We start from the raw sequence: 115,343 nt of genomic DNA, 5'->3' as shown, positions 1-115,343 counted from the left end.
GATCGCGATCTTGCTGCCGACCAACGCATTGGTCAGCGTGGACTTACCCGTATTGGGTCGACCCACGAAACACACGAAGCCTGACCGGAATTCGTTCTTGCTCATAACTGCTCCTCGCTGAACACTCGCTCAGTCATCGGTGTCTTCTGTCTCTTCGTCTTCGGACCGCGGGATGCGCTGCACGAACACCGTGCTGATGCGTACCCGGCCTCGGCCCGTGTTGGTTCCCTCACCGCGCAGGATCAAACCGTCGTATTCCACCTCGGAACCAGGAAGCGGAACTCGGCCGAGTACGTATCCGATCAACCCGCCGACGGTCTCCACCTCGTCGAGTTCGAGTTCGAGATCGAACAATTCGCCGAGGTCTTCGATGGGAAGCCTCGCGGATACGCGGAACATTCCATCGCCGAGATCCTCGATGGGCGGCGTCTCGTCCTCGTCGTACTCGTCAGCGATCTCACCGACGATCTCTTCGATGACGTCCTCGATCGTGACCAGCCCGGCGATTCCGCCGTACTCGTCGACAAGGATCGCCATGTGATTGCGGTCGCGCTGCATCTCGGCCAGCAAGCTGTCGAGTGGCTTCGAGTCGGGAACGAAGACCGCCGGCCGCATGACGTCGCAGACGTTGACGTTCCGGCCGCCGTCGGGCAGGTGGTAGGTCTGCTTGACCAGATCCTTGAGGTAGACGACACCGAGCACGTCGTCGACGTTCTCCCCGATGACCGGCAAGCGCGAGTGACCACTGCGCACGGCCAACGACGTCGCCTGTCCGGCATTCTTGTCATTTTCGATCCACACCATGTCGGTGCGAGGCACCATCACCTCGCGTGCCGACGTGTCTCCGAGTTCGAAGACGGACTGGATCATTCGGCGTTCTTCGTCGGCGACGACACCGCGTTCCTGCGCCATGTCCACGAGTTCACGCAACTCGATTTCCGAAGCGAACGGACCGTTGCGGAAGCCCTTACCCGGAGTCAAGGCGTTACCCACGAGGATCAGGACGCGACTGATCGGCCCGAGCAGAACACCGATCCACAGCAGTGGCAACGACGCGGCCATCGCGATGGAGTACGCATGTTGGCGCCCAAGCGTTCTCGGTCCGACGCCGATGACCACGTACGAGACGAGAACCATGATCACCGCGGTGACGGTCAGCGCCCAGCCCAACGAGAGGATGTCGATCAGACCGCCAACTAGTACGACGGTGGCCGTGATCTCGCACAAAATGCGAAGCAGGACCATCAGATTCACGTATCGCGGACGATCGGTCAGAATGCGCTGCACGCGCGCGGCGCCGGCTCGCTCTTCCTTTGCCATCTCGTCGATGCGTGCCGACGAAATGGTATTGAGCGCCGAGTCGACGGCCGCGAAGACACCACCGACCGGGACAAGAGCAATCGCCAGAACAAAGAGCGCTATGGCGCTACTCACTACAGAACCCCCGGATAACTGTTATCGGTCCACTCCGTCGACGAAACCGGTCTTACCGAGCAGCTTCTGATCGCGTTCGGCCAGTGCTGCTTCGCGGTCGATACGGCGAAGGTCTTCGTACCACCCTTCGAGGAGGCTGTTCTGCAAGCCGAACATCTCCTTCTCCTCTTCCGGCTCCGCATGGTCGTAGCCGAGGAGGTGCAACACACCGTGGACGGTCAGGAGGGCAAGTTCGTGAGCCAGTGAATGCCCGGCCTTGTCAGCCTGATCCGCGGCAAAAGACGGACACAACACGATGTCACCGAGCATCGACGGTCCCGGCTCCGGGGAATCAGGACGGCCACCCGGCTCGAGTTCGTCCATCGGGAATGACATGACGTCGGTCGGGCCCGGCAGGTCCATCCAGCGAACGTGCAGATCCGCCATCGTCGCGGAGTCGACGAGAACCATCGACAGCTCGGCCGCCGGATGGACATCCATCCGAGCGATCACGAAACGGGCAACGCTGATCAACTCCGGTTCGGAGATGTCCATGCCCGATTCGTTCGAGACCTCGATGCTCATGTGCGACGCTCTTTCCTGGGAAAAGTAGGGGTTGATGCGTCGATCAGCCTACCGTCGCGGTGAATGAGCATGTGCAGCGCGGCGCTGCGCCCGGTTTCCGACCGCTAACTCGCCGGACCGATCCGATTCGTGACGCTCGTAAGCGTCGACGATGTGGGAGACCAGCCGATGACGTACGACGTCACTGCTGTCGAGGGTGGCGAAATGAATATCGTCGATCCCGGTGAGGATTTCGGATGCCGCACGCAGACCCGAACGGGCCCCACCAGGTAGATCGACCTGGGTCACGTCTCCGGTGACCACGATCTTGGAACCGAACCCGAGACGGGTCAGGAACATCTTCATCTGCTCGGCCGTGGTGTTCTGCGCTTCGTCCAAGATGATGAAGGCATCGTTGAGCGTCCGGCCGCGCATGTAAGCGAGCGGAGCGACCTCGATGACTCCGGCCTGCATCAACTTCGGAATCGCCTCGGGATCCATCATGTCGTGCAATGCGTCGTGCAGCGGGCGCAGATACGGATCGATCTTCTCGTGCAGCGTGCCGGGCAGAAAGCCCAGTCGCTCGCCTGCCTCGACTGCCGGCCTGGTCAAGATGATCCGAGAGACCTGCTTGGCCTGCAACGCCTGAACGGCCTTGGCCATGGCGAGGTAGGTCTTGCCGGTGCCGGCCGGGCCGACTCCGAACACGATGGTGTTCTCGTCGATGGCGTCGACGTAGCGTTTCTGGTTGAGGGTCTTGGGCCGAATCGTCTTGCCCCGACGCGAAAGAATGTCGAGGGAGAGCACCTCGGCCGGAGACTCGCCGACCTCGTTGGTGAGCATGCCGATGGTTCGTCGAACAGCATCCGGTGCGATGGGTTGCCCCCGACCGGCCAGCGACGCCAATTCACTGAACACACGTTCTGCCAGCGCAACGTCTGCAGCCGTCCCCGACAATGAGACAGTTCCGCCACGTACGTGAATGTCGGCACGAAGCTCACGTTCGATCGCGGTGAGATTCTCGTCCGTCGCCCCCAGGATTTGGCGCACGGTCTCCGGCGCCAGATCCATACTCGAACGGACGGTGCGCTCTGCGGGCAGAGCGCGATCGGTGATGGTGGTTACACGGTTCCCGTCGAGTTCACTGTGTTCACTCACGTGGTGAATATGGCCTGCTTTCTGGTCCGATCAGCCCACTCGACTCGTGAGCCTCGATACTTCGAAGTCTAGCGCCAGAGTCGGACACGGCCCACTTGTTAATCGTCCCGGCCTAATCCTCGCGGCGACCGGACGGCAGCGATTCTCGGATCCATTCCGACGCTTCGGCGACGACCTCGGCGCTTCTGTCCGGACTGATACCCGCGATGACCAGGCATACGGCGGCAAAGGATTCGCCAGAGTCGGTGATGAGCCCACTGTTGGCCTGATCGAACAAAGTGATCGTGATCGCCTCGGTCATCGCTACCAGAGTCTCAGCCGGCAGGTATGTCGAGAAGGTGCCGTCACGCTGACCTCGCTCGACGACGCTGATACTCACGGCGCGCGCGGGCTCCATCAAATCGAGAATCCGCTGCTCCCCCAACTCTTTGCGAGCAAAACTGAGCAACATCCGGAATCGATCACCGACCGGCCATGACAGCAATGCCAGTACGGCAGTCGCCAGATCGGGGCGCTCGGGCGGCTCACCGGCTTGGCTCAGCGCAGCAACGAGATCGGTCGACGCCTCGTCCACGATGCCGTTGATCAGCGCCTCACGGCTGTCGAAATGCGCGTACACGGTTCGCCTGACCACACCGGCAGCCTTTGCGACGTCGTCCATACTCGCATCCGGATCAGCAGCGAACGCCGTGATCGCCGCCTCGATGATGCGATTGCGATTCGCCGCGGCCTGACTACGACGCTGCCTTCCGCCCGATTCGGCAGTTCCCGAAACGACTGTGCCCGAATGCGTCAACGCGCGTTCCACCTCTTTCGACTGCCCAACTGTGATCTAGGTCAATCATAGTTGCACATCGGTGTGCAAGTTATTAACTTACACATCAGTGTGCAAATAGATCGAGGAGTCTCTTCGATCATCAGGAACGGAGTCGCGTCATGACGACACTCATGAGCAAACCTGTCTCGGAGATGGACCAGCCGTACTCACGGCGATGGGCCGCGCTCGGGGTGTTGTGCCTGAGTCTGCTGATCGTCGTGATGGCGAATACCGCGCTGATCGTCGCGGCGCCGGACATGACCAGAGACCTCGGGCTCACCAGCACGCAACTGCAATGGGTCATCGACGGCTACACAGTCCCCTACGCCGCGCTGATGTTGCTGTTCGGCGTGATCGGTGACAAGTACAGTCGCCGCGGAGCGCTTCTGGCCGGACTCGCCGTGTTCGCCGGCGGCGCCGTCTTCGGCAGTATCGCGGACACCACCAACGCCGTCATCGCGGCACGAATGATCATGGGCGTCGGCGCCGCGATCATCATGCCCGCGACGCTTTCGCTTCTGGTCGCGACCTTTCCCAAGGCGGAGCGATCACGCGCCATCGCGGCGTGGGCGGCGACGTCGGGTCTGGCGATTGCCCTCGGCCCGCTGTTGGCCGGATGGATTCTCGACAGCCATTCCTGGAGCATCACTTTCCTGATCAACGTCCCGATCGCCGCAGTCGCTGCCGTCGCCGCCGTAATCCTGGTGCCGCCGAGCAAGGCCGAGCACCTGGGCCGGATCGACTGGATCGGCGGAGCACTCTCGGTGGTCACCATCGGCTCGCTCGTGTACTCGATCATCAACGGATTCCACTTCGGGTGGACCGGCGGACCCATCGGCGCCGCCGTGCTCGCTGCGATCGGCCTCGTCTCGTTCGTCGTCTGGGAACTGGGTCACCCGCAGCCACTGCTCGACGTCCGCAAACTCGGCCAGCGCATGGTCGGCGGCGCGACACTCGCCGTACTTCTGCTCTTCCTGGCCGCCTTCGGTGCCATCTACTTCATCTCACAGCAGTTCCAGTTCATCCTCGGCTACGGCGCACTCGAAACCGGTGTTCGTCTGCTGCCCTTGGCAATTGCCGTTTCGATCGGCGCCGTGGTCAGTGGCCGGATCACTCCGCTGATCGGCGTCCGGGCATCCATCGTCGGCGGCATGGTCGTCGCCGCGGTCGGTGTTCTGATTCTCACGCAGGTAGACGGCGATTCGGGCTACTGGATGTTCGCTGTCCCACTGATCCTGCTCGGCTTGGGCATCGGCTTGAGTGAACCGCCGGCCACCGACGCCATCATGGACAACTTCTCCGAGGACGATCTCGGCGCTGCTGGTGGCCTCAACGACACCGCCATCGAACTCGGCGGCTCTCTGGGAATCGCGATCCTGGGCTCGATCCTCGCTGCGAGCTACAAGGATTCGATCGCAGGATTCATCAGCGGTATGCAGGTTCCGCAGTTGACGGGTGAGCTGGCGCAACAGGCCGCGTACGCAATGGAGGTGTCGGGAGAATCCGTCGGCGGCGCTTCGTTGGTCGCCGAAGAGATGGCAGGCAACCCCTTGGCTGCAGCTCAGGCAGGGCCGTTGCTCGACGCCGCCGGCAGTGCCTACGCCGACGCGATTTCGGCGGCCAGTTGGGCGGGCGGTCTTGCACTGTTCGTGGGGGCAGTTGTCGTGGCGTTCATCCTGCCGGGCAAGAAGGCCCCTGTGCAAGAAGACCCCGTGTCAGTCTGACGTGCTCGGAGCCAGCGGGTCTTCGGCGAGAACCAACTCGCGGGAGACCCGCCAGGACTCGGTCGAGGGTGAGAGAAATGCGTCGTGCCCTTCGCCCTCGATCACACGCAGTGCCACGGGATCACCAGCCGCTTCGGCAGCCTTCGCATACCAGGAGCTCACCTTGGCCGGCACCTGCAGATCCTCCGCACCCGTGACGCACACAACGGGAACGCCGATCGGCAGTCGATGCTGTGGCGACGCATTGCGATACAGATCCGGGTCCGCTTCGAACGGAACGCCGAACAGATCCTCGATGAAACTGATCCGTCGTCCGCGCTCGCCTGCCGACGCCAGATCGAGTGCGGCGGCCTGCGCGATGACCCGTTCAGGCCGGGTGAACGTGTCCTTCTCTCCCGCCAGCCACACTGCAAGATGTCCGCCGGCCGAATGCCCGAGCAGGCGAATCTGATTCAGATCGAATTCGGCCGAGGACTTCGCGGCAACCAGTGCGGGGATTTCGTCGTACGCCGTTTTCACGTCGGCGGACATTTCCGGCCAACCACCGCCCGCCCCGAGGCGGCGGTATTCGATGTTCCACACTGCGACGCCGTGCCGCGCGAGTTCGACGGCAAATGCGGTGCCCAGATTCAATCCGTACTGCCCGCTCCAGAAGCCGCCGTGGATCTGCATGACGATCGGGATCGGGCCGTCAGCCGCCTCGTCGGGAACGTAGAGATGCCCGAACTGTTGCTCGTGTCGGCCGTACGGAATCTTGAATCGAGGCACCGAGGAAATCTATCTCAGGCGAGGGCGCTGCCTGCGGCCCAGTCTGCCCACGAGAGGGTCCAGTCGCCGTTCTGCCACACCGCCAGCGGAGCCCCGCCGGTGTTCTTGATCTCGACGACATCTCCTGGCTGCGAGAAATCGAAGAACCATTTGGCATTGGCCGCACTGAGATTGAGGCAACCGTGCGAGGTGTCGGTGTTTCCCTGCGCCCAGACGGTGCTCTCCAACTCGTGAAGATAGATACCGTCCGTGCTGATGCGGGTGGCCCAGTTGATGGATTCCTTGTAGCCCAGGCGCGAGTTGATCGGCAGACCGTAGGTCGACGAATCCATGATGACGGGATTGGCCTTGTCCATCACGGTGTACGTGCCGGGCTGGGTCCAGAACGAGAGCGTCGTGCCGCCGATCGTTTCGGTGCCGCCCATTCCCATCGAGGTCGGCATTTCCTTGATCACCTGACCGTTTTCGTAGACGGTCACCATCTTGGTGTTGTCGTCGGCGACCGAGACGTGGGAGTCGCCGATCTTGAAGGACACGGTGTCGTCCTGTTGGCCGTACAGTCCGTTGCCCAACTGCTTGCCGTAGATGTTCGCGTTCACCGAGACCGTCGTGCCTGGTGCGTAGTAATTCTGCGGACGCCAGTGAACGTTCTGACCGTCGACCCAGTACCACGATCCTTGTACGGGCGGATTGGTGGTGACCACCAGAGACTTCTCGGCCGCGGCTTTGTCACCGATCAACTCGTCGAAATGAACGGCGACGACCGTGCCGACGCCGTACGTGCCACCGTCCGAAATCGAGGCGCCACCGGTGGTGTTGATGTACGCGCGAGTCTGATTACTCGGCGCGACGGTGGTCAGCGTCGTGTTCTTGGTCGTGGCAACACCATTCGCGTCGACGGCATCGACGACAAGCTTGTAGGTCTTGCCGTATCCGAGTGGTTCGCTCGGCTTCCAGGACGTCTTGTCGGGCGTCGTGATACCGGCGACTTCCTTACCTTCGGGATTGGTCAGCGCGACGGTCGTCAGTGTTCCCTTCGCGACCTGGACCTCGATGGGATCGAGGGGGCTCACGGGGGTTCCGCCGTCGGCGGGAGTGACGGTGACGAGCGCCTCGCTGGTCGGTGTGGTGGTGACGGCATTACCGGAAGAGCCCGGGTTGTCTCCGGTGGAGACCGTGCACCCCGCAACCAGCATCATCGCCGCCGCGGCACACACCGCTCCGGCAATTCGCATATGCGCACGTGACAACATCTGGCCTCCTGAAATCCCCGAACCAACTCACGCCGAAGGCGACCCCCGACGTCCTTACGATAGTGCGCAAATCTGACACTTCGCTGAGCGCCGGATCCGATTCAGCTCGGGATCACACCAACGTCAGTGCAGTCACAACAAGATCAGTGCAGTCACAACAAGATCAGTGCAGTGGCCGTGGTCCCCAGCGATCGGTCAGCACTCCGATGGCGCCCAGAGCAACAGCCCCGGCGGTCGACGTGCGCAGGACCGTCGGCCCGAGAAGCACCGGAGTGGCCCCGGCCTCCGACAACGCACTGATCTCCGAATCGTCGAGCCCACCTTCGGGACCGACAACGAGAAATACCTCGTCCGCGCTCGCCAACGGCAAGCCGGCCAACGGCGTCGTCGCCGATTCGTGAAGCACCGCAACCACAGCGCCGCGGGCAACGGCGTCGCGAACCAACGCGATCACCGACGCCGTCTTGTGCAGATCCGAAATCTCCGGGACGAACGCGCGTCTGGACTGCTTCGCCGCAGACACTGCGGCACTTCGCCAGCGTGCGACGCCCTTGGCGAGCTTCGGGCCTTCCCATTTGGCGACACAACGCAGGGACTGCCACGGAATCACGGCGTCGATACCAGCCTCGGTGGCCAGTTCGACGGCCAACTCGGAGCGCTCGGCCTTGGGCAGTGCCTGAATCAGGGTCACCAACGGCTTGGGCTGCTCGAGAACCTGAACGTCGCTGACCAACAGTTCGAGGCGATCCTTGCCGACGCTCGTCACCTCGGCGTCGGCTACCCGGCCACGGCCGTCGGCCAACACCAAACGCTCGCCGACACCGATCCGGCGGACAGTGGCCGCGTGGCGACCCTCCTGCCCGTCCAGAACTGCGATTTCACCGACGCCGGGAACCGGGTCGAGAAAGAAGACCGTTGCGGCCACCGTCAGCGGCCGCTGAATGCTTCGCGAAGACGCGAGAACAGACCACCGCTGTTCTGCGACGTCGTCGAAACGACCTCGGCCTCGTCACGATCGCGGAGCAGCTTGAATTCCTTGAGCAGCTTGGACTGCTTGTGATCGAGGCGGCTCGGGATGACCACCTCGAGGTGAGCGTGGACGTCGCCGCGCACTCCCGACCGCAGTTTCGGCATACCGTGACCGCGAAGAACAGCAACGTGCCCGGGCTGGGTGCCTGGCTCGATGGTGATTTCCTTGGGGCCGTCGATGATGGTGTCGACGGTGACGCTGGTACCCAGTGCTGCGTCGACCATGGGAACACGGATGGTGCAGTGCAGGTCTTCACCGTCCCGAACGAAGACGTCGTGCTGCTGCTCGACGATCTCGACGTAGAGGTCGCCGGGGTGTCCGCCGCCTGGGCCGACTTCACCCTGCGCAGTCAAACGGATGCGCATGCCACCGGCAACGCCCGCCGGAACCTTCACCGTGATGTCGCGCTTGGCCCGAACTCGGCCGTCGCCGCCACACTTGTGGCAGGGATCCGGGATGGTCTCACCGGCACCGCGGCACGTCGGGCAGGGACGCGAGGTCATGACCTGGCCGAGGAATGAGCGCTGGATGGACTGAACTTCGCCGGCACCGTTGCAGGTCTCACAGCGGACAGGCTTGGAGTCGCCGTTGGTTCCGGCTCCGGTGCAGCTGTCGCACAGAATGGCCGTCTCGACGGTCACGTGCTTGCTGACGCCCGTCGCACATTCTGCGAGAGTCAGCTTGGTGCGAAGCAACGAGTCGGCTCCGGGCTGAACGCGACCGCGCGGCCCACGACCTGCGCCGCCACCGCCGCCGAAGAATGCTTCGAAGACGTCGCCGAGGCCACCGCCACCGAATCCGCCACCGAAGCCACCACCTCCGCCGCCACCGGACTCGAGCGGGTCTCCGCCGAGATCGACGATGCGACGCTTCTCCGGGTCGGTCAGGACCTCGTAGGCCGTCGAGATCTCCTTGAACTTGGCCTGCGCCGCCTCGTCAGGGTTGACGTCCGGGTGCAGTTCGCGTGCCAGCTTGCGGTAAGCGCGCTTGAGCTCCTGGTCTGTCGCGTTCTTGCCGACGCCGAGCAATCCGTAGTAATCCCGTGCCACGTTGAGTCTCTCGTCCTTCTCTTACTTCTAGGTTTTCCTCAGTCCTCGCGAGGAGGTGTGCCGACCAAATGTCGACGTCCGTCATCGCTCGGAGAGAACTTCGCCGATGTATCTGGCAACGGCGGCAACCGATGCAATTGTTCCCGGATAGTCCATCCGAGTGGGTCCGAGCACACCGACACCACCGAAAACGGTACCGGCCGCGCCGTAGCCAGTCGAAATCACGGAGGTTCCGCGCATCTGTTCGACCTGCGTCTCTTCACCGATCTGGACGGTGACCGTGCCGGAATTCTGAGTCGCAGCGAGCAGTTTGAGGACCACTACCTGCTCTTCCAGTGCTTGGAGCACTGCGCGCAGCGAACCGGGGAAGCCGGCCAGACCGGAGAAATCGGCGGCGTTGCGCGTGAGGTTGGAGGTTCCGCCCAGAACGAGGCGATCTTCCGGATGTTCGACCAGGGTCTCGACCAGAACCGTTGCCGACCGGATCACGGCGTCGCGCAGGTCGGCCGGAGACTCGTCGGCGAGTTCCGCCACGGCAATCGACGCGGCGGCCAGGCGCTTGCCTTCCAGGGCCCCGCCGAGAAGCGCGCGCAACCGGGAAAGGTCTTCGTCTTCGAGGACGTCCCCGAGTTCGACGATTCGCTGATCGACGCGGCCGGAATCGGTGATGAGAACGAGAAGCAGGCGCGCCGGCGTCAATGCGACCACCTCGAGGTGGCGAACCGACGACGCGGACAGCGACGGGTACTGGACAACCGCGACCTGACGGGTCAGTTGCGCGAGCAGTCGCACACCGCGGCGCAGAACGTCGTCGAGGTCGACACCCGACTCCAAGAACTCCAGGATCGCTCGTCGCTCGGGCCCGGACATGGGCTTGACGTCGGCGATGCGATCGACGAATTCGCGGTATCCCTTGTCGGTGGGGACGCGGCCGGAACTGGTGTGCGGTTGGGCGATGTAGCCCTCGGCCTCGAGGAATGCCATGTCGTTGCGCACAGTGGCGCTCGACACTCCGAGGTTGTGACGCTCGACCAGGGCCTTGGATCCCACCGGGTCCTGGGTGGAGACGTAATCGGCCACGATTGCACGTAAGACCTCGAAACGCCTGTCGTCGGTACTCGACATCGTTGCCACCTCCGTTTCCTGAACAGAACGAACACCGACATTTACACATCGGTTCCCACTGGCAGTCTAATCGCCCGAGCGCCAGAGACGGCTGTTGCCCTTACTGTGGAGTGAGATCGGCGAAGGGTCGATCGCACAACCATGGACAAGGCGGCACATGATCTTCAAAGGCGTGATGGACGGCAAACCGTATCCCGATCACGGACTGTCTCTACGCGACTGGTCGAAGTTCCCTCCACGTCAGGTTCGACTCGACGAGATCGTGACCACCACGAAGGTCCTCGAACTCGATCGCCTGCTGTCGGAGGACTCGACCTTCTACGGCGATCTGTTCCCTCACGCAGTGCAGTGGCGCGGCACTCTCTACCTCGAGGACGGCCTGCACCGAGCGGTTCGTTCGGCCCTGCGAAACCGCGTCGTGCTGCACGCGCGTGTCTTCGACTTCGACGCGATGCCCGGTGTCATCGAGGGCGTCCGCTGACGCTCACGCGACTCAGGCGCCGAGACTCAACCGACGAACGCGAGCAGTGCGGGATTCGGCTGCCCCGGCCAGGTTCCGGTGAGCGTCGCCGAGCCTGACACTCGATCTGCGTCGATCACTCTCACCACGGTCAATTCCAGTTCTCCCGCGCTGATGATCGTGTCGGTGCCGACTGTCGAGCAGGTCACCGATTCGACGTCCGGTACGGAAGCGCCAGCCTTACCGCTGCCTACTACGTGAGCCGTCACCGGGATGTGATCGGCGGAGTCCGCGAAAACCAGATCGACTCCGGCCCCACCGGTCAGAATCGCGGTCGCCACCGCGCTCACGTAGACCGGATCGCAGCAAGCGTCGTACACCCACCGCTCGCCCAGTACCGAATGATCCATGGTTGCGATCAGCGCAGTCTCCGCCCCGTCCAGCGGAGCACCACGATAAGTGAGCGGGACCTGAAGAATTCGACCGTCGGCAGAGCGGAGCAGATGCGTCTCGACTCCGACCTCGCCGTCCGGGTCGTCGAAACGATAGGCGTCGACGCGTTCGAGCGTCGAACAGTCGACCGACCCGATCCATGGCTGCTTGGGCACCCACGCTCGGAGCAGGTCGTTCTTGGACGGATTCAGCTGCGCACGATGAATGATGGCCACCACGGCCACATTACGCGGCGAAGGATGGTGCCGCGTCAGGTCAGGATCGTGCGAATCACCGCATCAGCGAGCAGGCGGCCACGGTCGGTGAGAACCACGTGATCGTTCTCGATCACGGCCAACCCGTCGACTACCACCTGTTCGGCCGAAAGGCGTTCGGATGCAGACAGTTCCGACAACGGAAGTCCCGTACGCAACCGCGCGGTCAACATGACGCGCTCCATGTGTTCGTCCTCGGCGGTCAGTTCTTCGCTGCCGCCGACGGGAAGTTCACCGAGGGCCAACTGTTCCGCGTACCGTGCCGGGTGCTTGACGTTCCACCACCGCACTCCGCCGACGTGACTGTGCGCGCCCGGTCCGGCGCCCCACCAGTCACCGCCGTCCCAGTAGCCGAGGTTGTGACGGCAGCGGGTGTCACCGGAGTCCGCGGTTTCCGCTTTTGCCCAGTTGGAGACCTCGTACCACTGCAACCCGGCCTTGGACAGGCGTGAATCGATTCGTTCGTATCGTGAGGCCAGCACGTCGTCGTCCGGCGCGGGCAGCTCGCCGCGCCTGACCTTGCGAGCCATGGCGGTGCCGTCCTCGACGATCAACGCGTAGGCCGAGACGTGGTCGACATCGGCGGAGAGAACCGCATCGAGTGAGGCGTCCAGATCTTGGTCTCGCTCCCCCGGCGTTCCATAGATCAAATCCAAGTTCACGTGCGAAAAACCAGCTGCGCGAGCCTCTTTCGCGGCAGCGACGGCGCGGCCGGGAGTATGGGTGCGGTCGAGGATCTTCAGGACGTGCTGAGCCGCGGACTGCATGCCGAGGGAAATGCGGGTGAATCCCGCACTGCGGAGAGCGCCGAAGAACTCCGGCGAGGTCGATTCGGGGTTCGATTCCGTGGTCACTTCGGCGCCGGACGCCAAGCCGAAGCTGCTGCGAACCGCCGACAGCACGTCGGACAGCCCGTCGCCACCGAGCAGCGACGGCGTTCCACCGCCCACGAACACCGTCTCGGCCGCCGGGGCGCCCGTCATCTCGGCCGCGAGATCGAGTTCGCGTCGCAGACCCTCCAGCCACGACTGCGGCGACGCCGAGGTTCCGAGCTCACCGGCCGTGTAGGTGTTGAAATCGCAGTACCCACACCTGGTGGCACAGAACGGGACGTGGATGTAGATCCCGAACGGCCGTTTCCCGACACCCTCGAGCGATCGCGCGGGCAAGGCGAAGGGCGTCGCCTCGCTCTGTCGAGTGGGAGTCGTGCTGGTGGCATTCACGCCTCCAGTGTCCCAGCATCCGGAACGCACACCTATTCAGCCTGCGATGCAGGTCGGCGCGTGGCCTGAACTCGATATTTCCCCCGTTTTTCGTGGAAATATGCGCCCGAGTCGGAATTATCGAGTTGACGTGGCACAATGGTCCGCATGACCGGACTCGGAGTGCGACTTGTGGCGCGTCGCCATGTCGACTTCAAGCGTGTGTGCAGCTCGTCGTGTCTGCACCTGTGTAGCTGTTGATCTTTCACTGATCTTCCAGCCTTTCCCGCTCATCTCCATCTGCTTCACCGAAACAACTCTCTGCAGAGACACGTCGTTTCAGAGATACAGCTTCTCCAGCTGTTCGTTTTCGTGAGCACACCTGCCGGCCGCGAGCTTTCCGAAACCGAGGACAGCCCCCTCGATTTCCGACACGGACCGGTGCGTCCCGATCAGACACCGCCACAGTTCGTCGATAGTGCGTGCCGCGTGCCGATCAACCGCCCAGATCCAGGAGTTCATCGATGACGTCGACCACCGACGCCGCCACACCCGCCGATTCGGCAGCACCTGCCGAAGCCCGGCCCGCACGCGCTGCACGTCCCGCCAAGCGTCGCGCCGAAGGTCAGTGGGCCCTCGGTTACCGCGAGCCGCTCAACGCCAACGAGCAGGCCAAGAAGGACGACAACCCGCTCAACGTTCGGGCCCGCATCGAGAACATCTACTCCAAGCAGGGCTTCGACAGCATCGACAAGGGCGACCTTCGCGGCCGCTTCCGCTGGTGGGGTCTCTACACCCAGCGCGAAGAAGGCTACGACGGCACCTTCACCGGCGACGAGAACATCGACCTGCTCGAGGCCAAATACTTCATGATGCGCGTGCGTTGCGACGCCGGCGCTCTCAACGTCGAGCAGCTGCGCACCATCGCCGGCATCTCGAAGGAATTCGGCCGGAACACCGCCGACCTGTCCGACCGCGAAAACGTCCAGTTCCACTGGATCGAGGTCGAGAACGTTCCGGAGATCTGGAAGCGCCTCGAAGCCGTCGGACTCAAGACCACCGAAGCGTGCGGTGACTGCCCCCGCGTCGTCCTCGGTTCTCCCCTGGCCGGCGAATCGCTCGACGAGGTCCTCGATCCCACCCCGGCGATCGACGAGATCGTGCGCCGCTACATCGGCGACCCCAAGTACTCCAACCTGCCGCGCAAGTTCAAGACCGCCATCTCCGGTCAGCAGGACGTCGTTCACGAGATCAACGACATCGCCTTCATCGGCGTGAACCACCCCGAACACGGCCCGGGCCTCGACCTCTGGGTCGGCGGCGGACTGTCCACCAACCCGATGCTGGCGCAGCGCGTCGGCGCCTGGATTCCGCTCGACGAGGTCCCCGATGTCTGGGAGGGAGTCGTCTCGATCTTCCGTGACTACGGCTACCGCCGTCTGCGCGCGAAGGCAAGGCTCAAGTTCCTCATCAAGGACTGGGGCATCGAAAAGTTCCGCGAGGTTCTCGAGACGGAGTACCTCGAGCGCCCGCTCATCGACGGCCCCGCGCCGGAGAAGCCCAAGCGCCCGATCGACCACGTCGGCATCCAGAAGACCCGTAACGGCCACAACGCAGTCGGCTTCGCTCCGATCGCCGGCCGCGTCTCGGGAGACATCCTGGCTCAGGTCGCCGACGCCGCGGAGAAAGCCGGCAGCGACCGGATCCGCTTCACGCCGTACCAGAAGCTGATCATCCTCGACGTCGCCGACGAGACCCTCGAGCCGCTCATCGCCGATCTCGACGAGCTGGGCCTTCCCGCCCGTCCGTCGCACTGGCGCAAGAACCTGATGGCCTGCTCCGGCATCGAGTTCTGCAAGCTCTCGTTCGCCGAGACACGCAAGCGTTCGCAGGTGCTCGTGCCCGAACTCGAACAGCGTCTCGCCGACATCAACAGCCAGCTCGACGTGCCGATCACCATCAACATCAACGGTTGCCCCAACTCCTGCGCTCGCTCGCAGATCGCCGACATCGGCTTCAAGGGCCAGCTCGTCGACGACGGTGAGGGGAATCAAGTCGAGGGTTTCCAGGTTCACCTGGGAGGCAGCCTCGGATTCGACAGCGCCTTCGGACGCAAGCTGCGCCAGCACAAGGTCACCAGCGTCGAGATGGGTGACTACATCGACCGCGTCGTACGTCAGTTCGTCAAGAACCGCAACGAAGGTGAACGGTTCGCCGAATGGGCAGTGCGCGCAGACGAAGGAGATTTGCGATGACAGTGGACATTTCGCGAGCAACCGCCGACGAGCTTCGGTCCATCGCCGAGCGCGGTGCCGTAGAACTCGACGGAGCCAGCGCACAGGAACTGTTGCAGTGGACCGAGGACACGTTCGGTGACGGGGCGAGCGCAGCGACGGGGGATCGTAACGGTTACATTGTTGCGTCGAACATGCAGGATGGTGTGTTGGTTCACCTTGCCGCACAGGTGCATCCGGGCGTCGACGTACTCTTCCTCGACACCGGCTACCACTTCCCCGAGACCATCGGCACACGTGACGCGGTCGAGCAGGTCTACGGCGTCAACGTCATCAATGCACGCGCGCTGGCAAGCGTCGCCGAGCAGGATGTCGCCGAGGGCAAGGATCTGTTCGCCCGTGATCCCAACCGCTGCTGCGCATTGCGCAAGGTCGCACCCCTCAAGCAGACACTGTCCGGCTACAGCGCGTGGGTGACCGGCATCCGCCGCGTCGAAGCGCCCACCCGCGCCAACGCTCCCCTGATCTCCTTCGACGAGGCCTTCGGCCTCGTGAAGATCAACCCGATCGCTCCGTGGTCGGACGAGGAGATGCAGAACTACATCGACACCAATTCCATCCTCGTCAATCCTCTTGTCGACGAGGGCTATCCGTCCATCGGCTGCGCACCCTGCACCAGCAAGCCAGCCCCCGGCAGCGATCCGCGTAGCGGTCGTTGGGCCGGTGCCTCCAAGACAGAATGCGGGTTGCACGCATCATGACAGTTGACTTGACACTTTCACGTCCTCAGCTCGACGGCACACAGTTCGATACTCTCGACGCCCTCGAGTCCGAAGCGATCCACATCTTCCGAGAGGTAGCCGGCGAGTTCGAACGCCCGGTCATTCTCTTCTCGGGAGGTAAGGACTCCACCGTGCTGCTGCATCTGGCGATCAAGGCCTTCTGGCCTGCGCCGCTGCCGTTCACCCTGCTGCACGTCGACACCGGCCACAACCTGCAGGAAGTTCTCGACTTCCGCGATCACGTCGTGGCCAAGTACAACCTGCGCCTGCACGTGGCCAGCGTCGAGGAGTACATCGCGGACGGTCGCCTCACCGAGCGTCCCGACGGTATCCGCAACCCGCTGCAGACCGTTCCGTTGCTGGACGCGATCTCCGAGAACCGCTTCGACGCAGTCTTCGGTGGCGCTCGCCGCGACGAGGAGCGCGCCCGCGCCAAGGAGCGGATCTTCTCGCTGCGCAACGCTTTCGGCCAGTGGGATCCCAAGAAGCAGCGCCCGGAACTGTGGAACCTCTACAACGGTCGCCACTCCCCCGGCGAGCAGGTGCGCGTCTTCCCGCTCAGCAACTTCACCGAGCTGGACATCTGGCGTTACATCGCCCGCGACAACGTCGAACTCGCCAGCATCTACTACGCCCACCAGCGTCCGGTGTACCAGCGCGACGGCATGTGGATGACCCCCGGAGTCTGGGGTGGTCCGGCTGACGGCGAAGAGCTGCAGACCCTTTCGGTGCGTTACCGCACCGTCGGCGACGGTTCGACCACCGGTGCTGTTCTCTCCGATGCGGCTGACAACGAAGCGATTCTCGCCGAGGTTGCGGCATCACGTTTGACCGAGCGCGGCGCGACCCGTGGCGACGACCGAGTTTCCGAAGCGGCCATGGAAGACCGCAAGCGAGAGGGCTACTTCTGATGAGCGATCTGCTCAGACTGGCAACTGCCGGCAGTGTCGACGACGGAAAGTCCACACTCGTGGGCCGCCTGTTGTACGACACGAAATCCGTTCTCGCCGACCAGATCGACGCCGTGACCCGTGCATCGGTGGACCGCGGTCTCGACACCCCTGACCTGTCGCTCCTGGTGGACGGACTGCGCGCCGAGCGTGAGCAGGGCATCACCATCGACGTGGCGTACCGCTACTTCGCGACCCCCAAGCGCACCTTCGTGCTTGCCGATACACCGGGCCACGTGCAGTACACCCGCAACACGGTCTCCGGAGCGTCGACGGCTCAGCTCGTGATCCTGCTGGTCGATGCCCGCAAGGGCGTCATCGCGCAGACTCGTAGGCACGCAGCGGTTCTCGCGTTGCTCGGTGTCCCGAAGCTCGTTCTCGCCGTGAACAAGATCGACCTCGTCGAGAACCCCGAAGAGGTCTTCACCTCGATCTCCGCCGAGTTCAACGAACTCACCAGCTCACTGGGCTGGGCAAGCGAAGACGTCGTCGAGATCCCGGTATCGGCACTGCACGGTGACAACGTCGCCATCCGCTCCGACAAGACCCCGTACTACACCGGCCCCACGCTGATCGAGCACCTCGAGTCGATTCCCGTCGACGCCGAGCCGCATCGCGTCGGCCTGCGTTTCCCGGTGCAGTACGTGATCCGTCCGCGTACCGCCGAGTTCCTCGACTACCGCGGATACGCCGGCCAGGTTGCCGCCGGTTCCGTCGTACCCGGCGACGAAGTGGTGATCCTGCCCTCGGGTACGCGCACCACCGTCACTCGTATCGACACGGCCGACGGTGAACTCGACGTCGCCCACGCGGGGCGCAGCGTCACGCTGATCCTGGCCGACGACGTCGACGTCTCTCGCGGCGACACCATCGCCTCGCCGTCTGACGCACCCGAGCCGATCGGCGAATTCGACGCCACCGTCTGCTGGTTGGCCGAGAAGTCGCTGCGCCCCGGCGCACGTCTGCTGCTCAAGCACGGCACGCGCACGACGCAGGCCATCGTCGGCAGCTTGGTGGAGCGCTTCAACGAGCAGGATCTCACCACGGATCAGGGCCCGGATACTCTCGAGCTCAACGAGATCGGCAAGATCTCGATCCGCGTGGCCGAGCCGATCGTGGCCGACGACTACGCAGTGAACCGCCACACCGGCAGCTTCCTGTTGATCGATCCCGCTGGTGGAAACACTCTCGCAGCCGGCTTGGTCGGCGACGTCATTTCCGCTGTCGAATTGGGCGAGCGCGTCTAAGTCGATGGTTCCGCTCATTGCTGTTGCGCACGGCAGCCGTGATCCCCGTTCTGCTCGGGTGATCGCGGCTGCCGTGGCGGCTCTTCGTGAAGCCCGGCCAGACCTCGATGTCCGGCTGGCGTTTCTCGATCTCAATGCACCGTCCATCGATCAGGTCCTGGACGGAGTTGCACACGACGGCCACACTCACGCCGTTGTTGTTCCGATGCTGCTGGGCAATGCCTTCCACGCTCGGGTAGATCTGCCCGGGCTCTTGGCCGCTGCCGCGACACGCCACCCCCAACTGACCGTGTTCCAAGCAGACGTACTAGGTCGCGATGCTCGGCTTATCGAGGCAGTGCGCGAGCGAATCCTCGAAGCGGGCGCCCGGCCGGACGATCCGTCGGTCGGTGTCGCTCTTGCGGCAGTCGGCTCGTCCGACGCGCGTGCCAACGCCGCGACCGCAGAACTGGCGTCCACTCTCCTGAGCGGAACCAACTGGTCGGGCGTTCGAATCTGTTTCGCGACATCCGCGGAACCAACAGTTGCCCAGGCGATCTCCGCTCTCGAGCAGAACGGCGCCGAACGCGTTGTCGTCGCACCCTGGTTCTTGGCTCCCGGCCTACTGACCGACCGGCTCAGCGCTGCAGCAGCAACGGTATGTCCGCGCGCGCGTTTCGCCGAAACGATCGGTGGGCACTCTCTACTGATCGAAACGATGATCGACCGTTACCGACAAGTCGCTGATGCACTACCCGACCGTCTGGTCCGCTCCGCCTGATCCGGTTTCACAGGCCGTTATCAGATTGTTACCGTAGTGTTGGATCTGTCCAGCCTGCGAAGGTTCATCCTTCGCCTGCGAAACAGATCTTTGGGTGCAATCCCCTCAGAGCGCCGCGAGAGGGAACACCATCACTCACAATCTTCGCCTCGGCACAGCCGGCACCGCCTGGGTCCTGTCGGTGCTCTACCTGCTTGTCGAGATCTTCACGGCCGGAGCCTGGAAGACGCCGTACAGCTTCGCGCGTGACTCCATCAGTTCGCTGGGCGTGACGACATGCAGCGTGGATTCGTGTTCGCCGATGCACGACGTCATGAACGCGGCCTTCATGATCCTCGGTGCGCTCACCATCCTCGGTGCAGCCTTGCTGCACAAGTACATTCCGGACGGTCGTGCGAAAAAGTGGATTCTCGGCCTTGCCGTCGTCGTTGCACTGAGCACCGCGGCTACCGGCCTCTTCCCGGCCAACGACGGGACCTTCGTTCACTGGACCGCAGTCCTTCCCGGCTTCGTCGCCCGTCATGCCGTTCTCGTCCTCATGGCAATTCAATTCTGGAAGCACAGCAAATGGATCGCAGTATGGTCGGGACTGTGCGCGGCCACCGGAATCGTCGGCGCCGTACTGCTTCTCGGACGAACACTCACTTTCGGCTTGGGTGAACGCTTGACGCTGTACCCGCTGCCGATGTGGATGGCAGTCACCGGCGTCGCAGCCCTGCTCGCGTTGATGCGCCGAACCGTGTTGAAGAACGTGGAATTGACACTGCCCGGTAACGGATTCATCACCGCTCTGTTGTCGTTGCGCCCGCGTCGAACTCGCGCAGCAGTGCCTACCGACGTTCTCGCACCGCGGGAGCTGACGAGTTTGTAGCGCACCCGGGGTGACCAGGGACACACTGGTAGGGAGGCGACGCGAGGAGACTTCCATGACCAGTGCATCTGTTCGACACGGAATCGTGGCCGGCATCGACGGCTCGGCAAGCGCGGTCAACGCCGCGAGGTGGGCAGCATCGGCTGCAAAGAGATTCGACGAACCATTGCGACTGACCCACGTTCTGCCGGGACAACCCGAGTCAGGTGGCGGTACCAACGTCACCGACGAAGAGATGTTCGACCACCACCTTCGCGTCGAGGGTGCAAAGCTACTCGACGAGGCCGAGGACGCCATTCGCGACGATCACACCGACGTCACCGTCGAACGCGGCCTCGTGACCGGCACTCCCGCAACCACACTCGTCGAACTTTCGAAATCCGCTCGCATCGTTGCACTCGGTCAGGCCGGTACCAGCGAAATGCAATCGGTGTTTCTCGGTTCCGACACCATTCGAGTGGTCAACCGGGCGCACTGCCCCGTGGCGGTGTTCCGCGGTACCGGCGAGCACGCGGTAGCCGACACCAGGCCCATCGTCGTCGGCGTCGACGGAAGCAAGCTCAGCGAACTCGCCGTCGCGCATGCTTTCGAGTTTGCCGCGTTCCTCGGCGCGCCCTTGGTTGCGGTTCACACCTGGAACGAGCACGCCTCGCTCGGCGGGTACTCCGAAGCCAGGCGCTTCGTCGACTGGGGTCCGTACGAACAGCATGAGCACGCTCTGCTGTCCGAGTGCCTCGCCGGTTGGACGGAGAAGTACCCCGATGTCGAAGTCACCCGGAGTGTCCAGCGCAGCGGACCGATGAAGGCACTGCTCGAGCATTCAGCGGAAGCGCAACTCGTAGTCGTCGGTAGCCACGGCCGCAGCCCGTTCATGGCGTCGATAGTCGGATCGACCAGTCAGAGCCTCATCCACCACGCCCAATGCCCGGTCCTCGTCTGCCGAGAGGGCTGAACTCGTCTCGGTGTTGCACCGACCCCCAACTCTGAGCGAACGGCACTTTCGGCGCCATCAGGAGACCGAAAGTGCCGTTCGCTCATACAGGAGTGGGGGTGAAACAGGTCAAACAGGGCTAGCGGGTCATACCTGGCCGACGACGCTCACCGTCACCGGCTCCTGCTCCGGCGTCACCACCGGAGTCTCCGGCAGATCCGGCACCCGGGTAGCCCGGGCGTAGACCGTCTCCCCCGCCTCGAGGTGCAGAGCTGCACTGTCACCGCGGGTGACCTGAGCCGAGAACAACTCACCGGTTGCCTCGTTGCGCAGGTCGACTCGAACCTCGAAGCCGAGATACACGACGCGCTCGACGGTTGCGCGTGTGACGCCGAGGGACTCGGCCGTTCCGGACTCCTGAGCGAGAGCCATGCTCGGATCGCGGCCGAGACGGATGTCATGCGGACGGACCAACTGCCCGTTGAGCTTCGCGACGGATCCGAGGAAGGACATCACGAAGTCGTTGGACGGGCGGTCGTACAGGTCGGCAGGTTCACCGATCTGCTCGATCCGCCCCTTGTTCAGCACCGCGATGCGGTCGGCGACGTCGAGAGCCTCTTCCTGGTCGTGTGTGACCAGGACGGTGGTGACGTGCACCTCGTCATGCAGGCGGCGCAACCACGTGCGCAGGTCGGCACGGACCTTCGCGTCGAGGGCGCCGAAGGGCTCGTCGAGCAGGAGCACCTGCGGATCCACCGCCAGAGCGCGCGCCAACGCCATGCGCTGACGTTGACCGCCGGACAGCTGCGCGGGGTACCGATGCTGAAAGCCGTCGAGGCCGACGATCTCGAGAAGTTCGTTGACCTTCTTCTCGATCTCCGGCTTCGGGCGCTTGCGGATCTTGAGCCCGAACGCCACGTTGTCTCGCACCGTCATGTGCTTGAACGCCGCGTAGTGCTGGAACACGAAACCGATGTCTCGCTTCTGCGGCGAGACGCCGGTGACGTCCTTGCCTGCGATGGTGATGGTTCCCGAATCGAGTTCTTCGAGCCCTGCGATCGAACGCAGCAACGTCGACTTTCCCGAGCCACTGGGCCCGAGCAATGCCGTCAACGAACCCGAGGGAATGTTGACCGTCACGTCGTCGAGCGCCGCGAAATCACCGTAGTTCTTGCGGGCCCCGGTCACTGTGATCATGTGGTGCTCCTCTTACGGTCCAGCAGCGTCATCAGCAACAGGACAATGATGGCGATGCCCATCAGCAGCGTTGCCGCCGAATACGCACCAAAGGTGTTGTGGTCGTCGATGTATCGCGAATGCACCAGCAATGTCAGTGTCTGGGATACCCCGGGGAAGCCGGAAGAGACCATGATCACTGCGCCGAATTCACCGAGCGAACGCGCCACCGTCAACACGATTCCGTACGTCAAGCCCCAACGGATCGCGGGCAAGGTGATCCGCCAGAACGTCTGCCAACCCGAGGCACCGAGCGTCGCGGCTGCTTGTTCCTGCTCGTCGCCGATCTCGTGAAGTACGGGTTCGACTTCCCGGACGACGAAGGGCAGCGTCACGAAAATCGTCGCGATCACCATGCCTGGCAAGCCGAAGATGACCTTGAACCCCAACGATTCGATGCCGCCGAACCAACCGTTGGCACCCCACAGAAGAATCAACGACACGCCGACGACGACGGGCGAGACTGCGAAGGGCAGGTCGACCACCGACTGCAGTACGCCCCGCCCCGGGAAACGCCCACGCACGAGTGCCAGAGCCGTGACAACACCGAACACGACGTTGATCGGGACCACGATCGCCACGATGATCAGCGAAAGATTCAGCGCGGAGATCGCTGCCGGTGTCGTGATCGATTCGAGGAACGGGCCGATTCCGTTCTCGAACGTTCGCGTCAGGATCACACCGATCGGCACGACCAACAACACGAACAGGTAGACGAGAGCGATGGTCCGCAGACCGATCTTCGATCCTCTGGACACGTTCATCGGGAACTCTCCTCACGTCGCTGTCCCCGCGAGGCGAAGATTCGCAGGACGAACAGCGTCACGAATGCGATGGCCAGCAACGCTACCGAGACGGCAGCGGCGTTGGTCGGACGATCGATCTCGATCTGCTGCTGAATGTACTGCGACGTCATCTGTGTCACGCGTGGGATATTGCCGCCGATCAGAACGACCGAGCCGTATTCACCGATCGCTCGGGCGAATGCGAGCCCCGCGCCGGAGATGACGGCAGGCGCCAGCGTCGGAAGAACGACGGAACGAAAGATCGTCCAGTTGGAAGCCCCCAACGATGCAGCGGCTTCCTCGACTTCGCGGTCGACCTCCATCAGCACCGGCTGCACCGAGCGAACCACGAACGGCAAGGTCACGAAGGCCAATGCCACGATCAGTCCGGGCTGGGTTGCATTGAGGTGGATGTCGATCGGTGACTGCGGGCCGTAGAGAGACAGCAGCACGATCGACGCCACGATGGTCGGTAGTGCGAACGGCAGATCGATCATCGAGTTGACGATGCGCTTGCCCGGGAAGTCGTCCCGGACCAGCACCCACGCGATGATCGTGCCCATCACGACGTTGATCAATGCCACGATCACCGAGACCAACAACGTCACGCGCAACGACGCCAAGGCGACGGGTGCGGTGATGGCGTCCCAGAATCCGGAGATCCCCTCGTCGAACGCGGTGGCGGTCAACGCGGCGAGCGGAAGCAGAACGATCACGGAGAGCCACAGGGTGGCCACTCCGATTCCGAGCGGCCCCACACTCCCCGTGACCCGCGCGAGTTTTCGCCGACGAGCCACGGGGGTGGGGTCAATAGTGTCAGTCACGTCAGTCTTACTTGGTCGCGTTGTCGTAGATCACTGCGATCGAACCGGTGTCCTTGGTGAACAGAGCGCTGTCCACGGCCTTCCAGCCGCCGAGGTCTGCGATGGTCCACAGCTTGGTCGGCTCGGGGAACTTGTCGGTGAACTTGGCAGCGACGGCGGGATCAACGGGACGGAATCCTGCTTCGGCCCAGAGCGTCTGACCCTCGGTCGTGTACAGGTAGTCCTTGAACGCGGTCGCCTTGTCGAGGACCTTGCTGTTCGAGATCACGGCAACCGGGTTCTCGATCTTGAAGGTCGTGGGCGGGGTGACGTGCTCGACCGGGTCGCCGTTGCCTTCGATGAACAGTGCCTCGTTCTCGTAGCTGATCAGAACGTCACCGCTGCCCTGCAGGAAGGCTTCCGAAGCCTCGCGTCCCGACTTGGGCTGGATCTTGACGTGATCGTTGACCAAGGCGGTGACGTAGTCGAGACCCGCCTGCGGGTTCTTGCCACCGTCGCTCTTGGCGGCGTACGGCGCCAAGAGGTTCCACTTGGCCGAGCCGGAGCTGAACGGGTTCGGCGTGACGACCTCGAGGCCGGGCTGAAGCAGGTCGTCCCAGTCCTTGATGCCCTTCGGGTTCCCCGGACGCGTCACGATGGTGACTACCGATCCGAACGGAATTCCGTTGTAGGCGTCCTGGTTCCAGTTCTGATCTACCAGACCGGCATCGACCAGGCGGGTGATGTCGGGCTCGACGGAGAAGTTGACGAAGTCTGCCTCGGCGCCGTCCTTCACCTTGCGCGACTGGTCGCCCGAGGCGCCGTACGAAGGATTGAAGTTGACGTTCTTGCCCTCGTCTGTCGCCTGGAAGGCTGCGGTGAGCTTGTCGAAGCCGGGCTTCGGCACGGCGTAGGCGAACAGGTTGATCGTGCCGGCGCTACCGTCGCTGGCGGCGCTGTCACCACCCACGGTGTCGCTCGAGCCACCACTGCACGCTGTGAGTACCACGGCCCCCATGGTCGCGATAGCAGTGAGAAGTGTGCGGGAACGGCGTTTCATTGCAGATACCTTCCTGAAAGGACTGACAAACGAGGGTTGGTCAAACGACAAGTCCGAGACCTCTGGGGCTGATTCCATCGGGATGTTCAGACATGGAGAGCCGACGGGCAATGAGCCCTGAATCGGGGGCGCGAGTTACGCGCAGAGAAGTTCGAGTGGGGTGCGCAGCACCACCGGAGAGGTCGAACTCAGGAAATCAACAACAGGCGACGTCAGCGACGTCGAGCATGCCGACAGCAATCAACGCCAACTGATGGCGGATTACGGGAGCTGTTGCTTCGGACACGCGGTGGACTTTAGCAGAGCACCGGCGCCCGCTCTAATCGGGAGAACTAACGGGTGAGAAGCCACGCGACGATCACGAGGAGAATCAGGGCTATCAGGGCGAGAGTGACCCGTGAGCGGGGCATCAGCTTTCCTCTACTTCTCGAGAATTCCTACGCAACCAGCCGAAGAGCGGCAGAGCGAGAACGGCGGCCAACACGCGATCCAGACCGACGGCCACCAGGCGGCACAGCGGAACGACGACGATCAGGACCAACGCGACTTGCGGGATGAACGGGAGCCCCGCCATCCACAGCTCGAAGCTGTCCCACCAATCCGCTATCCGATCCACGCCAACACCCTATCCTTCGGACGATACGGTCCCGACAGCGTGTGGATTGGACGTGTGTCGATTCTGGCCGGATGATGGCCGAATGAGTGCTGACGACGAAGTGGTGCAGACGATTCCTCCCGCCTCCACGGGTCACCATCGAAGCAACTTTCCCCCTATCGACGACTACGCGTTTCTTTCCGATTGCGAAACCTCGTGCCTGATTGCCCGTAACGGATCTGTCGAGTGGATGTGCGTTCCCCGCCCGGACTCCCCCAGCGTGTTCGGTGCCATCCTCGACCGCAGCGCAGGCCATTTCCGTATCGGCCCCTACGGCCAGAACGTCCCGGCCGCTCGGCGCTATCTGCCGGGCGGACTCATCCTCGAGACCACCTGGCAGACCGAGACCGGCTGGCTCGTCGTACGCGACGCCTTGGTCCTCGGTCCTTGGCACAACGTCGACAAGCGATCGAACACCCACAAGCGCACACCCACAGACTGGGATGCCGAACACACCCTTCTCCGTACGGTCAAATGCGTCAGCGGCACCGTTGAACTCGAGATGAGCTGCGAGCCCGCGTTCGACTATCACCGCGGCACGGCGAATTGGGAGTACACCGGAAAGGTCTACGAGGAAGCAACGGCAACGTGTCGCTCCGCCAAGCCCGGAGACCACCCAACTCTGCGCTTGACCACCGACCTACGACTGGGCCTGGAAGGTCGTGAGGCACGGGCCCGGACGCGACTGGTCGAAGGCGACAACGTGTACGTCGCGCTCTCGTGGTCGGATCTTCCCGCGCCGCAGACGTTCGACGAGGCCGCCGACAAGATGTGGCAGACGTCCAAGTCGTGGCGCGAGTGGGTGACGATCGGCAAGTTCCCCGATCACCCGTGGCGCGGATACCTGCAGCGCAGTGCGCTCACACTCAAGGGGCTCACCTACGCACCGACCGGAGCCTTGCTCGCGGCTTCGACAACATCGCTACCGGAAACACCAGGCGGAGAACGTAACTGGGACTACCGCTACGCATGGGTTCGCGACTCTACTTTTGCACTGTGGGGCCTCTACACGCTCGGGTTGGACCGTGAGGCCAACGACTTCTTCAACTTCATCTACGACGTGTCGAGTTCGGACAACGGTCAGCCGCATCCCTTGCAGGTGATGTACGGCATCGGCGGCGAGCGCACACTCGAGGAATCCGAACTCAACCATCTCTCCGGATACGACGGTGCCCGTCCGGTGCGCATCGGCAACGGCGCATTCGATCAACAGCAGCACGACATCTGGGGCACCATGCTCGACTCGGTGTATCTCCACATCCGCACCCGCGAGCGTGTCCCCGAAGCGCTGTGGCCGCTACTCAAGAAGCAGGTCGAAGAAGCGATCAAGCACTGGCGCCAACCCGACCGTGGGATCTGGGAGGTGCGCGGTGAACCACAGCACTTCACGTCGTCGAAGATCATGTGCTGGGTCGCACTCGATCGCGGCGCCAAGCTGGCGGAGATGCAGGGCGAGAAGAGCTTTGCGCAGCAATGGACGGCCATCGCGGACGAGATCAAGGCCGACATCCTCGCGCACGGAGTCGACTCGCGTGGAGTTCTGACGCAGCGGTACGGCCACGATTCACTCGACGCGTCGCTCTTGTTGGCACCGCTGCTGCGCTTCCTGCCGGCCGACGATCCGCGCATCCGGGCAACGGTACTGGCGATCGCCGACGAGCTCACCGAGGAGGGGTTGGTCCTGCGCTATCGCGTCGACACCACCGACGACGGATTGAGCGGAGAGGAGGGCACGTTCACCATCTGTTCCTTCTGGCTCGTCTCCGCCCTCGTCGAGATCGGCGAACTGGATCGGGCAAAGCATCTCTGCGAGCGTCTGCTCGGGTTCGCGAGCCCGCTCAAGCTGTACGCCGAAGAGATCGACGCCCACACCGGTCGCCATCTGGGTAACTTCCCTCAGGCGTTCACACACCTGGCGCTGATCAACGCCGTGGTCCACGTGATCCGCGCCGAGGAAGCTGCCGAAGCCGGAGCTTTCCAGCCCGCGCACAACGCGACCTAGACCCCCTGCTGTGCGCCTTTATTAACCGCCCGCGGTTAATAAAGGCGCACAGCAATGCTAGCCGGCCACCGCTTCGAGCTGCGGCGTGATCGATTCGAGCGAGTACTTCAGCGACAGCGACGACGGAGTGTTCAACCCGGCAACTGTCGGATAGTCGACGATGGCCAGACCGCCACTCTTGACTGCGGATAGGTCAGCGAACCCCGGCAGCTTCATCATGTCTTCCAGCGTTCCGCCGTTCGGCAGCAACACCACGACGTCGGCGCTCAGAGCGTCGACCCGTTCGGGGCTGAGCATCAGCCGGCCACCGGTAACGCCCGCCTCTTCGACGAGCTTGGGCGGCAACGACATTCCCAGGCTAGTGAACAATCCCGATGCGCCGTCCTTGGGATCGGCGACGATCACCAACTGCGACGTCGGGAAGACGTACTGCGACAGAAGCGCCGTCTTGCCCTTCAGGCCTGGCAGCCGCTGCGCGAGCGCATCGATCTGCCCGCTTGTCGCCTCGACGATCTCGTCGGCGCGCGACTCCTTGTCGAGAACTCGACCGAGAATCTCGACCTGGTCCTGCCACGGATCGACCTGGACGTCGGACAGACCGGCAATTGTCGGAGCGATCTTGCTCAACTGGTCGAAATCGTCTTGATCGGCGACGGAGAACCCGCCGAGAATCAGATCGGGATCCAATGCTGCAATTTCTTCAGCTTTGAGCGGGACACCGAACTGCTGGATCGCCGAGCGATCAAGTTCCTTCGCCGACGCGTCCACGCCGCTCTCCCACGGGAACAGGCCACGCTCGTCGCCCATCGGGCCGGCAGCCAGGTACCCCACCGGCTGGATTCCGAGTTCGAGCAGAGCGTCGAGCCACTGGGTGTCGGCCGCGACGATACGCGTCGGCGTCCCGGTGATCGTGGTGGCGCCGAACTTGTGATCGATCGTGGTGACCCGACCGTCCGCGATCTCGTCGGCGTCCGAGGACGAACATCCACTGATACCTACGACCAGTGCTCCCAAGAGAGCCACCGCCGAGAACTTCATCGCACGCACGAAAATACTCCTCCACTAGTTAGTAGAGGCTTACCTTCTCATATGGGACCCGGCTGTGTCCGACCTTGCTTTCAGGCGAAACGAGAGAGCAGACGCTCCGCATCCGCGCCGATGCGTCGAACCACATCGCCGGCCGGATGGGTTCCGTGCACGAGTCCGACAGCTTCTCCGGCATAGACGACTCCGCTGTGCGGATCCGACGGGTCGTACGCCTGTGCCAGCGTTTCCTCGTCGGCGTCGACTCCGTGCCACGCGGCAGTGAACTCGTTGGCCACCGCGCGGCCACCCCACCGCTGCGGCCACGGTTGACTGCGCGCTCGGTCGAATACCGAGGTGTAAATCGTGTCCGCACTTCCGGCTTCGACGACGCGGTCGCGGGCATAGTCCGGCCCGACCGTCTCCGGGCTGGCGAGCAGCGCCGTTCCGATCATCACGCCTTCGCCACCGGCCGCCAGGACGGCGGCCAAACCGCGTCCGGTTCCGATTCCGCCGGCTGCCAGCACCGGAAGTGATGTCGCTTCGAGGATCTCCTGCAGCAGCGGCAAGGTTCCGATTCGGCCCGTGTGACCGCCTGCCTCACCGCCTTGCGCGATCACAGCGTCAACACCTGCGGCCTCGACAATACGAAGGTCCTCGAGCGTATTGATCTGTGACACAACGGGAATGCCCGCATCGTGGATTCGTCCGACATACGCGGCGGGATCACCGAACGACAAGGTGATCATGGTCGGCTCGACGGCAATCGCGGCGTCGAGCATCAACTCGTTCTCGGGCAGCGACCACGTCATCAGGCCGACGCCGAACTTTCCGCCGATCGAGCGGGCCACTTCGGCTTCGGCCTCGATCCACTCCGGTGTGTTGTACCGGGCCGCACCGAGCAGACCCAACCCACCGGCCGCCGAAACAGCTCCGGCGAGCGCGCCGCCCGCGCGACCACCCATGGGCGCCCCGAGAACCGGGATTTCGATTCCGAACTCTCGGGACAACCAGGTGGTGACCATGCGCTCCTACTTCTTGGGCTTCTCGCCGACCGATTCCGACGTCAGGGCCGCCACGAATGCTTCCTGCGGCACCTCGACGCGACCGATGGTCTTCATGCGCTTCTTGCCTTCCTTCTGCTTCTCGAGCAGCTTGCGCTTACGGCTGATGTCGCCGCCGTAGCACTTGGCAAGAACGTCCTTGCGGATTGCGCGAATGTTTTCGCGCGAGATGATCTTCGCGCCGATCGCGGCCTGAATCGGAACCTCGAACTGCTGGCGAGGAATCAGCTCACGAAGCTTCGACGTCATGCGTCCGCCGTAAGCACCGGCGTTGGAGCGGTGCACGATCGAGGAGAACGCGTCGACGGCCTCGCCCTGCAGAAGGATGTCGACCTTCACCAGGTCGGCCTGCTGCTCACCGGCCTCCTCGTAATCGAGGCTGGCGTATCCCTTGGTGCGGGACTTGAGGGCGTCGAAGAAGTCGAACATGATCTCGCCCATGGGCAGTTCGTAGCGCAGTTCGACGCGAGTCTCGGAGAGGTAGTCCATGCCGCCGAGCTCACCGCGACGGGACTGGCACAGCTCCATGATGGCGCCGACGTACTCGCTCGGGGCGATGACGGTGCACTTGGCGACCGGCTCGTAGACCTCGCGCACCTTGCCTTCCGGCCAGTACGACGGGTTGGTGACGATGACCTCGGCCCCGTCCTCCATCACGACGCGGTAGACGACGTTGGGCGCAGTGGAAATCAGTTCGAGGCCGAACTCACGTTCGAGGCGGTCGCGGGTGATCTCCATGTGCAGCAGGCCGAGGAAGCCGCAGCGGAAGCCGAATCCGAGGGCAACCGACGTCTCCGGCTCGTACGCCAGGGCGGCGTCGTTGAGACGGAGCTTGTCGAGAGCGTCGCGCAGCACCGGGTAGTCCGAGCCGTCCATCGGGTAGAGACCGGAATAGACCATCGGCTTCGGATCGCGGTAGCCGACCAGCGGTTCGGTCGCGCCGTTGCGGGTTGTGGTGACGGTGTCACCGACGCGCGACTGGCGGACGTCCTTCACACCCGTGATGAGGTAGCCCACCTCGCCGACGCCCAGACCGATACTGGCCTTCGGCTCGGGCGAGATGATGCCGACCTCGAGCAGTTCGTGTGTGGTGCCCGTGGACATCATCGTGATCTTCTCGCGGGGACGGATCCGACCGTCGACCACACGCACGTAGGTGACCACGCCGCGGTACGCGTCGTAAACGGAGTCGAAGATCATCGCGCGGGCGGGGCCGTCTGCATCGCCGACGGGTGCAGGTACCTGCTTGATCACCTCGTCGAGCAGTTCCTTGACGCCCATGCCGGTCTTGCCCGAGACGCGCAGGACATCGCCTGGCTCGCAGCCGGTGATGTGCGCAATCTCTTCGGCATAGCGGTCGGGATCCGCGGCCGGGAGGTCGATCTTGTTGAGGACGGGAATGATCTTGAGATCCTTCTCCATCGCCAGGTACAGATTGGCCAGCGTCTGAGCTTCGATGCCCTGAGCTGCGTCGACCAGCAGAATTGCACCCTCACATGCTTCGAGCGCGCGGGAGACCTCGTACGTGAAGTCGACGTGGCCGGGTGTGTCGATGAGGTGGAGGACGAACTCTTCGCCGTCGACGGTCCAGGGCAGACGAACGTTCTGGGCCTTGATGGTGATGCCGCGTTCACGCTCGATGTCCATGCGGTCCAGGTACTGCGCACGCATCGCCCGCTCTTCGACCACGCCGGTGAGCTGAAGCATGCGATCTGCCAGCGTCGACTTACCGTGGTCGATGTGCGCGATGATGCAGAAGTTCCGGATCTGCGCAGGATCCGTGAACGTCTTGTCGGCGAAGCTGCTGATGGGAGACCCCTTAGTCGGACCGGCACCGGCCCGGATCCGGGCCACTGTCAACCCTCAGGATATCCAAGTCTCGGCGCCGCCGTACCAGGGGTTCCCACGGGTGGGTGATTATGCTCGAACGCTATGGCAAGCATGTGGAAGCAGATCGGCAGAACCCTCGGCGCCCTCGCGGTGGAGAAGGGCCCTGCGTTGCTGCGCCAGTTGCAGTCGTCCACGTCTCAGTCGTCTGCCTCGAAGCCGGGTCCGTCCGGCCGCCCGATCGCCGCGCGAACGTCTCCGACCGCACATCGCGCCCGCAAGGTCGAGTACTCCCCCGACCTCGACGGCAAGGCCGATCCGGGCGAAATCGTCTGGACCTGGGTTGCCTACGAGGAGGATCCGACCCAGGGCAAAGACCGCCCGGTGCTGGTTGTCGGCCGCGACGGCAACACGCTGCTCGGTTTGATGCTGTCCTCGCAGAGCAAACGCGAAGGCGAGCGTGATTGGCTCGCAATCGGTTCGGGCCCGTGGGACGGCGAGGGAAGGCCCAGCTGGGTCCGGCTCGACCGGGTGCTCGACGTTCCCGAGAGCGGGATTCGGCGCGAGGGCGCCGTCATGGATCACAAGAAGTTCGACGCGGTCGCGGCAAAACTTCGGGCCGACTTCAGCTGGAGCTGAAGCCGACCCGAACGATGGAAACAGTATCGATCAGCTGTCCAGACGGTTGAACCGTCCGAAGAGTGCTCGATAGATGAGTGCACCGAGCGCACCGCCGATCAGCGGAAACACGATGAACAACCACACCTGACCGAGTGCACCGTCCTGGAACGGCGCGACAGCGAGGCTTCGAGCAGGGTTGACGGAGGTGTTGTCGATCGGGATCGAGATCAGGTGAATGACGGCCAGGGTGAAGCCGATGGACACCCCGGCGAGCGGCACGTCGGAGATCTGGTCGGTCGACGCGAGAACGACGAATACCAACAGTGCGGTCAGGAGGATCTCGATGATCATGGCGGCACCGATGCCGTAACCGTCGGAAACCACCTGTCCGAGAAGATTCTTCTCGGCCGACGGACTGTGTGCGCCCCAACCGTTTGCGCCGAGGCCATCTGCGGCCCGGTTGTACGCCGGGAGACTGTTGGCCACCGTGTAGATCACGACGCCGGCGACCAAGCCGCCGATCACTTGCGCGACAACGTAAATCGCCGCATTGACGGCCGAGATGCGCCCGATCACGAATTGGCCGAGAGTCACGGCTGGGTTGACGTGGCAACCGGAAATCGGTCCGATCGCATATACGAGGAACAGCAGGGTCAAGCCGAATGCGAAGGCAACTCCGAGATTGCCGACTTTCGCACCTGCGAAGACGGCAGTTCCGACCGCGGAGAACACGAGCACAAATGTCCCCACCGCTTCGGCCGCATACTTCTTCACATCCGAGATCGGTTCGATCTCAGTCAATTCCTGTGCAGTTGGAGACATATTCCCACCTTCTTCTCATCGAACGGTAGTAATGCTCACGCGCCTAGATTTGCCGGACTTTACGCAAGCCTGGTGATCTCCACAACAACTTCGAGATCTGTGGAGCGTCCACCGGAAAAGATTCCCTTCAAAGGCGGCACATCCGAATAGTCCCTTCCTATTCCGACCGAGACATGCTGTTCATTCACAGCTATCGCATTGGTCGGGTCATATCCCCACCACGCGCCGGTCCACGCTTCGATCCACGCGTGCGATTCCCCGACCACCGTGTCCCCGACTGCCGCATCACGTTTGGGGTGGAGATAGCCGGAAACGTACCGACAGGGAATGCCCATCGTTCGAAGCAACACCAAGGTCAGATGTGCATAATCCTGGCAGACGCCTTTCCTGGCCGACCAGGCCTCGACCGCCGACGTATGCACTCCGGTCGTACCCGGAACATATGACATTTCACCGTAAACCCATTGCGACGCAGCCACTACTGCATCTTCAGGTGATTTATCTTTGCGCAATTCCTTGGCAATTGTCGCCAGCTTACGATCACGCGGAACATATCTCGTGAAACTCAGTTGTTCGTTGAATCGATCTTTAATCGCGTTTCCCGACAATTCATCCCAGTCGACGGTTTCCTCAGGCTGAACAAACGGTTCCGTCTCCACCACCGACAGTCCGGTCACTTCCAACTCCGTGTGCGGCGCGTGCAAGTCGAAGGCGGTCACCGCGGTGCCCCAGTAATCGGTGTACCTATAGGAACGCGTTGCCGGCTGGGTTTCGACGCGCGTGAGGATCACCGTCTGCCTGGTGTCGCCGCGGGGTGTCAATCGCGCTTCGTTGTACGACGACGTCACCGGGGCGTCGTACGCATATCCCGTGGTGTGCACGACCCTCATTCGCCAGCTCACAGCTCTCCCTCCACCGTCGACTCCGCATACGCGGCGCCGGCATCCGTCCACGCGACCCACGGCGCAGCGTGGAAGTACTGCAATGCAATCGCCTCACCCAGTTCGCGACAGGTCTCCTGCCAACCGAGCAACCGTCCTTGCAGATCTTCGAGCAACACGCCCTGCGGCAGAAACTCCAGTTCGCTGCGTGCGCGGCCGAGAAGCCGCGGCGCCTCCGCCCGGATTCCGACGCGGCTGCCCGGCTGCGGGTCGAGTTCCTGCAGGCACTTCTCGGCCTGCCTGATCGAATGGAACACCGAGCGCGGAAAGAGTCTGTCCAACAAGATGAATTCGACCACCCGATTGGCGTCGAGCGCTCCGCGATAAGTACGCAGATACGTGTCATGTGCGCCTGCCGAGCGAAGAACACTGACCCACGCCGGCGACGACGGGCGGTCACCAGCGCGCGCCAGGAGCATCCGCACAATCATGTCGACACGTTCGATCGACCTGCCCAGCAGAAGGAACCGGTAACCGTCGTCGCGGCTGAGCGTGGAATCCGCCAGCCCCGCGAACATCGCTGCGCGTTCCTCCACATAGCGGAAGAACTCGTGTGGCCCCAGCCTGCGTGACGCGCGTTCACGCTCCGCCAGTCCGTTGTACGTGGTGTTCAGGCACTCCCACATCTCGCTCGACGTGACCTCACGTGCTCCGCGAGCATTCTCACGGGCACTTGCCAGCGAGTCCACGATCGATCCAACCTGATTGCGGCTGAACGCAACCAGATCGGTGAGCGAGCGTACGTCGAGCTTCTCCTCCGGCGCTTCGATGCCGAGGACACGCAGGAGCAGACGCGACGTGCGGTCCGGGTCGACGGTTGCGTCGTCGAGCAGTTGGTGGACGGCGACGTCGAGGATCCGAGCGGTGTCGTCGGCGCGCTCGACGTAGCGGCCGATCCAGTAGAGGGACTCTGCGTTGCGAGCAAGCATCGGTCACCACGCTCCGTTCGCTGATAGTTCTTGGTAGCTGGGCACTTCTGAGGTGTTCACTGTTGTTGCTGCTGCTGCTGAGAGGTGCTCAGTTCGGGTCCCTGCACCGGCTCCGCGGATTCCGGGGGCTCGGACACCAGTTCCTCACCGGACAGCTCTGGGTCCTCGTCCGAGCTGCGGCTGGCGAGCACCCATGTGTCCTTGCTTCCGCCGCCCTGGCTGGAGTTGACCACCAGCGAACCTTCCGGAAGTGCCACCCGGGTCAGGCCGCCGGGCAGCACCCACACGTCCTCACCGTCGTTGACGGCAAAGGGTCGCAAGTCCACGTGGCGCGGCGAGAGAACATCGTCGATCTTGGTCGGCACCGTGGACAGCTGCACGAGAGGCTGCGCGATCCACCCGCGCGGGTCTGCCTTGATCTTGCGGGTGATCGCGGCCAGTTCCTTGGGACTCGCGTCCGGTCCGAAGACGATTCCGTAGCCGCCGGACCCTTCCACCGGCTTGATGACGAGTTCGGCGACGCGGTCGAGGACTTGCTCGCACTCCTCGTCCAACCAACAGCGGAACGTGTCGACGTTCTGCAAGAGCGGCTTCTCACCGAGGTAGTAGTCGATGATCTGCGGAACATAGGTATAGACGAGTTTGTCGTCACCGACTCCGTTGCCGACGGCACTCGAGATCACCACGTTGCCCGCTCGCGCCGCATTCAGTAGGCCTGCGACGCCGAGAATCGAATCCGGACGGAAGTGCATCGGGTCGAGATACTCGTCGTCGATGCGGCGATAGATGACGTCGACCTGACGCTCGCCTTCCGTCGTGCGCATATACACCATGTTGTCGCGGCAGAACAGGTCGCGACCTTCTACGAGTTCCACACCCATCTGACGAGCGAGCAATGAATGCTCGAAATAGGCGGAATTGGCGATACCCGGTGTGAGAACAACCACTGTCGGGTCCGCTTCGTTGAGTGCAGCACCCGCACGCAGCGCCCTCAGCAGGTGTGTTGCGTAATCACCTACCGCCCGCACCTTGTGGGACATGAACAGATCCGGGAACACCCGAGTCATGGTGCGACGGTTTTCCATCACATAGGAGACACCGGACGGAGATCGCAGATTGTCCTCGAGAACTCGGAACTCTCCCGCCTCGTCTCGGACCAGGTCGATACCCGCGACATGGATTCGCACACCGTTGGGCGGCACGATGCCGGCTGCTTCACGGTGGAAGTGCTCGCACGAGGTCACCAGGCGGCGCGGCAATACGTGATCGCGCAGGATTCGTTGCTCGCCGTAAATGTCCGCAAGGAACAGCTCGAGCGCCTTCACCCGCTGCTTGATGCCCTTTTCCAGCCGCGACCACTCCTGCGCGGCGATGACGCGCGGCACCAGATCCAACGGAAACGGTCGTTCCTGCCCGGAAAGCGAGAACGTCACGCCCTGGTCGATGAATGCGCGTCCGAGTGCGTCGGCACGCGCGGCAAGGTCGGCGCTGCTCGTCGGCGCCAGGGCTTTGTACACACCCTTGTACGGGGCACGCACCGAGCCGTCGGGCTCGAACATCTCGTCGAAAGCCAACTCGTAGCGACCGATGTCTGAATATCCGTCGAACACTGCGGCAGGACGCGCTCGGGTGGTGGTCGAACCTGTTTTACTCGAACTTTTCGAAGGCGGCGGCGTCATAGGGCAACATGCTGCTACAAGTGGGGCTATTCGGCAGCGCGGCGAGAAATCGGGCGCTCGGTGTACCCTTCTCGACAGACGCAACGTGCGACGGTTTGGGTTCTTGGGCCCTCGGCTGGTAATCTTGCCAGTCGGTGCATCAGTGCGCCCACAGCTTTTTCGACCGTAACCAGCTAAAGACGACAAGGATTTTACGCGTGGCCAACATCAAGTCCCAGGTGAAGCGAATCCGTACCAACGAGGCGGCCCGACTCCGTAACCAGTCGGTGAAGTCCTCGCTGCGTACCGCGATCCGTTCATTCCGCGAGGCTGCGGCAGCCGGTGACAAGGACAAGGCCAACGAGCTCCTCGTCTCCACCAGCCGCAAGCTCGACAAGGCAGCCAGCAAGGGCGTCATTCACGCCAACCAGGCTGCCAACAAGAAGTCTGCACTCTCGCAGGCTGCCAACAAGCTCTGACGTTTCCACTGTGACGGTTCGCCGTCATACTGGTTCGTCTCGATAGCCGCCAGGTCGAAAGACCAGGCGGCTATTTTGCGTGCTCAATCGGATCAGAGCAAAAACCCGCCATCCATGTCTTGCACGGAATATGTGGATCGGGCTGCGACCATCTGATGATGGCGGTCAACGGGAAACGCCCTCGCAGCTGGTTGTTCACGACTGTCTTCTGGGCGGTCGTCGCTTTCGGCGTATTGGCAGCCCTGGGGATCCCTCGTTGGTGGGAATCATTGACGGTTGCAGTCGTCGGAGTCGCAGCAAGCTACGGATGGTGGAGGCGCAGGCAACGGGGCGAATTCTGGATCTTCTTCGGCGTGATGTGTTCACTCGTTGCGATTCTGGCGTTTCTCGCCACTGGACGAGCGCTTCTCACCACCGTGAAGGTGCCGGTAGACAGCATCGGCCAAGAAACAATTGTCTGCGGCAGTGTGATGAATCCGGCGCCGAACGACTCCCTACGAGTGACCGACATCAGGACTGGTGAACCAACGACACGGCCTCAGGCCATTCCGCACACCCAGTTGGAGCAAGCCTGCGTGAAACGCCTCGACTACCGGGTGGCCGAGGCCACGGCCGCCACTGTCGTCGGACTACTTCTGGCCGGCCGCGCGATCGGCCATGTTGTCCTCAGTTCTTCCGCAACGCGCACACTTTCCGCACTGCCATCTCCAGAGCGAAGGACGAGTCGACTGCGGCGCCCTTCACGTCGGCATTGAGAGCGGCGACGATCTGCATCGCAGCGCCGATCGACGTGGGATCCCAACCGCCGACTTCCTTGATCGCCTTCTTGACCTTCCACGGCGGCATCCCGAGATCCGACGCCAACCGGAACGGGTCACCGCCCCGTGCAAACGGGCCGACCTTGGCGATGGTGTGGACTGCATCGGCGAGGGCGTCAGCGAGCAGAACGTGCGCAGTTCCGATCTGGTCAGCCCATCGCAGAGCCTCGAGCGCACCCCGGGTATCGCCGACGATAACTTTGTCGGCCACATCGAATCCGGAAACCTCGGCCTTGCCCGAGTAGTACTTGTGGACTGCATCCACGTCGATCTTGCCGCCGGTATCTGCCGCCAATTGCGAGCAGGCCGACGCAAGTTCGCGAAGGTTGGAGCCGACGCTTTCGATCATCGCGGCGATCGCATCGGGAGCAACCCTCACGTCGGCGGTCCGAAACTCACCCCGGACGAAGTCGACAAGCTGACTCTTGTTCAGTTTTCCGCAGTTGTGAACCGTCGCGCCGAGCTTCTCGAGGGCCGGCGCCAACGCCTTCGCGCGACCGCCGCCCGAGTGCACGACGATCAGAACGACGCCTTCTGCCGGCTCACGCGCCGCCTCGAGAACAAGAGCTACGGCATCTTTGCCTGCTTCTGCGGCCGATTCCAGGACGATCACACGGTCTTCGGCAAAAAGAGAGGGGCTGAGCAGCTCAGCCAACTCGGGAGCATTGGTGTCTCCGGCACGCATCTTGGTCACCGGGAGATCCGAAATACCCTGGCCGCGGTCACCGCGGACGGCTCTGATGAGCTGCGATACCGTGCGGTCGATCAGGAACTCGTCGTCCCCGAGAACAAGATGCAGCGGATCGACTCCAGACGGATTACTCACCCGAAGATGGTCCCACGAGGAACCGACACGATCGACACAGACCCGCCGCCCCCGCCGTACACAGCGACGGTGCCGTCGGCGTCGGTCCGAACCACCGCCCCGCCCAACGAAACCAGTTCGTCGAGAACCTCCTCATTCGGGTGCCCGAAACTGTTGCCGTCGCCGACGCTGATCATCGTCAACCGCGGACGCACCGCTTCCAGAAATGCCGACGATGTGGTCCGAGAACCGTGATGGGGCAGCTTCAACACATCGGCCTTCACGTCCGTTCCCGATCGGAGGATGGCCTTCTCCCCCGCAACTTCGGCGTCGCCCGTCAACAGAATTCGACCCGCGTCCGTGTGTGCCATCACCACCAGCGACTGATCGTTGGCGGCGTCCGCGCCGTCCCCCGTATCGCGGGGAGCCGGAAGCAACGGTCCGAGAACCTCCATGTTCACCGATCCCAACGTCAACTCCATACCTGCACGCAACGAGACAACCGGAACGGCCTGCGATTCGGCCGCATCCTTCACCGCCCGAAAACCTGACTCCGGCAACAACATCGACCCGACTCCGACCGCAGCGACCGAACGCCCACTCAGGACTGCTTCCAATCCACCGATGTGATCGGCGTGAAAATGACTGATCATCAGCAACGCGATGTCGTTGACGTCCAACATGTTCAGGCAACGATCCATCGACGTGGGATCAGGACCGACATCGATGACGATCACCCTGCCGTCTCCAGTCGAGAGCACAAGACCGTCCCCTTGACCGACGTCGCACATCACCAGTACCCACCCCGGAGCAATACGACCACCGCCGAACACGTGCTGAAAGACGAGGGCTAGAACAACTCCCAGAACGAGGACGCCGACGACCCATCTCGAGATCCGATTCCACAGCGTCAGGGCCGCGGCCAGTAAGACGCCCACGACGATCAGAGCACCGATGAGCCCTGACGGCACCACCACCGACGCTCCGGGAAGCGCCGCCGCCCGCTCGGACACGTACAGCAGCCACCCCATCGGCGGCCGGACCAGCGGCGTGATGAACACCGCGATCGGTGGACAGATCAGCGCACACAAGGCAATCACCGCACCGAACACCGTGATGATTCCGATCACAGGCGCCACGGCCATGTTCGCGGCAATCGTAACCACACTGAAGGTTCCCGCCATGGCGCCCACCAGTGGCGCAGACACGACAAACGCAGCACTCGAGACGGCTGTCATCTCCGAAAACCAACGGGGCCAACCTCGTCGACGAAGCACCTCCACCCACACCGGAGCAATGATTACCAACGCGCCCGTGGCCGTGGTCGACAGCGCAAACCCCCAGTCGACGGCAAGTTCGGGCATCACGACAACCAGAACGATGACGGCTGCGGCAAGAGCAGGCAGTGCCTGTTTGCGTCGACCGGTCACCAGACTGAGCAGGCCGATCAGGCCCATCACCGAGGCGCGCAGAACACTCGGCGACGGCCTCGCGACGACAACAAACGCAACGAGGGCTACCAGCGCCAAAGCAGCACCGACGCGCGGACTGAGCGCCGCGGCTCTGACCAGCAGCAGAACCGCCCCGAGCAGAATGCTGATATTGGCGCCGGACACCGCGGTCAGATGGGAAAGCCCGGCAACGGTGAAGTTGTCCTTCACCACCGGCGACAACGCCGATGTGTCTCCGACGACGAGGCCAGGCAGCAGACCTGCCTGATCCGGCGGGAGCGCAGCCGAGCACGCAGCGGCGAAACGAGTACGCACTACACTCGCCCATCGCTGATACCAGGGCACTTCTCCCACCGCGACGGGAGGCCCTTCGGACGTGATCACCGCGAGTGTGGAATCGCTACGCCATGGCTGACTCGCCCGGCCGCGAACCGTGAGGCTCTGCCCTGGAACAACTTCGAGCCACGACGAACTGGGTGCCCGGATGGTGACCAGGCCGCCTCCGGAGTACCTGTGATTCTGGGAAGTCACCGAATTGACGGTTGCCCTGAAGAAAATCTGACCTTGACCCGCCGCGCCAGAGACTGCGTGCGGATCCTCCGAGGGTTCCACTTCGACACTCACCCACGCTCCTTCGAAGGCAGCCCGGGTCAGTGGGTGCCCCTCGACCTCGGTCGCCCGCCACCCGCTGACGACACTGCATCCGGCACCGAACAGCAATGCAACCAACATGATTCGTACCCACACCGCTGATGTCCGGCGCACAACCGCGTAAGTGAGGATTGCCGCTGGAATAGCGCATGCCACCGCCAGTACCCACGCGGCGACCGCGCCGAACAGGATCCCCACCGCACTGCTCCCCCACACTGCGACGGCCGACGGTAGCAGTCGAGCGTCGAGGACCGGCGAGACTTCCGGTTCGTTCACACCGATACCAGCACTCGCAGTTTGGCCAACCTTGCCGGGCCGATCCCGTCGACTTCCCCCAATTGTTCTATGTCCGTGAATTTTCCGTTGGAAGTTCGCCAGGAGATGATCGCCGCAGCCGTTACCGGCCCTACCCCGGGAAGGTCGTCCAGTTCGGCCTCGGTAGCGGTGTTGAGGTTCACCAGACCAGCCCCGCCGGATTCCCCCGCAGCGGCGGGGCCGGTCCCTCCCGCAGTGGTACTCGAACTCGCTGAAACACCACCGGACTGATCGGCGGCCCCCACCACGATCTGATCACCATCGGCAAGCTTCTGTGCCAGATTCAGGCCCACCGTCTCGGCGCCCTCGAGCACTCCACCTGCCGCAGCGAGCGCGTCGGCGATGCGCGAGCCCGAATGAAGGTTGACAAGCCCAGGCGTGCGCACGAGTCCGACGACACTGACCACCAAAGCCTCAGGCGACTGCTCCGCTACGACGCCGGTCGGTACGGGACTGGCTGATTCACCATCGTCGGCAGTGCCATTCTGCGCCGTGACATTCTGCTCCGTGACATTCTGGGGCGAGGGCAACGGTGGGACCGCCTGCAAACTCGGAGAATCCCACCACACCGTGAACAAGCCGATTGCCGTGGCCAGGGCCGCAACGATCGCCAACACCCAGGTCGCCGATCGGCTCGGGCGCCAACGCGTACCGCGCCAGCGCTCGGGCAGCCGATCGAACCGTGACGAGCCGGGTTGAGCCTCGTATTCGTCTTCGTCGAAGTCCTGAAGCCACTCGGGGGACCTCTCGAATGGCTGCGGGGACCTCTCGAAAGACGCTGAATCCTCGAATTCGTCGACGGCCTGTCGCTGCCGGTAGTTCCCGTCCATCGCCGCGAGACGATCACGCGCCCGCTCGCGCTCCTCGCTGATCCTCATGACTGGACGCTAACGAGAGACCATGCCGCCGAAGACGAGCAATTTCGATCTGTGGAGAACTCGGGGATTGTGGAGAAACGATCAGGCGCTCGGGTCGATCTCCGGCAGCGGGCACACCACAACACCGATCGCGCCGACACCGACGTGCGCTCCGATAACCGCGCTGAAGTCGGTGACCACGGATTCCGCCACATCGGGAATGCGCTCGGCCAACTGTTCCGCTATCGCGTCGGCACGCTCTCGCGCTCGCATGTGATGCACGGCTATCGCCACGCGGCCGAGACCGGCGCGCTCGACTGCCGAATCCACCAAGCGTGCAAGCGCTTTGGTCGTCGTACGTGTTTTTTCACCGAGCACGAGCTTGCCGTCCACCAGATGCAGGATCGGCTTCATCGCCAATGCAGTACCCAACAACGCGGCTGCGGTTCCGATTCGTCCGCCCCGACGCAATTGATCAAGTTTGTCGACGACGATGTAGCAGCGCCCACGACTCGCGACGTCGACCGCCCGGCCGTACGCCTCTTCGAGTGACGCGCCCTTCTCGGCCAAGCGCGCAGCTTCGAGAGCGGGATAGCCCAAACCCATTCCGGCCGACTGCGAATCGACGATCCGGACGGCGCCACCGAACTCCTGGGCTGCGACTCGTCCGGCTTCCCACGTTCCCGAGAGTTGCCGTGAAATGTGCACGGCGAGAACGCCGTCACCGTCGCTCATGTCCAGGGCGCGGGCATACGCTTCGGACAACTCGGCGGGTGACGCTCCGGCCGTTGTCACTCCTGACAGGTCGCTCGGCATTGCGTCGACACCCTCACGCAAGTCGCAGCCGTCACGGAGCACATGGAGCGGAACCACCTGAATCCCACATGCGTCGGCCGACTCCTGCGGGATGCAGGCGGAGGAATCCGTGACGACGACGACCGGCATTCTGCTACCCGACTTCGCTCGGCGGTGATACCAGTTGCGGCGAAACCACTTTCTTCGACTCGACCCCGCGAATCGCAGCGATCATCGCGCGGGCTACACCGACATGACCGTCCCAACCCCAGTGAATACCGTCGGGGTTGCCGTTCTCGGAAAAGACGTTGTCACGCACTGCATCCGCGAGATCGACTACGGGAACGTCTTTCTCCGTAGCCCACTCGGTGATCGCGGACACCGCGGCAGGTCGTCCGGCGTGCACGCTCGCGTAGGCATCGCTGCGGTGCACCGACGGCAGGGTCGCGATCATCGGCAGTTCCGGCCGCATGTACTCCAACGCATTTCGCGAGCTTTCCAAATACTCGACGCTCAGCTTGGGCGGAAGTGCGACCGGGCGGCCCAGGGGCGCAAGCCGCGGCTGCAGCCACTGATAACCCTCGCGCACCACGCGTCGAAGCGCGGGTGGCCGAACGTAGCGGATGGTCTCGCGGAGCGCGGTAGGCAATGGGGACGGTAGCGAGTCCATACCGCCGACCGCGAACACGACGGCGCCGGCCCGCGGCACCGCCGCCCACACACGAGGATCCTGAGTCAGTGCCCACCACGCGTCGCGGCACGTCCAGCCGATACGGGCGACCAACTCGACGTCCCAGCCGAGTTCGTCGGCCACGATATTGGGCCAGATGCGTGGATGATCTGCCGCGAGGCCGCCTTTGGGGCCGAAATACGACAGCGAATCCGCGAGCACGAGGAGGACGGGGCGCTGCCCGTCGGCACTTTCAGAGGACGTCATTTGCGACACTCGCAGAAGCATTCCATACGTCGAGTCGCCACTCGATCGACTTGACGTCACCGTGTCCGCTGAGTTGCACCCAACTGGTGTTTCCCAATCCGCCGAGGACGGCCCAGCGATCGACGGGTAGGTCGAGCAATGCCGCTGTCAGTGCCGCGATCAAGCCTCCGTGCGCCACCAGAACTACGGGCCGCTCGGCCCAGTCCGGGTGCGTGTCGAGCAATTCGTGAACTACGGGGAGGCTGCGATTCGCGACGTCGATTCGGCTTTCGCCGCCGGGCGGCGCCAACGTGGCATCCGCTCGCCAGGCAGATCGCACACCGGGAGTGCGTTCGTCGACGTCATGATGAGTCAGGCCTTGCCATTCACCCAGGTGTGTCTCACGCAGACGCGTGTCGGTGAGGACCGGAAGTCCGGCGGCGTCACCGACAGCGACTGCCGTGAAATACGCGCGCCGCAGATCCGAGGACACGATCGTCAACGGTCTGCGATCGGCGATCACCGGACCTGCACTCTTGGCCTGCGTGCGTCCCAACTCCGACAGGTCGGTGTCGAGTTGCCCCTGCATCCGAGAGTCGGCGTTGTATTCGGTCTGTCCGTGACGCAGCAGGATGAGCCGGCGGACAGGGTTCGACGCCGCACTGGGCGCCGACGAAGTCACAGCGAGGGATCCTGCGCGTCCGGCTCGGAAACCGTGTCGGTCTCGAACACCGTGTTGGCATCGGCGGGGCCGGGACGGTTCTGTCCGAGGCCTTCGACCTCGACCGTCGGGCAGTCCTTCCACAGACGATCGAGAGCGTAGAAGTTGCGCTCCTCGTCATGCTGGACGTGGACGACGATGTCGGCGTAGTCGAGCAGTGCCCAGCGGCCCTCGCGGGTGCCTTCACGGCGGACCGGCTTGTGTCCCGCTTCGCGGAGGCGGTCTTCGATGTTCTCGACAATCGAGTTGACCTGACGCTCGTTGGTCGCAGATGCGATCACGAAGCAGTCCGTGATGACCAACTGTTCGGACACATCGAGCACCACCACTTCGGTGGCCAGCTTCTCGTCGGCTGCCAAGGCCGCGATGCGTGCCATGTCGATGGCTTCGGTGTTTGCACTCACTCGATGTTCTCCAGTTTCGTCTTCAGAAAGTACTTGTTGTTCTCGGCTAGCTCGATTCGGCGCCCGGGACGGCTTCCGACTTCCCCGGTGCGGGCTCCGACATCGTTGTAGCTCCGTCGCGGCGCTCCGCGTCGACAGGTCGATACAGGTTCCGCTTCGAGATGTACTGCACCACTCCGTCCGGCACCAGGTACCAGACGGGGCGGTCTTCACTTGCCCGACGCCGACATTCGGTCGACGAAATGGCAAGTGCCGGAATCTCTATCAACGTGACCGCGTCGGCGGGCATGGTGTCGAGGTGACCGGCCAGATGCTCTGCATTGAGATCGAAACCCGGTCGCGATACCCCGACGAACTTCGCCAATGCGAACAACTCTTCCCAATCTTGCCAGGAAAGGATGCTGGCCAGCGCATCGGCACCGGTGATGAAGAAGAGTTCGGCGTCGGGATGGTAGGCCCGGAGGTCTCGCAGTGTGTCCACGGTGTACGTCACTTTTTCACGGTCGACGTCGACCCGAGAGACGGAAAACCGCGGGTTGGAGGCGGTGGCGATGACCGTCATGAGGTACCGGTCCTCGGCAGGACTGACGCCCCTCCCCTGCTTCTGCCAGGGCCGCCCGGTGGGGACGAAGATCACTTCGTCGAGTCCGAACCGGTCGGCGACCTCACTGGCCGCAACGAGGTGGCCATGGTGAATGGGGTCGAAGGTGCCACCCATCACTCCGAGGCGTCGAGCACGTTCCACCGATAGTCCCTTCTGCACGAGTGTCGAGCTTACGGGTCAGACCGGCAGCAGACGGGACACGACGTCGGCAAGCTGCTGGGCCGAGCGGCACTCGTGCATGCTGATGACCTCGTTGTACACCTTCGCCGCGGAGTCACCCGTTCCCCATTGCCCCTTCGGCTCAGGGTTGAGCCAGTGTGCGTGCTTGGCAACCGCAACCATCTGCGACAGCGACTGGAGGTTGGGATCGCGGTAGTTGTTGCGACCGTCGCCGAGTACCAGCAGCGACGTGCGACTGGTGATCGACTGCGCGAACTTCTCCTGGAAGACCCCGAAGGCGTGCCCGTAGTCGGAGTGGCCGTCGTAGGTGATCAGTTCGGCTTCACGCACCATCCGTGACATCGCGGACCCGAGGTCTGCGTTCGAGTCGAAGAACCGCGTGACCTCGTCGGTCGTGTCGATGAACGCGAACACCCTCACTCGTGAGAACTGCTCGCGCAACGCGTTGACGAGGAGCAGGGTGAAATGGCTGAACCCCGCTACCGAACCCGACACGTCACACATCACCACAAGTTCCGGCCGCGCTCGCTTCGGCTTGCGCTGCACCAGATCGATTGGCACTCCGCCCGTCGACATGGACTTGCGCAACGTGCGACGCAGGTCGATCGAACCCGAGCGAGAGCGGCTACGACGCACCGCGAGACGGCTGGCCAACAGACGCGCGAGTGGTGCGACGTTCTTCTTCAGTGTGGTGAGTTCGGCGTCGGAGGCCCGCAGGAAGTCGACTTCCTCGGCGAGTTTCGGAACGCCGTACGTGGCGACGCGTTCCTTACCCAGATTCTCGGCGGTGCGTCGACGCGTTTCCTTCTCGACCATCTTGCGGAAGTCCGCGATGCGCTGCGCTGCCGTGCGCTTGGCGACCTCGGACTGATAGTCGGAATTGTCCTTGCCCTCGGACCCGGCGCCTTCCTGGTTGCCGAGTAGACCTTGCAGGATCTTGTTGAGCAACGTCTCCGGGGCGACGTCGCGCAGCGCCTGATAGGCGGAGAACGACGGGCCGTTACTCGACTGGTACTGCCCGAGTTCCTCGACCATCGCGGCGGTCAGGAGTTCGGTCATCTCCATCGCCTCGTCGCTGCCGTCTGTCAGCAGTTCGGCGATCAGCTCACGCAATGCCTGTAGGTCGATCGAGCCGTCTGGCTTGCGCGGCAGTGTGACGTCGACGTCGCCGACCGCACGGTCACCGATCGCCTTGGGGAACCACAGGTCGAAGACGGCGTCGAACGTCGCCCGGTGGGTAGGTCGACGCAGGAGCGAGCATGCCAGCCCTTCACGAAGCGCTTCACGATCGAGCAGGTCGAGAACCGACATGACCTGACCGGCGTCGACGGTCTCGGACGGGCCGACCATGATTCCGCGTCGTCGCAGAGCCTCGACAAAATCGACGAGGTGACCGGGAATCCCGTGCGGCGCTGCCAGGCCGCCGGGTGAGAGCGGCGACGTCGATCCTGCGGGAGCCATGACAGACCTCAGTTCAGCCGAAGTTCAGCGGCGGCGCGCACCTGATCGGACTGGTGCTTGAGGATGACACCGAGCGTGGCGCGTACGGCGTCGTCGTCGAGCGTGTCCATGCCCAGAGCGAGAAGGGTGCGCCCCCAGTCGATGGTTTCGGACACCGACGGAACCTTCTTGAGCTGCATTCCGCGAAGAACACGAATGGTGTTGACCAGCTGCTCGGCAATCGCTTCAGGAAGCTCCGGCACCCGGCTTGCGAGGATGCGACGCTCGAGGTCGGCGTCCGGGAAATCGAGATGCAGGAAGAGGCAACGACGCTTCAGAGCCTCCGAGAGTTCGCGCGTGGCGTTGGACGTCAGCACCGTGAACGGCTTGCGGGTAGCGGTGATCGTTCCGAGCTCGGGGATCGTGACCGCGAAGTCGCTGAGCACTTCGAGGAGCAGACCTTCGATCTCGACGTCTGCCTTGTCCGTCTCGTCGATCAACAGCACCGTCGGGTCCTCGCGGCGAATGGCCTTGAGCAGTGGACGTGCGAGCAGGAACTCCTCCGAGAAGACATCCGCCTTCGTCGAGTCCCAGCTGTGGTCGACCGCGACATCACCCCTCGCTCCGCTCGCCCCGCCCGACTGAATCCGAAGAATCTGCTTCGCGTGATTCCACTCGTACAGCGCACGAGCCTCGTCGACGCCCTCGTAGCACTGCAGGCGCACCAACTCGGCGCCTGTCGTCTGGGCTACCGCCCGCGCCAACTCGGTCTTACCGACACCGGCCGGTCCCTCGATGAGCAGGGGCTTGCCCAGTCGGTCGGCAAGGAACACTGCCGTTGCAGTGCCCTTGTCGGACAGGTAACCCGTCTCGGCCAAACGCTCGATCACGTCGTCGACGCTCGAGAAGAACGGTGTTGTATCGGGAAGAGCTCGGTCCACGGTTAACTCCTAAAAAGGGTGGGGCAAGTCTGGTGAACTTTTCAGGCGGGTCGGGTGTGCCCGTCGCCCCAGACGATCCACTTGGTGGACGTCAGTTCCGGTAGCCCCATAGGGCCACGCGCATGCAGTTTCTGGGTGGAGATGCCGATCTCGGCGCCGAATCCGAACTGCTCACCGTCGGTGAAGGCAGTCGACGCATTGACCATCACTGCCGCGGCGTCGACGCGAGCGGTGAACTCACGGGCAGCCGAGAGATCGGAAGTCACGATGGCTTCGGTGTGGCCGGTCCCGTACTGGTCGATGTGCTCGACCGCAGCGTCCAGGTTCTCGACGACCTTGAGCGCGACGTCGAGCGTGAGGTACTCCTTCGACCAGTCGTCCTCGGTGGCCGGGACGAGTCCCGGCAGATCGCCGTGCACGACGACGTCGTGCATCTGAAGCGCTTGAAGCAACTTCGGCACGGCCGTCTCGGCGATGGCGGCGTCGACCAACACCGTCTCCGCGGTGTTGCACACGCTGGGCCGACGGGTCTTGGAGTTGAGAAGAATCTTCTCGGCCATCAGAAGATCGGCGGCCGAGTGAACGTAGACGTGGCAGTTACCGACACCGGTCTCGATGGTGGGGACAGTGGCGTCGCGAACTACGGCGCTGATCAGGCCGGCGCCACCGCGCGGGATGACGACGTCGACGAGGCCACGGGCCTGGATGAGGTGCGTGACCGTCGACCGATCCGCACTCGGCAGAAGTTGAACGGAGTCCTCGGGGAGCCCCTGAGCAACCAACGACGCGCGTAGCGCCGCCACCAACGCTTCGTTGGACTTGACTGCCGAGGACGAACCACGAAGCAGCGCAGCATTTCCCGACTTGAGAGTCAGCCCGAAAGCGTCGACGGTAACATTGGGGCGAGCCTCGTAGACCATGCCGACGACACCGAGCGGAACCCGCTGCTGCCGTAGTTCCAAACCGTTCGGCAGAGTGGATCCACGAAGCACTTCACCGATCGGATCAGGTAGTCCGGCAACCTGACGCAAACCCGACGCGATGCCCTCGATGCGGTCAGCGGTCAGACGAAGACGGTCGAGCAGCGATTCCTCGGTGCCACCCGCCTTCGCGGTGTCGATATCGAGAGCGTTGGCCGCGAGAATCCGATCACTTGCCGCGAGAACTGCGTCGGCTGCGGCGTGGAGAGCAGCATCCTTCTGCGCCGTGGTCAGCAGAGCCAGGACGCGCGAAGCCTTGCGAGCTCGGCGTGCGGCGTCGTGCACGACGGACTTGGTGTCGGACGCATTCGAGTCGACGGTTTCTGCGTTGGAAGTCACAGCGGTCATGAATACACATTAACCACCCACCTCCGCGGCCTGCTCGGCGGAACGAGGCTGTGACCACCCGGGAACATTCCGACGGACCGCCTGCGAACATTTCGGCGGACCGCCGGGGAACAATTCCGACGCGCGGCGCTGTTGCACCCACCGACCTTCTTCTTCGAGTCAGGAGCCATCCGTGAGTGTGTTGTTCGAGCCTTTGACCCTGCGTGGCGTCACCATCCCGAACCGCGTCTGGATGGCACCGATGTGCCAGTACTCGGCCGACGTCATCGGCGACCAGGTCGGAGTGCCCAACGAGTGGCATCGCACGCATCTGGTGAGCCGTGCAATCGGCGGCACCGGCCTGATTCTCACCGAGGCGACGGCCGTCAGTCCCGAAGGCCGGATATCGGCAGCTGATCTGGGGATCTGGAACGACACGCAGGCGCAAGCCTTCGCCGAGATCAACGCGCAACTCGCGTACTTCGGCGCAGTGCCCGGAATTCAGCTGGCCCACGCCGGACGCAAAGCGTCGACGCAGGTTCCGTGGCGCGGCGGCAAGAGTCTGCCCGCCGACGACCGACTCTCGTGGCAGACGGTTGCCCCGAGCGCGGTTCCGTTCGGTCACCTTGCCGATCCGATCGAGCTCACCACGGAGGGCATCGAGAAGGTCGTCGCGGACTTCGCAGCGGCGGCTACCCGCGCATTGAAGGCCGAATTCAAGGTCGTGGAAATTCACGCGGCCCACGGATACCTGATCCATCAGTTCCTCTCCCCCGAGAGCAACAAGCGAACGGACCGCTACGGAGGCAGCTTCGAGAACCGCATTCGATTGCTCCTCGAAATCCTGACAGCAGTCCGCGAGGTGTGGCCGGCCGAGCTACCGCTCTTCGTCCGGGTCTCGGCGACCGATTGGCTGACGGAAGAGCGTGGGCTCGAGGTCGACAGCTGGACCGCGGATCAGACCGTTGCCCTGGCCAACATCCTCTCCGATTACGGGGTCGATCTCGTCGACGTCTCCACTGGCGGTAATTCACCGGCGGCACAGATTCCGGTGGAACCGGGATACCAGGTTCCGTTCGCCCGTCGCCTGCAGAACGAGAGCCTGTTACCGGCCGCCGCCGTCGGCCTCATCACCGAACCCGAACAGGCCGAGAAGATCGTCGAGGACGGAAGCGCAGTGGCGGTGCTCCTCGGCCGCGAACTGTTGCGTGATCCGTACTGGGCGCGCCGGGCGGCGCGGGAACTGAACGCCGAGGTCGGACCACATATCCCGTCGCAGTACGCCCGCGCCTTCTAGCCCGAAAATCGGCTCCCGCGCCCAACTTTGATAGCGTAAGCGTCTTACTTGCCGGTAGTCCGGAGCCCTGTGGGCTCCGGACACTGCCGCGGGCCAGAGCCGTGCGACGGGGGTCGCAACGAGCCACAGGGCACGCGGACGCTCGATTTCCCGACCGGCTCATCGGCGAGTGGGCAACGAAAAGATGCGTGCATCAGGTACGTGCCCCGCTCGGTTCGATGATTGCGCTGGGGAGCGCATGTCATGACTACACCAGAGAACTCGATCAGCGCTCTCGAAGTGGCCGAATCACCCGATGTCTGCGTCACCGACAATGCGTCCGTCAAGCGCGCTGTCAAGGCAACGATGCTCGGAAATGCCATGGAGTGGTTCGATTTCGGCGTTTACGCATATCTAGCTACCACTATCGGAAAAGTGTTCTTCCCGGACGCGAGCGGCAGCGCTCAACTCCTCTCGACGTTTGCAATTTTTGCGGCTGCCTTCATCGTCCGCCCTCTCGGCGGATTGTTCTTCGGTCCACTCGGTGACCGCATCGGACGCAAGAAAGTCCTTGCCACCACCATCATTCTGATGGCCGGCAGTACCTTCGCCATCGGCCTCATCCCGAGCTACGAATCCATCGGTATCGCCGCCCCGATCCTGCTGGTACTCCTACGCCTGTTGCAGGGCTTTTCCACGGGCGGCGAATACGGCGGGGCCAGTACGTTCGTTGCCGAATACGCGCCGGACAAGCGGCGCGGTTTCTTCGCCAGCTTCCTCGAATTCGGGACTCTGGCAGGATATGTGGCGGCAGCGGGCATCGTGACGATCATCCAGACCGTCGTCAGCGCCGAGGACCTCCTCCAGTGGGGCTGGCGCATCCCCTTCCTCATTGCCGGACCGCTGGGTCTCATCGGCCTGTACCTCCGTCTACGTTTGGAGGAAACTCCCGCATTCCAGATGATGGAGCAGGCCGAAGAGCGTTCCCTCGCAGACGAATCCACCGGCAAGAAACTACGCGAAACTCTCGTCGACAACTGGCGTCCGCTTGTTCTGTGCATCGTCCTGGTGGCCACATACAACATCGCTCACTACGGGCTGCTCAGCTACATGCCGACGTATCTGACCAACACGTTGGGTTACGACGAATCCCACGGACTCGTTCTGATGATCATCGTCATGATCGTGATGATGATGGGAATCAGCTACGTCGGAAAGTTCTCGGACCGCGTCGGGCGTAAACCCTTGCTGCTCAGCGGTTTCATCGGATTCTTCGTCCTGTCCCTGCCTGCCTACCTGTTGATCGGCATCGGCAACTACGTGACGGTCTTCCTGGGACTCGCAATTCTCGGCGGCTTGCTCCTGCTGTTCGTCGGGGTGTTCCCGTCCGTGCTTCCCGCACTCTTTCCGACCGGAATCAGATACGGCGGCTTGGCAATCGGATACAACCTCGCGGTGTCGATCTTCGGTGGAACCACTCCCCTGGTGCTGACAGCTCTCGAAAGTGCAACGGGCAGCAATCTGGTCGCACCGATGTACATGATGATCGCCGCGGTGATCGGCGGTATCGCAGTCCTGATGATCCCCGAGACCGCACGGAAGCCACTGGACGGCTCTCCGCCCGCCGTGGCCACCGACGAGGAAGCACGCCGGATCATCCGCAAGGTTCGCCGCAAGAGAATGAAGGCCGATAACCTCGAGGTATGAGCACGCCTCGAATCGTCGTCGTCGGCAGTATCAACATGGATCTGACCACGTCGGTGGCCAGATTCCCCGCTCCGGGAGAAACGCTGCTCGGCACTGCCTTTGCCACCGCGGCCGGAGGTAAGGGCAGTAACCAGGCCATCGCCGCCTCGAAGGCCGGTGGGGACGTGTCCTTCATCGGCGCGGTCGGCGACGACGGTTTCGGCACCCAATTGCGCGAGACCCTACAAGACGCCGGGGTCGACACCGCACTGCTACGTAGTGTCGACGGCCCGAGTGGCGTCGCGGCCATCACCGTGAGCGAAGACGCGGAGAACAACATCATCGTCGTCCCGGGCGCCAATTCCTCGATCACTTCGTTGACCGAAGCAGACCTCGACGCGATCTCCCGCGCCGACATCCTCCTGTGCCAACTCGAGATCCCGGTCGAGACAGTTACAGCGGCAGCCGAGCACGCACACGCCAACGGGACGACAGTCCTCCTCAATCCGTCTCCCGTGCAAGAGCTTCCGGCTCCACTGATCAATGCAGTCGACATCTTGATCGTGAACCAGACCGAATCGGAACAGCTGGCCGCGGTCACCGGTCGCGTCGCGCACCTCGTCACGACGCTCGGAGCGGGCGGCGCGGATCTGAAAACCGGCGACGAGACCGTTCACGCCGACTCCCCGGCCGTGACACCCGTCGACACCACCGGCGCCGGCGATGCCTTCACCGGGGCCTTCGCCGTGGAGTGGGTGCAGGACCAGGACCGCGCCCTGCAGTTCGCTGCCACGGCGGGAAGTCTGGCGACGACGGTCCGCGGCGCGTCGGTGTCGTCGCCCACTCGCGATGCGATTGAAAAAGTCCTGAACCGACAGCTTGACTCTGACACCGTGTGAGGTTCTAAACCTGTAGGTGTCGGGTTCGTGAGGGAGAAACGGGGCAAGTAACCATGTTGAGCATCGGAGACTTCGCGAGAGCAGGTCGTGTGTCGGTGCGCATGCTCCGCCACTACGACGCCATCGGCCTGCTCGTGCCCGCGAGGGTCGACGCATCCACCGGGTACCGCTCGTACACCGCGGGCCAGTTGGCGCTGCTCAACCGCATCGTCGCGCTCAAGGAGCTGGGCCTGACCCTGGCCCAGGTCCAGCAGGTGGTGGAGTCGGCGGTCACCGTCGACGAAATCCGCGGGATGCTCACGCTTCGCCGAGCAGAACTCGAGACCCGAATCCAGGAAGACACCGCGCGACTGGCGCATGTACAGGCGCGCCTACGCATCATCGAAAGTGAGGGACAGATGTCCGCATACGAGGTTGTGATCAAGTCCGTTCCGGCGCTGCGGGTCGCGGAGTTGACCGGTACCGCCAAGACGATGGATCCGTCGTCGATCGGTCCGGTGGTTCGCGGGCTGTACGAGCGCCTGTGCACCGGTTTGGATCGTGCCGGTATCGCCGCGATCGGACCTGCGCTCGCGTACTACGAGGATGCCGGTGACGACGAGAACGTCGTCGTGCATGCCGCGCTACCGGTCGATGCGGATCCCGAGGGCGACTACGAGTTCGCGGTCGTCGAACTGCAGGCCGAAGCTCAGGTGGCCTCGCTGCTGCACAAGGGGTCGATGGACAACTGCCTGCCCGCCTATCAAGCCTTGGCTCAGTGGATCGACGCAGCGGGATACCGCAATGCCGGCCCCAGCCGGGAGGTCACGCTGGCGTGCCCGGAGGACGTCGACGGCTGGGTCACCGAGCTGCAGGAACCTGTTGCCAAGGCCTGAAGCCCGCACGTGTCGGCAGGGTCGTGCACCATGGGTTCCATGACCACCGCCACTGCCCCAGCCATGCGCGACGAAGCCGAGCGACTGCTCCGTGAACTCGCGGGGCCGGATGCCCGCCTACGCGAGGACCAGTGGACGGCCATCGAGGCGCTGGTGGTGCAACGCAAGCGTGCCCTCGTCGTCCAGCGGACCGGCTGGGGCAAGTCTGCGGTCTACTTCATCTCGGCGAAGCTGCTCCGGGCAGCAGGTCATGGCCCGACGGTCATCGTCTCTCCGTTGTTGGCCCTGATGCGAAACCAGGTCAGTTCTGCCGAGCGTGCCGGGGTGCGAGCCGCGACCATCAACTCGGGCAATGTCACGGAGTGGGACGACATCCACGCCCGCGTTGCAGCCAACGATCTCGACGTACTGCTGGTCAGCCCCGAGCGCCTCAACAACCCCGACTTCCGCGATCAGGTTCTCCCGTCCCTGGCAGCTGATGCCGGCTTGGTAGTGGTCGACGAGGCTCACTGTGTTTCCGACTGGGGACACGACTTCCGTCCCGACTATCGGCGTATCAGGACTTTGATCGCCGAACTGGGCGAGGGCATTCCCGTCCTCGCGACCACGGCTACGGCAAACAACCGCGTCGTCGAGGACGTGTCCGCGCAACTCGGCGTCGGCGGCGAGGAAACTCTCGTACTTCGTGGCGGGCTCGAACGCGAGTCACTTCACCTTTCCGTGGTTCACATTCCCGAGGCGACGGCGCGCGCTGCCTGGCTCGCCGACATGCTCGAGACGCTGCCGGGATCGGGCATCATCTACACGCTGACGGTTTCGGCCGCTCGCGACCTCGCAAGCCTGCTCTCCGAGCGCGGTCATACCGTCGCCGCCTACACTGGCCAGACCGATCCCACCGAACGTGAATCCCTCGAGCAGGACCTGTTGGGCAATCGCGTCAAGGCTCTGGTGGCCACCTCGGCCCTCGGGATGGGCTTCGACAAGCCTGATCTCGGGTTCGTCGTCCACCTCGGCGCACCGTCGTCACCTATCTCGTACTACCAGCAGGTGGGCCGCGCCGGGCGTTCCACCGACAGGGCAGACGTGATCCTGCTGCCGGGCGCCGAGGACAAGCAGATCTGGAGCTACTTCGCCTCGGTCGCCTTCCCCCGCGAGCATCTGGTCCGCAGCGTCATCGAGCACCTCGACACCGAAAAGGCCACGTCGACACCGGCACTCGAACCGCTGGTGGAGCTCAATCGCACCCGTCTCGAAATGGTTCTCAAAGTTCTCGACGTCGACGGCGCGGTCAAACGAGTCAAGGGCGGTTGGATCAGCACCGGGGAACCTTGGGTGTACGACGCCGAGCGTTACGGTCGACTCGACGACGCTCGCCAGGCCGAGCAGGCTGCAATGGTCGAGTACCAGAGCATCACCACGTGCCGAATGACCTTCCTGCGTGAACAACTCGACGATCCGGGTCTGACATCGGAGAACTCACAGTGTGGACGCTGTGACAACTGCACCGGCAATCGCTACGACACCACTGTCGACACCACCGCCCTCGACGAGACTCGGGCGCGCTTGCAGCGCCCCGGATTCGACCTGGAGCCGCGCAAGATGTGGCCGACCGGCCTGAGCAAGCTGGGCGTCAAGCTGTCCGGGAAGATCACCGAGGGACCGGAAACCGGGCGCATTCTCGGACGGATGTCGGACCTGGGCTGGGGCCAACGTCTCCGCGCGCTTTTCGACGGACCCGACGCGGAGGTACCCGATGCGGTGGTCAGCGCGTGTATCAGCGTTCTGGCCGCCTGGAATTGGGCCGAGCGCCCCACCGGTGTCATGGCCCTCGAATCCACGACGCATCCATTGCTGGTGTCGAGCCTGGCTGCCAAGCTGGCCGAGGTCGGGCGATTGACCGACCTGGGCACCCTTCGCTTGCGACCCGACCACCCTCCGGTGTCGGCAGCGAACTCCGCCTATCGCGTGTCCGGACTGGTCGATGTTTGGGAAGTCCCGGACATGAGTATCCATCAGGGACCGATACTTCTCGTCGACGCAATCGCCGACACCGGTTGGACTTTCACGATGGCCGCACGCGCACTTCGGCAGGCAGGTGCGCATTCGGTCCTCCCATTGGCGCTCGCGAGCCCCAAATAGCGAGTTTTGGCCCGAAATAGTCGCTCGGACAACACCAAAAGTTACATAATGTGAGCACGATCACATTCATGTCCTCACCTGGGGCGCAACGGGTTCCACACGGCCCGAAACGGACATCTGCATGACTTCGACAGCAATGATTGTTACGTTCAGATGACCGATGAAGCCTGTTGATACGAGAGCTATCCCGACCACCGCGCCGGACGCGGTGTTGTTCAGAAGCCCACAGATCGATGACGGAGTCCGGCTCTGGGAGATCGCACGTGATTCGAAGGTGCTCGACCTCAATTCGAGTTATGCATACCTGTTGTGGTGCAGGGATTTCAGCGCGACGTCCATCGTCGCAGAGGTAGACGGCCGCGTAGTCGGATTCGTTTCCGGTTATACCCGTCCCAGCGCGCAGGAAACCCTGTTCGTGTGGCAAGTCGCGGTCGACGAGGACCAGCGCGGCAAGGCAATTGCTGCCCGCATGCTGTCCGACTTGATGGATCGCACTGCCCCACTGGGTGTTACACATCTGGAGACGACGATCAGCCCCGACAACGAGGCTTCGATCGCACTCTTCACCGCGCTCGCACGTCGACGCGAAGTACCGATAACCAGGCAGAAATTGTTCTCGCCCAAAGATTTTCCCGATGGACACGAAGCCGAAGATCTTTACACGATCGGCGCCTAGCGCACTTCGCGCTCGGCATACAGCATGCCCCGGAGGAACAAAGAAGATATGAATATCAACGAAGCAAGCATTTTCGAAACCCTCGAGTCCGAGGTCCGCAGCTACTGCCGTGACTGGCCTGCAGTGTTCACCAGCGCATCCGGATCCTGGATTCGCGACGAAAACGGACGCGAATACCTCGATTTCTTCGCCGGTGCCGGCGCCCTCAACTACGGCCACAACAACCCGGTGCTCAAATCGGCGCTGGTCGATTACATCATGAGCGACGGCATCACGCACGGCCTCGACATGTCGACAGTCGCCAAGCGCGAGTTCCTCGAGACCTTTCAGCGCAACATCCTCGAGCCGCGCGGCCTGGACTACAAGGTCCAGTTCCCCGGCCCGACCGGATCGAACACCGTCGAGGCTGCACTGAAGCTGGCTCGCAAGGTGACAGGACGTTCGGCAGTCATCAACTTCACCAACGCATTTCACGGAATGACACTTGGTGCACTCTCCGTGACCGGCAACTCGATGAAGCGCGCGGGCGCCGGTGTTCCGCTCGTGCACACGACACCGATGCCCTTCGACAACTACTTCGACGGCGTCACCGAGGACTTCCAGTGGTTCTCCCGCGTTCTCGATGATTCCGGTAGCGGCATCAACCGTCCCGCGGCAGTGATCGTCGAGACCGTTCAGGGTGAAGGCGGCGTCAATGTCGCTCGCCCCGAATGGCTTCGGGCACTGGCAACACTGTGCTCGGATCGTGGCATCCTGCTGATCGTCGACGACGTCCAGATGGGCTGCGGCCGCACCGGCCCGTTCTTCTCCTTCGAAGAGGCCGGAATCGTTCCCGACATCGTCACGCTGTCCAAGTCGATCAGCGGTTACGGAATGCCGATGGCGCTCACGCTGTTCAAGCGTGAACTCGACGTCTGGGGACCGGGCGAACACAACGGCACCTTCCGTGGCAACAACCCGGCGTTCGTCACCTCCAAGGTTGCACTCGACCACTACTGGTCCGACGACGCACTGACGAAGACAACCTTGAAGAAGGGCGCACGCATCAGCGAATGCTTCGCCAATCTCTCCGATCAGTTCCCCGGCGAGGTCTCGCACCGTGGACGCGGCCTGGTTCAGGGCCTCGTTTTCGATCAGCCCGAGCGCGCCGGCAAGGTCTGCCAGCTGGCATTCGACGAGGGATTGCTCGCGGAGACCTCCGGACCGTCCGACCAGGTTGTGAAACTGCTTCCGGCACTGACGATTACCGATGACGAGCTCGAGCACGGCCTCTCCATCCTGGCCGAGGCGACACTCAAGGTCTGCAGCTAGAGGAAGGACTCTCCCATGATCGTTCGCACCACCACCGAGATCACCGACACCGACCGCGACATCACGAGCGAGGACGGCAACTGGCGCAGCAAGCGCATCGTCCTCGGCGGCGACCGCGTCGGGTTCTCGTTCCACGAAACCACCATCAAGGCAGGTTCGGTCAACGAGTTCCACTACGCCAACCACGTCGAAGCGGTCTGGCTCGTCGAGGGCACCGGCAAGCTGATCGACCTGGACAACAACAAGGAATACGATCTCGCACCGGGGTCGATGTACCTGCTCAACGGTCACGAGCGTCACCGCGTCGAGCCCGATACGCAGATGCGCATGCTCTGCGTTTTCAATCCGCCGGTCACCGGGCGTGAGGTACACGACGAGAACGGTGTCTACCCACTGGTGGAGGTCCCCGCGTAGCGTCTAGTCATGGCGACTGACACCTCTCCACGCGTAGCGATCGGCCCCGTCCCCGATGCACTGCTCGACAGCGCGGTGCTTCGGGGCGGAGGTCTGATCAGTCCGATCGACACTGCCGACGCCCTGATCTGGGCGGGCTCACCCGAAACTTTTCCGTCGGAGTTACCGGCGTCGGTCAGGTGGGTGCAGCTGCCGTCGGCGGGAATCGAGGATTGGTTCGACTCCGGTGTGATTCCGAAGGACACCGAAATCACGTGGACCTCGGCGGCCGGCGCGTTTTCGGCCTCGGTGGCCGAGCACGCGCTCATGCTGTTGTTGGCCGGAGTTCGTCACCTGCCCGCACACATCGAAGCTCGAACGTGGCGTCAGTTCGAGTTCTTTCCCAAGATCGGCACCCTTCGTGGCTCGACGGTTGCGATCATCGGCGCAGGCGGTATCGGCCGCGCGCTGATTCCGATGCTGGCCGCGCAGGGGGCGGACAGCATCGCAGTCAATCGTTCCGGTAGCCCGGTTCCCGGGGCCATCTCGACGTACCCCGCATCCAGGATGGATGAAATCTATTCTCGCGCAGATCACTTCGTGATCGCTGCGCCCGCCACCCCGGCCACCCGTCACCTCGTTGGCCGCGCGCAGTTGGCGGCGATGCAACCCCATTCCTGGGTGATCAATGTCGCGCGCGGATCACTGGTCGATACCGACGCGCTGGTCGAGGCAATCGAGTCGGAGCAGATCGGCGGCGCCGGTCTCGACGTCACCGACCCCGAACCCCTCCCGGACGGTCACCCGCTGTGGGATCTGACGAATGCGATCATCACACCCCACGATTCCAATCCGCCGGGAGTTCGCCCCGCCGCGTTTGCGGATCACGTCTCCAAGAACGTGACCCGCTTCGCGAAGGGCGAGGCACTGGCTGCCCTCGTCGACCCGGTCGCCGGATACTGAGCACGCGGCCGAAGCCTGAATGATCCGGCGAAAGCTGCCGAAAGTTACTGTGGCGAATCCGTATCCGGGAAGAAGAGCGCCCGCGCCCGGCGAGCCACCTCCTCCGCAGGTACGTCCTCGACCTTCGTGCATACGGCCCACCGATGGCCGAATGGGTCGAGAAACACTCCGTGCCGGTCACCCGAGAACGTATCAGCGACCGCCGTGACCAGCGTGGCTCCCTCGGCGACGGCCCGATCGACGAACTCATCCGTGTCCTCGGTGTAAACGACGATGGACGAATGCACCCAGCCGTCCTGCGGCGACCTGAGACCGAAGTCCGGCATCTCCTGCGAAAGCTGCAGCATCGAATCACCGATCCGAATCTCGGCATGCATGAGAGTGCCGTCAGGTGCATTCATCGCATCGACGATCAAAGCTCCGAGTGCTCGTTTGTAGTAGTCGAGTGCGGCATGGCCGTCCGGCACCGCAAGGTAGGGAGTGATCGTGCGGTAACCAGCGGGAATTGGGTTCACTGTGTTCATGTCTACGAGTATCGACAGTCGTACACGTGTTCTATTGAACATTTCGGACTTCCTCCGCGCCGCCGTCTCGCACACGCGCCTATCCTGGAACGGTGCCTACCGACAACAGCCGCCTCGACGCCCTTCCCGAGCTCCTGGCCGGCCGTCGACTGGCAGTTCTGACGGGTGCAGGCATCTCCACCGACTCCGGAATCCCGGACTACCGTGGCCCCGATTCACCCCCGCGCAATCCGATGACGTTCCAGCAGTTCATCGGCGATCCGGCGTTTCGACGTCACTACTGGGCGCGTAACCACATCGGCTGGCGATACATGGACAGCTCGCGGCCCAACCAGGGCCACCGAGCCGTCGCAGCACTCGAGCGAACAGGGCGAGCCGTCGGTGTGATCACCCAGAACGTCGACCTCCTGCACACCAAGGCCGGCGCGCGAAACGTCATCGACCTCCACGGCACCTACGCGCAGGTTCGATGCCTGAGCTGCCAGCGGCTGATCTCCCGCGCCACTCTCGCCGAGAGACTGGAGGAAGCCAACCCCGGATTTGCCGAAACTGTGGCTGCTGCAACGGGAGTCGAGATCGCGCCCGATGCAGATGCCGTGATCGAATCCACCGCACACTTTCGCGTCGTAGATTGCGCCGTGTGCGGTGGGCTACTCAAGCCGGACATCGTCTACTTCGGTGAATCCGTCCCCAAGGAACGTGTGGCCCGGGCGTACAGCCTCGTCGACCAAGCCGATGCACTGCTGGTAGCCGGGTCGTCGTTGACGGTGATGTCCGGTCTGCGTTTCGTGCGGCATGCCGCCAAGACCGGGAAGCCGATCGCCATCGTCAATCGCGGAACGACCCGAGGTGACGAATACGCCGACCTCAAGCTCGAAGCCGGTTGTGCTGAAGCACTTTCCGCCCTGGTCGAGTACGACAGCTACAGCGCCACCAAGTCGTCCGCGTGAACCACGGGACGCTGCATGTCGGCCGGTAGATCGGCGGTGGAACGCCCCAGTATCTCCTCGATCTCCGTAGCGTCGAACGCAACGACACCCCGAGCGACGGGCTTCTCCCCCGGTCCCATCAGCGACACGACATCGCCGGCGTGAAAATCGCCGGACACCCCGACGATGCCCGCGGACAGCAGGCTTCGACGCTTGGACACCACCGCGCGAACGGCGCCTTCGTCGAGGTGAAGGTCACCCGATGTGTCAGCGGCGTGACGTACCCAGAATCGGCGAGCCGACAATCGCGTCGGACGGGGCGCAAATGCCGTTCCGACATCGGCACCACTGAGTGCCTGCGCAGCGTCCGATGCTGCCGCGAGCAGCACCGGCACTCCGGAATCAGCGGCCAGGCGTGCTGCTGAGAGCTTTGACGCCATGCCTCCGGTACCGAGAGCGCCACCCGATCCGGCAACCACACCGTCGAGATCCCCGGGACTGTTGACCTCGGGAATCAGTGTGGCATCGCCCTTTCGGGGATCCCCGTCGTACAGGCCGTCCACATCCGACAACAGGATCAACGCGTCGGCGCCGACAAGATGAGCAACCAGAGCAGCCAGCCGATCGTTGTCACCGAATCGAAGTTCGGTGGTTGCAACAGTGTCGTTCTCGTTCACGATCGCCACCGCGTGCAACGCCCGCAGACGATCGAGCGTCCGTTGAGCGTTGCGGTGCTGCGTCCGTCGAGCGATGTCGTCCGCCGTGAGTAGAACCTGCCCGACGGTACGCCCGTAACGGGCGAACGACGTACCCCAGGCGTGAGCCAGCGCCAACTGACCGACGCTGGCCGCGGCCTGCTTGGTCGCGAGATCCCGCGGTCGCTTGGTCAGTCCCAGCGGCGCCAGTCCGGCGCCGACGGCACCGGACGAGACGACGACAACATCGGAGCCCGCGCGCATGCGGGCCTCGATGGCATCGGCCAACAGATCAAGTCGGTGAGTGTCGAGTCCCGCCACCAGACTGGTGAGCGCAGACGACCCGATCTTCACGACGATACTGTGAGCCGACGCTATCGACTCCCTGGTGGACCCGAGCACAGTCCCGTTCCCTCTCTTCGGTTTTCGTCCTGAAATCGCGTGAGTCAGGCGTCTTCGTCGAGCAGCCCGCGGCGGACGCGACGAGCGTGCTTGCGCTCGTCGGCGCCGATGCGCTCCACCTGATCGAGACGCGGGTCGGTTCCACGGCCCGTACGGGTCAGATCGATACCGGCCGGCGTCATCGGCTCCCACTCGAAGCTGACGTCACCGATGGTGACGGAAGCCCCTGGCTGAGCGCCCTTCTTGACCAATGCGTCCTCGACACCCAAGCGTGCAAGACGGTCGGCGAGGTAACCAACGGCCTCGTCGTTGTCGAAGGCGGTCTGACGAATCCACCGCTCCGGGCGGGTGCCTCGGACGACGAACCCACCGGGGATATCGGGATCCTTCTCGATGGTGAAGCTGGAATCCTTGACCTTGACCGGGCGAATGACCTGGCGCTTCGGCTCGGGCTTCGGATGGGCTTCGCGGTAGTCGCGGACCATCTTCGCCAGCGCGAATGTCAACGGTCGCAGACCTTCTCGGCTCACCGCCGAGATGGTGAAGACCGGCCATCCGCGAGCTTCGATCTCGGGTGTGACCATCTCGGCCAGCTCGGCTGCCTCCGGAACGTCGGTCTTGTTCAGGATGACGACGCGCGGGCGCTTGTCGAGGTCACCGAGTCCCGAGTCGCCGGAGAGCGCGGGGGTGTACGCAGCCAACTCTGCTTCCAGGGCGTCGATGTCGGATATCGGGTCGCGTCCCGGATCGAGGGTGGCGCAGTCGATCACGTGCGCCAATACGGCGCAGCGTTCGATGTGGCGCAGGAAGTCCAGGCCCAAACCGCGGCCTTCGCTGGCACCGGGGATCAGTCCGGGCACGTCGGCGACGGTGAAGGTGGTGTCACCGCTCGAGACGACGCCGAGGTTGGGGACCAGAGTGGTGAAGGGGTAGTCGGCGATCTTCGGCTTGGCCGCCGAGAGAACGGACACCAGCGAAGACTTACCGGCAGAGGGAAATCCGAGCAGACCGACGTCGGCTACCGACTTGAGTTCGAGAACCAGGTCACGCTCGACACCGTCTTCACCGAGGAGTGCGAAACCTGGGGCCTTGCGAGCCTTCGAGGCGAGTGCTGCGTTGCCGAGTCCGCCGCGGCCGCCCTGAGCGGCGTCGTAGCGCGAGCCGACACCGACGAGGTCGGCAAGGACGTTGCCGTCGGTATCGAGAACCACAGTTCCATCCGGGACCTTGAGGATGAGGTCTTCACCGTTTGCACCCTCGCGGTTACTGCCGGCGCCCTGCTTGCCGTTGGTCGCCTTCGCGTTGGGATGGAAGTGAAAGTCGAGGAGGGTGTGGATGTTCTCGTCGACCACGAGGATGACGTCGCCACCGCGACCTCCGTTGGCACCGTCCGGACCGCCGAGCGGTTTGAACTTCTCGCGGTGTACGGAGGCGCAACCATTGCCGCCTTTTCCAGCGCTGACGTGCAGCACAACACGGTCAATGAATCGGGACATGACTGCCGGATCCTTCCTCAGTCAATTGCGGGTCTCACGCGATGAGCTGAACTTCTGGTGAGCAGGGTTGCTCGGGGTAAAACTGGCACTGCTTAAACAAACGATAGGGGCGGACCGGGTTATTTCAACCCTGGTCCGCCCCTATCGGGAGCTTGGAACGCGTCACTCTCTTACCGAAAGTAGAACCGGTGACGCACAACTAGCGAGAAAGACTAGACCTCAGCCGCAACGACGGCCGGAACGATGTTCACGGTCTTGCGTCCACGCTTCTGGCCGAACTCGACTGCACCGGCAGCGAGAGCGAACAGGGTGTCGTCGCCGCCACGGCCGACGTTGACGCCGGGGTGGAAGTGCGTGCCGCGCTGGCGAACCAGGATTTCGCCTGCGCTGACCGACTGGCCGCCGAAGCGCTTCACGCCGAGGCGCTGGGCGTTTGAATCGCGACCGTTACGGGAGCTGGATGCACCCTTCTTATGTGCCATGCTATTGACCCTCCTCGGGTGAAATTAGCTAGAAAGAACTGGTTACTTGATGCCCGTGACCTTGAGCACCGTGATCGGCTGCCTGTGGCCCTGACGCTTGTGGTAACCGGTCTTGTTCTTGAACTTGTGGATGCGGATCTTCGGGCCCTTGGTGTGCTCGACGATCTCACTGGTGACTGCGACCTTGGCCAGCTTGGCCGCGTCGGTGGTCAGGTCAGATCCGTCGACCACGAGAACGGGAGCAAGCGAGACAGCAGTGCCGGGCTCACCCTCGATCTTCTCGACCTTGACGAGGTCACCAACAGCGACCTTGTACTGCTTTCCGCCGGTCTTGACGATCGCGTACGTTGCCATCGGAGGGCTACCCCTTGCTTCTTCGAACTTGCTCGCGCTGCTGCCTGAGGCTTCAAATGCATCGCGACTGGTCTGGTTTATGTCACCTCGGCTCGGCACTGACGTACCGGGACATTCACGCGCACTCTAGGCACACGGAATCTCTACCGCCGGGTGGCGACCCTCCAAGGTTACGGGAAAGCAACCGTCAGGGTCAAACCGCCCCGCCGAGGGGTGGTGCTCACTACTCTGAACTGCTTCTACCAGCTGAAACTTCGGATAACGGTTGGATGTCCTCGCTCATCGCAAAGTCATCCAACCGACCGAAAGCCAGTAGTTCTTACTCTCCGTCTACCGGAGGACCTGCGGGACGTGCTGCTGCACGCCTGCGACGGGGTCGCTTGACGACGACAACTTCTTCCTCAGCCGGAACTTCGGTGGCCGGAGCCGGAACGTTTTCCACGACCGGTTCTGCCACGGGTTCCGGAGTCGGAATCACGAAGACCGTACCCACCTCGGGAGCTGCCTCGGCAACCGGTGCCGACGCTGCCCGCGACGCCCGGCGACTACGCCGACGACCGCGCGGAGCTGCTTCGGTCGAAGCTGCCGCCGACTCGTTGTCCACTGCGGATACTTCTTCCGCAGCAGAGTCCACAACAGGAACGTCATGGCGCTCAGTAGCAGCAGGAGTATCGATCGGCCGATCCTGTTGCCGATCGGCACTTTTGGATGCATCATCCCCCGAAGACGTACCGGTGGAATCAGACTCGATCGAGCCGGCCGCGACGGTCTCGTCGTCGTGGTGGTGCGAGGCCATCGCCAATGCCACCGGATGAGCCCGCTTGACGGTCGCGTCGACAGCCGGAACCTCCGGCGCCGGAGCTTCCTGTCCGTTGGACTCGGTCGAAGGCGACTTGTCTCCGCGGCCTCGCTTGTTCTTGCGCGAGGTGCCGGATTCGCTTCGCTGCGAGCCCGAACGCGATCCCCCGTCGTCCGAGGACTTCACCTCGACCGGCTCGGAGTGGACGATGATGCCGCGGCCGTGGCAGTGCTCACAGGTGGTCGAGAAGGCCTCGACCAATCCGGTGCCCAACTTCTTGCGCGTCATCTGCACGAGTCCGAGTGACGTGACCTCCGACACCTGATGGCGCGTGCGATCGCGACCCAGGCATTCGGTGAGCCGACGCAGGACCAGGTCCCGGTTCGATTCGAGGACCATGTCGATGAAGTCGACGACGATCATTCCGCCGATGTCCCGCAGGCGCATCTGGCGAACGATCTCCTCGGCTGCTTCGAGGTTGTTGCGGGTAACGGTCTCTTCGAGGTTTCCGCCGGCTCCGGTGAACTTTCCGGTGTTGACGTCGACGACGGTCATGGCCTCGGTGCGATCGATCACCAAGGTGCCGCCGGACGGCAGCCACACCTTGCGATCGAGTGCCTTGGCCAACTGCTCGTCGATACGGCGAGCGGCGAAGACGTCGATACCGTTGTTCGGCGTGTACTTCTCGAGTCGCGGAAGCAGATCGGGCGCAACGGAGTTGATGTAGTTCTCGACCGTCGTATGCGCCTTCTCGCCCTCGATGACCAGCTTGGAGAAGTCCTCGTTGAACAGATCACGAATGACCTTGACCAGCATGTCAGGCTCTTCGTACAGCGCCTGCGGGTTGCCGGACTTACCGGTGTCCGCAGCCGCAGCCTGCTCCTCGATGCCGGCCCACTGAGCCTGCAGACGAGTCACGTCGCGCGCCAACTCTTCTTCGCTGACGCCCTCGGACGCCGTGCGAATGATCACGCCGGCGTCGGCGGGAACGATGTCGCGCAAGATTTCCTTGAGACGCTTGCGCTCGGTGTCCGGAAGCTTGCGGCTGATACCCGTGGACGTACCACCGGGCACGTAGACGAGGAAACGACCGGCAAGCGAAATCTGTGTGGTCAGTCGAGCACCTTTGTGGCCGACCGGATCCTTGCTGACCTGAACGAGCACCTGATCGCCCGGCTTGAGGGCCTGCTCGATCTTGCGCGAGTTGCCACCGAGACCGGCAGCCTCCCAGTTGACCTCACCGGCGTAGAGAACGCCGTTGCGGCCACGTCCGATGTCGATGAACGCCGCTTCCATGCTGGGGAGCACGTTCTGGACACGTCCGAGGTACACGTTGCCGACCATCGACGCGGACGCCGAGTTGGTGACGAAGTGCTCGACCAACACTCCGTCTTCGAGGACTGCTACCTGTGTAGTCGCATGCGGCTGACCGCTGTCTGCTCGATCGCGCACAACCATGACGCGATCGACGGCCTCACGACGCGCGAGGAACTCCGACTCGGTCAGAATCGGCGGACGACGACGGCCGGCGTCACGACCGTCGCGGCGACGCTGACGCTTCGCTTCCAGACGTGTCGAACCACTGATGCCCTGGACCTCGTCCTTGACGCGGGTCTTGTTGCGAGGTTCGCGCTCATGAACGACGGTGTTCGGCGGATCGTCCTCGGACGTCGCAGTCGCGTCGGTGGCGCCGTCGGTGCCGGTCTTGCGACGACGACGACGGCGGCGACGGCGGCTCGATCCGTCGGCATCGAGATCGGAATCGTCGGCATTCTCGGAATCCGCATCAGCGGTGGACTCGGACTTATCACCGGATTCTTCGCCGGCAGCGTCGTCGGTTTGCTTCTCGACTGCCGCAGGGGCAGATTCCTGCTCCGATTCGGCAGCGGTATCCGACTCTTCGTCCGAACCCTGCTCGCCACCCTGTTCACCGCGACCACGCCCACGTCCACGGCGTCCACGACGACGGCGACGCGGCTGATCGTCGTCCTCGTCCTCGGACTCGGCGCTCTCGCCCTCGGTTTGCGGTGCGGTCACAGCCGGCTCTTCGACGGCAGGAACTGCAACCGGTGCTGCCTCGGGAACGACGGTTTCGGCTTCCGTAGTTGTCTGCTTCTCTTCGACGACCGCCGGTGCAGCAGGCTCGCGGCGTGCGCGACGGCGACGCGGAGCTACCTCGGCGGCTTCGAGATCCGGCTGCAGGAACAGCGGGACCTGCGGCGCGGCGGGAACCACCTCGGGCTGATGGGTCTGCGGCGCCTCGAAGGAAGTGAACAGATCGGACTGCTCGGCTTCCTTGCTCTGCAGCGCAGCAGCGGCGTCGAGTCCAGCGCTGATCTCGGCGACAGCCGGATCCACTGCTTCTTCTGCTGAAGGTTCTTCGGCGGCCGGTTCTTCGACAGCCGGTTCTTCGACAACGACCTTTTTGCGGGTGCGACGAGCCCTGACAGGCTTCTCGGCCGGAGCCTCTGCAACAGGCTCTTCCGCAACAGGGGCCTCGGCAACCGGGGCCTCGGCAACCGGGGCCTCGACAACCGGGTCGATGAGGGTATCGAGCTCGGCCACGACCGGCTCGATGGCCTCGGCCGCGGAAGTCAGCGAGGCGTGAATCCGCTGGGCAACGTCCCGTTGGAGACTCGACTGCGCACTGCGCAATTCGGTACCGAGCGCTGCGGCTTCGGCAAGGACCTGCTTGCTGGTGACACCGAGCAGCTTCGCCAGCGCGTGTACGCGCATCTTGTCGGGAAATTCCGGGGTGGTGCTGGAATCTGATTCGGTTGGGGATTGATCGGCCACGTAAGTCTCCTCGGCCCCCGGGCGCGTCCAACCCAGAAGTCGAGTTGTCACGCGGCCACGCGGGAGCGTGCTGTGTGTACTCGCACTCAGAAGTGAGTGCGAGATTGTAAGGTCTCGCTCCGCATGGTCCGCAATGCCCGTTATTCACTGCGAGAACATGAAGTGCCTGGCTGGATGGCCGTTGTCCTGTGCGCGAGCGCCTGATCATCCAGCGTGCAGAGGTCCAGGGATTTCCTGTTGACCTGGAGCAGCGATGAAAGGGCATCGAACCTAGGTGTCATCCGGTTGAACGTGCGTAAAACAAATTGCGGTTCAACTGAAAGCAGTATCCCACACCAACGCGCCTGCAACTGCAAAGGGCGCACCGATGTGGGATACGTGCCGAGAATTCGCTGTGGAGATGTGGGCCGAAGGCCCGTTCATGTGGGCCAGAGGCCCGTTCATGTGGGCCAGAGGCCCGTTACATGTGGGCCAGAGGCCCCGATCGAAGATTCAGATGGACGACAGCGCGGGGAACCACAGAGCGATTTCGCGCTCTGCCGACTCCACGGAGTCACTGCCGTGAACGAGGTTCTGCTGCGCTTCGAGTCCGAAGTCGCCACGGATGGTGCCCGGAAGAGCTTTGTCGACCGGGTCGGTTCCGCCGGCCAACTGACGGAAAGCAGCGATGGCGCGGGGGCCTTCGAGCACTGCGGCCACCAGCGGACCGGAGGTGATGAACTCCAACAAGCTCGGGTAGAACGGGCGCTCGGCGTGTTCTGCGTAGTGGCTACCAGCCACCTCTTCGGAAGCTACACGGAGTTCGAGTGCTGCAATTGTCAGGCCTTTGCGCTCGATACGGCTGAGGATTTCTCCTACGTATCCACGGGCAACGGCGTCGGGCTTGATCAGTACGAGGGTGCGCTCAGTCACAGCGGACAGCCTAAATGGTCAGTCCCGCTGGCCGGGAAGCAGGCCCTTGTCCATCCGGCGCTTGATGTCTCTCTGCAGGTAGACGAGGTATCCCCAGACGATCCCGAAGGTGATCGCCACACCGGCAATCGACGGGTGGACGAAGAAACCGAATAGAAGAATCACCTGCAGTGCGACGTTGAACCCCATCGCCCACGGCTTGCCCTGAACGCCGGCTCCCAGAATCATCAGTACCGCCAACCCGATGATGAATCCCGCGGAGGCCGCGGTGAGGCCACCGCCGACGACCGCGACAACCGGCAAAGCCAGCAGCACGACGATCGCCTCGAGGATCAGGGTTCCGGCCATCACTCCGCGGAAACTTTTCCAGGGGTCCTTGGTCGGAGGCCCGAACTCGCCGGCAGTGTCTCCGGACTCGGGGTCTCCGGGCTCGTGGCCTCCGGACTCGGGATTGGCATCTGACGGGGTACTCACGCGGGGTCCTTTCCGAACAGCGTGCGGGCGGCGCCTGCGGTCACGACGGATCCCGTTACCACCACACCTGCCCCTGATACGGCTTCGCCGGGTTCGGCGACCTGCTCGGCGATTTCGATCGCGACTTCCAACGCGTCGGCAAGCACCGGCGCCACGACGACGCGCTCGTCGCCGAACTTCGCGACGGCAATGTTCGCCAGCTCCTCGACATCCATCGCCCGGGGTGACCCGTTGTGTGTGACGACGATCTCGTCGAAGACGGATTCGAATGCGGTCAAGATGGCGTCGACGTCCTTGTCCGCCATGACGCTGACCACTCCCACGAGCTTGCGGAAGTCGAACTCGGCGGAAAGTGCGGCGGCGAGAGCGCGGGCGCCGTCTGGATTGTGGGCGGCGTCGAGAAAGACCGTCGGCGCACTCCGAACACGTTCGAGGCGACCGGGATTGACGATCGAGGCGAACCCGTTGCGGATAGCGTCCTGATCGAGTTGTCGGTCCGGACCGGCACCGAAGAACGCTTCGACGGCAGCGAGCGCGAGCGCGGCGTTGCGCGCCTGATGCTCACCGTGAAGGGGGAGGAAAATGTCGGTGTACACGCCACTCAAGCCTTGAAGTTCGAGCTGCTGTCCGCCTACCGCGATCTGGCGAGCAAGCACCTTGAACTCCGAGCCTTCACGCGCGACCGCGGCCTCGACCTCGACTGCTCGCCGCAGCAATACCTCCATCACTTCTGGAGTCTGCTCGGCGATGATCGCGACGGTGTCCACCGGAACCAGGTCCTCGCGGCCCTTCTTGATGATCCCGGCCTTCTCCTCCGCGATTCCGGCCAGGTCGGTGCCCAGGTACTCGGCGTGATCGAGGCTGATCGGCGTGATCACCGCGACCTGTCCGTCGATCACGTTCGTGGCGTCCCAGCGTCCGCCGAGGCCGACCTCGACCACGGCGACGTCCACCGGAGCCTCCGCGAATGCCGCATAGGCCATCGCAGTGAGCACTTCGAACTTGCTCATCGCCGGTCCCCCGGCTTCCTGCGACTGTGCGTCGATCATCTGCACGTACGGTTCGATCTCGCGGAACGTGTCCACGTAGAGCCGCGGGGAGATCGGATGACCGTCGATGCTGATCCGCTCGGTCGCGATCTGCAGATGAGGGCTGGTGGTTCGGCCGGTACGACGATGCAGAGCGCTCATCAAGGAGTCGATCATGCGCGTCACCGACGTCTTGCCGTTGGTTCCCGTGACGTGCACCGACGGATAGTTGTGCTGCGGTGAGCCCAGGACATCCATGAGCGCCTCGATACGAGTCAGTGACGGCTCGATCTTGGTCTCAGGCCAACGCTTGTCGAGTTCTGCTTCCACCAGCGCCAGTTCGGCGATGTCGACCGGGGTCGGAACCGAACTCTGAGCGTCGAATTGGGACGGCTCGTACGAACTCACTTGTCGGCCAACTCCTTCAGACGTCCTGTGATGCGGTCGATCTCTTCGACGGCGATCTGGCGACGTGTCTTGATCTTGTCGACGACGGCGTCGGGCGCCTTCGCCAGGAAGGCCTCGTTCGCCAGCTTGTTGTCAGCGGTGACGAGCTCCTTCTGCGCTGCCGCGAGGTCCTTTTCGAGACGCTTCTTCTCCGCGCCGAGGTCGATGGTGCCCGAGGTGTCGATGTCGACCGTGACGGTGCCCTGGCTCAGACGCACCTCGACGGAGATCGACGCGGTGAACCCCTCTTCGGGTTCGGTCAGCTTGGCAAGCGCCGCCACGTAGGCGAACTGGCCGTCCATGCCTGCCTCCGAGAGCCCGGACGCACGAGCCGGAACCTTCTGGGAAGGCTTGAGCCCCTGATCGTTTCGGAAACGTCGCACCTCGGTGATCAGCTTCTGCGTGTCTTCGATCCTGGTGGCGGCCTGGGCGTCGACCGCCACACCGGACAACGTCGGCCAGTCGGCGACGACGACGGATTCGCCGCCGGTGAGCACCTTCCACAGGGTTTCGGTCACGAACGGAATGACCGGGTGCAGGAGGCGGAGCAGTGCATCGAGAACGTTGCCGAGCACGGCGCGGGTGTTCGCGGCGACAGCCTCGTCGGCGGCGAACTGCACCTTGGCGAGTTCGAGGTACCAGTCACAGACCTCGTCCCACGCGAAGTGGAACAAGCCTTCGCACGCCTTGCTGAACTCGTAGCGATCGAATGCGGCGTCCGCCTCGGCCTGGACCGTGTCGAGACGGTCGAGGATCCAACGGTCGGCGTCGGTCAGTTCGCTTCGAGCGGGTAGCGGCGCGGGAGCAGCGCCGTTCATCAGTGCGAACTTGGTCGCGTTGAACAACTTGGTCGCGAAGTTGCGCGAGGACTGCGCCGAATCCTCACCGACGGACAGGTCACTGCCCGGGTTGGCGCCGCGCGCGAGTGTGAATCGCAGGGCGTCGGCGCCGAAACGATCGACCCAGTCGAGTGGGTCGATACCGTTGCCGCGAGACTTCGACATCTTCTTGCCGTACTGATCGCGGACCAGTCCGTGCAGGAACACGTCCTTGAACGGCATCTGCGCACCGGACTTACCCGGACCGGCGGTGATCGACTCGTCCTCGGACACGTAGGTGCCGAACATCATCATACGGGCGACCCAGAAGAACAGGATGTCGTAGCCGGTGACGAGAACGCTGGTGGGATAGAACTTTTCGAGCTCGGGCGTGTTGTCCGGCCAGCCCATCGTCGAGAAGGGCCACAGTCCCGAGGAGAACCAGGTGTCGAGGACGTCGGGATCCTGGACCCAGCCTTCCGGCGCTGTTTCGTCGGGACCGAAGCACGCAACTTCACCCTCGGGGCCGTACCAGACCGGAATGCGGTGGCCCCACCAGAGCTGGCGGGAAATGCACCAGTCGTGCATATTGTCGACCCAGTCGAACCATCGCGGTTCCTGGCTCGCCGGGTGAATGACGGTGTCCCCGTTGCGAACCGCGTCACCCGCAGCCTTGGCGAGCGTCTCGACCTTGACCCACCACTGCAACGAGAGACGAGGCTCGATGGCCTCGCCACTGCGCTCGGAGTGCCCGACGCTGTGCAGGTACGGGCGCTTCTCGGCGACGACGCGGCCCTGCTCGGCGAGAGCTTCGCGAACCTTGACGCGAGCCTCGAAGCGGTCCATACCGTCGAATTCGGTTCCCGTGTCGGCGATCTTGCCGGTCTTGTCCATGATGGTGGGCATCGGCAGGTTGTGCCGCAGGCCCATCTCGAAGTCGTTGGGGTCGTGAGCCGGCGTGATCTTCACTGCGCCGGTTCCGAACTCGGGGTCGACGTAGTCGTCCGCGATGATCGGAATCTGACGCCCGGTGAACGGATGATCGAGAGTGGTTCCGATGAGGTGCTTGTAGCGCTCGTCTTCGGGATGGACCGCCACTGCGGTATCACCGAGCATCGTCTCGACGCGAGTGGTCGCGACGATGACGTGCGGCTCGTTGTCGTCGAGCGAGCCGTAGCGCAGGGAAACCAGCTCACCCTCGACGTCCTCGAACTTCACCTCGATGTCGGAGATCGCGGTCTGCAGCACCGGCGACCAGTTCACGAGACGCTCGGCGCGGTAGATCAGACCCTCGTCGAACATGCGCTTGAAGACGGTCTGGACGGCACGCGAGAGGCCCTCGTCCATCGTGAAACGATCGCGACTCCAGTCGACACCGTCACCGATGCGCCGCATCTGGCCCCCGATGGTTCCACCGGATTCGCGCTTCCAATCCCAGACCTTGTCGATGAAGAGCTCGCGGCCGAAATCTTCCTTTGTCTTGCCGTCGGCAGCGAGCTGCTTCTCGACGACGGACTGCGTGGCGATACCGGCGTGATCCATGCCAGGTAGCCACAGCACCTCGTAGCCCTGCATCCGCTTGCGACGGCTGAGCACGTCCATGAGGGTGTGATCCAGGGCATGGCCCATGTGCAAGCTGCCCGTGACGTTCGGGGGCGGCAGCACGATGGAGTAGCCGGGCTTGTCGCTGGTCGCGTCGGCCTGGAAGTACCCGGCGTCTACCCAGCCTTGATACAGATCGGCCTCTACAGCGCTGGGGTCCCAGCTCTTGGGTAGGGCGTCGGCGGGGGTCTGGGGGTTCTCTGGAGCTGCACTGGTCACCACTTGATCCTAATGACTCCCCCGTCGTGAACGAATTCGCCCGTCGGCCGCCGCGGCGCACACGAACGACTGCCCCGCAGTCCGGGGTCAGCCGAACAAACGATATTCACCGATCCGCTCCGCTGACAGGATCGCTCTGAAGGACGACCGACCAACTACCTGTGGAGCAAATATGTTGAACAACTGGAGTTCTCGCCGTCCCGGCGTTCGAACCTTGGCGGCGGCCGCGACGATCGGAGCGGCGGTTGCCCTCGTGCTTCCGGCGACTGCGTCCGCTGCCCCCGGCATCGAAGAAAGTGTGCAAGGAAGCATCGACAGTGGCAGCGCCACGATCAACGGAAGCGTCGGCGATATCGGGAACGACATCGCAAACGGCATCGCCAGCGTGGGCGACATCGTCGGCGGGATTGCCACTGGGAACCTCAACGACGTCCTCGGCGGCCTGAACGCCGGTTCGACCAGCGCGACGGACATCGTCAACGGCCTGGCCAGTGGCAATGTCAGGGACATTCTCAGTGGGCTGGCCAGCGGCAGCGGCGGCGGCGGATCGTTTGCTCCGACGCAACGGTGTGACGCCTCGACGGTCTCCGGCGGCGCAGGAATCACCAGCACCAAGCACGAGCTCGGCCGCGGCGGACCGACGTCGTTCGTACTCGGCTACGAAACCGAGGACATCCCGGACCTGATCGAGGTGTACTACGAAGGACGGTTGATCCACAGCACCGGATACATCGGCGACGACATCAACGAGGGAACTGGTTCGGCGGTCGTCAACGTGCCCGCCGGCGGTGCATCGTCCGTGCTGGTTCGCGTCACCGGCCCCGACCACACCGAGTGGGCGTACACGGTTCGCTGCCCCGGCGCCTGAGTCCGGTCCGGATCCACGCGAAGACGATCGTGCCTCGTTCGGCTGTTTCAGCCGAACGAGGCACGCGCGCGTTCAGCCCAGAATCTCGGGCAGCGCGACATCTTCGCCGAGAACGTGATCGGAGAGGAACGCGGTGACCACCTCGTACCAGATCTTGGTGTGCTGTGGCTTGAGCACCCAGTGATTCTCGTCGGGGAAGTACAGGAAGCGATGGTCCGTTTTCCCGTCGTCGTCGGCGGGCAGACCTGACTCGGCGAGCAGTTCGTACCAGAGTCGCAAGCCCTCACCGATCGGAACCCGGTAGTCCTTGTCGCCATGGATGACCAGCATCGGAGTCGTGATGTCCGCGACGTACAGGTGTGGCGAGTTCTCGACGGCCATCTCCGGCGACATCTCGCGTTGCCAGTACCAGGCCGCGTCCGTCGTCGGGCCGAATTGATCGAGTGCCCAGAGGCTTGCGTGGGTGACGATCGCGTCGAAACGGTTGGTATGGCCGGCGATCCAGTTGGCCATGTAACCGCCGAACGAACCACCCATCGCGCCGGTTCGCTTGGGGTCGATCTCGGGCTGCGCGACGGCAGCATCGGTGATCGCCATCAGGTCGGTGAAGGGCGCCTTGCCCCACTGACCCCACCCGCGCTGGACGAAATCCTGCCCGTATCCGGTCGAGAGTGCGGGATCGGGCAGCAGTACGGCATAGCCCTTGGCGACGAGCAGCCACGGGTTCCACCGCCAGGACCAGGTGTTCCACGAACCGAGTGGGCCGCCGTGGACCCAGAGGAGCAATGGCACCGGTGCGTGCGGTGCGGCGCCGGTCGGCAGTGCCAACCAACTCCGGACTGTCGAACCGTCCTCGGCGCGAGCGGTGATCTCGGTCAGTGTTCCCGGCAGCTCCGGCAATGCGTCGGGTCCACGAAGTGCGGTGATCTCACCGGATCCCAGATCCACCCGCACCACGTGCGGGGGCGCTTCGTACGAGGCTCGCAACGCGTAGATCGACTCGCCGTCCGGCGCCACTCGAACATCGGTGTACGCCGCGTCGTCGGCTGTCAGGCGCACCGGCTGACCCCACAGGTCGATGGTGAAGATCGGCCCTCGGCCGCCGTCGTCAGCGGTGACCACCAGCCCGGATCCGTCGGGTAGCCAGGCAAGTGAGGTAGGCCAGCGATCCCAGCCGTCAGCCACGCCGGTCACGGCACCGGATCCGAAGTCGTAGAGCTGCAGAGTCATTCGCGGTGCGGACTCCGGCGTGGTGAGAGTCTCCCGGATGAACGCGAGCTTGGTTCCGTCCGGCGAGAGCACCGGGTTGTAGACGTCCGCGTCGGCCTCGTCGACAAGGGTGGTTCGGTCGCCGGTCACCGTGTCGATCCGAACCAACGTCGTTCGGCGGGCGGCATTCGCATCGCCGACAGTCCACGTTGTCACGACGAAGAGACCGTCGTCGGAAATCGTGGTCGACGTCTCTCGCAGCGCCGCGCCCGCAGTTGGTGTGATGTCCCGCAATTCGACGGATTCCTTCGAATCCGTCTCGGCGACAACCAGATGCGGATGATCGGGACCCAGGTCGTGGTCCCAGTGGCGCACCGGATACCCGGTGTGCAGCATCGCCGTGACCTTCTTGTCCTTGCGCGCCGATCGCACCTGATCGTCCTGGTCGAGGCTGATCGCCGAAGCCATGACCGACGTCTGGGCCACGAACGTCGGCGCCGCCTTGGCCGCTGATACCGACGAGACACCACCGGGACGTGAGATCAACAGCTGAGCTTCTCCGCCCGCCGCGGGCAAGCGCCAGAGTGCGGGTTGCGGATCGCTCTCGCCCGGCACGGCTCGCGTGGCGGTGAAGAGCACGTCGCCGTCGAACGCGAAGGCAGCACCGGACTCGCTGGTCGAGCCCCAGGTCAACCGACGCGCCGGACGCCGACCTTCCGGGTCGATCTCCCACAACGAGGACACGTATTCGGCGCTCTTGTCGTCGAGAACGGCGCGCGCGCAGATCAGTAGCGAACCGTCAGGTGACAACACCAGGCCGGACAACCTGGCCAAGGCGATGTAGTCGTCGAGTTCGTCGAACGGTGTGCCTGCGTGGAGCTCGGGAATCTGGGTCACCACTAGTTGGTATCACGCGCCCCGCGGTTGACGCATCATTGCGTAGATCGTCGGCCCGCCGCCTGGCATGACGATGTCACGGGTCACTTCGAAACCGAAGCGGTTGTAGTACGGGATGTTCGATTCCTTGCTGCTCTCGAGGTAAGCGTCGACGTGTTCACGATCGCAACGCTCCAACCGGGAGTTCAGTAGGGCTTTGCCGTATCCCCCACCGCGCGCCGCGCTGCCGGTCCCGACCGTCGCGAGATACCAGTGCGGCGAATTCGGATGTGCTCCTTCGAGAACGGAGCTGACCTCGGCCGCGTGTCGTAGCCCCCTGCCGAAGACACGCACCATTGCGGGCAGGCTCACGAGCCCGGAAATCCACGACTGCTTCCACCGCCCCGGCGGATCCCACAGAGTTGCCCCGCCGATCACGCCGTTGCCATCGGTGGCTACCTCGACACCGCCACCGGCGAAGTGGTGGTAACGAGCTTCTGCGGCAAACAGTTTCGTCAGGCGCTCAGCCCTGGAGTCCTCGTCCGGCAACATCCAGGCCATCAAAGGATCATCTTCGAACGCCTCGGCCAACACCGCCGACAGCGCCGGAATATCGGATCGGACAGCCGGCCGCACGTGTACACCCATGAGGCGAGAGTACCGCCGACTGTCCGAATCCCTGGACTTTGAACAGCGCTGTCCTTGAACCGATCAGACGAGCAAGCCCGCAATCCGCGGCGGAATCTGTTCGAGCGCATAGGGCAAGCTCAGTACGGTGCTCCACGTCATGGCTTCGGCAGCAGCGTCTTCCAGAATGATCGCGCGGCCGTCCTTCACGACGTCGAGTTCCTGGTAGATCGGGGTCTTGTCCAATTCCGCCCGAAGCTTGTCGCCGTAGCCACCACCGGCGTACCAGACGAGTACGTCGACGTCCGCAAGCGAGAGTTGCTCGGTGCTGATCTCGGCGAAGTTACCCGTGATCTGATCGGTGACAGGCGGATTCACGAATCCGAGTTCAGTGAAGAACCTCACCTTGGGGTCTTCCGGTCCGTAGACCCCGAATTGCCCCGGCCCCTTCAACGCGCCGACCAGAACGGTCTTGCCGGCAAACGCCGGATTGGCCGTCTTCACGTCGGCGAACTTCTTGTCGACGCCGGCGATCAGCTCGGTGGCCTTTCCTTGCTGCCCCAGCGCTTCGCCGATGATGGTCGTCTGGTTCTGCCAGGGGATTCCGTAATCCGCGAACTCCTTCGGCTGCGCCACCGTCGGCGCTATGGCACTGAGTTTGTCGTACTGCGCCTGAGTGAGCCCGGAGTAGGTGCCGACAATCAGGTCGGGTGTCGTGGCAGCGACCTTCTCCATCTGAATGGTGGTGCCCGCGGTTCCGATGATCTCGGGAGTCGCCCCGTTCAACAACGGCTGCGCCCATGGCCACACACCGTAGGGGTAATCGCCGTACCAGTCGAAGGTTCCGACCAAAGTCCCACCGAGGGCGAGGATCGCATCTTGATCGTTGTATCCGACACTGACGATCCGCTGCGGATCCTCGGGCAGCTCGGTAGCCCCAAATTTGTGGGTGATCGATCCCGCAGAGTCGCCGCTGGGGGGCGTGTCCTCGTCGTTCGAACTGGAGCAGGCTGCGGCGAATGCCAGCAACGCTCCCGACGTGCCGATCAGAAATCCGCGCCGGGTCAGCCGACCTGCGTCCGTTCGATCCATGCTCTTACCCCTTAAGTCCGCTCGTTCGGTAGGTAAGGCTAGCCGATGAATGTCGCATTCCGGTGAGTTCGACCGGCCCATTCGATGGCAGTACCGCGCCGTTCGGGCCAGTATGGAGACATGACGCGCCAGGGCCCCTCGAAAGACATCGACGAATCGGATCTCGAAGTCACGCACCCCAAGGACTACGCCGCCGGAGTGCCGGCCGTTCTGGTGTCGCTGCAACGAGGAATCGAGCAGATGGGAGCCCTGCGGACCGCCCGAACGCTCACCAGGCTCAACCAGCGTCACGGCTTCGACTGCCCGGGGTGTGCGTGGCCGGAGACTCCCGGACATCGCAAGCCCGCCGAGTTCTGCGAGAACGGAGCGAAGGCCGTTGCCGAGGAAGCAACGCTTCGCACGGTCACGCCTGAATTCTTCGCGGAGCACTCGATCGCCGACCTCGAAGGCAAGACCGATTACTGGCTCGGCCAACAGGGCCGACTGACGCACCCGATGGTCCTGACCCCGGGAGCAACCCATTACCAGCCGATCGACTGGGACGGCGCGTACGCACTGATCGCCGAACATCTGAACGGCCTCGCGTCGCCGGACGAAGCAGTGTTCTACACCTCCGGTCGCACGTCCAACGAAGCAGCGTTTCTCTACCAGTTGATGATTCGTAGCTACGGCACCAACAACATGCCCGACTGTTCCAACATGTGTCACGAGTCGTCCGGAAGCGCACTGACCGAATCCATCGGCATCGGCAAAGGCTCGGTGACGGTTCCCGACCTCGAGAACGCCGATCTCATCCTCATCGCCGGACAGAATCCCGGCACCAACCACCCTCGAATGCTCTCGACACTCGAGAAGGCAAAGGGCAACGGCGCCAAGATCATTGCCATCAATCCCCTCCCCGAGGCGGGATTGCGACGGTTCAAGGATCCGCAGAAAGTCTCCGGCGTGATCGGGCACGGAGTCGACATCGCGGACGAGTTCCTGCAGATCCGGCTGGGCGGCGACATGGCACTGTTCCAAGGTCTGGGGAAGTTGCTGCTCGAGCAGGAAGATCGCGCTCCCGGCACCGTGGTCGATCGCGCATTCGTCGACCGCTACTGCGCCGGTTGGGACGAATACGAGAAGCACATCCGCGCGGTCGATCTCGACACGGTACTCGAGGCGACGGGCCTGTCGATGGCGCAGCTCGAGGAAACGGCTGCCGCGCTTGCCCGATCCGAGCGAACCGTCACCTGCTGGGCCATGGGCATCACTCAGCACACACACGGAGTCGCCACCATCGAAGAAGCGGTCAACCTGCTGCTCATGCGTGGAATGATGGGCAAACCCGGTGCCGGGGTCTGTCCGGTGCGAGGACACTCCAATGTCCAGGGTGACCGCACGATGGGCATCTGGGAGAAGATGCCGGAAGAGTTCCTGTCCGCGCTCGACACCGAGTTCTCGATCTCGAGCCCTCGCAAGCACGGGTGGGACACCGTCGACGCGATCCGCGCGATGAATGCCGGCAAGGCAAGCTTCTTCATGGCGATGGGCGGCAACTTCATCCAGGCCAGCCCGGACACCGCAGCCACCGAAACCGCGCTGCGCCAATGCGAACTCACCGTTCAGGTTTCCACCAAACTGAACCGAAGCCACGTCGTTCACGGGCAGACCGCAATCATCCTCCCCACCCTCGGACGCACGGACCTCGACGTCCAGGCCGGCGGAAAGCAGCTTGTCTCCGTGGAAGATTCGATGTCCATGGTGCACCTGTCGCGCGGACGCCTCACGCCGGTCAGCCCCTACCTACGTAGCGAAGTCGCCATCATCTGCCAACTCGCCCGCGAACTACTCGGCAGCGATCACTCCGTCCGCTGGTCGGCCTTCGAGGGCAACTACGACCTGATTCGCGACTCCATCTCACGAGTGGTGCCCGGATGCGAAAACTACAACACCCGGGTTCGCCAGCCGGATGGATTCCAGCTCCCACACCCACCGCGTGACTCGCGTGAGTTCCGCACGCACACCGGCAAAGCCAACTTCGGCGTGAACGAACTTCATTGGATACCCACCCCGAGCGGGCGCCTGATACTGCAGACCATGCGCAGCCACGACCAGTACAACACCACGATCTACGGCCTCGACGACAGATACCGCGGTATCAAGGGCGGACGCAAGGTCATCCTCGTCAATGCCGAAGACATCACTGCACTCGGATTCCGCGACGGCGATCTCGTCGACATCGTGTCCGAGTGGACAACACCAGACGGAACACTCGAAGAGCGTCGGGTCACGGAATTCCGCATCGTCTCCTACGACACCCCCCGCGGCAATGCGGCGGCGTACTACCCCGAGACAAATCCGCTCGTTCCCCTCGAACACGTTGCAGCCAAGTCGAACACGCCGGTCTCGAAGGCCGTCACTGTTCGACTCGAAGCATCAGGCGCCTGAGATGGGACGGGTCACCGCACGAACACCGGTCGTTCGAATCTCGGGTGATCGGGTCGTCACGCGCCCCGACACGCTGGCCGTCGAAGAACCACTCGAAATGAGGGTTGGCGGTCAGGTGCTGGCCGTGACGATGCGAACACCAGGCAACGACGTCGACCTCGTCCACGGATTCCTTCTCAGCGAAGGCGTCATCGGTACCCGCGACGACGTGAGCGTCGTCCGGTACTGCGACGGCGTCGACGAAACCGGCGCGAACACCTACAACGTCCTCGACATCGCGCTCGCTCCCGGAGTGCCGTTGCCCGATCACACCACCGATCGCAACACCGTCGTCAGTTCCGCGTGCGGCGTGTGCGGCAAGACGTCACTCGATGCCGTCCGAACCACCACGCGGCATCCCCTGGTCGGTGACACGACTTCCGTCACCTCCACCGTCCTGTCTGCCATGCCGGTCACGCTTCGGGAGAGCCAACGGATCTTCGAGCGCACCGGAGGCCTGCACGCAGCCGGATTGTTCACCGCCACCGGCGAACTCCTGGCGCTGCGCGAGGACGTCGGCCGGCACAACGCAGTCGACAAGGTGATCGGTTGGGCAATCACCGACGGCCGAGTGCCGCTCTACGACACGATCCTGATCGTCAGTGGGCGGGCGTCGTTCGAACTCGTCCAGAAGGCCGTCATGGCGGGCATTCCGATTCTGGGCGCAGTCTCCGCGCCGTCGTCATTGGCCGTGGAGCTGGCACAGGAATCGGGGTTGACCCTCGCCGGTTTCATCCGCGGCGATTCGATGAATATCTACTCGCACCCGCACCGAGTCGAGGTCACGTCTGATTCGCGCGCAACTGAGCCGACAGTCGCACAGCGGAGTTGACCTCCCCGTAGCCCTCGTATCCACTCACTCGCTGCACGACCTCGAAGAAAAGGTCTCCCCCGACCGTCGGGGTGAACAGGTGGAAGAACTCACCGCGGGCGTCAGCGTCGTAAAGGATTCCGGCGCTGCGCATCCGGTCGAGCAGTTCTGAATTCAGGCCGAAACGTGCGTCCAGATCGTCGTAGTAGTTCGGGGAAATGGGTAGCGGAGCAAAGCCCCAGTCCTGCATGGACGCAGCGGCACCGAAGATGTTCTCACACGCGAAAGCGACGTGGCTGACGCCGCCGCGACGGACCGTCGGCAGCCCGCTTCGACTGCCCTCCACCATGTTCAGTGAGATCCGCAGGGTATGTCCGTCACCGTCCTGAACGAGCGTAAGTGCCTGGCTCCGCATGAGTCCGACCGAATCGGTGACGTCCTGCCCCTCGTGCGGTTGCATCTCGAACACGGACCGCAGGAGCAGCATGATGCCGTCCCAACTCTCGGCCGGAACTGCCAGTGCCACGTGGTCGATCCCGGTGAACACTGCGCCCTGTTCACGATTGCGCTCGGAGGGCAGCGGGTAGATCTCGAATGCCGATTCCCACGCTGCAGCGCTGCCGGGGCCACGAAGGTCGATCGATGTCGCATCGGTGACCTTCAAGCGTACGACGTCCGGTACCTCGGAGTTCTCGTCGCTCGAACCGGGCAACTGCACGCGCGTCGCCGGTACTTCGAGTGCCAGAGCGCGCTCTCCCCACACTTCGGGTTCGGTTGCCCTGATGCCGATCTGAGTGAGAACCGGCAGATCCGCGGGCAGCCCGGGCGCCGTCCACACCGTGCCCGCTGTCGCGTCGACGGCAACGGTGAGCGGTCCGTGCCGCCACAACTGCAAGTCGTGATCGTGGTGCCGTCCGACCAGATGAAAACCGACGCGAGAGAGCATCGAGTGCACCTGGTCCTGTTTAGCCGGACCCGCAGCGATTCGCAGAGACACGATCCCTTCGAGCGGGGTGCGCTCCGGGGCGGTGAACAGCGTGGGTCCACCGGCGGCAGGGTTCGCGGCAGCGACCTGTTCTTCCAGATGGAGGAGCGACCGATGAGCGTCGATTGCCGTCCGCTGGGTGTCCGCGCGGCGGAATACGTCGTTGAAGATCTCGAGCGACCACGGTCCGCCGTAACCGGTGGCGTAGACATGCTGAGCGAACGCACTGAGATCGAAGCTGCCCTGCCCCGGGAAGTTTCGGTGATGCCGGCTCCACTGGAGGATGTCCATCGCCAAGAACGGAGCGTCCGCCAACTGGAGGAAGAAGATCTTCTCGCCGGGGATCTCGCGAATTCCGGCGGGATCGTCACCGCGCGAGAGGATGTGAAAGCTGTCCAGACAGGTACCGAGCGAAGGATGGTCGACGCCCTCGACGATCTGCCACGCATGGCCGTACGTGTTGACGTGGGCACCCCACGCGAGCGCCTCGTAGGCAACCTTCTTGCCGTGCTCGGACGCCAGTTCGGCGAGAGCTCCGAATTGCTCTGTCAACTGACCGTCATCGTGACTTGCGATCGGCAGGGGCGAGGAGCACACCAGGAGCGTCTCGCACCCCAGTTGATCCATCAGCTCGAATTTGCGTTGCACTCGAACAAGATTCCGAGCAAATTGGGCCTCGTCCACCGTGTCGAAGTCACGGAACGGCTGATACAGATCGAGGGTCAAGCCCAGATCCGCAGCCCGCGTTCGCAATTCCTTCGGGGACCACGGCGAAGCAACAAAATCCGGCTCGAACACCTCGAAGCCGTCGAAGCCGGCAGCAGCGATGGCGTCGAGCTTCTCCTCGAGAGTGCCACTGAGCGATACCGTCGCGATCGACGTCCGGACCGGGGCACTCACAGCGCTGCCGCAGTCTGTTCGCCGTGCACGAGTTCCGTCATGTGCGCGAGCATCCGCTTACTGTCGGGCTCGATGCCCGTGAAGATCCGGAACGCGTCGACGGCCTGAAAGACAGTCATTCCGCCTCCGCTGAGCGTCGGGGCTCCGATCAACCTCGCTTGACGCAACAGCTCGGTCTCGAGCGGGCGGTAGACGATTTCCGCTACCCACAGATCTGGACGGAGCAGATCTGGCGAGAATGCCATTCCAGGATGAGCCGCCATTCCCATCGGCGTCGCGTGGATCAATCCGTTTGCGTTGCCGAGCACTTCGGCGAGGTCGCTCGTGTGCCGCGCCTCGACAACCTGCGCCGGAAACTGCTGCGCGAAGGTTTGTGCAAGTTCCTGCGCGCGAGGCAGGCTCGAATCGACCAACGTCAGTGTCCCGACGCCCCGGGTGAGCGCGGCATAGGCAACCGCCGCACCGGCTCCGCCGGCACCGAGCTGCACGACGCGATCGAGCTGTGCTCCGGGAAGTCCGTCGTCGAAATTTCGGCCGAAGCCCGACCAATCAGTGTTGTGTCCGATCGCCTTGCCGGAGTCGAAGAGGACCGTGTTCACCGCACCGAGCCGGCTCGCATCCGGCGAGAGCTCGTCGAGGTGCTCGATCACCAACTGCTTGCACGGGTGAGTGATGTTGAGGCCGCGGAAGCCGAAACGTCTTGCATAGGTGAGAAGTTCACCGATGTCCGACGGCGCCATTCCCATCACGTCGAGATCGAGGATGCGGTAGACGTAAGGCAGGCCCTGTCTGCGCCCTTCTTCCTCGTGCATGATCGGAGTCAAGGAGGCTCCGATTCCGGTGCCGATCAGACCGCAGAGGATCGAATCACTCATCAGTTCTTCCCTTCTCGGATGCAGACGAATTCGACTGCGGCGCTGTATCCGTCGATTCCCAATCCACAGATGACGGCGTCGGCGATGCCGGAGACATACGAGTGGTGACGGAATTCTTCGCGACTGTGGATGTTGCTGATGTGCACCTCCACGACGGGGGCATCGAGTGTGACCAGAGCGTCGCGCAACGCAACGGAGGTGTGCGAGTACCCACCGGGATTGATGACGATGCCCGCGACATTTCCCCTGGCCTCGTGGACCCAATCGATCAGTTGGCCCTCGTGGTTCGACTGCTTTGCCTCGACCACCACTCCGAACTTCTCGGCCGCCGCTTCACAGCGGGAAACGACGTCGTCCAGGGTGTCTCTCCCGTAGAACTCCGGTTGGCGCTGGCCCAACAAATTCAAGTTGGGTCCGTTGAGGACCAGAACCGGTAGAGATGGAGTCATCAGGGGCACCTCGGGGTTGACGCTCGAAACTAATGTACGAACTAGTGAGTTAGTTCACTGGACGTTACTCCCCCGACGTGAACTCGACAAGCAAAGTCGACAAACTGCTGGCAGATAGAGTGAGCACATGGTTTCCGAGCAGTCAGTGAACTCTGTGGTGTCGAAGCCGGAGAAACGACGCCGAAACAGCGATCTGACCAGGGTGAACATCATCGCCGTCGCGACCGAGGAGTTTGCCGACAAAGGCTTCGCCGGCGCCCGGGTCGACGAGATCGCAACCAAGACGCATACCACCAAGCGCATGATCTACTACTACTTCACCGACAAGGAAGGGCTGTACAAGTCGGTACTCGAGCATGCGTACAGCGTCATTCGTGCGCAGGAACGTGAACTCGACCTCGAGGGATTGAACCCCACGGCAGCAGTCCGCGCTTTGGCCGAACTCACCTTCGACCACCACGAACAGCACCCGAATTTCATTCGGCTCGTGGCCAACGAGAACATGCTCCGCGGCGAGCACATCGAGAAATCCGAGTTACTCAGCGGCCTCGGCGCCCCTGCCGCCGACCTGGTCTCGCAGATCCTGCAAGACGGGCAGCAGTCTGGGGCATTCCGCTCCGACGTCGATGCTCTCGACATTCACATGGTGATCAGCAGTTACTGCGTCTTTCGTATCGCCAATCGGTACACCTTCAAAGCGCTCTTCGACCGCGATCTGACCGACTCGACGCATCGTGAGCATCTTCGAACAATGCTCGGCGACATGGTTGTTGCGTTCCTGACCTCGAAGGCGCCGTCCTGACCTACCCCGAAGTCCGAAAAATCCCCCTACGGTGGTGAGTGGAACTCACAGCTGCCACCGGGAGGAATGACGTGACCGAGAATTACATAGACGGGCTTTCACTCGAGGAGAAGGCGTCGTTGACGTCCGGCTCGGATTTCTGGCACAGCCAGTCCGTTGCCGGAATCGAATCGATACTCCTGACCGACGGTCCGCACGGAGTCCGGAAACAACCCGAGGGCGGCGACGCACTCGGACTCGGCCACAGCATTCCAGCGACATGTTTCCCACCGGCGGTCGGGTTGGGCTCGTCGTGGAACCTCGACCTCATCCGCCAGGTCGGTGAGGCTCTGGGCGACGAAGCCAAAGCCGAACAGGTCTCGGTCCTCCTCGGCCCAGGCATCAACATCAAACGATCACCCTTGTGTGGCAGGAATTTCGAATACGTCTCCGAGGACCCATTCCTCTCCGGCCGCGTCGCGGCAGCGCTGATCACCGGCATCCAGTCTCGCGGCGTCGGAACCTCGCTCAAGCACTTCGCTGCCAACAACCAAGAACACGACCGGATGAGAGTCAGTGCCGACGTCGACGAACGGACGCTGCGCGAGATCTATCTGGCCGGCTTCGAATACGCCGTCAAGACCGCGGCCCCGACGACGGTCATGTGCTCGTACAACAAGATCAACGGTGTGTACTCGAGCCAGAACCATTGGCTGCTCACCGAGGTACTCCGCGAACAGTGGGGCTTCGACGGCCTCGTCGTTTCGGACTGGGGAGCGGTCAACGACCGCGTGGCGGCACTCGCCGCGGGCCTCGACCTGGAAATGCCGCCGACCGGAACCGATACCCAGATCGTCGACGCCGTGCGCGGCGGCGACCTGGACGAATCCGTGCTCACCACTGCCGCCGAACGACTGTCGACGCTGGTGAAACGCACCGCCGCCGCGCGCACCGAAGGCCACACGTACGACGTCGAGCGTCACCACGAACTGGCACGGACCGCTGCAGCGGAGTCCGCTGTCTTGCTGGCCAACGACGGAGAACTACTGCCGCTGACCCCCGGCGGGCAAACTGTCGCGGTGATCGGCGATTTCGCGTGCAGCCCGCGGTACCAGGGGGCCGGCAGTTCACAGGTGGTTCCAACCAAGCTCGACAATGCCTTGGACGCGATCCTCGACCTCGAAGGCGCCGACCGCGTCACTTTCGCACCGGGCTTCACCTTCGACGGCACTCCGGACGACCACATGGTCACCGAGGCAGTCGACGCCGCACGCCGCGCTGACGTCGCGGTGCTGTTCCTCGGACTACCGTCCGCCACAGAATCCGAAGGATTCGACCGAACCGACATCGAACTGCCGGCTGACCAGATCGCCCTGCTGGAAGCGGTCCACGGCGCGAACCCGAACACGGTCGTCGTGCTCGCCAACGGCGGTGTGGTTTCGATCGAGCCTTGGAAGGATCATGCCGCCGCAATCCTCGAGGGCTGGCTACTCGGCCAGGCGGGCGGCTCGGCGATTGCCGATCTTCTGTTCGGCATCACGAATCCGTCCGGCCGCCTCACGGAGACCATTCCGCTTCGCCTCCAAGACAATCCGTCGTATCTGCATTTCCCGGGATCACAGCAGCACGTCCGCTACGGCGAAGGCCTGTACGTGGGATACCGCTACTACGACTCCGCGCTGCGCGAAGTGGCGTACCCGTTCGGGTTCGGGCTGAGCTACACCACCTTCGACATCACCGATACCTCCGTCGAGGCCGGTGAGAACTCCGCCGAAGTGACCGTCACCGTGCGCAACAGCGGCGACCGATCGGGCAGCACCGTCGTTCAGGTCTACGTCCACGACGCCTCGGCAAGCATCGATCGACCCGCGCAGGAATTGAAGGGCTTTGCCAAGGTTTACCTCGACCCCGACGAATCCGCGACTGTGGCCATCACGCTCGACACCAGGGCATTCGCCTATTGGTCCGTCGCGGCGCAGGACTGGGCGATCGAACCTGGCGACTACGAGATCCGCGTCGGCTTCTCGTCTCGGGACATCGCAACCACCGACACGATCACCCTGGCCGGGAACGTCGGCGTCGGCACGCTCGACGCCATGTCGACCATCGGCGAATGGCTCGCCCATCCCGTCGGCAGCGCAGTTCTCGGCGCCGCCATGGCTGCCGCAGCGGGCGACGGTGCACAGGCGGTCAGCCCCGAGATGATGGCACTCGCAGGCTCGATGCCGCTCGGAAAACTCGCCACCTTCGGCCTCGGCATCACCGAGGAACAGGTGGCGCAGTTGGTGGCGGCCGCCGCGCAGCCAGGCTCCTGACCGCCTGAACTGCGGTTTCGACGTGCGAAGAGTCCGCCGGTAGATTTTTATGAACTATTTGGTTAATAATCTTGTGTAGTTGCTGTGGCGTCGGTTACATTCCTTGTATCGCTCTCCGCACAGACGTTCTCGATACGAACACCCTCGACGAACATCATCGGCGGATGTAGAGCCTCCACGACGCTTCCACCCAGGAGATGAGCATGTCAGCTAGCACGGTTACACCGTCCGGCCCCGAGGCGGGATCCTTGGCCAGGCCGGACACGACCAAGGTCAAGCGCGCCGCAACGTCGTCGTTTCTCGGCAGCATGCTCGAGTACTATGACTTCTACATCTACGCCTCCGCCGCTGCACTCATCTTCCCCACCGTGTTCTTCCCGGACAGCGGACATGCGGCACTGCTTTCGCTGGCCACCTTCGGTGTCGCGTACGTCGCGCGTCCCCTCGGCGCTGTAGTCCTCGGCCATTTCGGTGACCGCGTCGGCCGCAAGAAGATCATGCTGCTCACGCTCATCATGATGGGCGCAGCAACATTCCTCATCGGATGTATTCCCAGCGCGGATTCGATCGGAGTTCTTGCACCGATACTGCTGGTCCTGATGAGAATCGCTCAGGGCATCTCCGCCGCTGGCGAACAGAGTGGCGCCAGCTCACTGACTCTCGAACACGCTCCCGAAGGTCGACGGGCATTCTTCTGCAGCTGGACCCTCAACGGCACCCAGGCCGGCTTCATCCTCGCCAGCCTCGTCTTCCTGCCCATCGCCGCACTCCCCGACGACATCCTCTACACGTGGGGCTGGCGAATCCCGTTCTGGGGCAGCCTGATCGTTCTCGTGGCTGCATACATCATGCGTCTCAAGCTCGAAGAGCCGGAAGAGTTCACCGAGCAGCAGGAGTCGAAGGCCGTCGCCAAATTGCCTGTTGCCGATCTCCTTCGCACCCACAGCGCAAATCTGATTCGCGTGATCTGCTGCGCTTTCATCGCCGTCGTCTCGACCATCTTCTCCGTCTTCGGACTCGCCTTCGCGACCACCGAGGAAGTGGGGATCCCGAAGTCGACCATGCTCTGGGTGGCTATCGCAGCCAACGCCGTGGCCTTGCTCAGCCAGCCCGCCTGGGCGATTCTCTCCGACCGGATCGGTCGCAGGCCGCTGTTCATCGGTGGCGCCCTCGGTAGCGCGGTGTTCATCTACGTGTACTTCGGCGCAATCGCCAGCGGCAACGTCCCGCTGATCTTCCTGGCCGCAATCGGATTGATGTCCGTCTTCTACGCTGCCCCCAATGCCATCTGGCCGTCGTTCTATTCCGAAATGTTCAACACCAAGGTCCGCTACTCCGGCATCGCGATCGGCACCCAGGTCGGCTTCGCCCTCGCAGGCTTTGCGCCCGCCATCGGCAACGCCCTCATGGGCGGGGACAAGACACACTGGATGCCCGTTGCCATTCTGACATCGGTGGCCTGCGTCATCTGCGCGATCTCCGCGTTCACCGCCAAGGAGACGTTCCGCACTCCCCTCAAGGAACTCGGCAACCCGATCTAGCCGAACACCCCCCCAGACACCCTGCACGAACGACTGTGGCCCGGCATCTCGCGAGAGATACCGGGCCACAGTCGTTTTGAAGTTTCTACGCCGTCTTGTCGCGACGCTCGCCACGCTCCGGCTTACGCGGAACGATGGTCGGAAGTACGTTGTCGTTGACGGTCTCCGCGGTGACGACCACCTTTTCGACGTCGTCACGGCTGGGGATGTCGTACATCACCGGAAGAAGAACCTCTTCCATGATGGCACGCAGGCCACGAGCGCCGGTTCCACGCAAGATCGCCTGATCGGCAATAGCGTCGAGCGCTTCTTCGGTGAACTCGAGTTCGACGCCGTCCATGTCGAAGAGACGACGGTACTGCTTGACGAGAGCGTTCTTGGGCTCCGACAAGATCTGAACGAGCGATTCCTTGTCGAGGTTGGTCACCGACGCGATCATCGGCAAACGGCCGATGAACTCGGGAATCAGACCGAACTTGATCAAATCCTCCGGCATGACCTCGGCGAAACGATCGACCGTATCCAGTTCGGCCTTCGACCGAACCTCGGCGCCGAAACCGATACCGCGCTTGCCGACACGATCGGAGACGATCCGCTCGAGACCAGCGAAAGCACCCGCGACGATGAACAGCACGTTCGTGGTGTCGATCTGAATGAATTCCTGGTGCGGATGCTTGCGACCACCCTGCGGCGGGACGCTCGCCTGCGTACCTTCGAGGATCTTCAGCAACGCCTGCTGAACACCTTCGCCGGAGACGTCACGCGTGATCGACGGGTTCTCGCTCTTGCGAGCGATCTTGTCGACCTCGTCGATGTAGATGATTCCGGTCTCGGCGCGCTTGACGTCGTAGTCGGCAGCCTGAATCAGCTTGAGCAGAATGTTCTCGACGTCCTCACCGACGTAGCCGGCCTCGGTCAACGCCGTCGCATCGGCGATGGCGAACGGGACGTTGAGCATCTTCGCGAGAGTCTGAGCGAGGTACGTCTTGCCACAGCCGGTGGGGCCGAGCATCAAGATGTTGGATTTCGCGAGCTCAACCGTCTCACCCCGCGCATCACGGCCCTTGTCTCCGGCCTGAATGCGCTTGTAATGGTTGTAGACGGCCACGGCCAGCGTCCGCTTGGCGGAATCCTGACCGATGACGTAGTTCTCGAGGAATTCTCGGATCTCCGCAGGCTTGGGAAGCTCGTCGAGCTTGACCTCGCTCGACTCGGCCAATTCCTCTTCGATGATCTCGTTGCAGAGGTCGATGCACTCGTCGCAGATGTACACCCCGGGTCCTGCAATGAGCTTTTTGACCTGCTTCTGACTCTTACCGCAGAAAGAGCACTTGAGCAGATCCCCGCCGTCGCCGATGCGTGCCATCTCGTGAGGTCCCTACTTTCCATCATGTACGTGCACTCGCCGCCACTCGATCGGTCGAGACGCTCCGCAGTACTCGGTATCAGATCAGAAGTTGTCAGATCAGAAGTTGTCGGATCAGACAAACTGATCAACAAACCGATCGAACAAATCTGGTCGAACAATCGCAGAACGCCGGTCGAGAACCAGCCCGTGAAGTGACGGTACCCGCAGATCCCGAACGGGGTCGACCTGTTCTCGGCGTTTCGCCTGCGGATAAAAAAGAAAAGAGTCGAGATTTCAGCCTGGCGAGCGCTCCACCAGGCACTTCTCGACGTGTCCGCCTCGTGTCGGGAATCGGAATACAGATCCTCGACACGAGGCGGAAATCGACTACTTCTGTGCGCTGAGCTTCCGGTAAGCCAGCACGTCGTCGATGATGCCGTACTCCTTGGCCTGCTCGGCCGTGAGGATCTTGTCGCGATCGGTGTCGACGCGGATGGTCTCCGGATCCTTGCCCGTGTGCAGCGACAGCGTGCTCTCCATGAGTCGACGCATACGCTCGATTTCCGCAGCCTGGATCTCCAGATCGGAAACCTGACCCTGGATGCCGCCCGTGGCCGGCTGGTGAATCAGAATGCGCGAGTTGGGGAGCGCGAAGCGCTTGCCCGGCGTACCACCGGCGAGAAGGACAGCAGCTGCCGAAGCAGCCTGACCGAGGCAGACGGTGGAGATGTCGGCACGGACGTACTGCATCGTGTCGTAGATCGCCATCAGCGCGGTGAACGAACCACCGGGCGAGTTGATGTACATGGTGATGTCGCGGTCCGGATCCTGCGATTCGAGAACCAGCAACTGTGCCATGAGGTCGTTGGCGGAGACGTCGTCGACCTGCGAGCCGAGGAAGATGATGCGCTCCTCGAACAGCTTGTTGTACGGGTCGGACGTCTTGACGCCGTAGCTGGTCTGCTCCGTGAACTGGGGCAGGATGTAACGCGATTGGGGGCCCGACGGCGCCTGGCCGCCCAGCGAGTTAGCTCCGAAAAGATTGGTCATCAGTTCTCCAAAGTATGAATTGGGCAGCGAAAGGATGGACGAACCGGCTCAGTTGCCGGTGCCGCCGGCCTGATTCGCACGGGAGACGACGTGGTCGACGAAGCCGTACTCGAGTGCTTCCTTCGCCGTGAACCAACGGTCACGGTCGGAGTCCGCGGTGATCTGCTCGACCGTCTGGCCGGTGTGCTGAGCGATCAGCTCGGCCATTTCGCGCTTGGTGTGCTTGAACTGCTCGGCCATGATCGCGATGTCACTGGCGGAACCACCGATACCGGCGGACGGCTGGTGCATCATGATGCGGGCGTGAGGCAGTGCGTAACGCTTGCCCTTGGTGCCTGCCGAGAGCAGGAACTGACCCATCGACGCCGCAAGGCCCATACCGAAGGTGGCGATGTCGCACTCGGCGAACTGCATCGTGTCGAAGATCGCCATACCTGCGGTGACAGATCCACCGGGCGAGTTGATGTAGAGCGAGATGTCTCGCGTCGGGTCCTCGGCCGAGAGCAGCAGGATCTGCGCGCACAGCTTGTTGGCGATGTCGTCGTCGACCTGGGTACCGAGGAAAATGATGCGCTCTCGCAGCAAGCGCTCGTACACCGAGTCGCTGAGGTTCAACCCAGCGGTCGCTGAAGTCATGGCGGGACTCTGCAAAGTCTCCAGGTGATTGGAAGTCACGGTACCTGCCTTCTATGTGGATCTACTTGTGCGGTGGATCGTCTATGCGAAACACTTCTACTGACACAGACAGTAACGAAGTAGGGCGGCACCGGAGTCCCGGTGCCGCCCTACTTCGCTCAAAGCGGAAAACTCAGTGCAGTCGATCGTGGTGAAAACACCCGTCCGCCTGCGTCTTTACTTGTCTTCGCTCTCGGCGGAATCAGACGCATCCGCTTCGGTTTCGTCCTCGCTGCTGCCGAACAGTTCAGCGGTGTCGACAACGGCGCCGGAGGTGTCCTTGACACCGGCCGACTCGACGACGGACGCGAGAGCCTTGCCACGACGGACGTCTGCGAAGACGGCGCCGAGCTGGTTGGCCTGCTGGATCTGCTGGATGAACTGCTCAGGAGCCATGCCGTAACGCTGCGCCTGGAACAGGATGCGCTCGGTGAGCTCGTCCTGACCGACGGTGACGTTGCCCGCATCGGCGATCGAGTCGAGCAAGAGCTGCGTCTTGACGGAGCGCTCAGCGGCTTCCTGGGCATCCTTGTCGAACTCTTCGCGGCTGCTGCCCTGCTCTTCGAGGAGCTTGTTCAGTGCCTCTTCGTCGTGATCGAGACCGTGAACGGCGTCGTGCAGTGCAGCATCGACCTCAGCCTTGACGACGGCTTCCGGCAACGGAACCTCGACCGTCTCGAGCAGCTGCTCGAGAACCTTGTCGCGGATCTGACCGGCCTGCTCGACCTTGCGGACGCGTGCGACGCGCTCGCGGAGGTCAGCCTTCAGTTCTTCCAGGGTGTCGAACTCGCTGGCGAGCTGAGCGAACTCGTCGTCCTCAGCCGGAAGCTCGCGCTCCTTGACCGTCTGCACGGTCACGGTGACAACAGCTTCCTTGCCCGCGTACTCGCCGGCGACCAGCGTCGACGTGAAGTCCTTGGACTCCCCCGCTTTGAGGCCGATGATGGCTTCGTCGAGGCCCTCGATGAGCTGGCCCGATCCGACCTCGTGCGACAGTCCGCTAGCGGTTGCCTCGGCAACGTTCTCGCCGTCGACGGTGGCCGACAGGTCGATGGAGACGAAGTCGCCGTCCTCGACTGCGCGGTCGACGCCGGTGAGGGTGCCGAAACGCTGACGCAGCGAAAGCAACTGCTCTTCGATGGCTTCGTCGGTGATCTCGATCGGATCGACCTCGACGTTGATGGAGCTGAAGTCAGGGAGCTCGATCTCGGGGCGCACGTCGACCTCGGCGGTGAACTCGAGGAGCTCGCCGTCTTCGATCTTGGTGACCTCGATCTCGGGCTGGCCGATGGCCTTCACGCCGGCGCTGGTGACAGCCTCGGAGTAACGCGACGGCAGAGCGTCGTTGACGACCTGCTCGAGCACAGCGCCGCGACCGACACGTGCTTCGAGGAGGCGAGCCGGAGCCTTGCCGGGACGGAAGCCGGGGAGACGAATCTGCTGCGCGAGGGCCTTGTAGGCCTTGTCGAAATCAGACTTGAGTTCCGCGAAGGGCACCTCAACGTTGATACGGACTCGCGTCGGGCTGAGCTGCTCGACGGTGCTCTTCACGAAACTTCGCTCCTTCGTCTGGTCTTGCTCACAACTTGTGTTGAATCGGTACTGCTGTGTGTTCGGTACTGCAGGTGTTCGGTACTGCTGTCTGGCGCGGCACTTCACTCCCGGACTTACTGGAGGTGAAGTGCCATGTACGTACTTGTCGGGATGACAGGATTTGAACCTGCGACCCTCCGCTCCCAAAGCGGATGCGCTACCAAGCTGCGCTACATCCCGTTTCCGATCACATGAAACACACGATACGGCCATCCGAGGCCACGAAGACAGCGGGCCACAAAGGCAGCCACCATCGGTGACCGCGCACAACCCTATCGCGCTCACTACTCTCTCACGAACCCGACCGTCGTTTGTACACGGCCCGCCTGTCCGACCCCGTCAGTATGTCATCCGACCGCCGCCACATACAGCCTTGGCTGAACGAAACGTGATGACAGCCGGAATCAGAAGCCGGGCCGCAAGGCAAGACACCCCGACTCGCCGGGCATTTCGGCAATTCCCCAGGTGAACGACGGTATCGAACTTCTCCAACCCCCCGATTATGAAATCCGGTGGGGCATTGGGTACAGTTTCGTATCGCAGACGACGAACACGGCGATCCCGAGTTGTCGTATGCACGGGGATGTAGCTCAATGGTAGAGCCTCAGTCTTCCAAACTGATCACGCGGGTTCGATTCCCGTCATCCCCTCCATGAGGAGGGAAACTCCACAAAAATCCGCATCGGCCTGGCCGGTGCGGATTTTTTGTGTTCAGACTTTGTGCACTCAGGCCACTCCCCTGTGGTCCGTATCCTGGAGTTGTCCGGATCGATTCTGCTCGGGAGGCCACTCGTGACCACGATTCTTCTCATACTCGTCGTTCTGGCCGTAGTCGTATTTCTGGTCATGAAAAGCCAGCAACGCGGTTCCGGCCACAGCGCAACACAACTCGACGACGCGAAAGCCGATGCCAGGCAGGCGATCGAACGCCTCGGCGGTCAGGTCTACAACCTGACCGGCAGTGACGACGCGTCGCGCCAAGCCCTCGCCGACGCGGCCGAACGGTACAACGCCGCAGGCTCGCAGATCGATCAGGCCGCAACGCCGGTGCAGGCACGTCTCGCGAAACAGACTGCGCTGGAAGGGCTTTACTACATCCGCGCGGCGCGGGTGGCAATGGGCATGGATCCGGGACCGGAAGTTCCTTCCATCGACGGACAGAAGGCTGCGGGTTCGGTCACCGAAGACCGTGAGGTCGAATTCGAGGGCCGCAAGGTCGCGGCATCACCCAATCCGTCGTCGCACACACCCAACTACTACCCCGGTGGCCGAGTCGCCGGACGCCCGGTCCCGGCCGGCTGGTACTCCGAGCCATGGTGGAAGCCTGCCCTCGTCGCCGGCGCCTGGGGTCTGGGTTCGATGATGCTGTTCTCGACCATGTTCTCCGGCATGGCCGGGGTTCCTTACGGCGCAGAAGCTTTCGCACAGGGTGGCGATACGGGAGCCGGCGACTCGGGAGATCAGGGTATGGACGCCGGTGACTCCGGCGCGGATCAAGGAAGTGTCGACAACACCGATTTCACCGCAGACGGTGGAGGCAGCGACTACGGGGACTTCGGAGGCGGCGATTTCGGCGGCGGAGATTTCGGCGGCTTCGACTTCTAAGCCGACTGGCACACCGGGCACCAGAACAGGTTTCGCGCCTCCATGACGGAATGCAGGATCGGTGTGCCGCACACGCGGCACGGCGATCCTGCTCTTCGGTAAACGTAAGTCCGCGGACGATCCTTCGCGTACGCCGGATCACCGTTGTCGTGCTCGGCGCGAACGACGTGCATCTTCCCGCGCCTGACACCAACCTTCATCAATTCGACAAGATCTGCCCACATGGCAGTCCATTCGTCGTGAGAGACAAGATTCCCCGGTCGTTCGGGGTTGATTCCGTGGCGAAAGAGAAGTTCGGCGCGATAGACGTTGCCGACACCCGCCAGGACAGCTTGGTCCATGAGCAGCGCGCCGATCGCCTTCTTGGACTTGGAGATTCGCACCCATGCCTGGTGTGGATCCGCGCCGCGGCGCAGTGGGTCCGGCCCGAGTCTGGCCTCGATCGCGGCGACCTGAGGCGGCAGTAGGACTTCGCAGGCGGTGGGACCACGAAGGTCGGTGCCGAAATCGGCACCGACCATTCGCATCCGGACCTGGCCTACCGGTTCTTCCATCGGCAGGGCGGAGTCGGTGAACTTTCCGTACAGCCCGAGGTGTACGTGAACTGTCAATCCGTTGTCATAGGTGTGCCAGAGGTGCTTCCCCCAGGCATCCGAGGACGTGAGTACGTGTCCGTCCACCAGACGCGCGTCCTCGGCGAATCTGCCTTGCGGGCTGACGACGCGGACCAGTGAACCGACGAACTTGCGGGCATGCAACCGTGCCAGTCGATGCAGGGTATGACCTTCAGGCACGGAACAACTTTCGGATCAGGCTTGCGGCAGAGCCGGTGCGACGCCGGTCTTCTCGTACTCGGACAAGATGTCGATACGACGCTGATGACGCTCTTCACCCGACCATGCGGTGGCGAGGAAAGCATCGACGATGGCGAGTGATTCCTCGAGGGAATGCATACGTCCACCGATGCCGATCAGCTGAGCGTTGTTGTGCTCGCGGGCCAGCTTCGCCGTTTCGACGCTCCAAGCGAGAGCGCACCGTGCGCCGGGAACCTTGTTCGCGGCGATCTGCTCACCGTTGCCACTGCCACCCAGGACGATTCCCAGGCTGCCCTCGTCGGCAACGACGCGCTTTGCGGCTTCGATGCAGAATGCCGGGTAGTCGTCCACGGCGTCGTACTCGTGAGCACCACAGTCGATGGCCTCGTGGCCGTTCGCTTTGAGGTGTTCGATGATCTCGTTCTTACGTTCGAATCCGGCATGGTCGGCACCCAGGTATACGCGCATGGCGACAATTCTCTCAGGCCCGACCAGCCGGGCGCACCCGGGTCGACGTCACACTTTCAGGAACACGCATCGCCGCACGAGCGCACCTATCGTGGTGCCCATGTACCCCGTCAACGGCCAGGCCGCTGCACCCGCCGTTCGTGTGTCACCAGGCAGTGACGCGGTTCGCCACCCGTGGGAAATCCCGCTACTCGTGCTCGCCGTTCTGACGACAGTCGTCACCTATGTGGTGGCGATCGTTCTGATCGCTGCGGGTGATCTGTCGACGTGGATCCTCGTGGTGCTCGCGGCTCCGATCCTGCTGTTCCTCGCGCGAGGTCAGCTGTACGGATCGCAGCAGGTCAACGGAATCAAGATGACGCCTTCGCAATTTCCCGAGGGGTATCGGCTGGTCGCCGAGGCTGCGGCACGATTCGGCATGAAAACTCCGCCGGATGCCTACGTCGTGCTGGGGAACGGACGGATCAATGCATTTGCGTCAGGGCACGGATTTCGGCGTTTCGTCGTCGTCTACAGCGACCTGTTCGAGGTCGGTGGGCAGGCCCGCGAGCCCGATGCGCTCGCATTCATCATCGGTCACGAGGTCGGCCACATCGCTGCTGGGCATGCGTCGTACTGGCGCCAGTGGGGACAGTTCGCGTCGAACTACATTCCGGTGATCGGATCTTCGCTGTCGCGTTCCATGGAGTACACGGCAGACAACTTCGGTTTTCACATGCGCCCGCAGGGCGCACCGGGCGCAATGGGTGTCCTCGGCGCCGGAAAGTATCTCGTGGGTCTGGTCGGGTTCGACGAACTCGCCGATCGCGCGACACTCGAATCCGGTTTCTTCCCGTGGTTCGTCAACATCTTGTCGTCGCATCCGGTGCTGACCTGGCGTGCGGCCGCGCTTCGCAACCGCACGCACTCAGGGCATCTGTTCTTCCGGCCCGGTCAGCTCTACCGAAATCCGGCGCTCACTACCGCTCAGTCGAACTGAGGATCCTCGTTGCGGGTCCGCTTGAGCTCGAAGAAGTGCGGGTAGCCGGCCAGCGCGACGGCGCCGTCCCACACCTTGCCTGCATCCTCGCCGCGCGGGATACGTGACAGCACGGGACCGAAGAACGCCACGCCGTTGACATGGATCGTCGGGGTTCCGACGTCGGGTCCGACGGCGTCCATGCCCTTGTGGTGGCTCTCACGCAGTGCCTCGTCGTACTTGTCGGTGTCGGCAGCCTCGGCCAGTTCGGGCGGCAGTCCGACCTCGGCGAGCGACGACTTGATGACGTCGGCGAAGTCCTTGTTGCCCTCGTTGTGAATCTTCGTACCCATGGCCGTGTACAGCGGCAGCAGGATCTCGTCACCCTTCAGCTGCGCTGCAGCGATAGCGACGCGGACCGGGCCCCAGGCCTTGGTCATCATCTCGCGGTACTCGTCGGGGAGGTCGCGGCCCTCGTTGAGAACCGCAAGGCTCATCACGTGGAACTTGGCCTCGATGTCGCGTACCTGCTGGGCCTCGAGAATCCAGCGCGAGGTGATCCAGCACCACGGGCAGAGCGGGTCGAACCAGAAGTCAGCAGTGTCCGTGGTCTTACTCGAGGTTGCGCTCACGAAGAAACTCCCTATCAGTTCATGTCGGTCAGGTTCTATCAGTTCTGGGACATACTCCCGTTCTGCCAACAATCATGAACCCGCAATCCTTCCCGCGCTTTCCCCCGAACCACCTTCCGATCGCAGTAGTGTCGAAAAGAAACGAGTACGAAGGAGTGGTTCAGTAATGAGCACCAACCGGAGATTCGTGATCGTCGGCGGCGGGCTCGCGGGCGCAAAGATCGCAGAAGCCCTGCGTGACAGAGATTTCGACGGTGAGATCACCGTATTGAGCGAAGAAGACCACCTTCCGTACGAGCGGCCGCCGCTGTCGAAAGAGTTCTTCGCAGGCAAGAAGACACTCCCCGAATTCACCGTCCACGACGGCGAGTGGTTCCGCGACCATCACATCGATCTTCGTCCGGGAACGACGGCAACGGCCATCGACCCCGCTGCGCACACCGTGTCACTTCCGGACGGTTCCACGATCAGCTACGACAAGCTCGCCTTGGCCACCGGCTCACGTTCGCGGCGCCTCGACATCCCGGGGTCCGACGCCGAGGGCGTTCACTACGTACGAACAGTCGATCAAGCCGCTGCGCTACTGCGCACCCTGGCCGCCGACAAGAAGCTCGTCGTGATCGGTGCCGGCTGGATCGGTCTCGAAATTGCCGCGTCGGCTCGCGGTTTCGACGTCGACGTCACCGTGCTCGAACATGCCGGCCTTCCGCTCGAATCGACCCTGGGCCCGGAAATGGGTGAGGTCTTCGCCGCTCTGCACCGCCAGAACGGCGTCGACTTGCGCACTGGCACGGACGTCAGCGCAATCTCTGTCGACGGCGATCACGCCGCCGGCGTCACTTTGAGCGACGGCACCGTGATTCCGGCCGACGCCGTGTTGATTGCTGTCGGCGCGTTGCCGAACACCGAGTTGGCGTCGGAGGCGGGTATCGACGTCGACAACGGAGTTCTCGTCGACGCCGGTCTGCAGAGCAGCGACCCCGACGTCGTTGCAGTAGGCGACATCGCGGCCGCACAGCATCCGATTCTGAATGCACGAATTCGGGTGGAGCACTGGGCAAACGCACTCAACCAACCCGAGACGGCCGCAGACACCATGTTGGGTCGGCCCGCCGAGTACGTGCGCATGCCGTATTTCTTCACCGATCAGTACGACCTCGGGATGGAATACGTGGGTCACGCGCCGCACGGCGGCTACTCCCGTGTCGTCACTCGCGGCGACGTCGACAAGCGCGAGTTCCTGGCCTTCTGGCTCGATTCCGCGAACAAGGTGCTCGCCGGCATGAACGTGAACATCTGGGATGCCGGTGACGCCATCAAGGAATTGGTCGCCTCTTCGCGTCCTGTCGATCCGGAGCGGCTGGCCGATCCGGAGATTCCGCTGGCAGAAGTGTCCGCTTGAGTAAAGCCGTTCTCTTCGTGATGGGATGGACGTAATAGATCCGCACCATCTACGAGGAGATCTTTGTGGTCGCACCGAACCTGACACGCGAAACCGCAGCGCAACGGTCAGCAATCCTGACCGTCGAGAACTATCTGATCGAACTCGATCTCACCGACGGCAACGACGCACCCGGCAAGGAGACGTTCTCTTCGAAGACCACCGTCACGTTCACGGCTACGGCCGGAGCAAGCAGCTTCATCGACATCGTCGCGGCCCGAGTCCATTCCGCGGTCCTCAACGGCACCGCACTCGACGTCTCCGACTACGACGAGTCGACGGGCATCAGCCTTCCCGACCTCGCTGCCGACAACGAGTTGGTCATCGAGGCCGATTGCATCTACTCCCACACCGGCGAGGGACTGCACCGATTCGTCGACCCGACCGATGACGCCGTCTACCTCTACTCACAGTTCGAGACGGCTGACGCCAAGCGCATGTTCGCGTGCTTCGATCAGCCCGATCTGAAGGCCACGTTCGACATCCACGTCACCGCTCCCACGTCGTGGAAGGTCATCTCCAACTCCGCGGTCGTCGAGACCCTTGCCGCCGATCCCGGCAAGCACGTTTTCCGGACCACCCCGAAGATGAGCACGTACCTGGTGGCGCTCATCGCCGGTCCCTACGCGCAGTGGACCGACAACTACTCCGACGAGCACGGCGACATCCCGCTCGGAATCTTCTGCCGCGCTTCGCTGGCCGAGTTCATGGACGAAGAGCGGCTTTTCACCGAGACCAAGCAGGGATTCGACTTCTACCACCGCAACTTCGGTGTTCCCTATGCCTTCGGCAAGTACGACCAGCTCTTCGTCCCCGAATTCAATGCGGGCGCGATGGAGAATGCCGGCGCCGTGACCTTCCTCGAGGACTACGTCTTCCGCTCCAAGGTGACCCGCTACTCGTACGAGCGTCGTGCCGAGACGGTGCTGCACGAAATGGCGCACATGTGGTTCGGCGACCTCGTCACGATGGCGTGGTGGGACGACCTGTGGCTCAACGAGTCGTTCGCGACCTTCGCTTCGGTCCTGTGCCAGACCGAGGCCACGGAGTACACGAACGCCTGGACGACGTTCGCCAACGTCGAGAAGTCGTGGGCATACCGCCAGGATCAGTTGCCGTCGACGCACCCGATTGCCGCGGACATTCCGGACCTGGCTGCCGTCGAGGTCAACTTCGACGGCATCACCTACGCGAAGGGCGCCAGCGTCCTCAAACAGTTGGTCGCATACGTCGGACTCGAGCCGTTCCTCGCCGGACTGCGTGAGTACTTCCGTGAGCATGCATTCGGAAACGCAACATTCGACGATCTGCTGGGCTCACTCGAAAAGTCCTCGGGCCGTGACCTTTCCGACTGGGGTCGGCAGTGGCTCAAGACCACCGGTTTGAACATCCTGCGCCCCGACTTCGATGTCGACGCAGACGGAAAGTTCACCCGCTTCGCCGTCCTGCAGGACGGTGCGGCACCAGGCGCCGGCGAGCGGCGAATCCACCGGATCGCCATCGGCATCTACGACGACGTCGACGGCAAGTTGGTGCGAAGCCATCGCGTCGAACTCGACCTCGATGCCGTGGAAAGCACGGATGTCCCCGAACTTGTCGGCGTCGCCCGCGGTGCACTCGTGTTGGTCAACGACGACGATCTCACCTACGGCTCCGTGCGACTCGATCCCGAATCTTTGGCGACGGCGATCGAGCGGGTCGGCGACATCACCGACTCACTCCCCCGCACCCTGGTCTGGTCGGCGGCGTGGGAAATGACCCGTCAGGCCGAACTGAAGGCACGCGACTTCGTCGCGCTGGTCGAGCGCGGCATCAGTTCGGAGACCGAAGTCGGTGTGGTGCAACGTCTCTTGCTCCAAGCCCAAACCGCCATCGGCTCCTACGCAGATCCGGCCTGGGCCGAGGCCGAAGGCGCGGCGAGCTTCGCCAATCGGTTGCTCGAACTCGCACGTGAGGCAGAGGCCGGGTCCGACCACCAGCTGGCATTCGTCAACGCACTCACCGGTGCAGCACTCTCCCCGTGGCACACCGAGGTACTGCGCGAATTGCTCGACGCCGATCCCTCCACCGTTGGGCTCGACGGCCTGATCGTCGACACGGACCTGCGCTGGCGCATCGTCGGGGCACTGGCAGCTGCCGGTGAGATCGACGCCGAAGGAACCGCAACTCCGTTCATCGACGCCGAAGCCCAGCGTGACCCGACCGCTGCGGGCGCTCGTCAGGCCGCGGCGGCCGCAGCCGGACGTCCGCAGGCCGCGGTCAAGGAAGAGGTCTGGGCGAAGGTCGTCGGCGACGACTCGGTGCCCAACATCACCGCACGATCGATCATCGGCGGGTTCGCTCGCGAAGGCCAGGACGAATTGCTCGAACCCTTCGTCTCCCGCTACTTCGCCGACATCGCGGCGGTGTGGGAACGACGCTCGAGCGAAGTGGCGCAGACCGTCGTCATCGGGCTGTACCCGGCGTGGTCGATCTCCGCAGAATCCGTCGCGGCGGCAGACCGATTCCTCGAAGGCGACATCCCTCCCGCGTTACGTCGTCTGGTCGTCGAAGGCCAGGCCGGTGTGGTTCGTTCACTCGCAGCACGAAAGTTCGACGCGAGCTGACATGCGAAAGGCCGGTGCCCGCGTCGATTCTCACGAATCGACGCGGGCACCGGCCTGTGTCTGACAAACAGTTACGGCGCTGAAATTGCGGCTGCCATAACGCGGATGGCACTGATCAGTCCGTCGATCAGGTTGCCTTCACTGAAGGATGCAACAGCTGCCGTTGCTCCGAGCTGGGTAACGCGATCAGTGACCCGATCGGCGATTGCCCGCCCGCTGCGTACCTCGACGGTGCGCTGGTTGGGCGAGACGGCGATCAGCACGGAACGCTCGGCTTCGGGCGTGGTCGGGAACAGTGCGTCGGCACCCACTGCCGGATCAGAACCGAGATCACCGATGTAGGCGTTGAATCGCACCTTGGTGGCCCGCGTCGCTTCGGTCATCGCGACGTCGAGCGCGACCAGATCCATGGTCTCGAACGGAAGATCGTCGGTGAACGGCTCGCCGATGCGGTGCACACCGGAAACGCGTCCGCTGGACGTGACGACGCTGCCGACGGGCAGGTCCTCGGGCGCTACTGCGAGCGCGGTCGAATGATCACCACTTGCCACTTGCGGACCCTCCGATCAGATCAGCCGAACCGGCTTCGATTGCGTGTGCACTGCCGTGATGGCCACCGCGAACGGTGACTTCGTCGACAGCACTCCACAGCACGGGAGCGTGATCCCACGACTCACCGAGATGGAACGCCGGCGGAACCGGTCCCGGCGTCTTCTTCCCGAGGAAGGACGCAGCCGCGAAGAACGCGGTGATCAAGGCCGGAATCCCAACGTATATCAGTACTACCTCGAGAATGCTCACACCAGATAACGTAGCCCAGAACGCCAGGAAGGAAAGCGTCAGGGCCACAAATTCTCGGGCAATTTCATTTCGGTGACGACGGAACGCGGCTCAGGCTGCGCCCACGCCGACACATAGCTCAGGCTGCGCCCACGCCGACACATAGCTCAGGCTGCGCCCACGCCGAGATACGGCATCCACGCCGGATGCAATTCCTTGGTCGCCGCGAGCAGACGCCAATGCGGACCGGACGGGGGAACCAATTCCGCACGGAGAGTCCATCCGAGTTCGCTGAGCATCTTGTCGGCCTTGCGGTGATTGCAGGGGGCACAGCACGCTACGCAGTTCTCCCACGAATGCCCGCCACCTCGGCTGCGAGGAACGACGTGGTCGATGGTTTCGGCTTTGGCTCCGCAGTACGCACATCGGAAGTGGTCACGATGCATCAGTGCGGCACGGGTCATGGGGATGCGGGCGCGATACGGAACGCGCACGTAGGTGCGCAATCGAATGACCGAGGGAACCTGCACCGACCAGTCCGCAGAATGGACTACCGGGCCCTGTTCGTCCTCGTGGACGGTATCGGCCTTGCCGCAGGCCATCAGTACGACCGCGCGCCTGGCAGGAAGGGCGGTCAGCGGTTCGTACGTGACGTTGAGCAGTAGCACCCGACGTTTTACCCACTCGGGCACAACGCGATCGGGAGGGAACATCTTGAGGTGAGAATGCTCTTCGGAAAAGAGTGGGTCAGCAGTGTGCGCGAACCCGTCAGGAACAACTTCCAGAACAGCCCCTAACGCGTGGTCGTTCCGCGCGCTAGTGGGCTGGAGTTGTCGGTGATTGCGTGCAGCATGTCGGTTCTTCATACGACCTCCGGGAGACTGCCCCCAAGTTGACCACGGATGATCGCGTTACGCACTCCCATTTCGAACAAAATTGCCAGGACGGCCGGTGAATTTCCGGTGAATGGGTACGCATTCCGACCCGATGCAACCGTCGTCGACCCGGAAACCGACCACTACGGCCGTCAGGCACAATGGAACTTGCCATGAATGACGTACAGCACGACGTGCAGCAGACCTTCTACGACGCCGTCGGCGGAGCCGAGACGTTTCACAAGCTCACCGCGCGATTCTACGAAGAAGTCGCGAAGGACGAGGTTGTGCGCCCGCTCTACCCCGAGGCCGATCTCGGCCCGGCAGAGCGGCGGATGCGGATGTTCCTCGAGCAGTACTGGGGCGGGCCGCACACGTACTCGGAGGAGCGTGGGCATCCGCGTCTGCGGATGCGCCACAATCCTTTCGTGATCGGCCCGATCGAGCGTGATGCGTGGCTTAGGTGCATGCACGTCGCCATCGCGTCCATCGACGAGAAGACCCTGAGCCCGGTGCACCGCAAGCAGTTGATCGACTACATGGAGATGGCTGCTGCGTCCATGGTGAACTCCGCCATCTGACCGTTTACTTCGCCTTCGGCCTGAACACACGCGCGATCCGGCGGGCTGCCCGTACCCCGAACGACACCGTGGGATGTAGCGGAGAACTCAAGATTGCGTGCTTGCGCACGTACTCTTCGACCTCCCACTCCGACCAGCTGCCCGCCCGGAAGAGTGCGGCATCGCCGACGCCCAGGGTTCGTTTCGCGATTCCGTCGCCCTGAACGGTGACCGACCCTTCGATGATGTGCACGATTTCGTCCGCATGGAAGTACCAGCGGAAGCGCCCCTTCGTGCAATCCCAGACGTGCGTAGTCGTGGTCCCGTCTTTACTCGCCGACCATTGCGCCGACCGTGCAACCGGTGTGCCGAAGATTATCCAGTCACGGTTGATCGGATCATCGTCGAGCAGTACGTGATCCAAACTCACCGCTTCGATTGCCGACAAAGTCAAGGCCAAGCCCCCTTGGTTGAATTCTCGATACTTCTCCCCCGGCAGTAACACCAAAGTTGCCACATGGAGTCACCGCGTGAATGCAAAGTACACCAAGGCTAGGTAAAGAGTCATGCTTTTGCCGTGTCCAAGTCGTGAGAGTGCCAGACGTTTGGCACTATGAACTGCTGTGAGCACCCCCGCGGATTCGTCCTCTGTAAGCCGGCCCGAAGCCCCGTGGTGGAACGAGGCGGTCTTCTATCAGATCTATCCGCGTTCCTTTGCCGATTCGGGCAGTGACGGTATCGGCGACCTCGGCGGAGTCGAGGAGAAACTCGGCTACCTCGAGCTGCTCGGCATCGACGCGATCTGGTTGAGCCCGGTGATGAAGTCACCGATGGCAGACCACGGCTACGACGTCTCGGATCCTCGCGACATCGATCCCCTGTTCGGTGATCTGGCGACGATGGATTCGCTGATCACGTCGGCCCACGAGCGCGGAATCAAGGTCACCATGGACTTGGTCCCGAACCACACGAGTGATCAGCACGAGTGGTTCAAGGCAGCCCTGGCGTCGGCGCCCGGTTCTGCGGAGCGATCCCGCTACATCTTCCGAGACGGCAAAGGTGAAAAAGGCAACGAACCGCCGAACAACTGGCCGAGCATCTTCGGCGGCCCGGCATGGACCCGCGTCACCGAAGCCGACGGAACACCCGGCCAGTGGTACCTGCACATCTTCGCCAAGGAACAGCCGGACCTGAACTGGGACAACCCCGAGGTCTTCGACGACCTCGCCAAGACTCTGCGCTTCTGGCTCGAGCGCGGAATCGACGGATTCCGCATCGACGTGGCCCACGGAATGGCCAAGCCCGACGGTTTGCCGGACCACGACTGGGAGCTCAACGAGCTCATGCGCAATTCCGACGACGACCCGCGGTTCAACAATCCGGCAGTTCACGAAATCCACCGCGGCATCCGCAAGGTCATGGACGAGTTCCCGGAGGCGATGACCGTCGGCGAGATCTGGGTGAAGGACAACCAGAAGTTCGGCGAATACATCCGGCCAGACGAACTGCATCTCGGATTCAACTTCCGGCTTGCAGAAACCGAATTCTCCGCCGAGTCCGTCCGAGAGGCCGTGGAGAACTCCCTCGCGGCCGTCGCCGAGGTCGGGGGTGTGCCCACGTGGACACTGTCGAATCACGACGTCGAACGTGAAGTCACGCGCTACGGCGGGGGCGAGATCGGAACGCAACGCGCACGGGCGATGATCCTCGTCGAGTTGGCGCTTCCGGGCGCGAGCTTCATCTACAACGGAGCCGAACTCGGCCTGCCGAACGTCGACCTGCCCGACGATGCACTACAGGACCCGGTCTGGGAACGATCCGGACATGCCGAGCGAGGACGCGACGGCTGTCGAGTGCCCCTTCCCTGGGAAGGAACCGAGCCGCCTTTCGGATTCACCACCGGTGCGAGTACCTGGCTGCCGATGCCGGCCGAGTGGTCGACGCTCACCGTGGAGGCTCAGATCGAGGACGTCGACTCGATGCTCTCGCTGTATCGCGCCGCCCTCGAACTTCGTAGCGCCAGGACGGAGTTTTCCGGCACCGACATCGATTGGTACGGCAGTCCCCCCGGCTGCCTCGCTTTCCGTCGACGCGGCGGTCTGATCTGTGCTCTCAACACCACGGAGGTGCCGATCGCACTGCCGAGCGGGCAGCTGCTGTTGAGCAGCGCACCACTCGTCGACGGTCAGTTGCCCGTCAACGCTGCGGCGTGGCTGATCTGACCGAACACTCTCGCACGTCGTCAGGCGGCGGCCCCATCGCGCTGGTGGTGGCCGTCGCCTGAACTCCTACCGCGCAACCATCAGCGGTATCGAACCACCGCGGTGACGGTAGATCGAACCAAACCGTGCATCGAGGCGCACCCACGATCGACTCGCCCGCACCCGAACCAGTTCCGACGCGTCGATCTGTTCGAGATCGATGTCCGCAGTCATCGCTTCGGATCCGGCGTGCGGAACGAATCCCATTGCGGTCAAGGCAAAAATAACTCGCATCGAGATCCCGACCGTGCCTGACGGACCACTGACCTCGAGCACGTCCTGATCGAGCAACGACGCCGGCGGCCCGTGACTACTTCCATGCTCGAGCGCCAAGGCGTTGCCCCGTTGCGCCAGTTCGATCAGCACCCGGGCGGGTACGTCGTCCAGGTGCTCGAAGCCGTCCATCGGCGGCAACGCCCCACGCCACGCCGAATCCATGGCGAACCCCGGATCGATCAGCTCACTTGTTGCCTGCTCCACCGCCGAGAGCAACTGATCGCCGGCAGCCGACGTGTCGTCAGGGTTGATGGTGCCCGCCACGGTTCGCGTCGCCAGAGCGTCGAAACCCGTTGACGCCCAGACGCTCAGGTGCGCATCGCCGCGTCGACGCATTCGGATGACCGCGGACTCGTCCAAACGCAAGGCGTGACCGATGAAGCCGGCCAAGTTCTTTCGCTCGGCCTCCTCGGGCACGGTCAGGACACGTTCATGCACGTTGCCAGCTCTCCAAGTACTCCCGCTCGGGCCCGCTGAGGCGGCGCAGACGTTGAGTGTCGATATCGAAGGCCGCGATCTGAGTCGATGCCACGATGGACGGCGGGACGCTGAGATCGGCGCCGCGGGGGCGAACCTCGTACGCGATGGTGAAGTCCACCGCGCGAACCTTTTCCACCCACATGAAGACATCGAGCGGTGAATCGTCGTGCCGCAGTTGCCCGCGGTACCGCACATGGAGATCGGCAATCACAGCCCCGTCACGCAGGGTGACCGTCGGGCGCGAGTCTTCGAACAACCAAGGAATCCTCGCCTCTTCGAGCAACGTCACCATCCGTGCGTGGTTGATGTGCTGGAAGGCATCCATGTCGGACCACCGAACCACAACTTCGGCGTGGAACCCTTCGCTCAACGTCCTACCTCCGATCGGGTGCCCATGCTGCGCACCATGCTACGAACCTGACGCGCCGCCACCGAGAGCGTCGCGAGGTCAAGCGTCCCAGACTCGAAGATCTCGACGAGAGCTGCCCTCGCCCGACTCAGCCGCGAGGCGTTGGTCGATTCCCATTCGTCGATCTTCTCCTGCGGCGACTCCCCCGGCTCGCCGCCGGCCAGAACCTCCATCGTCAGCTGCCGCAGCGAACTGTAGAGGTCGTCTCGCAACGCGAGCCGAGCAAGCGAGTGCCAGCGATCGCCGCGCTCGAGTCCCGAGACCGCGCTCAGCAGCCAGTCGATTCCCAGATGCGCGTCCAAGGCGTAGTACAGCTCCGCGACTTCGGTGATGTCGTGATCTGCGATGTCGGCGATATCCGCGATGTCGAGCAGGCAGTAGACGTCGAGCAGTCGGAACACGTCCAGCGCCAACGCTTCCGGAGCCCCGCGATCGATCACGGATTGAGCGCGCACGAGCAGATCGTCGAGCTGGTGGCCGGCGAGCAGCCCCGGAACCAGCGGCGCCGTCGCCCGATACGCTGCCGAGTAGCGCGCAACTTCGGCGCCGACCGCGATCGGCTGGGGCCGATTGGCCAGGAACCACCGCGACGCGCGGTCGAGCAAGCGGCATGACTCCACGATCAGCTCGTTTTCGATCTCTGCACTGACGCCGGCCGAGCGGATTCGCGACCACACCTCGTCGAGCGCAAAGACCTCTCGCACAGCGGCGTACGCACGGATCGAGTCGGTACTGCTCGCTCCGGTCTCCTCGGCCAAGCGGTAGGCGTACGTGATTCCGCCGTTGTCGATCACTTCGTTCACGAGCATCGTCGCGACGATCTGCCGCCGCAACGGGTGTGCCTTGATCTCCGTTTCGAACCGATCGCGAACAGCGGTCGGGAAGTACTGCGGGATCTGCTGGGCAAAGAAATCGTTGTCCGGCAACTCGGTTGCGAGCAGATCGTCCTTGAGTGAAAGCTTCACGTGCGCCGTCAGCGTCGCCAATTCCGGCGACGTCAGACCCACACCGGCCTCGAGTCGACGCTCGATCTCCTTGTCGGTCGGCAACGCCTCGAGCTTGCGGTCAAGGCCACGTGCCTTGGTCAGATCCGTCAACTGACGGCGGTGAACACCGAGCATCTGCGGCGCCGTCACGCGGGAGATTCCGAGCAGCGCATTCTGGGCGATGTTGTCCGCCAACACCAGCGCCGCCACGTCGTCGGTCATCGACGCCAGCAACGGATTCCGTTCTTGCGTCGGCAGTAACTGCGAACGCACGAGCGAATCGAGAAGGATCTTGATGTTCACTTCGTGATCGGAGCAGTCGACGCCGGCCGAGTTGTCGATGGCGTCGGTGTTGATGTGACCGCCGTTGGCGCTGAACTCGATTCGTCCCAGAGCAGTCACGCCGAGGTTGCCGCCCTCACCGATCACCTTGACCCGCAGGTCTTGACCGTCGACTCGCACCGCGTCGTTGCTCTTGTCTCCGACCTGCGCGTTAGTCTCGGTCGAAGCCTTGACGTATGTACCGATTCCGCCGTTCCACAGCAGATCCACCGGTGCCGACAGAATCGCCTGCATCAATTCCGGCGGCGAGAGCTTCGTGACCCCCTCGGCCAGACCCAGTGCGATCCTGACGCTTTCGGCGATCGGAACCGACTTGACCGTGCGGTCCCAGACGCCGCCACCTTCACTGATCAGGCTCTTGTCGTAGTCGGCCCATGACGACCGTGGCAACTCGAAAAGTCGTTGACGTTCGACGAACGAGCTCGCTGCATCCGGGTTCGGATCGAGGAAGATGTGTCGATGGTCGAAAGCGCCCACCAGACGAATGTGCCGACTGAGGAGCATTCCGTTGCCGAACACGTCTCCGCTCATGTCGCCGACGCCTACCGTCGTGAAATCCTGCGTCTGCGTGTCGACCCCGAGTTCGCGGAAGTGCCGCTTGACGCTTTCCCAGGCGCCGCGAGCGGTGATTCCCATGCCCTTGTGGTCGTATCCCACGGAGCCACCGGAGGCAAACGCGTCGCCGAGCCAGAAGTCGTACTTGGCGGCAACCGAATTCGCGAGATCCGAGAACGTCGCCGTGCCCTTGTCCGCGGCGACCACCAGGTAGCGATCCTGATCGTCCTTGCGCACCACTCGATCCGGCGTCACAACTTCGCCGGTGGCCGCGTGCACGTTGTCGGTGATGTCGAGCAATCCGGAGATGAACGTGGTGTAGCAGGCTTTGCCGGTTTCCAGCGTCGCCGTTCGATCAGCGGCCGGATCACCCGTCGGCAGAGGCGGATTCTTCACGACGAAGCCGCCCTTGGCGCCGACCGGCACGATCACCGCGTTCTTGACGGCCTGAGCCTTCACCAAGCCGAGCACCTCGGTGCGGAAATCCTCGCGCCGGTCGGACCAGCGGAGTCCGCCGCGCGCTACTGCGCCGAATCGCAGGTGGACGCCTTCGACCTCGGGTGAGTACACGTAGATCTCGAAAGCCGGCCGCGGCTTGGGCAACTCGCTGATCCGCGAGGGATCGAGCTTGACCGACAGGTAGTCGCGAGAGCGGCCATCGGCGTCGACGACGTAGAAATTGGTACGCAAGGTCGCCTTCACCAAGGAGAACATTCCACGCAGAATGCGATCGGCATCCAAGCTGAGTACCTCGTCGATGGACGCACGCAACTGCTCGTCCAATTCGGCGACGCGGATGTCGTCCTGCTTCTCGGGGTCGAACATCGCCTCGAACAACTGCACCAATGCAAACGCGGTCTGCGGGTGCGTAAGCGCGATTCCTTCGATGTGGAACTGACTGTACGGAAATGTGGCCTGGCGCAAATACTTTGCGTAAGCACGCAACACCACGGCTTGCCGCCAGGACATTCCGGCCCGCAGCACCAACTCGTTGAATCGGTCAGCTTCTGCCCGGCCGAACCAGACTGCACCGAATGCAGCCGTGAATCGCTTCTGGACCTCGGTCAGCGGGGCGGTACTGGTCTCGAGCGGCACCTGCGCATCGAGGTCGATCTCGACCGACGCCCGAAGATCCGCCGGTACCGACAATCCGAAATCGTAGATCCAGCACTGAACGCCGTCGAGTCGCTGCACGACGTGCGGTCGCTCGTCGAGAACTTCGACGCCGAGTGACTGCAGCACGGGGAGCACCTGACTCAACGAGATACCGTCGCCGCCGACGAAGAGCGTGAAGCGCCAGGCACCGGGCGCGGAGTCCACAGCGCGATAGAGCAGTACGTCGATCGCGCCTGGCGCCAACGCCTCGAGCCTGGCGATGTCGGCCAGCGCGCGTGACGGCTCGAAGTCCTCCTTGTATCCATCGGGAAGCACCCGCGAATACCGTTGCACCAGTTCCGGATCCACGCCCGGAATGTCGCGAACAAGGTCGTTGATGCGGTCGTCCCAGCTACGACTGACTTCGGTCAGCAGGGCCTGAACTCGCTCGCGGTTGGCCTCGGAGACATCCAGGTGAACCGGCTCACTGTCCGGATCGCGCCGGATCGTCACGTGCAACAGCGCAAGATCGTTCTCGGTAACCCGGGCGGTGTAATCAACCGCGCCTGGGCCGAATTCGCGCCACAACAGGTTTTGCATCGCCAGTCGCACCCGCGTCGTATACCGGTCGCGAGGCAGATACACCAAGCAGGATACGAACCGTCCGAACGTGTCCTCGCGGACAAAGAGTCGCACCTGTCGACGCAGCCCGATGCTGTGCACGGCGTGGACGGTCTCGAACAAGGTCTCGGCATCGCTCGAGAACAACTCGGTGCGCGGGAAGGACTGGATGACCTCGAGCATCGCCTGCCCGGAGTACGAATGCAGGTCGACACCGGCACGCGCGATGACTTCGCGGACGCGTCGCTCGATCAGAGGAATCGCGAGGACGTTCTCGTGGAGTGCGACCACGGTGAACACACCCAGGAATCTGTGCTCCCCCACGATGTTTCCCTCGTCGTCGAGGATCGAGACACCCACGAAGTACGGGTAAACAGCGCGGTGCACCGTGGCGGGGAACGATCCCTGCGTCAGGACCAGAAGCGGTCGATCCGGGAGATCTGCAACTGGAGGCAAACTCATCGGGCCTTCGGTGACCGCGTCGGAGCGCAGCACGCCGAGCCCGCTGCCGGCGACCGTGCGTGAGCCGTCCTTCGTGCCCTCGAATCGCCGGTATCCGAGTACGGCGTAGTTTCCGTCCGCCATCCACCGGAGCAGCCGAGCGGTATCGGAGAATTCTTCGGGGGTGATCCTCCCGGAGGCAGTTTCTGCAGCACTCTCCAACTCGTCGGCAACGCGCAGTTGCAGTGCCTTCATATCCGGGGTATCACCAACCACCTGGCGGACGTCCGCGAGCACTTTGCCGAGGTGGGCTTCGATCGCGTCGAGATCGGAATCCTCGACTTCGGAGTCCAACTGGACGTGCATCCAGGATTCTTGGATACCGCTGTCGCCCAAGGAAATCAGATTGCCCGCGTTGTCGCGTTCAACCGTCAGGATCGGATGGGCGAATTGACTGATTCCCACGCCTTGTCGGTTGAGCATCGCGGTAACGGACTCGACGAGCAACGACATATCGTCGGTGACGATCTGGACGGCAGCGCCGAGACCCTCGGATCCTGACGGGCGGTACACACGCCATACGGCCGTGCCTGGCGTCCGCTGCCTCCCGAGCGCGAGATGCGCGAGCAGGACTCGATCCGATCGACCGTTGATGACGTCGTCGCTGTCACCCTCGTCGATGTGCGTGAAAAAGGCCTCGCGAAGACGCGTCAACAACGTCGCTTCGTCGAGGCCTGTGCCCTGCTGCCGTACACGGTCTGTCATTCCTGGCTCACATCCTTGTGGGTTCTGATCGCCGCGACCAATCTCTGACTCGAGACTAGCCGCGGCAACCAGTACCTAGGGTGAACTGAGAAACGAAATCTACGATGTCGTCATCTGAACAAGCGATGCTTCGAGCACCGCACGTTCGCTGTCCGCCAGCGGTCTGGACTTTTCGGACACGGTGTCGAATCCGACCATCAACGCGTCGCCGAAGGCGCATTCGACACCCGCGTTGTCACGGATGACGTGCCGAACCGTGAACGAGGAAGTCCCGACGTGAGTCGTGAAGATCTCCACGTTCAACGGACCGGACCGATCGGTGACCGGCTTGAGGAACTCGATGGTCATCTTTCGAACCACGAGGTATCCCGGCCGGCCGCCGAGCGGCGCCAGTTTCGCTTCCAGGAACTGGATGCGAGCTTCCTGCATGTACTCGACGTAACGCGTGTTGTTGACGTGACCCAACCGGTCGGAATCGCCCCACCGGACCTGGATCTGCGCTGTGTATACGTCGGACACCGGATCAGTCCCTGGTGAGCTTGCGGTGAGTCACGCGGTGCGGGCGTGCGGCGTCGGGGCCGAGTCGCTCGACCTTGTTCGCCTCGTAGCCCTCGAAGTTGCCCTCGTACCAGTACCAAGCTGCCTCGTTGTCGCCGAAGCCACCTTCCCACGCGAGGATGTGGGTACAGGTCCGGTCCAGGAACCAGCGATCGTGCGAGATCACGACGGCGCAGCCGGGGAACTCTTCGAGAGCGTTCTCCAGCGAGCCGAGGGTTTCGACGTCGAGGTCGTTGGTGGGCTCATCGAGCAGGATCAGGTTGCCGCCCTGCTTGAGCGTCATCGCCAGGTTCAGGCGGTTGCGCTCACCACCGGAGAGGACGCCGGCCGGCTTCTGCTGATCGTGGCCCTTGAAACCGAACGAGCTGATGTACGCGCGCGAGGGGAACTCGGTCTGGCCGACGACGATGAAATCGAGCCCGTCGGACACGGTCTCCCAGACCGTCTTCTTGGGGTCGATTCCGGAACGGTTCTGGTCGACGTAGCTCAGCTTGACCGTCTGACCGATCTTGACCTCACCGGCGTCAGGCTCCTCGAGACCGACGATGGTCTTGAACAGCGTCGTCTTACCGACGCCGTTGGGGCCGATGACGCCGACAATTCCGTTGCGCGGCAACGTGAACGAAAGATCCTTGATCAGCACGCGGCCGTCGAAGCCCTTGTCGAGGTTCGAGACCTCCACGACCACGTCACCCAGGCGCGGCGGTGCCGGGATCTGGATCTCGTCGAAGTCGAGTTTGCGGGTCTTCTCGGCTTCGTTCGCCATTTCCTCGTAGCGATCGAGACGAGCCTTGTTCTTGGCCTGGCGGGCCTTGGCGCCGGAACGAACCCATGCGAGCTCGTCCTTGAGGCGCTTCTGCAGCTTCTGATCCTTCTTGCCGGCAACTTCGAGGCGTGCAGCCTTCTGCTCCAGGTAGGTGGAGTAGTTGCCCTCGTACGGGTACAGGCGTCCGCGGTCGACTTCACAGATCCACTGCGCGACGTGATCGAGGAAGTAACGATCGTGGGTCACGGCGAGGATTGCGCCGGGGTATGCAGCGAGGTGCTGCTCGAGCCACAGGACAGATTCGGCGTCGAGGTGGTTGGTGGGCTCATCGAGGAGCAGGAGGTCGGGCTTGCTCAGCAGCAGCTTGCAGAGCGCAACGCGTCGCTTCTCACCACCGGAGAGGTGGGTGACCATCTCTTCCGGCGGGGGGCAGCGCAGGGCGTCCATAGCCTGCTCGAGCTGCGAGTCGATCTCCCACGCGTCTGCGTGATCGAGCTTCTCCTGCAGTTCGCCCATCTCTTCCATGAGCTCGTCGGAGTAATCCGTGGCCATCAGCTCGGCGATCTCGTTGTACCGCTTGAGTTGGACCATCGTCTCTCCGAGACCGTCCTCGACGTTCTCGCGAACCGTCTTGGTCTCGTCGAGCTCCGGCTCCTGCATGAGGATGCCGACGGTCGCGCCCGGAGCCAGGAATGCCTCGCCGTTGCCCGGCTGGTCCAGTCCGGCCATGATCTTGAGGATGCTGGATTTACCAGCGCCGTTCGGTCCGACGACACCGATCTTCGCGCCGGGGTAAAAGCTCATCGTGACGTCATCGAGGATGACCTTGTCACCGTGCGCCTTGCGCACCTTCTTCATCGTGTAAATGAACTCAGCCATGACCGCCAGCCTATCGGTGTTTGTCCTATAACCCACATTGCGCGTTGGCACTCACTCCGATCCGGGTTCTGCGGACAGTCCGAGGTCATCGACCAGATTCACCGACATGCTCATCGACCCCCACGAAAACCGCGATGGGGACACCTCCGGGTATCCCCCGGACGGCTCAGATCATTGCCCGGTGGATGCCCTTCGGCTCGCCACCGAGCTGCGAGAGCGTCGACGAATGGAAAATGGAACCAGGCACATGGATCGCGTGCGCGAGACCGGCATGCGCATCACGCCAGAACCGCTGCATCGGCGTGTTCAACTGCAACGCGCCACCACCGGAACGAGCAAAGATCTCGTCCACCGC

General features: G+C 63.2%; 102 protein-coding genes, 2 tRNA genes and 1 pseudogene (1 of these 105 running past the window's edge). 35 read left to right on the top strand and 70 right to left on the bottom strand.

Features of this window, described 5'->3' with window-relative positions; translation table 11 throughout:
* From era to B0E55_RS16595, 5 genes are all read right to left on the bottom strand, one after another.
* Positions 1-105 carry the 5' portion of a GTPase Era gene (era, locus tag B0E55_RS16615; protein ID WP_019749018.1) on the bottom strand. It extends 813 nt beyond the left edge of the window, so the window shows 105 of its 918 coding nt (coding positions 1-105); it begins with the start codon at positions 103-105; its stop codon lies off the left edge, out of view.
* A gap of 24 nt (positions 106-129) precedes the next feature.
* Entirely contained in the window at positions 130-1,434 is a 1,305-nt protein-coding gene (locus B0E55_RS16610) for a hemolysin family protein (protein WP_019749019.1), read from the bottom strand.
* A gap of 21 nt (positions 1,435-1,455) precedes the next feature.
* Positions 1,456-1,998: an rRNA maturation RNase YbeY gene (gene ybeY, locus B0E55_RS16605; RefSeq protein ID WP_080910064.1), complete on the bottom strand. Its 543-nt coding sequence runs from the start codon at positions 1,996-1,998 to the stop codon at positions 1,456-1,458.
* A 48-nt stretch (positions 1,999-2,046) separates the two neighbouring features.
* Positions 2,047-3,135, bottom strand: a complete 1,089-nt coding sequence (locus tag B0E55_RS16600) for a PhoH family protein (RefSeq protein WP_019749020.1) — start codon at positions 3,133-3,135, stop codon at positions 2,047-2,049.
* A 112-nt stretch (positions 3,136-3,247) separates the two neighbouring features.
* On the bottom strand, positions 3,248-3,943 hold the full coding sequence (locus B0E55_RS16595) for a TetR/AcrR family transcriptional regulator (RefSeq protein ID WP_020908189.1): 696 nt from the start codon (positions 3,941-3,943) through the stop codon (positions 3,248-3,250).
* 128 nt (positions 3,944-4,071) lie between these two features.
* Here B0E55_RS16595 and B0E55_RS16590 point away from each other — a divergent pair, with 128 nt between their 5' ends.
* Positions 4,072-5,676 (top strand): MFS transporter, encoded by a 1,605-nt coding sequence (locus B0E55_RS16590; protein ID WP_080910063.1) that lies wholly within the window; start codon positions 4,072-4,074, stop codon positions 5,674-5,676.
* On the opposite strand, the gene B0E55_RS16585 is transcribed toward B0E55_RS16590, so the two are convergent.
* The 5 genes from B0E55_RS16585 to hrcA form a co-directional block, all read right to left on the bottom strand.
* Positions 5,668-6,444, bottom strand: coding sequence for an alpha/beta hydrolase family protein (locus B0E55_RS16585; protein WP_080910062.1), 777 nt, complete (start codon positions 6,442-6,444; stop codon positions 5,668-5,670). The two genes, B0E55_RS16590 and B0E55_RS16585, sit on opposite strands and share 9 nt — an antisense overlap.
* A gap of 14 nt (positions 6,445-6,458) precedes the next feature.
* On the bottom strand, positions 6,459-7,697 hold the full coding sequence (locus B0E55_RS16580) for a L,D-transpeptidase (protein WP_080910061.1): 1,239 nt from the start codon (positions 7,695-7,697) through the stop codon (positions 6,459-6,461).
* Between the two features lie 163 nt (positions 7,698-7,860).
* Positions 7,861-8,622 (bottom strand): 16S rRNA (uracil(1498)-N(3))-methyltransferase, encoded by a 762-nt coding sequence (locus tag B0E55_RS16575; RefSeq protein WP_080910060.1) that lies wholly within the window; start codon positions 8,620-8,622, stop codon positions 7,861-7,863.
* Between the two features lie 2 nt (positions 8,623-8,624).
* Positions 8,625-9,776: a molecular chaperone DnaJ gene (gene dnaJ, locus B0E55_RS16570; protein ID WP_019749026.1), complete on the bottom strand. Its 1,152-nt coding sequence runs from the start codon at positions 9,774-9,776 to the stop codon at positions 8,625-8,627.
* A gap of 81 nt (positions 9,777-9,857) precedes the next feature.
* On the bottom strand, positions 9,858-10,901 hold the full coding sequence (gene hrcA, locus B0E55_RS16565; RefSeq protein ID WP_080910115.1) for a heat-inducible transcriptional repressor HrcA: 1,044 nt from the start codon (positions 10,899-10,901) through the stop codon (positions 9,858-9,860).
* Between the two features lie 157 nt (positions 10,902-11,058).
* Between hrcA and B0E55_RS16560 the strand changes: the two genes are divergently transcribed.
* Positions 11,059-11,382: a type II toxin-antitoxin system VapB family antitoxin gene (locus B0E55_RS16560; RefSeq protein ID WP_003944521.1), complete on the top strand. Its 324-nt coding sequence runs from the start codon at positions 11,059-11,061 to the stop codon at positions 11,380-11,382.
* Between the two features lie 26 nt (positions 11,383-11,408).
* Here the strand turns inward: B0E55_RS16560 and B0E55_RS16555 are convergent, their stop codons facing one another.
* A complete protein-coding gene (locus B0E55_RS16555) occupies positions 11,409-12,029 on the bottom strand; it encodes a CG0192-related protein (RefSeq protein ID WP_080910114.1) in 621 nt (206 codons plus the stop codon).
* 35 nt (positions 12,030-12,064) lie between these two features.
* Positions 12,065-13,291 (bottom strand): radical SAM family heme chaperone HemW, encoded by a 1,227-nt coding sequence (hemW, locus tag B0E55_RS16550; RefSeq protein WP_080910059.1) that lies wholly within the window; start codon positions 13,289-13,291, stop codon positions 12,065-12,067.
* Between the two features lie 503 nt (positions 13,292-13,794).
* On the opposite strand from hemW, the gene B0E55_RS16540 reads away from it, so the two are divergent.
* From B0E55_RS16540 to B0E55_RS16510, 7 genes are all read left to right on the top strand, one after another.
* Positions 13,795-15,525 carry a nitrite/sulfite reductase gene (locus tag B0E55_RS16540; RefSeq protein ID WP_080910057.1) on the top strand — a complete coding sequence of 577 codons (1,731 nt, stop codon included), beginning with the start codon at positions 13,795-13,797 and terminating at the stop codon, positions 15,523-15,525.
* Positions 15,522-16,265: a phosphoadenylyl-sulfate reductase gene (locus B0E55_RS16535; protein WP_020908198.1), complete on the top strand. Its 744-nt coding sequence runs from the start codon at positions 15,522-15,524 to the stop codon at positions 16,263-16,265. Before B0E55_RS16540 ends, B0E55_RS16535 begins: the two co-directional genes overlap by 4 nt.
* On the top strand, positions 16,262-17,197 hold the full coding sequence (gene cysD / locus B0E55_RS16530) for a sulfate adenylyltransferase subunit CysD (RefSeq protein WP_020908199.1): 936 nt from the start codon (positions 16,262-16,264) through the stop codon (positions 17,195-17,197). The genes B0E55_RS16535 and cysD overlap by 4 nt, the downstream gene beginning before the upstream one ends.
* Positions 17,197-18,483, top strand: a complete 1,287-nt coding sequence (locus tag B0E55_RS16525) for a sulfate adenylyltransferase subunit 1 (protein ID WP_020969973.1) — start codon at positions 17,197-17,199, stop codon at positions 18,481-18,483. Before cysD ends, B0E55_RS16525 begins: the two co-directional genes overlap by 1 nt.
* Before the next feature lie 4 nt (positions 18,484-18,487).
* Positions 18,488-19,243, top strand: a complete 756-nt coding sequence (locus tag B0E55_RS16520; RefSeq protein ID WP_020969974.1) for a sirohydrochlorin chelatase — start codon at positions 18,488-18,490, stop codon at positions 19,241-19,243.
* A 94-nt stretch (positions 19,244-19,337) separates the two neighbouring features.
* On the top strand, positions 19,338-20,114 hold the full coding sequence (locus tag B0E55_RS16515) for a DUF998 domain-containing protein (RefSeq protein ID WP_020908202.1): 777 nt from the start codon (positions 19,338-19,340) through the stop codon (positions 20,112-20,114).
* A 55-nt stretch (positions 20,115-20,169) separates the two neighbouring features.
* Positions 20,170-21,066: a universal stress protein gene (locus tag B0E55_RS16510; protein WP_019749037.1), complete on the top strand. Its 897-nt coding sequence runs from the start codon at positions 20,170-20,172 to the stop codon at positions 21,064-21,066.
* A 126-nt stretch (positions 21,067-21,192) separates the two neighbouring features.
* On the opposite strand, the gene B0E55_RS16505 is transcribed toward B0E55_RS16510, so the two are convergent.
* The 6 genes from B0E55_RS16505 to B0E55_RS16485 form a co-directional block, all read right to left on the bottom strand.
* The gene (locus B0E55_RS16505; protein ID WP_020908203.1) at positions 21,193-22,242 is read right to left on the bottom strand and encodes a sulfate/molybdate ABC transporter ATP-binding protein; all 1,050 of its coding nucleotides are present in this window, start codon (positions 22,240-22,242) and stop codon (positions 21,193-21,195) included.
* On the bottom strand, positions 22,239-23,045 hold the full coding sequence (gene cysW / locus B0E55_RS16500) for a sulfate ABC transporter permease subunit CysW (RefSeq protein ID WP_003944503.1): 807 nt from the start codon (positions 23,043-23,045) through the stop codon (positions 22,239-22,241). The genes B0E55_RS16505 and cysW overlap by 4 nt, the downstream gene beginning before the upstream one ends.
* Entirely contained in the window at positions 23,042-23,890 is an 849-nt protein-coding gene (cysT, locus tag B0E55_RS16495) for a sulfate ABC transporter permease subunit CysT (protein ID WP_003944556.1), read from the bottom strand. The genes cysW and cysT overlap by 4 nt, the downstream gene beginning before the upstream one ends.
* A 7-nt stretch (positions 23,891-23,897) precedes the next feature.
* On the bottom strand, positions 23,898-24,929 hold the full coding sequence (locus tag B0E55_RS16490) for a sulfate ABC transporter substrate-binding protein (RefSeq protein WP_003944569.1): 1,032 nt from the start codon (positions 24,927-24,929) through the stop codon (positions 23,898-23,900).
* Positions 24,930-25,125: 196 nt separating this feature from the next.
* Positions 25,126-25,215 carry an Ms4533A family Cys-rich leader peptide gene (locus B0E55_RS32555; RefSeq protein ID WP_309599318.1) on the bottom strand — a complete coding sequence of 30 codons (90 nt, stop codon included), beginning with the start codon at positions 25,213-25,215 and terminating at the stop codon, positions 25,126-25,128.
* Positions 25,216-25,338: 123 nt separating this feature from the next.
* Positions 25,339-25,545: a hypothetical protein gene (locus B0E55_RS16485; protein WP_080910056.1), complete on the bottom strand. Its 207-nt coding sequence runs from the start codon at positions 25,543-25,545 to the stop codon at positions 25,339-25,341.
* An 82-nt stretch (positions 25,546-25,627) separates the two neighbouring features.
* Between B0E55_RS16485 and B0E55_RS16480 the strand changes: the two genes are divergently transcribed.
* On the top strand, positions 25,628-27,586 hold the full coding sequence (locus B0E55_RS16480) for a glycoside hydrolase family 15 protein (RefSeq protein ID WP_003944557.1): 1,959 nt from the start codon (positions 25,628-25,630) through the stop codon (positions 27,584-27,586).
* 57 nt (positions 27,587-27,643) lie between these two features.
* Here B0E55_RS16480 and B0E55_RS16475 read toward each other — a convergent pair whose 3' ends face one another.
* From B0E55_RS16475 to lepA, 3 genes are all read right to left on the bottom strand, one after another.
* Entirely contained in the window at positions 27,644-28,624 is a 981-nt protein-coding gene (locus B0E55_RS16475; RefSeq protein WP_241896082.1) for an ABC transporter substrate-binding protein, read from the bottom strand.
* Between the two features lie 80 nt (positions 28,625-28,704).
* Positions 28,705-29,634 carry an NAD(P)H-dependent flavin oxidoreductase gene (locus tag B0E55_RS16470; RefSeq protein ID WP_080910054.1) on the bottom strand — a complete coding sequence of 310 codons (930 nt, stop codon included), beginning with the start codon at positions 29,632-29,634 and terminating at the stop codon, positions 28,705-28,707.
* 6 nt (positions 29,635-29,640) lie between these two features.
* Positions 29,641-31,533, bottom strand: coding sequence for a translation elongation factor 4 (gene lepA / locus B0E55_RS16465; protein ID WP_003944564.1), 1,893 nt, complete (start codon positions 31,531-31,533; stop codon positions 29,641-29,643).
* Between the two features lie 72 nt (positions 31,534-31,605).
* Between lepA and B0E55_RS16460 the strand changes: the two genes are divergently transcribed.
* Positions 31,606-32,139, top strand: a complete 534-nt coding sequence (locus B0E55_RS16460) for a type II toxin-antitoxin system PemK/MazF family toxin (RefSeq protein ID WP_020969977.1) — start codon at positions 31,606-31,608, stop codon at positions 32,137-32,139.
* A 30-nt stretch (positions 32,140-32,169) separates the two neighbouring features.
* Here the strand turns inward: B0E55_RS16460 and B0E55_RS16455 are convergent, their stop codons facing one another.
* Genes B0E55_RS16455 through B0E55_RS16440 form a run of 4 tightly spaced genes read right to left on the bottom strand, consistent with a single transcriptional unit; the run spans position 32,170 to position 36,492 of the window.
* Positions 32,170-32,943 (bottom strand): aquaporin, encoded by a 774-nt coding sequence (locus B0E55_RS16455; RefSeq protein ID WP_019749045.1) that lies wholly within the window; start codon positions 32,941-32,943, stop codon positions 32,170-32,172.
* 59 nt (positions 32,944-33,002) lie between these two features.
* The gene (locus tag B0E55_RS16450) at positions 33,003-33,833 is read right to left on the bottom strand and encodes a transglutaminase family protein (RefSeq protein ID WP_007731033.1); all 831 of its coding nucleotides are present in this window, start codon (positions 33,831-33,833) and stop codon (positions 33,003-33,005) included.
* 8 nt (positions 33,834-33,841) lie between these two features.
* Positions 33,842-34,813: an alpha-E domain-containing protein gene (locus B0E55_RS16445; protein WP_019749046.1), complete on the bottom strand. Its 972-nt coding sequence runs from the start codon at positions 34,811-34,813 to the stop codon at positions 33,842-33,844.
* Positions 34,814-34,869: 56 nt separating this feature from the next.
* Positions 34,870-36,492: a circularly permuted type 2 ATP-grasp protein gene (locus B0E55_RS16440; protein WP_019749047.1), complete on the bottom strand. Its 1,623-nt coding sequence runs from the start codon at positions 36,490-36,492 to the stop codon at positions 34,870-34,872.
* Between the two features lie 197 nt (positions 36,493-36,689).
* Here B0E55_RS16440 and rpsT point away from each other — a divergent pair, with 197 nt between their 5' ends.
* Positions 36,690-36,950, top strand: coding sequence for a 30S ribosomal protein S20 (rpsT, locus tag B0E55_RS16435; RefSeq protein WP_003944567.1), 261 nt, complete (start codon positions 36,690-36,692; stop codon positions 36,948-36,950).
* A gap of 666 nt (positions 36,951-37,616) precedes the next feature.
* Here the strand turns inward: rpsT and holA are convergent.
* From holA to B0E55_RS16380, 11 genes are all read right to left on the bottom strand, one after another.
* Complete coding sequence (holA, locus tag B0E55_RS16430) at positions 37,617-38,594, bottom strand: DNA polymerase III subunit delta (RefSeq protein WP_003944476.1); 978 nt, start codon at positions 38,592-38,594, stop codon at positions 37,617-37,619.
* Complete coding sequence (locus tag B0E55_RS16425) at positions 38,591-40,951, bottom strand: ComEC/Rec2 family competence protein (RefSeq protein WP_080910053.1); 2,361 nt, start codon at positions 40,949-40,951, stop codon at positions 38,591-38,593. Before B0E55_RS16425 ends, holA begins: the two co-directional genes overlap by 4 nt.
* Positions 40,948-41,868 carry a ComEA family DNA-binding protein gene (locus tag B0E55_RS16420; RefSeq protein ID WP_080910052.1) on the bottom strand — a complete coding sequence of 307 codons (921 nt, stop codon included), beginning with the start codon at positions 41,866-41,868 and terminating at the stop codon, positions 40,948-40,950. Before B0E55_RS16420 ends, B0E55_RS16425 begins: the two co-directional genes overlap by 4 nt.
* Positions 41,869-41,949: 81 nt before the next feature.
* Positions 41,950-42,792, bottom strand: a complete 843-nt coding sequence (locus B0E55_RS16415; protein ID WP_080910051.1) for a DegV family protein — start codon at positions 42,790-42,792, stop codon at positions 41,950-41,952.
* Between the two features lie 4 nt (positions 42,793-42,796).
* Positions 42,797-43,579: a diglucosylglycerate octanoyltransferase gene (gene octT, locus B0E55_RS16410; RefSeq protein WP_019749052.1), complete on the bottom strand. Its 783-nt coding sequence runs from the start codon at positions 43,577-43,579 to the stop codon at positions 42,797-42,799.
* The gene (locus B0E55_RS16405) at positions 43,566-44,240 is read right to left on the bottom strand and encodes a histidine phosphatase family protein (protein WP_019749053.1); all 675 of its coding nucleotides are present in this window, start codon (positions 44,238-44,240) and stop codon (positions 43,566-43,568) included. Before B0E55_RS16405 ends, octT begins: the two co-directional genes overlap by 14 nt.
* Positions 44,237-44,683 (bottom strand): ribosome silencing factor, encoded by a 447-nt coding sequence (gene rsfS / locus B0E55_RS16400; protein WP_003944502.1) that lies wholly within the window; start codon positions 44,681-44,683, stop codon positions 44,237-44,239. Before rsfS ends, B0E55_RS16405 begins: the two co-directional genes overlap by 4 nt.
* Positions 44,684-44,729: 46 nt before the next feature.
* Entirely contained in the window at positions 44,730-45,446 is a 717-nt protein-coding gene (gene nadD / locus B0E55_RS16395) for a nicotinate-nucleotide adenylyltransferase (protein WP_080657183.1), read from the bottom strand.
* 18 nt (positions 45,447-45,464) lie between these two features.
* Entirely contained in the window at positions 45,465-46,928 is a 1,464-nt protein-coding gene (locus B0E55_RS16390) for a vWA domain-containing protein (RefSeq protein ID WP_020908216.1), read from the bottom strand.
* 8 nt (positions 46,929-46,936) lie between these two features.
* On the bottom strand, positions 46,937-47,848 hold the full coding sequence (locus tag B0E55_RS16385; protein WP_019749056.1) for an AAA family ATPase: 912 nt from the start codon (positions 47,846-47,848) through the stop codon (positions 46,937-46,939).
* 41 nt (positions 47,849-47,889) lie between these two features.
* Positions 47,890-49,176 carry a glutamate-5-semialdehyde dehydrogenase gene (locus tag B0E55_RS16380; protein ID WP_019749057.1) on the bottom strand — a complete coding sequence of 429 codons (1,287 nt, stop codon included), beginning with the start codon at positions 49,174-49,176 and terminating at the stop codon, positions 47,890-47,892.
* 172 nt (positions 49,177-49,348) lie between these two features.
* On the opposite strand from B0E55_RS16380, the gene B0E55_RS16375 reads away from it, so the two are divergent.
* The 9 genes from B0E55_RS16375 (at position 49,349) to B0E55_RS16335 (ending at position 59,373) form a co-directional block, all read left to right on the top strand.
* Positions 49,349-50,452 carry an NADH:flavin oxidoreductase/NADH oxidase gene (locus B0E55_RS16375; protein WP_080910050.1) on the top strand — a complete coding sequence of 368 codons (1,104 nt, stop codon included), beginning with the start codon at positions 49,349-49,351 and terminating at the stop codon, positions 50,450-50,452.
* 243 nt (positions 50,453-50,695) lie between these two features.
* Positions 50,696-52,138, top strand: coding sequence for an MFS transporter (locus B0E55_RS16370; protein WP_019749059.1), 1,443 nt, complete (start codon positions 50,696-50,698; stop codon positions 52,136-52,138).
* Positions 52,135-53,016 carry a ribokinase gene (locus B0E55_RS16365; protein ID WP_080910049.1) on the top strand — a complete coding sequence of 294 codons (882 nt, stop codon included), beginning with the start codon at positions 52,135-52,137 and terminating at the stop codon, positions 53,014-53,016. Before B0E55_RS16370 ends, B0E55_RS16365 begins: the two co-directional genes overlap by 4 nt.
* Positions 53,017-53,069: 53 nt before the next feature.
* On the top strand, positions 53,070-53,891 hold the full coding sequence (locus B0E55_RS16360; RefSeq protein WP_019749061.1) for a MerR family transcriptional regulator: 822 nt from the start codon (positions 53,070-53,072) through the stop codon (positions 53,889-53,891).
* A 39-nt stretch (positions 53,892-53,930) separates the two neighbouring features.
* Positions 53,931-56,030: a RecQ family ATP-dependent DNA helicase gene (locus tag B0E55_RS16355; protein WP_070386586.1), complete on the top strand. Its 2,100-nt coding sequence runs from the start codon at positions 53,931-53,933 to the stop codon at positions 56,028-56,030.
* 160 nt (positions 56,031-56,190) lie between these two features.
* The gene (gene ectA / locus B0E55_RS16350; RefSeq protein ID WP_070386545.1) at positions 56,191-56,706 is read left to right on the top strand and encodes a diaminobutyrate acetyltransferase; all 516 of its coding nucleotides are present in this window, start codon (positions 56,191-56,193) and stop codon (positions 56,704-56,706) included.
* 48 nt (positions 56,707-56,754) lie between these two features.
* Entirely contained in the window at positions 56,755-58,017 is a 1,263-nt protein-coding gene (gene ectB, locus B0E55_RS16345; protein ID WP_020969986.1) for a diaminobutyrate--2-oxoglutarate transaminase, read from the top strand.
* Positions 58,018-58,032: 15 nt separating this feature from the next.
* The gene (locus B0E55_RS16340) at positions 58,033-58,431 is read left to right on the top strand and encodes an ectoine synthase (protein WP_003944463.1); all 399 of its coding nucleotides are present in this window, start codon (positions 58,033-58,035) and stop codon (positions 58,429-58,431) included.
* A gap of 9 nt (positions 58,432-58,440) precedes the next feature.
* Positions 58,441-59,373: a D-isomer specific 2-hydroxyacid dehydrogenase family protein gene (locus tag B0E55_RS16335; RefSeq protein WP_007731007.1), complete on the top strand. Its 933-nt coding sequence runs from the start codon at positions 58,441-58,443 to the stop codon at positions 59,371-59,373.
* 44 nt (positions 59,374-59,417) lie between these two features.
* Here B0E55_RS16335 and B0E55_RS16330 read toward each other — a convergent pair whose 3' ends face one another.
* Positions 59,418-59,939 (bottom strand): VOC family protein, encoded by a 522-nt coding sequence (locus tag B0E55_RS16330; RefSeq protein WP_080910048.1) that lies wholly within the window; start codon positions 59,937-59,939, stop codon positions 59,418-59,420.
* 50 nt (positions 59,940-59,989) lie between these two features.
* Between B0E55_RS16330 and B0E55_RS16325 the strand changes: the two genes are divergently transcribed.
* Positions 59,990-60,847: an NAD-dependent protein deacetylase gene (locus B0E55_RS16325; RefSeq protein ID WP_080910047.1), complete on the top strand. Its 858-nt coding sequence runs from the start codon at positions 59,990-59,992 to the stop codon at positions 60,845-60,847.
* Here B0E55_RS16325 and proB read toward each other — a convergent pair.
* The 9 genes from proB to B0E55_RS16280 form a co-directional block, all read right to left on the bottom strand.
* Positions 60,820-61,923, bottom strand: a complete 1,104-nt coding sequence (gene proB / locus B0E55_RS16320; RefSeq protein WP_080910046.1) for a glutamate 5-kinase — start codon at positions 61,921-61,923, stop codon at positions 60,820-60,822. The genes B0E55_RS16325 and proB overlap by 28 nt on opposite strands.
* Positions 61,924-61,967: 44 nt before the next feature.
* Positions 61,968-63,419 (bottom strand): GTPase ObgE, encoded by a 1,452-nt coding sequence (gene obgE, locus B0E55_RS16315; RefSeq protein ID WP_019749068.1) that lies wholly within the window; start codon positions 63,417-63,419, stop codon positions 61,968-61,970.
* A gap of 212 nt (positions 63,420-63,631) precedes the next feature.
* Positions 63,632-63,901: a 50S ribosomal protein L27 gene (gene rpmA / locus B0E55_RS16310; RefSeq protein ID WP_003944532.1), complete on the bottom strand. Its 270-nt coding sequence runs from the start codon at positions 63,899-63,901 to the stop codon at positions 63,632-63,634.
* Positions 63,902-63,943: 42 nt separating this feature from the next.
* Entirely contained in the window at positions 63,944-64,255 is a 312-nt protein-coding gene (gene rplU / locus B0E55_RS16305) for a 50S ribosomal protein L21 (RefSeq protein ID WP_003944533.1), read from the bottom strand.
* Between the two features lie 319 nt (positions 64,256-64,574).
* Complete coding sequence (locus B0E55_RS16300) at positions 64,575-67,850, bottom strand: translation initiation factor IF-2 N-terminal domain-containing protein (RefSeq protein WP_080910045.1); 3,276 nt, start codon at positions 67,848-67,850, stop codon at positions 64,575-64,577.
* Positions 67,851-68,342: 492 nt separating this feature from the next.
* Positions 68,343-68,762, bottom strand: a complete 420-nt coding sequence (gene ndk / locus B0E55_RS16295) for a nucleoside-diphosphate kinase (protein WP_019749070.1) — start codon at positions 68,760-68,762, stop codon at positions 68,343-68,345.
* An 18-nt stretch (positions 68,763-68,780) separates the two neighbouring features.
* Positions 68,781-69,236 (bottom strand): DUF4233 domain-containing protein, encoded by a 456-nt coding sequence (locus B0E55_RS16290; RefSeq protein ID WP_019749071.1) that lies wholly within the window; start codon positions 69,234-69,236, stop codon positions 68,781-68,783.
* Positions 69,233-70,672, bottom strand: a complete 1,440-nt coding sequence (gene folC, locus B0E55_RS16285) for a bifunctional tetrahydrofolate synthase/dihydrofolate synthase (RefSeq protein WP_080910044.1) — start codon at positions 70,670-70,672, stop codon at positions 69,233-69,235. Before folC ends, B0E55_RS16290 begins: the two co-directional genes overlap by 4 nt.
* Positions 70,669-73,350: a valine--tRNA ligase gene (locus B0E55_RS16280; protein WP_080910113.1), complete on the bottom strand. Its 2,682-nt coding sequence runs from the start codon at positions 73,348-73,350 to the stop codon at positions 70,669-70,671. Before B0E55_RS16280 ends, folC begins: the two co-directional genes overlap by 4 nt.
* Positions 73,351-73,522: 172 nt before the next feature.
* On the opposite strand from B0E55_RS16280, the gene B0E55_RS16275 reads away from it, so the two are divergent.
* Positions 73,523-74,218 (top strand): hypothetical protein, encoded by a 696-nt coding sequence (locus tag B0E55_RS16275; protein WP_080910043.1) that lies wholly within the window; start codon positions 73,523-73,525, stop codon positions 74,216-74,218.
* A 72-nt stretch (positions 74,219-74,290) separates the two neighbouring features.
* Here B0E55_RS16275 and B0E55_RS16270 read toward each other — a convergent pair whose 3' ends face one another.
* The 3 genes from B0E55_RS16270 to B0E55_RS16260 form a co-directional block, all read right to left on the bottom strand.
* Positions 74,291-76,324, bottom strand: a complete 2,034-nt coding sequence (locus B0E55_RS16270) for a S9 family peptidase (protein ID WP_198538425.1) — start codon at positions 76,322-76,324, stop codon at positions 74,291-74,293.
* Between the two features lie 12 nt (positions 76,325-76,336).
* Positions 76,337-76,951 carry a GNAT family N-acetyltransferase gene (locus B0E55_RS16265; protein WP_080910041.1) on the bottom strand — a complete coding sequence of 205 codons (615 nt, stop codon included), beginning with the start codon at positions 76,949-76,951 and terminating at the stop codon, positions 76,337-76,339.
* A gap of 63 nt (positions 76,952-77,014) precedes the next feature.
* The gene (locus B0E55_RS16260; RefSeq protein WP_019749076.1) at positions 77,015-78,022 is read right to left on the bottom strand and encodes an iron-siderophore ABC transporter substrate-binding protein; all 1,008 of its coding nucleotides are present in this window, start codon (positions 78,020-78,022) and stop codon (positions 77,015-77,017) included.
* A gap of 120 nt (positions 78,023-78,142) precedes the next feature.
* Between B0E55_RS16260 and B0E55_RS16255 the strand changes: the two genes are divergently transcribed.
* A complete protein-coding gene (locus B0E55_RS16255; protein WP_192804730.1) occupies positions 78,143-80,452 on the top strand; it encodes an FdhF/YdeP family oxidoreductase in 2,310 nt (769 codons plus the stop codon).
* A gap of 1 nt (position 80,453) precedes the next feature.
* Positions 80,454-81,323, top strand: coding sequence for a formate dehydrogenase accessory sulfurtransferase FdhD (fdhD, locus tag B0E55_RS16250; RefSeq protein ID WP_020908229.1), 870 nt, complete (start codon positions 80,454-80,456; stop codon positions 81,321-81,323).
* Here the strand turns inward: fdhD and B0E55_RS16245 are convergent.
* From B0E55_RS16245 to aroQ, 3 genes are read right to left on the bottom strand one after another with little or no spacing between them, the layout of a single operon-like run.
* On the bottom strand, positions 81,274-83,187 hold the full coding sequence (locus B0E55_RS16245; protein WP_080910039.1) for a sugar phosphate isomerase/epimerase and 4-hydroxyphenylpyruvate domain-containing protein: 1,914 nt from the start codon (positions 83,185-83,187) through the stop codon (positions 81,274-81,276). The two genes, fdhD and B0E55_RS16245, sit on opposite strands and share 50 nt — an antisense overlap.
* Entirely contained in the window at positions 83,184-84,062 is an 879-nt protein-coding gene (locus B0E55_RS16240) for a shikimate dehydrogenase (RefSeq protein WP_029255675.1), read from the bottom strand. The genes B0E55_RS16245 and B0E55_RS16240 overlap by 4 nt, the downstream gene beginning before the upstream one ends.
* A complete protein-coding gene (aroQ, locus tag B0E55_RS16235) occupies positions 84,062-84,511 on the bottom strand; it encodes a type II 3-dehydroquinate dehydratase (protein WP_029538345.1) in 450 nt (149 codons plus the stop codon). The genes B0E55_RS16240 and aroQ overlap by 1 nt, the downstream gene beginning before the upstream one ends.
* Before the next feature lie 127 nt (positions 84,512-84,638).
* Here aroQ and B0E55_RS16230 point away from each other — a divergent pair, with 127 nt between their 5' ends.
* From B0E55_RS16230 to B0E55_RS16220, 3 genes are all read left to right on the top strand, one after another.
* Positions 84,639-85,313: a TetR family transcriptional regulator gene (locus B0E55_RS16230; protein ID WP_042952259.1), complete on the top strand. Its 675-nt coding sequence runs from the start codon at positions 84,639-84,641 to the stop codon at positions 85,311-85,313.
* Between the two features lie 71 nt (positions 85,314-85,384).
* Entirely contained in the window at positions 85,385-87,607 is a 2,223-nt protein-coding gene (locus B0E55_RS16225) for a glycoside hydrolase family 3 C-terminal domain-containing protein (RefSeq protein ID WP_080910112.1), read from the top strand.
* A 203-nt stretch (positions 87,608-87,810) separates the two neighbouring features.
* Positions 87,811-89,148 (top strand): MFS transporter, encoded by a 1,338-nt coding sequence (locus B0E55_RS16220; protein ID WP_020970000.1) that lies wholly within the window; start codon positions 87,811-87,813, stop codon positions 89,146-89,148.
* A gap of 85 nt (positions 89,149-89,233) precedes the next feature.
* Here B0E55_RS16220 and clpX read toward each other — a convergent pair whose 3' ends face one another.
* From clpX to B0E55_RS16195, 5 genes are all read right to left on the bottom strand, one after another.
* Entirely contained in the window at positions 89,234-90,514 is a 1,281-nt protein-coding gene (clpX, locus tag B0E55_RS16215; protein ID WP_003944582.1) for an ATP-dependent Clp protease ATP-binding subunit ClpX, read from the bottom strand.
* A gap of 369 nt (positions 90,515-90,883) precedes the next feature.
* Positions 90,884-91,546 carry an ATP-dependent Clp protease proteolytic subunit gene (locus B0E55_RS16210; RefSeq protein ID WP_003944539.1) on the bottom strand — a complete coding sequence of 221 codons (663 nt, stop codon included), beginning with the start codon at positions 91,544-91,546 and terminating at the stop codon, positions 90,884-90,886.
* A gap of 48 nt (positions 91,547-91,594) precedes the next feature.
* The gene (locus tag B0E55_RS16205) at positions 91,595-92,182 is read right to left on the bottom strand and encodes an ATP-dependent Clp protease proteolytic subunit (RefSeq protein WP_007730960.1); all 588 of its coding nucleotides are present in this window, start codon (positions 92,180-92,182) and stop codon (positions 91,595-91,597) included.
* Between the two features lie 216 nt (positions 92,183-92,398).
* Positions 92,399-93,772 (bottom strand): trigger factor, encoded by a 1,374-nt coding sequence (gene tig / locus B0E55_RS16200; RefSeq protein WP_019749086.1) that lies wholly within the window; start codon positions 93,770-93,772, stop codon positions 92,399-92,401.
* 148 nt (positions 93,773-93,920) lie between these two features.
* Positions 93,921-93,994, bottom strand: a tRNA-Pro gene (locus B0E55_RS16195).
* Between the two features lie 399 nt (positions 93,995-94,393).
* On the opposite strand from B0E55_RS16195, the gene B0E55_RS16190 reads away from it, so the two are divergent.
* Positions 94,394-94,467 (top strand) — tRNA-Gly (locus B0E55_RS16190).
* Between the two features lie 193 nt (positions 94,468-94,660).
* Entirely contained in the window at positions 94,661-95,419 is a 759-nt protein-coding gene (locus tag B0E55_RS16185; protein ID WP_047888449.1) for a hypothetical protein, read from the top strand.
* On the opposite strand, the gene B0E55_RS16180 is transcribed toward B0E55_RS16185, so the two are convergent.
* Entirely contained in the window at positions 95,416-96,213 is a 798-nt protein-coding gene (locus B0E55_RS16180; protein WP_080910037.1) for an Fpg/Nei family DNA glycosylase, read from the bottom strand. The genes B0E55_RS16185 and B0E55_RS16180 overlap by 4 nt on opposite strands.
* 15 nt (positions 96,214-96,228) lie before the next feature.
* Positions 96,229-96,702, bottom strand: a complete 474-nt coding sequence (locus tag B0E55_RS16175) for a ribose-5-phosphate isomerase (RefSeq protein WP_003944571.1) — start codon at positions 96,700-96,702, stop codon at positions 96,229-96,231.
* A gap of 100 nt (positions 96,703-96,802) precedes the next feature.
* Here B0E55_RS16175 and B0E55_RS16170 point away from each other — a divergent pair, with 100 nt between their 5' ends.
* Positions 96,803-97,681 (top strand): M48 family metallopeptidase, encoded by an 879-nt coding sequence (locus B0E55_RS16170; protein WP_041815041.1) that lies wholly within the window; start codon positions 96,803-96,805, stop codon positions 97,679-97,681.
* Here the strand turns inward: B0E55_RS16170 and B0E55_RS16165 are convergent.
* Positions 97,669-98,292 carry a DsbA family oxidoreductase gene (locus tag B0E55_RS16165; protein ID WP_003944541.1) on the bottom strand — a complete coding sequence of 208 codons (624 nt, stop codon included), beginning with the start codon at positions 98,290-98,292 and terminating at the stop codon, positions 97,669-97,671. The genes B0E55_RS16170 and B0E55_RS16165 overlap by 13 nt on opposite strands.
* Positions 98,293-98,458: 166 nt before the next feature.
* Between B0E55_RS16165 and B0E55_RS16160 the strand changes: the two genes are divergently transcribed.
* Entirely contained in the window at positions 98,459-99,694 is a 1,236-nt protein-coding gene (locus tag B0E55_RS16160) for an NAD(P)/FAD-dependent oxidoreductase (protein WP_020908238.1), read from the top strand.
* 65 nt (positions 99,695-99,759) lie between these two features.
* The gene (pepN, locus tag B0E55_RS16155; RefSeq protein WP_080910036.1) at positions 99,760-102,339 is read left to right on the top strand and encodes an aminopeptidase N; all 2,580 of its coding nucleotides are present in this window, start codon (positions 99,760-99,762) and stop codon (positions 102,337-102,339) included.
* 71 nt (positions 102,340-102,410) lie between these two features.
* Here the strand turns inward: pepN and B0E55_RS16150 are convergent, their stop codons facing one another.
* The 3 genes from B0E55_RS16150 to B0E55_RS16140 form a co-directional block, all read right to left on the bottom strand.
* Positions 102,411-102,890 (bottom strand): DUF5130 domain-containing protein, encoded by a 480-nt coding sequence (locus tag B0E55_RS16150; RefSeq protein WP_070797090.1) that lies wholly within the window; start codon positions 102,888-102,890, stop codon positions 102,411-102,413.
* Positions 102,877-103,140, bottom strand: coding sequence for an aa3-type cytochrome oxidase subunit CtaJ (gene ctaJ / locus B0E55_RS16145; protein WP_007730943.1), 264 nt, complete (start codon positions 103,138-103,140; stop codon positions 102,877-102,879). The genes B0E55_RS16150 and ctaJ overlap by 14 nt, the downstream gene beginning before the upstream one ends.
* Before the next feature lie 146 nt (positions 103,141-103,286).
* Positions 103,287-103,985, bottom strand: a complete 699-nt coding sequence (locus B0E55_RS16140) for an HNH endonuclease (protein WP_198538424.1) — start codon at positions 103,983-103,985, stop codon at positions 103,287-103,289.
* A 182-nt stretch (positions 103,986-104,167) separates the two neighbouring features.
* Between B0E55_RS16140 and B0E55_RS16135 the strand changes: the two genes are divergently transcribed.
* Positions 104,168-104,575 carry a globin gene (locus B0E55_RS16135; RefSeq protein ID WP_003944464.1) on the top strand — a complete coding sequence of 136 codons (408 nt, stop codon included), beginning with the start codon at positions 104,168-104,170 and terminating at the stop codon, positions 104,573-104,575.
* Between the two features lie 4 nt (positions 104,576-104,579).
* Here the strand turns inward: B0E55_RS16135 and B0E55_RS16130 are convergent, their stop codons facing one another.
* On the bottom strand, positions 104,580-105,071 hold the full coding sequence (locus B0E55_RS16130; RefSeq protein WP_019749095.1) for a cupin domain-containing protein: 492 nt from the start codon (positions 105,069-105,071) through the stop codon (positions 104,580-104,582).
* 106 nt (positions 105,072-105,177) lie between these two features.
* On the opposite strand from B0E55_RS16130, the gene B0E55_RS16125 reads away from it, so the two are divergent.
* Entirely contained in the window at positions 105,178-106,776 is a 1,599-nt protein-coding gene (locus tag B0E55_RS16125) for a glycoside hydrolase family 13 protein (RefSeq protein WP_080910035.1), read from the top strand.
* 66 nt (positions 106,777-106,842) lie between these two features.
* Here B0E55_RS16125 and B0E55_RS16120 read toward each other — a convergent pair whose 3' ends face one another.
* From B0E55_RS16120 to B0E55_RS16095, 6 genes and pseudogenes are all read right to left on the bottom strand, one after another.
* Positions 106,843-107,529 carry a hypothetical protein gene (locus B0E55_RS16120; RefSeq protein ID WP_020970006.1) on the bottom strand — a complete coding sequence of 229 codons (687 nt, stop codon included), beginning with the start codon at positions 107,527-107,529 and terminating at the stop codon, positions 106,843-106,845.
* Positions 107,522-107,941 (bottom strand): acyl-CoA thioesterase, encoded by a 420-nt coding sequence (locus B0E55_RS16115; protein WP_003944573.1) that lies wholly within the window; start codon positions 107,939-107,941, stop codon positions 107,522-107,524. Before B0E55_RS16115 ends, B0E55_RS16120 begins: the two co-directional genes overlap by 8 nt.
* Complete coding sequence (locus B0E55_RS16110) at positions 107,938-112,785, bottom strand: NAD-glutamate dehydrogenase (protein WP_080910034.1); 4,848 nt, start codon at positions 112,783-112,785, stop codon at positions 107,938-107,940. The genes B0E55_RS16115 and B0E55_RS16110 overlap by 4 nt, the downstream gene beginning before the upstream one ends.
* Positions 112,786-112,884: 99 nt before the next feature.
* A complete protein-coding gene (locus B0E55_RS16105; RefSeq protein ID WP_019749099.1) occupies positions 112,885-113,304 on the bottom strand; it encodes an acyl-CoA thioesterase in 420 nt (139 codons plus the stop codon).
* Between the two features lie 4 nt (positions 113,305-113,308).
* Positions 113,309-114,988, bottom strand: a complete 1,680-nt coding sequence (gene ettA, locus B0E55_RS16100; protein ID WP_007730925.1) for an energy-dependent translational throttle protein EttA — start codon at positions 114,986-114,988, stop codon at positions 113,309-113,311.
* 166 nt (positions 114,989-115,154) lie between these two features.
* Positions 115,155-115,343: pseudogene (locus tag B0E55_RS16095) on the bottom strand (hydroxylase); the annotation flags it as partial.

Origin of the sequence: Rhodococcus sp. 66b (assembly GCF_002076325.1) — a bacterium.
Lineage (GTDB): Bacteria > Actinomycetota > Actinomycetes > Mycobacteriales > Mycobacteriaceae > Rhodococcus_F > Rhodococcus_F erythropolis.
This window is presented reverse-complemented; position numbering and strand designations above follow the sequence as displayed.

What these genes read in the sequence shown, in the direction of transcription:
- B0E55_RS16360 (WP_019749061.1), top strand. Translation starts at nt 53,070, where the DNA reads ATGTTGAGCATCGGAGACTTCGCGAGAGCAGGTCGTGTGTCGGTGCGC.
- B0E55_RS16175 (WP_003944571.1), bottom strand. Translation starts at nt 96,702, where the DNA reads ATGCGCGTATACCTGGGTGCCGACCATGCCGGATTCGAACGTAAGAAC.
- aroQ (WP_029538345.1), bottom strand. Translation starts at nt 84,511, where the DNA reads ATGACTCCATCTCTACCGGTTCTGGTCCTCAACGGACCCAACTTGAAT.
- B0E55_RS16445 (WP_019749046.1), bottom strand. Translation starts at nt 34,813, where the DNA reads ATGCTTGCTCGCAACGCAGAGTCCCTCTACTGGATCGGCCGCTACGTC.
- B0E55_RS16240 (WP_029255675.1), bottom strand. Translation starts at nt 84,062, where the DNA reads ATGAGTGATTCGATCCTCTGCGGTCTGATCGGCACCGGAATCGGAGCC.
- B0E55_RS16335 (WP_007731007.1), top strand. Translation starts at nt 58,441, where the DNA reads ATGGCGACTGACACCTCTCCACGCGTAGCGATCGGCCCCGTCCCCGAT.
- B0E55_RS16460 (WP_020969977.1), top strand. Translation starts at nt 31,606, where the DNA reads ATGGCAAGCATGTGGAAGCAGATCGGCAGAACCCTCGGCGCCCTCGCG.
- B0E55_RS16505 (WP_020908203.1), bottom strand. Translation starts at nt 22,242, where the DNA reads ATGATCACAGTGACCGGGGCCCGCAAGAACTACGGTGATTTCGCGGCG.
- ectB (WP_020969986.1), top strand. Translation starts at nt 56,755, where the DNA reads ATGAATATCAACGAAGCAAGCATTTTCGAAACCCTCGAGTCCGAGGTC.
- B0E55_RS16470 (WP_080910054.1), bottom strand. Translation starts at nt 29,634, where the DNA reads ATGGTCACCACCTGGTTGTCCCGAGAGTTCGGAATCGAAATCCCGGTT.
- B0E55_RS16380 (WP_019749057.1), bottom strand. Translation starts at nt 49,176, where the DNA reads ATGACCGCTGTGACTTCCAACGCAGAAACCGTCGACTCGAATGCGTCC.
- B0E55_RS16490 (WP_003944569.1), bottom strand. Translation starts at nt 24,929, where the DNA reads ATGAAACGCCGTTCCCGCACACTTCTCACTGCTATCGCGACCATGGGG.
- B0E55_RS16140 (WP_198538424.1), bottom strand. Translation starts at nt 103,985, where the DNA reads ATGAAGAACCGACATGCTGCACGCAATCACCGACAACTCCAGCCCACT.
- B0E55_RS16330 (WP_080910048.1), bottom strand. Translation starts at nt 59,939, where the DNA reads ATGTTCAATAGAACACGTGTACGACTGTCGATACTCGTAGACATGAAC.
- B0E55_RS16185 (WP_047888449.1), top strand. Translation starts at nt 94,661, where the DNA reads ATGAAAAGCCAGCAACGCGGTTCCGGCCACAGCGCAACACAACTCGAC.
- B0E55_RS16580 (WP_080910061.1), bottom strand. Translation starts at nt 7,697, where the DNA reads ATGTTGTCACGTGCGCATATGCGAATTGCCGGAGCGGTGTGTGCCGCG.
- B0E55_RS16440 (WP_019749047.1), bottom strand. Translation starts at nt 36,492, where the DNA reads ATGACGCCGCCGCCTTCGAAAAGTTCGAGTAAAACAGGTTCGACCACC.
- B0E55_RS16525 (WP_020969973.1), top strand. Translation starts at nt 17,197, where the DNA reads ATGAGCGATCTGCTCAGACTGGCAACTGCCGGCAGTGTCGACGACGGA.
- rpmA (WP_003944532.1), bottom strand. Translation starts at nt 63,901, where the DNA reads ATGGCACATAAGAAGGGTGCATCCAGCTCCCGTAACGGTCGCGATTCA.
- clpX (WP_003944582.1), bottom strand. Translation starts at nt 90,514, where the DNA reads ATGGCACGCATCGGCGACGGCGGGGATCTGCTCAAGTGCTCTTTCTGC.
- B0E55_RS16265 (WP_080910041.1), bottom strand. Translation starts at nt 76,951, where the DNA reads ATGGGTGTACACGTGCGGCCGGCTGTCCGATCCGATATTCCGGCGCTG.
- B0E55_RS16340 (WP_003944463.1), top strand. Translation starts at nt 58,033, where the DNA reads ATGATCGTTCGCACCACCACCGAGATCACCGACACCGACCGCGACATC.
- B0E55_RS16480 (WP_003944557.1), top strand. Translation starts at nt 25,628, where the DNA reads ATGAGTGCTGACGACGAAGTGGTGCAGACGATTCCTCCCGCCTCCACG.
- obgE (WP_019749068.1), bottom strand. Translation starts at nt 63,419, where the DNA reads ATGTCCCGATTCATTGACCGTGTTGTGCTGCACGTCAGCGCTGGAAAA.
- B0E55_RS16590 (WP_080910063.1), top strand. Translation starts at nt 4,072, where the DNA reads ATGACGACACTCATGAGCAAACCTGTCTCGGAGATGGACCAGCCGTAC.
- cysW (WP_003944503.1), bottom strand. Translation starts at nt 23,045, where the DNA reads ATGAACGTGTCCAGAGGATCGAAGATCGGTCTGCGGACCATCGCTCTC.
- ectA (WP_070386545.1), top strand. Translation starts at nt 56,191, where the DNA reads ATGAAGCCTGTTGATACGAGAGCTATCCCGACCACCGCGCCGGACGCG.
- cysD (WP_020908199.1), top strand. Translation starts at nt 16,262, where the DNA reads ATGACAGTTGACTTGACACTTTCACGTCCTCAGCTCGACGGCACACAG.
- B0E55_RS16450 (WP_007731033.1), bottom strand. Translation starts at nt 33,833, where the DNA reads ATGAGGGTCGTGCACACCACGGGATATGCGTACGACGCCCCGGTGACG.
- B0E55_RS16255 (WP_192804730.1), top strand. Translation starts at nt 78,143, where the DNA reads ATGACGCGCCAGGGCCCCTCGAAAGACATCGACGAATCGGATCTCGAA.
- B0E55_RS16160 (WP_020908238.1), top strand. Translation starts at nt 98,459, where the DNA reads ATGAGCACCAACCGGAGATTCGTGATCGTCGGCGGCGGGCTCGCGGGC.
- B0E55_RS16170 (WP_041815041.1), top strand. Translation starts at nt 96,803, where the DNA reads ATGTACCCCGTCAACGGCCAGGCCGCTGCACCCGCCGTTCGTGTGTCA.
- ybeY (WP_080910064.1), bottom strand. Translation starts at nt 1,998, where the DNA reads ATGAGCATCGAGGTCTCGAACGAATCGGGCATGGACATCTCCGAACCG.
- B0E55_RS16210 (WP_003944539.1), bottom strand. Translation starts at nt 91,546, where the DNA reads ATGACCAATCTTTTCGGAGCTAACTCGCTGGGCGGCCAGGCGCCGTCG.
- hrcA (WP_080910115.1), bottom strand. Translation starts at nt 10,901, where the DNA reads ATGTCGAGTACCGACGACAGGCGTTTCGAGGTCTTACGTGCAATCGTG.
- B0E55_RS16230 (WP_042952259.1), top strand. Translation starts at nt 84,639, where the DNA reads ATGGTTTCCGAGCAGTCAGTGAACTCTGTGGTGTCGAAGCCGGAGAAA.
- B0E55_RS16135 (WP_003944464.1), top strand. Translation starts at nt 104,168, where the DNA reads ATGAATGACGTACAGCACGACGTGCAGCAGACCTTCTACGACGCCGTC.
- B0E55_RS16370 (WP_019749059.1), top strand. Translation starts at nt 50,696, where the DNA reads ATGACTACACCAGAGAACTCGATCAGCGCTCTCGAAGTGGCCGAATCA.
- B0E55_RS16455 (WP_019749045.1), bottom strand. Translation starts at nt 32,943, where the DNA reads ATGTCTCCAACTGCACAGGAATTGACTGAGATCGAACCGATCTCGGAT.
- B0E55_RS16420 (WP_080910052.1), bottom strand. Translation starts at nt 41,868, where the DNA reads ATGAGGATCAGCGAGGAGCGCGAGCGGGCGCGTGATCGTCTCGCGGCG.
- octT (WP_019749052.1), bottom strand. Translation starts at nt 43,579, where the DNA reads ATGACGTCCTCTGAAAGTGCCGACGGGCAGCGCCCCGTCCTCCTCGTG.
- B0E55_RS16355 (WP_070386586.1), top strand. Translation starts at nt 53,931, where the DNA reads ATGACCACCGCCACTGCCCCAGCCATGCGCGACGAAGCCGAGCGACTG.
- B0E55_RS16475 (WP_241896082.1), bottom strand. Translation starts at nt 28,624, where the DNA reads ATGAAGTTCTCGGCGGTGGCTCTCTTGGGAGCACTGGTCGTAGGTATC.
- B0E55_RS16110 (WP_080910034.1), bottom strand. Translation starts at nt 112,785, where the DNA reads ATGACAGACCGTGTACGGCAGCAGGGCACAGGCCTCGACGAAGCGACG.
- B0E55_RS16540 (WP_080910057.1), top strand. Translation starts at nt 13,795, where the DNA reads ATGACGTCGACCACCGACGCCGCCACACCCGCCGATTCGGCAGCACCT.
- fdhD (WP_020908229.1), top strand. Translation starts at nt 80,454, where the DNA reads ATGGGACGGGTCACCGCACGAACACCGGTCGTTCGAATCTCGGGTGAT.
- B0E55_RS16205 (WP_007730960.1), bottom strand. Translation starts at nt 92,182, where the DNA reads ATGACTTCAGCGACCGCTGGGTTGAACCTCAGCGACTCGGTGTACGAG.
- B0E55_RS16220 (WP_020970000.1), top strand. Translation starts at nt 87,811, where the DNA reads ATGTCAGCTAGCACGGTTACACCGTCCGGCCCCGAGGCGGGATCCTTG.
- B0E55_RS16560 (WP_003944521.1), top strand. Translation starts at nt 11,059, where the DNA reads ATGATCTTCAAAGGCGTGATGGACGGCAAACCGTATCCCGATCACGGA.
- ettA (WP_007730925.1), bottom strand. Translation starts at nt 114,988, where the DNA reads ATGGCTGAGTTCATTTACACGATGAAGAAGGTGCGCAAGGCGCACGGT.
- B0E55_RS16415 (WP_080910051.1), bottom strand. Translation starts at nt 42,792, where the DNA reads ATGCCGGTCGTCGTCGTCACGGATTCCTCCGCCTGCATCCCGCAGGAG.
- B0E55_RS16520 (WP_020969974.1), top strand. Translation starts at nt 18,488, where the DNA reads ATGGTTCCGCTCATTGCTGTTGCGCACGGCAGCCGTGATCCCCGTTCT.
- B0E55_RS16510 (WP_019749037.1), top strand. Translation starts at nt 20,170, where the DNA reads ATGACCAGTGCATCTGTTCGACACGGAATCGTGGCCGGCATCGACGGC.
- B0E55_RS16275 (WP_080910043.1), top strand. Translation starts at nt 73,523, where the DNA reads ATGTTGAACAACTGGAGTTCTCGCCGTCCCGGCGTTCGAACCTTGGCG.
- rplU (WP_003944533.1), bottom strand. Translation starts at nt 64,255, where the DNA reads ATGGCAACGTACGCGATCGTCAAGACCGGCGGAAAGCAGTACAAGGTC.
- B0E55_RS16390 (WP_020908216.1), bottom strand. Translation starts at nt 46,928, where the DNA reads ATGGCTCCCGCAGGATCGACGTCGCCGCTCTCACCCGGCGGCCTGGCA.
- B0E55_RS16535 (WP_020908198.1), top strand. Translation starts at nt 15,522, where the DNA reads ATGACAGTGGACATTTCGCGAGCAACCGCCGACGAGCTTCGGTCCATC.
- B0E55_RS16260 (WP_019749076.1), bottom strand. Translation starts at nt 78,022, where the DNA reads ATGGATCGAACGGACGCAGGTCGGCTGACCCGGCGCGGATTTCTGATC.
- B0E55_RS16365 (WP_080910049.1), top strand. Translation starts at nt 52,135, where the DNA reads ATGAGCACGCCTCGAATCGTCGTCGTCGGCAGTATCAACATGGATCTG.